Origin of the sequence: Microbacterium capsulatum (assembly GCF_030865425.1) — a bacterium.
Classification (GTDB): domain Bacteria; phylum Actinomycetota; class Actinomycetes; order Actinomycetales; family Microbacteriaceae; genus Microbacterium; species Microbacterium capsulatum.
In genome coordinates, this window is the sequence record NZ_JAVFCB010000002.1 from 1 (window position 1) to 114,137 (window position 114,137).

The following is a 114,137-nucleotide window of genomic DNA, read 5'->3' on the forward strand; positions in this document are numbered from 1 at the left end:
CGCGTAACTTATTACTTGTTCGCCCCAAGCGGTAGAGCGAAGGGCCGGAAGGCCTGACTCCCCAAGTGGCGAACAACCACCCTCCTTCTTCGGTCTGGTTTCCTTGTGTTTCCGGGTTCTGGTTGGTTTCCTTGCTGTCGGTTCTTCCGGTGGTGGGGGTCGGACGCGTGCGTTCGAGTGGGTGGCCGTCCGTCGGGGTCGTTGATTTGACAGTTCGGCTGGGAGGGCTAAGCTAGAGAAGTTGCCTCGGAAACGAGGAAACGGATCTGGTTCCGGTCTTCACGGCGTGTCGATTTGACAGGCCGGGCGGGACGGATAAGATAGAGAAGTTGCCCCAAAGGGCCTCACCGGGTAGGTGGGGGGTTGGGAGCATCCGATCCTTGAGAACTCAACAGCGTGCACTTGTCAAATGCCAATTTATTCCTCGTCCAGTCTTCGGGCTGGTAGAGAAATTCCTTTGGATCAAAGACCAGCCCTTCCGGGGGCTGGCATTGGATGAAGTCAGTTGATTTTGTCTCTTTGGTCAGCATCAAACTCGCTGCGTTCCGGTTTTTCCCCGGTTCGTATGCATTTTTTCTTTACGGAGAGTTTGATCCTGGCTCAGGATGAACGCTGGCGGCGTGCTTAACACATGCAAGTCGAACGATGAAGGGGTGCTTGCACCTTGGATTAGTGGCGAACGGGTGAGTAACACGTGAGCAACCTGCCCCTCACTCTGGGATAAGCGCTGGAAACGGCGTCTAATACTGGATACGAGCAACGGCCGCATGGCCAGTTGCTGGAAAGATTTTTTGGTGGGGGATGGGCTCGCGGCCTATCAGCTTGTTGGTGAGGTAATGGCTCACCAAGGCGTCGACGGGTAGCCGGCCTGAGAGGGTGACCGGCCACACTGGGACTGAGACACGGCCCAGACTCCTACGGGAGGCAGCAGTGGGGAATATTGCACAATGGGCGGAAGCCTGATGCAGCAACGCCGCGTGAGGGATGACGGCCTTCGGGTTGTAAACCTCTTTTAGCAGGGAAGAAGCGAGAGTGACGGTACCTGCAGAAAAAGCGCCGGCTAACTACGTGCCAGCAGCCGCGGTAATACGTAGGGCGCAAGCGTTATCCGGAATTATTGGGCGTAAAGAGCTCGTAGGCGGTCTGTCGCGTCTGCTGTGAAATCCCGAGGCTCAACCTCGGGCCTGCAGTGGGTACGGGCAGACTAGAGTGCGGTAGGGGAGATTGGAATTCCTGGTGTAGCGGTGGAATGCGCAGATATCAGGAGGAACACCGATGGCGAAGGCAGATCTCTGGGCCGTAACTGACGCTGAGGAGCGAAAGGGTGGGGAGCAAACAGGCTTAGATACCCTGGTAGTCCACCCCGTAAACGTTGGGAACTAGTTGTGGGGTCCTTTCCACGGATTCCGTGACGCAGCTAACGCATTAAGTTCCCCGCCTGGGGAGTACGGCCGCAAGGCTAAAACTCAAAGGAATTGACGGGGACCCGCACAAGCGGCGGAGCATGCGGATTAATTCGATGCAACGCGAAGAACCTTACCAAGGCTTGACATACACGAGAACGGGCCAGAAATGGTCAACTCTTTGGACACTCGTGAACAGGTGGTGCATGGTTGTCGTCAGCTCGTGTCGTGAGATGTTGGGTTAAGTCCCGCAACGAGCGCAACCCTCGTTCTATGTTGCCAGCACGTAATGGTGGGAACTCATGGGATACTGCCGGGGTCAACTCGGAGGAAGGTGGGGATGACGTCAAATCATCATGCCCCTTATGTCTTGGGCTTCACGCATGCTACAATGGCCGGTACAAAGGGCTGCAATACCGTGAGGTGGAGCGAATCCCAAAAAGCCGGTCCCAGTTCGGATTGTAGTCTGCAACTCGACTACATGAAGTCGGAGTCGCTAGTAATCGCAGATCAGCAACGCTGCGGTGAATACGTTCCCGGGTCTTGTACACACCGCCCGTCAAGTCATGAAAGTCGGTAACACCTGAAGCCGGTGGCCTAACCCTTGTGGAGGGAGCCGTCGAAGGTGGGATCGGTAATTAGGACTAAGTCGTAACAAGGTAGCCGTACCGGAAGGTGCGGCTGGATCACCTCCTTTCTAAGGAGCATCTGACACCTCCGGGTGTCCAGAACCCAGATCGAAGACGAATGTTCTTCGCTGGGAGCTCATGGGTGGAACATTTGACATGGCATCAGAGCCAATGGTTTCTGCTAGTACGCACTTCGGTGTGGGAACGCGGGGGCCGGCGGGGCTGGTGCCTGCACGCTGTTGGGTCCTGAGGGACCGGATGTGGGAACACATGCGGTGCTTCTGGCCTTGTCGCTGCCAACGGGTGTTGGTGGGGATCGAGGACCGCCCGTACTTTGAGAACTACACAGTGGACGCGAGCATCTTCGAGACGATTTCGGTCGTCTCGGTTAGATGATCTTAAAGATCATTAGTCAATTTCGAGTCGGACTTCGGTCCGGCTTTCGATTCTTGATGAACTCATGTGATTTCAAGTCTTTAAGAGCAAACGGTGGATGCCTTGGCATCTGGAGCCGAAGAAGGACGTAGCAATCTGCGATAAGCCTCGGGGAACTGATAAGCGAGTTTTGATCCGAGGGTGTCCGAATGGGGAAACCCCGCTGGGCGGCGTGCCGACCCAGTGACTCCCGCCTGAATATATAGGGCGGGTAGAGGGAACGTGGGGAAGTGAAACATCTCAGTACCCACAGGAAGAGAAAACAACATGTGATTCCGTGAGTAGTGGCGAGCGAAAGCGGATGAGGCTAAACCGGGTGTGTGTGATAGCCGGCAGGCGTTGCATGCCCGGGGTTGTGGGACTTTTCTGATCATTCTGCCGAGTGGTCGACGTGACAAGGTGGTATAGGCGAACCGCATTGAAAGGCGGGTCATAGAGGGTGCCAACCCCGTAGCCGAAATGCCATGTCTTGGCGTGAAGAGTATCCCAAGTAGCACGGGGCCCGAGAAATCCCGTGTGAATCTGTCAGGACCACCTGATAAGCCTAAATACTCCCAGATGACCGATAGCGGACAAGTACCGTGAGGGAAAGGTGAAAAGTACCCCGGGAGGGGAGTGAAATAGTACCTGAAACCGTTTGCTTACAAACCGTTGGAGCCTCCCTAGCAGGGGTGACAGCGTGCCTTTTGAAGAATGAGCCTGCGAGTTAGCGATACGTGGCGAGGTTAACCCGTGTGGGGTAGCCGTAGCGAAAGCGAGTCTGAATAGGGCGATTCAGTCGCGTGTCCTAGACCCGAAGCGAAGTGATCTATCCATGGCCAGGCTGAAGCGACGGTAAGACGTCGTGGAGGGCCGAACCCACTTAGGTTGAAAACTGAGGGGATGAGCTGTGGATAGGGGTGAAAGGCCAATCAAACTTCGTGATAGCTGGTTCTCTCCGAAATGCATTTAGGTGCAGCGTTGCGTGTTTCTTGCCGGAGGTAGAGCTACTGGATGGCCGATGGGCCCTACAAGGTTACTGACGTCAGCCAAACTCCGAATGCCGGTAAGTGAGAGCGCAGCAGTGAGACTGTGGGGGATAAGCTTCATAGTCGAGAGGGAAACAACCCAGACCACCAACTAAGGTCCCTAAGCGCGTGCTAAGTGGGAAAGGATGTGGAGTTGCTGTGACAACCAGGAGGTTGGCTTAGAAGCAGCCACCCTTGAAAGAGTGCGTAATAGCTCACTGGTCAAGTGATTCCGCGCCGACAATGTAACGGGGCTCAAGCACGCCACCGAAGTTGTGGCATTGACATTTATGGTAGGCCTTCGTGGTCCAGCCGTGTTGATGGGTAGGAGAGCGTCGTGTGGCGAGTGAAGCGGCGGAGTGATCCAGCCGTGGACGCTACACGAGTGAGAATGCAGGCATGAGTAGCGAAAGACGTGTGAGAAACACGTCCTCCGGAAGACCAAGGGTTCCAGGGTCAAGCTAATCTTCCCTGGGTAAGTCGGGACCTAAGGCGAGGCCGACAGGCGTAGTCGATGGACAACGGGTTGATATTCCCGTACCGGCGAAGAACCGCCCCAGTCAATCCAGTGATGCTAAACGTCCGAACCAGTCCATCGGACCCTTCGGGGTTCACCGGGCTGGGGAGCACGTGACCCTATGCTGGTGCGGCTAGCGTATTAACAGGTGTGACGCAGGAAGGTAGCCCAAGCCAGGCGATGGTTGTCCTGGTGCAAGTGCGTAGGCCGAACCGTAGGCAAATCCGCGGTTCACACAGGCTGAGACACGATGCGGATAAAAAGTGGGTGATCCTATGCTGCCGAGAAAAGCATCGACGCGAGGTTCAAGCCGCCCGTACCCCAAACCGACTCAGGTGGTCAGGTAGAGAATACCAAGGAGATCGAGAGAATCGTGGTTAAGGAACTCGGCAAAATGCCCCCGTAACTTCGGGAGAAGGGGGGCCACCCGCTTATACGGACTTGCTCCGAAAAGGGCGTGGTGGCCGCAGAGACTAGTGGGTAGCGACTGTTTACTAAAAACACAGGTCCGTGCCAAGTCGCAAGACGATGTATACGGACTGACGCCTGCCCGGTGCTGGAAGGTTAAGAGGACCGGTTAGCCGCAAGGCGAAGCTGAGAATTTAAGCCCCAGTAAACGGCGGTGGTAACTATAACCATCCTAAGGTAGCGAAATTCCTTGTCGGGTAAGTTCCGACCTGCACGAATGGCGTAACGACTTCCCAACTGTCTCAACCGCGAACTCGGCGAAATTGCATTACGAGTAAAGATGCTCGTTACGCGCAGCAGGACGGAAAGACCCCGTGACCTTTACTACAGCTTGGTATTGGTGTTCGGTGTGGCTTGTGTAGGATAGGTGGGAGACTGTGAAGCGGTGACGCCAGTTACCGTGGAGTCATTGTTGAAATACCACTCTGGTCACTCTGGATATCTAACTTCGAACCGTGATCCGGTTCAGGGACAGTGCCTGGTGGGTAGTTTAACTGGGGCGGTTGCCTCCCAAAATGTAACGGAGGCGCCCAAAGGTTCCCTCAACCTGGTTGGCAATCAGGTGTCGAGTGTAAGTGCACAAGGGAGCTTGACTGTGAGACTGACAGGTCGAGCAGGGACGAAAGTCGGGACTAGTGATCCGGCAGTGGCTTGTGGAAGCGCTGTCGCTCAACGGATAAAAGGTACCTCGGGGATAACAGGCTGATCTTGCCCAAGAGTCCATATCGACGGCATGGTTTGGCACCTCGATGTCGGCTCGTCGCATCCTGGGGCTGGAGTAGGTCCCAAGGGTTGGGCTGTTCGCCCATTAAAGCGGTACGCGAGCTGGGTTTAGAACGTCGTGAGACAGTTCGGTCCCTATCCGCTGCGCGCGTAGGAAGTTTGAGAGGATCTGACCCTAGTACGAGAGGACCGGGTTGGACGAACCTCTGGTGTGCCAGTTGTCCTGCCAAGGGCACCGCTGGTTAGCTACGTTCGGGATGGATAACCGCTGAAAGCATCTAAGCGGGAAGCCGGCCTCAAGATGAGACTTCCATACCTTCGGGTGAGAGGCTCCCAGCCAGACTACTGGGTTGATAGGCCAGATGTGGAAGCACGGCAACGTGTGCAGCTGACTGGTACTAATAAGCCGATGACTTGATAACACACCATTCCTGGTGCTTGCGTCCACTTTGTGGTTCTCGACGTACGGTCGACAACCACGACAACACAATCGTTTTGTCTTGTCGTTACACGTCAATAGTGTTTCGGCGGCCATAGCGTGAGGGAAACGCCCGGTCACATTCCGAACCCGGAAGCTAAGCCTCACAGCGCCGATGGTACTGCAGGGGGGACCCTGTGGGAGAGTAGGACACCGCCGGACTTCTTTTACCAGAAAGGCCACCCATTGTCGGGTGGCCTTTCTGCGTTAACATGCTTTTGCGGAAGGAGTCATGTCATGGCTGAGGAAGAGGGGCGCCCGAGGGCGCCCAGGAACAACGGCTCTCAGGGCCCGCGTCGCTACGTCGACGGCGACCGCTCCTCGCGATCCTTCCGCGGTAATGACCGATCCGACCGGCCTCGTCGGGACGGAGACCGCCCGTTCCGCGGGAACGACGATCGTCCGCGCCGCGATGGCGACCGTCCCTGCCGGAGCAACGACGAGCGTCCCCGTCGTGACGGCGACCGTCCGTTCCGCAAGGAGGGGGATCGTCCGTACCGGAGCAACGACGAGCGTCCCCGTCGTGACGGCGACCGTCCGTTCCGCAAGGAGGGGGACCGACCCTACCGCAGCAACGACGAGCGTCCCCGTCGTGACGGCGACCGTCTCTACCGCAGCAACGACGACCGTCCGCGTCGTGACGGCGATCGTCCGTTCCGCAAGGACGGCGACCGTCCCTACCGGAGTAATGACGACCGTCCCCGTCGTGACGGAGATCGTCCGTTCCGCAAGGACGGCGACCGTCCCTACCGCAGCAACGACGACCGTCCCCGCCGGGACGGCGACCGTCCGTACCGCAGCAACGACGACCGCCCTCGCCGTGATGCTGACCGCCCGTTCCGTAAGGACGGCGACCGCCCCTACCGCAGCAATGACGACCGTCCCCATCGTGACGGGGACCGTCCGTTCCGCAAGGACGGCGACCGCTCGTACCGCAGCGATGATGACCATCCCCGCCGTGACGGCGACCGTCCGTTCCGTAAGGACGGCGACCGCCCGTACCGGAGCAGCGACGACCGTCCCCGCCGTGACGGCGACCGTCCCTTCCGTACCGACTCGCGTCCGCGCCGGGAGATGCGCGCGGGCGATCGGCCCCGCGATCCGGAGCTCCCCGACGACGTCACCGCTCGCGACCTGCATCCGTCCGCGCGTAATGAGCTGAAGACGCTGAGCAAGGAGAACGCCGAGTACGTCGCGCGTCACCTTGCCATGGCCGCCCAGCTCATCGACACGGATCCGGCCCTGGCGCACGAGCACGCGCTCGCGGCCTCGCGCCGTGCTGGCCGTGTCGCGGTCGTGCGCGAGTCCGTCGCCATCACCGCCTATGCGATGGGCGACTTCGCCCTCGCCCTGCGCGAGCTGCGCACCTACCGGCGCATCTCCGGCCGCGACGACCAGATCGCCCTCATCGTCGACAGCGAGCGCGGCATGGGGCGACCGGACCGCGCCCTCGAGGAGGCCCGCGCCGTCGACCGCGCGGCCCTGCCCACCGCGACCCGGGTCGCGCTTGCGATCGCGATGTCCGGCGCGCGCCTGGACCGCGGTGAGACCGAACTCGCCCTCGGCGAGCTGGAGATCCCCGAGCTGAACCCCGACGTCGCGTTCGAGTGGAGCCCTGCGCTCTTCTCGGCCCGTGCGGCTGTGCTCGAAGACCTCGGTCGCACCGAGGAGGCCGCCTACTGGCAGGAGCGCGCCGATGTCGCATCCGCCGCGCTCGGCCACGGCGAGGACGACGAGGTGATCATCGAGGACGTCTACGAGGATCTCCCCGCCGACGAGCCGGAAGACCGTCCCGAGGAGCCGGAAGACCTCGCGGATGCCGAGGAGCCCACCGAGTGAGTCTGTTCTCCCGTGAGCGGGCCATACCGCTCACCGACGTGGATGTGGTGCTCGCGGATCTCGACGGCGTGGTCTACGCCGGCCCCGGGGCGATCCCGTACGCGATCGAGAGCCTGCAGCAGGTCGAACGGACCCGCCGCCTCGGGTACATCACGAACAACGCCGCGCGCACCGACGCGTCCGTCGCGGCGCACCTGACCGATCTCGGACTGCGGGTGGCGCCCGACGAGGTCATCACCAGTCCGCAGGCAGCGATGCGCCTGCTCGGCGGACTCGTCCCCGCGGGTTCGACGATCCTCGTCGTCGGGGGAGAAGGACTCGTGGACGAGGCGCAGAAGGCCGGGTTCCGGGTCACGCGCAGCGCCGACGACGCCCCCGCCGCGGTCGTCCAGGGCTTCGCGCCCGAGGTCGCCTGGACCGACCTCGCCGAAGCGGCCTACGCTCTGCAGATTCCGGAGGACGAGGGCGGGATCCCCTGGATCGCGACGAACAACGACTGGACGATCCCGCAGGCCCGCGGGATCGCGCCGGGCAACGGCACGCTCGTGTCCGCCGTGCACACTGCGGTCGGACGTCTCGCGACGGTCGCAGGCAAGCCCGAGACGCCGATCTTCGAGGAGGCGGTCGCCCGGTTCGGCGCGCGCAAGCCGCTGTTCATCGGCGACCGGCTCGACACCGACATCGCCGGCGCCCACCGGGCCGGCATCGACTCGGTGCTCGTGCTCACCGGCATCGACCGCCCCAAGCACGTGCTCGCGGCGCCCGACGGCTCACGTCCGACCTACATCCTCGGCGACCTGCGCGAGCTGCACGAGCCCTACCCGCAGACGCGGGTCAAGGGCGACACGGTCACGGTCCGCGGCGCCTCGGTGCGCATCGACGGGCCGGACGTGATCATCCTCAGCGAAGGCGACCGGCCGATCGACCTGGTCCGCGCCGGCGCCGAGGCGATCTGGCGCACCGGACGGCAGATCTTCGGGTTCCGCGTGCCGGAGCGGCTGTACGCGGATCCGTTCCACCGCCCGTAGCGCGCCCGAGCCGGTCCACCGGAACGTCATCCGCCCGCCGTAGGGTGGAGTGGTGAGCGACAACAGCGAGAGCACGGTGCCCGCCGGCAGCGCGACGGAGCCCGCCGACGGACTGTGGAGCCGGCTGCGCCTGATCGAGGGCCAGCCCCTGGACTCCCGCGCCGGTGCGTACTCCGCGCTGCACGACGACCTCGCGCGGCGGCTGGAGAGCGCGCCGCGCGATCCGGCCGCGCCCCGTCCGGGTTCCGACCGCGGATGACGGCCCGTCTCGACGCGGCCCTCGCCGAACGCGGCCTCGCCCGGTCGCGCACGCACGCGGCTTCGCTCATCGACGCCGGCCTCGTCACCGTGAACGGGGCCGGGGTGATCAAGGCCTCGACCAAGGTCTCCGCCGACGACCTGCTCGAGGTCGCCGGGGCCGACCACTACGTGAGCCGCGGCGCGCACAAGCTCATCGCCGCGCTGGACGGATTCGGGATCGATCCGGCGGGCCGGCTCGCGCTCGACATGGGCGCCTCCACCGGCGGCTTCACCCAGGTGCTCCGCGAGCGCGGTGCACGCCGGGTGCTCGCGGTGGACGTCGGGCACGACCAGCTCGCGGCCGTCGTGCGCGAGGATCCGGGTGTCGTCGCGGTCGAGGGCTTCAACGTGCGGCACATGGACGCCGCCTCGCTCGCCGCGGCGACGGGGGAGGCGGACCGCCCCGGCCTCGTCGTCGGTGACCTCTCCTTCATCTCGCTCGCGCTCGTCGTCCCCGCGATCGCCGCGACCGCCGCGGACGACGCCGATGTCGTGCTGCTCATCAAGCCGCAGTTCGAGGTCGGCCGCACCGCCGTGCGCGGCGGACTGGTGACGAACCCGACCGTCCGCGCCGACGCCGTCGCCCGCACCCTGTGGAGCGCGTGGGACGCCGGATTCGGCGTGCTCGGGCTGCTTCCGTCGCCGATTCTCGGCACGCACGGCAACGCCGAATACCTTGTGCACATCGCCCGCGGGCGGGGGAGCAATCCGACAGAATGGTTGAGCACGATCGACCGGATGGCAGGAGGCCGATGAACGAGCGCAGCATCCTCGTCGTGGCGCACGCGCACCGCGGCGACACCGTGCGGGCCGCGTACCGGGTCGTCACCGCCCTGCGCGCCGCAGGCGCGACGCCCGTGCTCGCCACGGAGGACCGGCACGAGCTCACCTCGGCGGATCCGTTCTTCGAGGACGTCGCCGTGCTCGGCGCGGACGTCCCGGTCGATGCCATCGAGCTCGCCATCGTCCTCGGCGGCGACGGCACGATCCTGCGCGCGGCCGAGCTCGTCCGCGACGGGACCGCCCCGATCCTCGGGATCAACATGGGCCACGTCGGCTTCCTCGCCGAGATCGAACGCGACGACATGGACGCCGCCGTCGCACGCGTCATCGACCGCGACTACTCTGTCGAGGAGCGCATGGCGCTCGCGGTACGGGTGAAGGACACCGACGGCCGCGTCGTCTACAGCACCTGGGCACTCAACGAGGCGACCGTGGAGAAGGCCAGCAGAGAGCGCATGATCGAGGTCGTCGTCGAGATCGACGGGCGCCCGCTCACGAGCTTCGGCTGCGACGGCATGGTGGTCTCCACGCCCACCGGCGCCACCGCCTACAACTTCTCCGCCGGCGGTCCGGTCATCTGGCCCGGCGTCGAGGCGATCGCCGTCGTGCCGCTCTCCGCGCACGCGCTGTTCGCCCGCCCGCTCGTCGTGGCTCCCGGCGCCCCCGTCGCGATCGAGCTGCTCGACCGCACCGACGGCAATGCGATGCTCTGGTGCGACGGACGCCGCTCGCACGACCTGCCGCGCGGAGCCCGGGTCGTGGTGCGCCGCTCCTCGCGCCCCGTGCGCCTCGCGCGACTGCACCCCAGCGTGTTCACCGACCGGCTGGTGCGCAAGTTCCATCTGCCGGTCTCGGGCTGGCGGGGGGCGGACTCGTGATCGAGGAGATGCGGCTGCGCGACCTCGGCGTGATCGCCGAGGCGGTGCTCCCGATCGGCCCCGGCTTCACCGCCATCACGGGTGAGACCGGTGCGGGCAAGACCATGGTCGTGACCGGGCTCGGGCTGCTCCTCGGCGCCCGGGCCGACTCCGGCGCCGTGCGGGCGGGGGCGGCACAGGCCTCGGTCGCGGGCGTCTGGATCGTGCCGAGCTCGGGATCCGTGGCCGAGACCGTCGCGGACGCCGGTGGCGAGCTCGAACCCTACGACGACGAGCGCGGCGAGCTGTACGTCTCGCGCACGCTGACCGCGGAGGGCCGCAGCCGGGCGAGCGTCGGCGGCCGTGCGGCCCCGGCCGGCGTGCTTGCGGACCTCGCCGACGAACTCGTGGTCGTGCACGGCCAGTCCGAGCAGCTGCGCCTGCGCTCGGCCGCCGCGCAGCGTCACGCCCTGGACCGCTTCGGCGGGGCACGGATCCTGGACGCCCGCACCGCCTATGAGACGGCGTGGGAGCGCTGGCGCGCCCTGTCCGCCGAGGTCGAGGACATCACCGGGAACCAGGATCGGCGCCGCGCCGAGGCCGACGACCTGCGTGCGGCGCTCGCGCTCATCGAGGCGACGGATCCGCAGCCGGGGGAGGACGAGGCGCTGACCGAGCGCGCCGAGCGCCTCGCGAACGCCGAGGAGCTGCGTCAGGCCGCCGCGGTCGCGCATGCGGCGTTCTCGGACGAGGACGGCGGGGACGACATCTCGGCCCTCTTGGCCACCGCGCGCCGCGCGCTCGAGCGCGTGCACGACTCGGAGCTGACCGCGATCGCGGAGAGCATCGCCGAGCTCGGCTATCGCGCCACCGACATCGCGGGGCAGCTGTCCGGCTATCTCGCCGACCTCGACGACACCGGGCCGCACGAGCTCGCCGCGGTCGAGGAGCGCCGCTCGGCCCTGGCCGCCCTGGTGCGCGCGCACGGCTCTCTCGACGCGGCACTGGAGCTCTGGAACACGGGTTCGGCGCGGCTCGCCGAGCTCGACGACGACACCGACCGGATCGAGCGGCTGACGGCCGAGCGCGACGCCGCCCGGGCCGTGCTGGACGACGCGGCGGCGACCCTGACCGCCGCCCGCACCGAGGCCGCCGTCCGCCTCGGCGCCGCGGTCACCGAGGAGCTGCACGCCCTCGCGATGCCCGACGCGCGCCTGGAAGTGGCGGTGACAGCCGGGTCCGAGAGCGCACACGGCCGCGACGACGTCGCGATCCTGCTCGCGCCGCACCCCGGGGCCGAGCCGCGCTCGGTCGCCAAGAGTGCCTCCGGGGGAGAGCTGTCGCGGGTCATGCTCGCGATCGAGGTCGTCATCGCCGGCACCGATCCGGTCCCGACGTTCGTGTTCGACGAGGTGGACGCCGGCATCGGCGGTGCCGCCGCGATCGAGGTCGGCCGGCGCCTCGCCCGGCTCGCCCGTTCCTCGCAGGTGATCGCCGTGACGCACCTCGCGCAGGTCGCGGCGTTCGCGAACAACCACCTCAGCGTCGTGAAGGCGAACGACGGCCAGGTCACCGCCTCGAGCGTGCGGCGTCTGGACGGCGAGGACCGCGAGGCCGAGATGGCCCGGCTGCTGTCCGGGCTCACCGACTCCGGCGCTGCCCTGGAGCACGCCCGCGAGCTGCTGGCACTGCGAGAGGGCTGAGGCCCCGTGCTGCGCGGGACCGCGGTCGTCGGCGAGGCGCTCGTCGACCTCGTCGACGGCGGAGACGCTCATCCGGGCGGCTCGCCGCTCAACGTCGCCGTCGGGCTCGCCCGCCTCGGCGAGCCCGCGATCCTGCACACCCGGATCGGACGGGATCCGCACGGCGACCTGATCCGCACCCACCTCGCCGCCTCGGGGGTGGAGCTCGGCGACGCCTCCCTCGCGGAAGGGGAGACCTGGACCGCCACGGCCACGGTCGACGACGACGGCAGGGCGAGCTACACGTTCGACCTCGGCGGGACCATCGCGGTCCCGCCCCTGCAGGGGCTGCAGCTCGTGCACACCGGGTCGATCGGCGCCCTGCGCGCCGAGGAGGCGGAGGCCGTCCGGGCGGCGTTCCATGACACGGATCCGGGCACTCTGCGCAGTTTCGACCCGAACATCCGCGCGGACGTCATGGGCGAGGGCGCGCGCGAGCGCACCGGCGCGCTCGCCCGCGAATGCCACGTCGTCAAGCTGAGCGACGAGGACGCGCTCTGGCTGCACCCGGGCGAGGAGCTTCGCGAGATCCTGCCGCAGCTCGCCGCGCGCGGCGTGCGGTTCGCGGTCGTGACCCGCGGCGGCGACGGCTGCCTCGCCCTCGTCGACGGCGCCTGGTACGAGCGCCCGGCGCGCGCCGTCCTCGTCGCCGACACGATCGGCGCCGGCGACGCGTTCATGTCGGGCCTGCTGTTCGCCCTGCTCCGCGACGGCACGGACCGCCTGCTCGTCGCGGGAGAGCCCGTTCCGCCCGCCCTCGTCGAGGCCGCTCTCGACACCGCGCTGGCCTCGGCCTCGATCACCGTGTCGCGATCCGGGGCCAACCCGCCGCGCTCCTCCGAGCTCTCCGCCGTTCTCGACTGATAGGATAAAAGCCCGTGATGCAGACTTCAGCCGCGCGGACAGACAACGACACCACCAAGCACATCTTCGTGACGGGCGGTGTCGTTTCCTCGTTGGGCAAGGGCCTGACCGCGGCCAGCCTCGGCAACCTGCTGACCGCCCGCGGACTGCGCGTCGTGATGCAGAAGCTCGACCCGTATCTGAACGTCGACCCGGGCACGATGAACCCGTTCCAGCACGGCGAGGTGTTCGTCACCGATGACGGCGCGGAGACCGATCTCGACATCGGCCACTACGAGCGCTTCCTCGACATCGAGCTGAGCCAGGCCGCCAACGTCACCACCGGCCAGATCTACTCGCAGGTCATCGCCAAGGAGCGCCGCGGCGAGTACCTCGGCGACACCGTGCAGGTCATCCCGCACATCACCGACGAGATCAAGCGCCGCATGCGCCTGCAGGCCGACGAGACGCCCAAGCCCGACGTGATCATCACCGAGATCGGCGGCACGGTCGGCGACATCGAGTCGCAGCCGTTCATCGAGTCGGCGCGGCAGATCCGCCACGAGCTCGGCCGCAAGAACGTGTTCTTCGTGCACGTCTCCCTCGTGCCGTTCATGGGGGCGTCCGGCGAGCAGAAGACCAAGCCGACTCAGCACTCCGTCGCGGCGCTGCGCTCGATCGGCATCCAGCCGGACGCGCTCGTGCTGCGCAGCGACCGGCCCGTCACCGACTCGAACAAGCGCAAGATCGCGCTCATGTGCGACGTCGACGAGGACGCCGTCGTCAACGCCGTCGACGTGCCGAGCATCTACGACATCCCGACCATGCTGCACGACCAGGGCCTGGACGACTACATCGTCGAGGCGCTCGGCCTCGGCAAGGCCACGGACGTGGACTGGTCGCGCTGGCAGAAGGTTCTGCAGGCCGTGCACAACCCGCGTCACGAGGTCGTGATCGGCCTCGTCGGCAAGTACATCGACCTGCCCGACGCCTACCTCTCCGTGACGGAGGCCCTCAAGGCCGGCGGCTTCGCCCACGAGGCCGCCGTGAAGATCCGCTGGATCCCGTCCGACTCCTGCGAGACGCCGGAGGGCGCCGCCAAGGCCCTCGCCGACGTCGACGGCATCTGCGTGCCCGGCGGCTTCGGCATCCGCGGCATCGAGGGCAAGCTCGGCGCGCTCCGCTTCGCGCGCGAGCAGGGGATCCCCGCGCTCGGCCTCTGCCTCGGCCTGCAGTGCATGGTCATCGAGTACGCCCGCCATGTCGCCGGCATCGACGGCGCCTCGTCCAGCGAGTTCGACCCCGACACCGCCGAGCCGGTCATCGCGACCATGGCGGAACAGGTCGAGATCCTCGACGGTGGCGACCTCGGCGGCACCATGCGGCTCGGCCTGTACAAGGCGGCGCTCGGCGCGGACTCGCTCGCGGCCGAGCTGTACGGCGCGAACGAGGCGTCCGAACGGCACCGCCACCGCTACGAGGTGAACAACGCGTACCGCGGCCGTCTCGCCGACGCCGGTCTGGTGTTCTCCGGACTGAACCCCGAGCTCGACCTCGTCGAGTACGTGGAGCTGCCGCGCGACGTGCACCCGTTCTACATCGCGACCCAGGCCCACCCCGAGCTGCGCTCGCGCCCGACCGATCCGCACCCGCTGTTCCGGGGGCTCGTCGGCGCCTCGATCGAGCGGCACCGCTCGAGCGAGCTGTTCGACGACGAGGACTGAGATGGCGCAACTCCGCGACGAGCCGTTCGCGCCCGAGGTGCTCTCGAGCGCCGAGGTGTACCGCGGTTCGGTGTGGGGCGTCCTCGAGGACCGGGTGCGCTACGGCGACGGCGAGATCGTGCGCCAGTACATCGCGCACCCCGGCGCGGTGGCCGTGGTCGCGATGGACGAGGACGGGCGTGTGCTGCTGATCCAGCAGTACCGGCACCCGATCCGCGTCCGCGACTGGGAGCTGCCCGCAGGGCTGCTCGACGTGGAGGGGGAGGACCCCCGGGACGCGGGGCGCCGCGAGCTCGCCGAGGAGGCGGATCTCGTCGCGGCGGACTGGGAGCCGCTGGGCGCGATCTACTCGACCCCGGGCAGCAACTCCGAGCTCATCCACGTGTACCTGGCGACCGGGCTGAGTGCGGCGGACGAGACCTTCGCCCGCGAGGACGAGGAGGCCGACATCCGGCTCGCCTGGGTGCCGCTCTCGGAGGCTGCGGACGCGGTCGCCGAGGGGCGCATGCGCAACGGCATCCTCGCGTTCGCCATTCTTGCGGCTGAGAGAAGTTGCCTGGCGGCCGAACGGCGCCGGCGCGGGGCGTAGCGTGCAGCTCGACCGCGCTCTCGACGCGTACCTCCGGCATGTGACGATCGAGCGCGGTCTCGCCGAGCACACCCTCGCCGCGTACCGGCGCGACCTCGACGGCTACCTGCACTGGCTCGGCGAGCGGGGGATCGCCGCGACCGAGGAGATCACGCCCGAGATCGTCGCCGACTTCGCGGCCGAGCGCGCCTCGGCCGACCCGCCGCCGGCGGCGTCGAGCCTCGCCCGGCTGCAGTCCTCGGTGCGCGGCTGGCATCGCTTCCTCGCCCGCGAGGGCATCGCGGAGGCGGATCCGAGCTCCCGGCTGCGCCCGCCCAAGCAGGCCCGGCGACTGCCCAAGGCGCTGACCATCGACCAGGTCGAGCGGCTGCTCGCCGCACCGTCCGCGGACGAGCCGCTCGGCATCAGGGATCGCGCGCTGCTCGAACTGCTCTACGCGACCGGTGCGCGCGTCTCCGAGGCGATCTCGCTCGACGTCGACGACCTCGCGCACGGCGACGTGCTGCGGCTGCGCGGCAAGGGATCCAAGGAGCGTATCGTGCCGGTCGGATCCTTCGCCCGCGCCGCGGTGGACGCCTACCTCACGCGCGTGCGCCCCGCGCTCGCCGCGAAGGGGAGGGCCTCGGCCAGGCTGTTCCTCGGCGCTCGCGGTGCGCCGCTCAGCCGGCAGAGCGCCTGGCTCGTCATCCGCGCCGCCGCCGAGCGGGCCGACATCACGGCGGAGATCTCCCCGCACACCCTGCGGCACTCCTTCGCGACGCATCTGCTGCAGGGCGGCGCCGACGTGCGGGTGGTGCAGGAGCTCCTCGGCCATGCCTCGGTCGCCACGACGCAGATCTACACGCACGTCTCGGTCGACACCCTCCGCGACGTGTACGTCACCGCGCACCCGCGCGCCCGCTGAGTCGGCCGCTCCGGCGCGATCAGGTCTTGACGCTCGCTGAGGTGTGTTCTAACCTTAATTCACGACTTAACAAAGGAGTGAAGTGGCGAACGCATCCCGGCCCTCGGCCGACGTCAACCGCACGGCGATCCTCGCCCACCTCGGCGTGCACGGTCCGGCGTCCCGTGCCGACCTCGCCCGCAGCCTCCAGGTGTCCCCGCCGCTCATCACCCAGCTCACCCGCGACCTTCTCGCGGACGGCCTTCTCGAGGAGCTGTCCGAGTCCACGAGCCGCGGGGGCCGCCCCGCGAGAATGCTCGGCCTCGTGTCCACCGGGCTGTCGGCCGTGGGTGTGAAGATCGCACCCGATCATGTCGCCCTGGTCGAGGCTCGGATCGACGGATCCGTGCGCCGTTCCAGCTCCGTGCCCTTCGACGCGCGCACGCCTATCGCCATGGCGGTGCTCGGCGACCTGATCGCAGGGTTCATCCGCGACGGCGCTCCCGACGCCCTCGTCCTCGGAGTGGGCGTCGGGCTCCCCGGATCCATCGCCCACCAGGACGAGGGCGTGGTCGATTCCACGCAGCTCGGCTGGAATCAGGTCGCTCTCGGAGGCCTGCTGCGCCGTGCGCTCGGCCTGCCCGTCGTTCTGGAGAACAACGTCAACGCCCTCGCGATCGCGGACAAGCTGTTCGGCGAAGCGCAGGGCGTACGCGACGCCCTGATCGTCACGATCGGCGACGGCGTCGGGGCGGGGATCATCGCCGAGGGGGCGCTTGTCCGCGGGCGTGCAGGCGGTGCGGGCGACTTCGGCCACGTGCCGGTGCGCGAGGGAGGTCCGCTGTGCCAGTGCGGCAATCGGGGCTGTCTCGAAGCCGTGATCGGCCAGAACGCGCTCGTCAACGACGCCCGGTCGATCCGGCTCATCAGCGACGAGGAGGCGATCGACGAGGTGCGGGCTCTCGCCGATGCCGGCGACGCGGACGCCAAGGAGATCTTCGCCAACGCCGGGCGCGAACTCGGCCGGGCGCTCGCGGGCGTGATGAACGTGCTCGACCCGGAGCTCGTCGTCGTCCACGGCGAGGGCGTTCGGGCCTGGGCGCATTGGGCGCCCTCGTTCGAGCTCGCCGTCCGTGGCGCACTCGTGCCCGGCAAGCGGGGGATTCCGATCCATGTCGAGGACTGGGCGGACGAGCGCTGGGCCCTCGGAGCGGCGGCGCTCGTGCTGGCGACGCCGTTCGACGCCGACGGCGTCGCCGGCGAGCAGGGGCGCCTGGTCAGGGAGCGTCTCGTCGAGTCAACCGGGACCCACGCGTGACCAGTGCGGCCGCCACCCGCCGTCGCACGCGGCGCGGGCTCAGGTACTACGGTGTGATCGCCCTGTTCCTGCTGCCCAGCCTGGTGCCGCTGGTGGCCTTCTCGATCGCCCCCATGCTGTCCGCACTGTGGGCGAGTTTTCACCGATGGAATCTGATCGGCCCGATGACCTGGGTCGGGCTGGACAACTACGCGCACCTCTTCACCGACCCGAAGACCGGGGCCGTATTCCTGCACACGCTGCTCTACATCCTCGGTGTACTGCCGCTGACCTATGTCGGCGGTCTCGCGATCGCGCTCGCCCTGAACTCGAGGATGAAGGGGCGCGCGCTGCTGCGCGGTCTCTACTTCCTCCCTGTCATCACGAGCTGGGTGGTGGTCGCACTCGTCTGGCGCTGGCTGCTGAGCCCGGGCAACGGCGCCGTCAACGCGGCGCTCGCCTTCTTCGGGATCCACGGGCCGGGGTGGTGGGCGGATCCGGCCTGGTCGATTCCGTCAGTCATCCTCGCCTCGGCGTGGAAGGACGTCGGGTTCACCATGGTGATCCTGCTCGCGGGGCTCCAGGCAGTGAACCCGGATCTGTACGAAGCCGCAGCCCTGGACGGCGCGGGATGGTGGCGGCGCCTGTTCAGCGTGACTCTTCCGATGCTCTCCCCCTCCACGTTCTTCGTGGTGATCCTCGGTCTGATCAACGGATTCCAGGTCTTCGACCAGGTGTACGTGCTCACGGCCGGCGGCCCCAACGATTCCAGCCGGGTGGTGGTCCAGCAGGTCTACGACCTCACCTTTCGATACGGGCAGGCCGGAATGGCATCCGCGCTCAGCTGGATCCTTTTCGCCGTGATCCTGCTCGTCACCCTCGTCCAGTTCCTCGGCCAGAAACGCTGGGTGCACTATGCGTGAGTCCTCCGCAGCGCGCGTCAGGATGGCGATCCTGTGGGCCGTCATGGTGCTCGGCGCGTTGACGATGCTGTTCCCGTTCGTGTGGACGCTGGTCACCTCGATCTCGCCCGGCGCAAGCCTGACATCGACGCCGACGCTCGTCCCGGAGCATCCCTCGCTGTCGCCGTACGTCACGCTCTTCACCGGCGCGAACTTCACTATGGCGATCGGCAATTCGGTGCTGATCGCGGTCATCAGCACCGCGCTGCAGGTGATCACGAGCGCGATGGCGGCCTACGTGTTCTCCCGGATGCCGTTCCGCGGCCGCGGGGCCGTCTTCCTGCTGTATCTCGCGACGATGATGATCCCGTTCCAGGTGCTCATCGCCCCGCTGTTCGCGGAGATGAAGAGCCTCGGCCTGATCAATTCGTACCCGGGCGTGATCCTGCCCACGATCGCCAGTGCTTTCGGAGTGTTCCTGCTCCGCCAGTCGATGGCGTCGGTGCCGACGGATCTGGACCAGGCCGCGACGCTGGACGGCGCCGGTCACCTGCGGATCTTCGTCCAGATCGTGCTGCCTCTCGTGCGCCCGGCCCTCGCGACTGTCGCCGTGTTCGGGTTCCTGAACACGTGGAACAGCTTCCTCTGGCCGCTGATCATCCTGCGCGATCCGACCATGCAGACCCTCCCCGTGGCGCTCACCAGCCTGCAGGGGCAGCACTCGACGCAGTGGGACGTGCTGATGGCGGGATCCGTCGTCAGCATCCTCCCCATGCTCGCCCTCTACGTCTTCGCGCAGAAGTACATCGTGCAGGGCGTGGCCGGCGCGGGACTGAAATAGCCCGCCCGGATCGATCTCCTCCCGAATCCCGAACACCCCGATCCATCACAAGGAGCGAAACATGAAGAAGTCCCTGCTCGCGGCCGGAGCGGCGCTCGCCGTCGGCGCCCTCGTGCTCTCCGGCTGCTCGTCGTCCGGCAGCGCAGCCGCCGACAGCGGAAAGGTCACCATCACCTACTCGAACTTCATCGCCAACGGAGGCAACGAGAAGAACCTGCAGGCGATCGTCGACGCGTTCCACAAGGCGAACCCCGACATCACGGTCAAGATCACCACCACCGACTACGCGAACTACTTCACCAAGCTGCAGACCGACCTCTCGGCCGGCACCCAGGCCGACGTGTTCGACGTGGACGCCGGCTCGTTCCACACCTACGCCGATCAGGGCGTGCTCGCCCAGCTGAAGGACGTCAAGAGCGCCGCCTACCGCAAGAGCGTGCTCGACACCTATGCCGTCGACGGGAAGCAGTACGGTCTGCCCACCTCGTTCTCCGACGTCGTGCTGTTCTACAACAAGGACCTGTTCGACAAGGCCGGCGTCGCCGTGCCGACCGCGAACTGGACGTGGAAGGACGAGCAGGCCGCCGCGCAGAAGCTGACCGCGGCCGGCGTCTGGGGCGACTACCAGCCGGTGAGCTACTTCGAGTACTACAAGGCGGTCGCGCAGGCCGGCGGCAGCTTCCTGTCGAAGGACGGCAAGAAGAGCGCGTTCAACTCGCCGCAGGGCATCGCCGCGGCCGAGTGGCTGGCGGGCAAGTCCGGAAAGACCATGCCGACCGCGGCGGACGGCGCCGGCACCGCGGACTTCGACACGAACTTGTTCAAGAGCGGCAAGCTCGCGATGTGGCACAGCGGGATCTGGATGTTCAGCACGCTCGGCAAGCTCCCCTTCAACTGGGACGTCGCGGTCGAGCCGGGGGACACCAGCCATGCCAGCGCGATGTTCTCCAACGCCGCGGTCGTCTCCGCGAGCTCGAAGCACGCCGCGGCGGCGCAGAAGTTCGCCGAGTTCCTGACCACGTCCAAGGAGATGGTGCAGACCCGCCTCGACGCCGGTTGGGAGCTGCCCGCGGTGTCGGATGAGGCCGCGCTGAAGCCGTACCTCAGTCAGACTCCGCCGGCGAATCGCCCGGCCGTGTTCGACTCGCTCGAGAAGGTTGCGCTGAACCCGATCCTCGGCCCGAACGCGCAGCAGATCCAGGACGCGGTCTCGAACGCTCTCGGCGAGATCGCTGCCGGCCGACAGAAGGCTGCCGACGCGATCCCCGCCCTCGCGAAGACCGTCGACGGACTCCTCGCCCGGTAAGACCATCGGAGCGGAGCGGCCGCTCGTCACGGCCGCTCCGCTCCCGACACACGAAAGCATCCCGTGATCGCGAATCCTGTCATCGTCTCCGAAGAGCGCCTGCGCGCGCTCGCCGTGGAGAGCGTCCGGCTCATCAACGACCTGCAGACCGAGGAAGGGGCGTATCCCGCCAGCCCCCGCTTCTCCGCCTACGTGGGCTACTCCTGGCTCCGCGATGGGGCCTTCATCGCCGACGGCATGTCGGCGGTCGGCGAGGCCGCCTCGGCGGAGCGCTTCTTCGACTGGTGCGCCCGGGTGATCACCGCACGTCGCGCGCAGATCGAAGAGGTCGTCGCGCGCGCGCATGCGGGCACTCCGACCCCCGACGGCGAGATGCTCCCGACCCGCTTCACGTTCGCCGGCGGCGAGGGGGGCGACGACTGGTGGGACTTCCAGCTCGACGGCTACGGCACATGGATCTGGGCTCTCGGCGCGCATCTGGAGCGCGCTCCGCAGGACTCCGCCCGATGGCGCGAGGCCGTCGAGCTGACCGTCGATTACCTCACCTCTTCCTGGCAGCGGCCCTGTTACGACTGGTGGGAGGAGCATTCGCAGCACGTGCACGGGTCGACCCTCGCCGCCATCTCGGCCGGACTCCGCGCGGCTCTCGGAATGGCGGCGATCGACGGCGTCCGGGCGCGCGAGGCCCGGACGGCGATCGACGCGATCGCGGAGCGGATCCGTGTCGAGGGCGTCCACGAAGGGCATCTCGCGAAGTGGCTCGGCAGCACGGCGGTCGATGCATCGCTGGCATCCGCGCTCGCGCCGTTCGGGCTGGTCGACCCCGCGTCGGACATCGGGGCACGCACCCTGGACGTGCTCGACCGGCACCTCACCGTCGACGGCGGCACCCACCGCTACCTCGGCGACACCTTCTTCGGCGGCGGCCGGTGGCCGCTGCTGAGCTGCTTCCTCGGGCTTGCTCATCACCGAGCCGGGAACGCCGCGCGGGCGAGAGAGCTGTGGCTGTGGGCGGCCTCGACCGCGACCGATGCCCTCGAACTGCCCGAGCAGGTCGACGGGCACCTGCTGGCCCCCGGCATGCGGCAGGAGTGGATCGACCGCTGGGGGAGCGTGGCGACCCCGCTGCTGTGGAGCCACGCGATGTTCCTCCGTCTCGGCGCCGAGCTGGAAGGAGACGCGCGATGATCCGTCACAGGCCTCACGGTTCCGGCCACCCCTACTCGGTCGACACGGAACAACGATCGCCGGTCGTTCCCGAGGTCGGTCAACACGTCGTGCTCGGTGTGCGGGCCGACGCGCGAGCGATCGCGGTGCGCTGCGACCTCGAATTCCGCCCCGACGGCGGGGAAACGGACGTACAGGAGATCCCGCTGGCGAGGGTCGCGCAGACCTCGCGCGGTCGCACGGTCGACGGCGGGCACTTGGCCTCGGCGGCAGGCAGGCTCGCACGCAGCCAGGGCGGCTGGAGCGTCCGCATCGACGATCTGCGCGACGGCGGCGCGTACAGATACCGTTTCGTCGCGTCCCGGGAGGACGGATCCGAGGAGCGTACGGCCTGGCACGAGTTCTGTGCGGCCCGGTGGATCGCGGCGCCGGATGCGCTCGTCGTGCACGGCGCGTCCCGGCTCACCGCGGACGTCGCCGAGGTGCTTCACGACGGGGAGCGCGCATGGCGGGTGCGGTTCGGGCTGCGTCTGGAGGAAGGGGAGCGCGTCGCCGGGTTCGGCGAACGCTATGACCGGATCGATCAGCGCGGCACGGAACTGGACGCCGTCGTGTTCGAGCAGTACAAGAGCCAGGGCGCGGAGCGCAAGACCTACCTGCCCATGCCGTTCGCGCACGTGGTGGGCGGATCGGGGTGGGGCTTCCACGTCGACACCACCCGGCGCACCTGGTACGACGTCGGCGCGACCCCCGAGGGCGTGCTCGCGGTCGAGGCCGAGATCGGCCCGGACGGCCGGATCGTCGTCCGCTTCTTCGACGGCGACCCGACCGCCGTGCTGGGTGCCTTCCTCGACGGCGTCGGCCGGGCGACCGAGTTGCCGGACTGGGTCTTCCGGCTCTGGGCCAGCGGCAACGAGTGGAACACTCAGGCCGAGGTCATGCGGCAGATGAACCTGCACCGGGAGTACGGCATCCCGGTGGGATCCGTCGTCATCGAGGCCTGGAGCGACGAGCGCACCTTCACCGCGTTCCGCGACGCCCGGTACGAGATCACGGAGGACGGCGCGCCGCACCGTCTCGCCGACTTCACCTTCCCGGCCGACGGCGCCTGGCCGGACCCCAAGGGCATGGCGGACGAGCTGCACGCGCGCGACATCCGGCTGCACCTCTGGCAGATCCCGCTCATCAAGATGCGCCCGCACCCTCAGGGGCAGCTGGCCGCCGATGCACGGGGTGCGATCGAGGCGGATGTGCTGATCCGGGAGCCCGATCCGCGTGGGCGCCTGAGGCCGTATCGCAACCGCGGCTGGTGGTTCCCGCTGTCGCTCATGCCGGATCTCACCGACCCCCGCGCCGCGGCATGGTGGACCGAGAAGCGCCGCTACCTCGTCGAGGAGGTCGGCGTGGACGGATTCAAGACCGACGGCGGCGAGCATGCCTGGGGTCGTGAGCTGGTGTATCTGGACGGTCGGCGTGGCGATGAGAAGAACAACACGTTCCCGGTCGCGTACGCGAAGGCGTACGGTGATCTGCTCGAGTCCGCGGGGCGCGCCCCGGTGACGTTCAGCCGTGCCGGATTCACCGGATCCCAGGCGCACGGCGCGTTCTGGGCGGGGGACGAGAACTCGACGTGGGAGGCGTTCCGATGGTCGATGATCGCCGGTCTGAACGCCGCAGCGTCGGGCATCGTGTACTGGGGGTGGGACATCGCCGGCTTCTCGGGCGAGATCCCGGACGCTGAGTTGTACATCCGGGCGATGCAGGCGTCGGTGTTCGTGCCGATCATGCAGTATCACTCGGAGTTCAACCATCACAGGTCGCCGTCGCGCGACCGCACCCCGTGGAACATCGCCGAGCGGACCGGAGACGACCGGGTCCTGCCCCTGGTGCGCGCCGCCGTGGAGCTTCGCGAGAAGCTCGTGCCGTATCTGTCCGTCGCGGCGCGCGAGGCGGTGAGGACGGACCGGCCCCTCATGCGGCCGCTCTTCTTCGATGCGCCGCAGAATGCCGAGGTGTGGGACGCTCCGCTCTCCTGGCTGCTCGGCGACGACATCCTCGTCGTGCCGGTGCTCGAGCCGGGGGTCGAGAAGATCGACCTGCTGCTGCCCGTCGGGTCGTGGCTCGAGGTGCGCACCGGGACGGTGCACACCGGGGGAGGGCGGGTCTCCGTCGAGACCCCGATCGAGTCGATCCCCGTGTTCGTCCGCGAGGGCGCGACGGTGAGCGAGGCGCTGCGCTGACGCCGCGACGGTCCGCTCGGCCAGGAGCGCCCCGATCCTGCGACGCGGGGGAACACGGCGTCGGAGACCCGGCACGATGGGATCCCTAAATGGTTTGAAGTCAGACCATTGACATCTGATCTTCCGCATTGCGAGAATCGCTGCACACGCTCCCTCCACTGAAAGCAGGCAGCATTCCATGAGCGAAACGACAAAGGCGCCGGCATCGCACCCGATCGACGACGACGCCGCAGCCCTGGCCGCGCTGGGCTACAAGCAGGAACTGCACCGGGGGATGTCGGGGTTCAGCAACTTCGCCGTCTCCTTCTCGATCATCTCCATCCTCGCGGGGTGCATCACCTCGTACTCCATCGCGCTGAACTCCGGCGGCCCGTCCGCGATCACGATCGGCTGGCCGCTCGTCGGCGTGTTCGTGCTCATGGTCGCCCTGGCCATGGCCGAGGTGTGCTCGAAGTACCCGACGGCGGGCGGCCTGTACTTCTGGGCCGGCCGTCTGGCGAAGCGGAACAAGCGCCAGTGGGCCTGGACGGTCGGCTGGTTCAACTTCCTCGGCGAGGTCGCCGTGACCGCGGCGATCGACTTCGGGGCTGCGACGACCATGATGGCGTTCGCGAACCTGGTCTGGGGCGTCGAGCCCTCGGCGGCCAGCACGTTCGGACTCTTCGTCGTCCTGATCGTCGTCCACGGGCTGCTGAACACCTTCGGCGTCAGCATCGTCAGCCTGCTCTCCAACGTCTCGGCGTGGTGGCACATCATCGGCGTGCTGGTCATCGTCGGCGCGTTGTGGATCATGCCGACCCACCACCAGGAGGTCGGCTGGACCTTCACGCACTGGTACAACGGCACCGGCTGGTCGTTCGGCCCCTACGTCTTCCTCATGGGCCTGCTGATGGCCCAGTACACGTACACCGGCTACGACGCGTCCGCGCACGTCGCCGAGGAGACGAAGAACGCCTCGATCGCCGCCCCGAAGGGCATCGTGATGAGCGTCGTGATCTCGATCATCGGCGGATGGATCCTGCTGTTCTCGATCACCGCGGCCATCCAGGACGGCAGCGACAAGGGCATCGCGGGGCTCCTGACCTCGGCGACCGGCCTGCCGCCCGCGCAGATCTTCCTGGACGCGCTGAACAACCCCGTGATGGCGAAGTTCCTGCTGTTCATCGTGTGCGGCGCGCAGTTCTTCTGCGGCATGGCGTCGGTGACCGCGAACTCCCGGATGAGCTACGCGTTCTCCCGCGACAACGCGATCCCCGGATCCCGTCTCTGGGCCAAGGTGAACAAGCGCACCGGCACGCCGACGAACTCGATCTGGCTCTGCGTGGTGCTCTCGATCGTCCTGACCACGCCGGCGCTGTTCAACACGACCGCCTACCTCGCCGTCACCTCGGTCGCGGTGATCGGCCTGTACATCGCCTACGTGACCCCGGTGTTCCTGCGCCGGCTGGACAAGAGCTTCGTCCCCGGCCCGTGGAACCTCGGCCGGTGGAGCACGGTGGTCGGCTGGATCGCGGTGGCCTGGGTGATCCTGATCATCATCCTGTTCGTGCTGCCGCCGGTGACCCCGATCACGATCGACACGTTCAACTACGCGCCGATCGCCGTCGCCGTGGTCGCGGTCCTGTCGATCGTGCTGTGGTACGCCTATGGCAAGCGGGATTTCATGGCCTCGAGCGCGGAAGCCGAGCACCTCACCATGGCGCCCGAGAAGCTCCTGGAGGAATGACCACCGCATGACCGACACGATGGATTCCCCTCTGGTGGACGCGGCGCTGCACCCGGTCCGCGGGCACATGGCCTTCGAGAGCTGCGTGGAGCAGCTGGGATCGGCCATCCGGCTCGGGATCTTCCGGGTGGGGACGAAGCTCCCCGGCGAGCGTGAACTCGCCGAGAAGCTCACCGTCTCCCGCGCCACCCTCCGGGAAGCCATCAGCGCCCTCCGCGCCGCCGGGCTCGTCGCCACGACCCGGGGGCGCGGAGGGGGCACGGTCGTCCTCCCCGCGGCGGACCACTGGCCGGCCGCACCGGGCGGGGACCAGCCGCCGCGGCGGGCCGAGATCGACGACGTGATCGTGTTCCGCTCCGTCATCGAGCCGGGGGCCGCCTACCGGGCGGCGCTCACCCCGCTGGACGAGGCGCAGCGCAGGCTCCTCACCGACAGTCTCGCCGATCTCGCCGCCGCAGAGACCCCGGCCGACTACCGCCAGGCGGACGCCCGCCTGCACCTCGCCATCGCCACCGTCTGCGGATCGGACGAGCTCGCCCGGTCCTGCAGCGCGGTGCAGGTGCGGATCCATCAGCTCCTCGCCGAGATCCCGTTCCTGAAGACCAACATCGAACACTCCGAGACCGAGCACCGCGAGATCGTCGCGGCGATCCTGGAAGGCTCCGCCGACCGGGCCCGCGACATCATGACCGTGCACTGCGACGCCACCGCCGCACTCCTCAAGGGACTCCTGAAATGACAGACACCGTTGAAATGAGCGTTTCCCGCATGACCGCATCGACCTTCGACGTCCCCGTCCGCAACGACCGCATGCTCAGCGTCGAGCAGCTGCGCGGACGGATCCTGGACGGCTCCATCGACACCGTGATCCTCGCGTTCACCGACATGCAGGGGCGCCTGCAGGGCAAGCTCCTGCACGCGCGGTTCTTCCTCGACTCGGTGCTCGGGCACGGCACCGAGGGGTGCAACTACCTGCTCGCCGTCGACGTCGAGATGAACACCGTCGACGGCTACGCGCACGCCAGCTGGGCGGACGGATACGGCGACATGGAGTTCGTGCTCGACCTCGCCACGATCCGGCTCCTCCCGCACCGGCCCGGCAGCGCCATGATCCAGTGCGACCTCGCCGGGACGAACGGGCAGCCGGTGCGCGTCTCGCCGCGCGGGATGCTGCGCGCGCAGACCGAGCGCGCCGCGCTGCAGGGCTGGAAGGCCGTCGCCGGCACCGAGCTCGAATTCGTGATCTTCAACACGCCGTACGACAAGGCCTGGGACTCCGGCTACCGCGATCTCGAGCCGGCGAACCGGTACAACATCGACTACTCGATCCTCGGATCCACGCTCGTCGAGCCGCTGCTGCGCGACATCCGCAACACGATGTACGGCTCGGGGCTCACGGTCGAGTCGGCCAAGGGCGAGTGCAACTTCGGCCAGCACGAGATCGCGTTCCTCTACGACGACGTCATCGCCACGGCCGACAACCACGCGTACTACAAGACGGCGGCGAAGGACATCGCCCGCCAGCACGGTCAGTCGATCACGTTCATGGCGAAGCCGAACCAGCGCGAGGGCAACTCCTGCCACGTGCACATGTCGCTGCGCGGGCTGGATGACTCGCTGGTCTTCTGGGATGCCGAGCGCGGCACGCGTTCCGCCCTCTACGACCATTTCATCGCCGGCGTGCTCGCGACCATGCGCGACTTCACGCTGTTCTACGCGCCGAACATCAACTCGTACAAGCGGTTCGTGAAGGGATCCTTCGCACCCACCTCGGTCGCGTGGGGCGCGGACAACCGCACCACCGCGGTGCGCCTGGTCGGCCGGCGGGCGGGCGCCCGCATGGAGAACCGCCTGCCCGGGGGCGACATGAACCCGTACCTCGGGCTCGCCGCGATGCTCGCCGGCGGCCTGTACGGCATCGAGCACGAACTGCCGCTCGAACCGGAGACGAAGGGCAACGCCTACGAGTCGGGAGCGCCGGTCGTGCCGACGACCATGCACGAGGCACGGGAGGCGCTCGCGCAGTCCGCGATCGCGCACGAGGTGTTCGGCGAGGACGTTGTGCGCCACTACGTCAACTACGCCGACGTCGAGATCCAGGCGTTCGACGCCGCGGTCACCGACTGGGAGCTGCGTCGCGGATTCGAGAGGCTGTGAGTATGAGGATCCCTTCTTCCCGCTACGGCGCGGCCGGCGCCTTCACCGTCCTCAACCCCGCGACCGGGCGGCCCGTCGCCGACGTCGGCCTCGCGGACCTCGCCGAGACCGACGTCGCGATCGAGCGGGCGCACCGCGCCTACCCGTCCTGGCGGGCGATCGCGCCGGGGGAGCGCGCCCGGCTGCTGCGCTCCTTCGCGAGCGTCGTCGAGGCGCACATCGACGAGCTCGCCGCCCTCGAGGTCGCCAACGCAGGGCACACGATCGGCAACGCCCGCTGGGAGGCCGGCAACGTCCGCGACGTGCTGAACTACTACAGCGCGAGCCCCGAGCGGCACTTCGGCAGGCAGATCCCGGTGCCCGGCGGCATCGACGTCACCTTCCACGAGCCGCTGGGCGTGGTCGGGATCATCGTGCCGTGGAACTTCCCGATGCCGATCGCGGGCTGGGGCTTCGCGCCCGCGCTCGCCGCGGGCAACACGGTCGTCCTGAAACCGGCCGAGCTGACCCCGCTCACGGCGATGCGCCTGGGGGAGCTCGCCCTCGAGGCCGGCCTGCCGGAGGGCGTGTTCACGGTCATCACGGGCAAGGGTGGCGTGGTCGGCGACCGCTTCGTGACGAACCCGCTGGTGCGCAAGGTGTGCTTCACGGGATCCACCGAGGTGGGCAAGGGGATCATGCGCGGCTGTGCCGACCAGGTCAAGCGGGTCACGCTCGAGCTCGGCGGCAAGAACGCGAACATCGTCTTCGACGACGCCGACCTCGAGGCGGCGGCCGCGGCGGCGCCCGGCGGCGGCCTCGACAACGCCGGCCAGGACTGCTGCGCACGCTCGCGGATCCTGGTGCAGGACAGCGTGTACGAGCGGTTCCTGGAGCTGCTGCAGCCGGCGGTCGAGGCGTTCCGGGTGAAGGATCCGATGGCCTCGGACGCGGAGATGGGCCCGATGGTCTCGGCGAAGCAGCGCGATGCGGTCGCGGCGCACCTGGACGGCGCGGACATCGCCTTCCGCGGGCGGAGCGAGACGGGCGCCGAGCACGACGGCGGGTACTGGCTCGCCCCGGCGGTCGTCCTGCCGCGCAGTGCCGCCGATCCGGTGTGGTCGCAGGAGCTGTTCGGCCCGGTGCTCGCGGTCATGCCGTTCCGCGACGAGGCCGACGCGATCGCGAAGGCCAACGACACCGAGTACGGGCTGTCGGGTTCGATCTTCAGCCGTGACGTCGGCCGCGCCCTGCGCGTCGCCCGCGGCGTGGAGAGCGGCAACCTGTCGATCAACTCGCACTCCTCGGTGCGCTACTGGACCCCGTTCGGCGGGTTCAAGCAGTCCGGGCTCGGTCGCGAGCTCGGACCGGACGCGCCGGACTCCTTCTCCGAGGTGAAGAACGTCTTCATCTCGACCACCTACTGACTCTCTGAACCTCCAGCGAAAGGCGACACAGGAATGGGAAAGCTCGAAGGCAAGGTCGGTGTCATCACCGGCGGCTGCAGCGGCATCGGACTGGCGACGGCGAAGAAGTTCGTCGCCGAGGGGGCGAGGGTCGTCATCGGCGACCTCGACGAGGCCAACGGCCCGCGGATCGCCGAGGAGCTCGGCGGCGTGTTCGTGAAGGTGAACGTCACCGATCGGACCGAGGTGGAGAACCTCTTCGCGGTCGCCAAGGACGCGTACGGCCGGATCGACATCGCCTTCAACAACGCCGGCATCTCGCCCGCCTCGGACGACTCGATCCTGAAGACCGGGATCGACGCGTGGAACCTCGTGCAGGACGTCAACCTCACCAGCGTCTACCACTGCTGCAAGGCCGTGCTGCCGTACATGCTCGAGCAGGGCAGCGGATCCATCATCAACACGGCCTCGTTCGTCGCGATCATGGGCGCCGCGACCTCGCAGATCTCCTACACGGCGTCGAAGGGCGGCGTGCTCGCGATGACCCGCGAGCTCGGCGTGCAGTTCGCGCGCAAGGGGATCCGCGTCAACGCGCTCTGCCCGGGACCGGTGAACACCCCGCTGCTGCAGGAGCTGTTCGCGAAGGACCCGGAGCGCGCCGCCCGCCGTCTCGTGCACGTGCCGATGGGCCGCTTCGCCGAGCCCGAGGAGATCGCGAACGCGGTCGCCTTCCTCGGCAGCGACGAGTCCAGCTTCATCACCGCGATGGACTTCCTCGTCGACGGCGGCCTGTCGAACGCGTACGTGACGCCGCTGGAGAGCGACTTTGACTGACGCTCCCGTCATCGGGATCACGACCTACCGCCAGGCCGCCGACTGGGGCACCTGGCGGCAGGTCGAGGCCGACCTGCTGCCGAGCGACTACGCGCGCTCGATCGAGCGGGCCGGCGGCGTCCCGGTGCTGCTGCCGCCGATCGCGTCGGCCGGGGCGGCGGCGGCCGTGCTCGCCCGGCTGGACGGGATCCTCATCGCGGGCGGGGCCGACGTGAACCCCGCCCGCTACGGGCAGGATCCGGACCCGAGCGTGGTGCGCTGGTACGACGACCGCGACGCGTGGGAGCTCGCCCTCCTGGCCGAGGCGGAACGGATCCGGCTGCCGCTGCTCGGCGTCTGCCGGGGCATGCAGCTCATGGCGGTGGCTGCCGGCGGATCCCTCGTGCAGCACCTCCCCGACGTGGTCGGCCACGACCGGCACGGCGGCGGGCCGACCTCGTACGGCTCCGTCGAGGTGCGGGTGGACGCCGGCGGCCGGGTCGCCGGACTCGTCGCGCCCGCGCTCGCGGTTCCGGTGCACCACCATCAGGCGGTGGCGGAGCACCCCGGCTACCGTGCGGTCGCGCACGACGGGGACGGCGTGCTGCAGGCGATGGAGCAGGACGGCGAGCGCTTCGCGGTGGGCGTGCAGTGGCACCCCGAGACGGACGACGACCCGGCGCTCTTCGACGGGCTGGTCGCGGCGGCGAGGGAGCGGATGCGGGCCCGCTGAACGATCGCTCCCGAACGATCCCTCCGATCCGGCTCCCGCGGCGTGGGGGCCCGGTCCGGCCGCGCCCCGGCGGCTATGATCGAGCGAGCACGACGAAGCAGGAGAACTGGTGGCGAAGAAGACGAAGGACGACACACCGATCGGACCGACCGGGCGTCCCTATCAGGGCTTCGCCATCCCCGCACCGCTGAAGGCGCACGGCCCCGCGCGCATCATCGCGCTGTGCAACCAGAAGGGCGGCGTCGGCAAGACGACCACCTCGATCAACCTGGCCGCCGCCTTCGCGGAGTACGGGCGCAAGGTCCTCGCCGTCGACTTCGACCCGCAGGGCGCGCTGTCGGCGGGCCTCGGGATCCCGACCCACGACATCCCCACGGTCTACGACCTGCTCCTGGACACCAGGCGCGACGCGCATGACGCGATCGTGCACACGCACGTCGACGGCCTGGACCTCATCCCCGCGAACATCGACCTGTCCGCGGCCGAGGTCCACCTCGTCAACGAGGTCGCCCGCGAGACGATCCTCTCCCGCGTGCTGCGCCAGGTGGCGGGGGAGTACGACGTCATCCTCATCGACTGCCAGCCGTCCCTGGGGCTGCTCACGGTGAACGCCCTCACCGCCGCGCACGGCGTGCTGATCCCGCTCGAGTGCGAGTTCTTCGCGCTGCGCGGCGTCGCGCTGCTCATCGAGACCATCGACAAGGTGCGTGATCGCCTGAACCCGTCGATCACCCTCGACGGCCTGCTCGCCACGATGTACGACGCCCGCACCCTGCACTCCCGCGAGGTGCTCGAGCGTGTGGTCGAGGCGTTCGGCGACGACGTCCTGGAGACTGTGATCGGCCGCACCGTGAAGTTCCCCGACGCCTCCGTGTCGGGCGTGCCGATCACCGAGTTCGCGCCGGAGCACCCCGCCGCACAGGCGTATCTGCGACTGGCGCGGGAGCTGGTCGCCCGTGGCGCCGTCGCCTGAGGACCTCACCGAGCCGGTCGAGGGGCCCGAATCCGGGTTCCGGGTCTCCCTGTCGAACTTCGACGGACCGTTCGACCTCCTTCTGAACCTCATCTCGAAGCACGAGATGGACATCACCGAGGTGTCGCTGAGCAAGGTCACCGACGAGTTCATCACGTACCTCCGCGAGCTCGGCCCGGACGAGGACCTCGACGAGACGAGCGAGTTCCTCGTCGTCGCGGCGACGCTGCTCGACATGAAGGTCGCGGGGCTGCTGCCGCAGGGCGAGCTCGTCGACGCCGAGTCCGTGGCGCTGCTGGAGGCACGGGATCTGCTGTTCGCGCGGCTGCTGCAGTACCGCGCGTTCAAGGAGGTCTCCGCCTGGTTCGCGCGCTCTCTGCAGTACGAGGACCGGCGCCACGCGCGCGCCGCCCGCCTCGACGAGAAGCACCGCAGCCGCACGCCCGAGCTGGTCTGGACGCTCAGCGCAGGCGACTTCGCCACCCTCGCGCTCATGGCCTTCGCGCCGAAGGAGATCCCGACCGTCGGGCTCGACCACCTGCACGCGCCGCTCGTCAGCATCCGCGAGCAGGCCGCGATCGTGGTGTCGCTGCTGCGCAGCGCGGAATCCGTGACGTTCCGTGAGATCGTGGCGGGGGCTGTCGAGCCCGGGATCGTGGTGGCGCGCTTCCTCTCCGTGCTCGAGCTGTACCGGCATGCCGCGCTGTCCTTCGAGCAGCTCGAGCCGCTCGGGGAGCTCACCCTGCGCTGGTCCGCCGAGCACTGGTCCGACGAGATGCTGGCGACGTTGGGAGCCGACTATGACCGATGACACCACGACCACGGAACAGCCGCTCACCGAGCAGCTCGAGGCGATCCTGCTCATCATCGACGAGCCGCACAGTCTGGTCTCCCTCGCGGCAGCGGTCGGCGCCCCCGTGCCCGCCGTGCGCCAGGCGATCGAGTCGCTCGTCGAGGAGTACGACGGACGGGGCCGCGGGCCGCGGCGGGGCTTCGAGCTGCGCGAGGTCGGCGGCGGCTGGCGGCTGTACGTCCGCGACGAGTACGACGACCTCGTCGCCGAGTTCGTCGGCGGCCAGGCCCCGGCCCGGCTGTCGCAGGCCGCGCTCGAGACGCTCGCCGTGATCGCCTACAAGCAACCGGTCACCCGCAGCCAGGTCGCCTCGATCCGCGCCGTGAACGTCGACTCCGTCGTGCGGACGCTTCTCGGCCGCGGGCTCATCACCGAGCTCTTCCAGGACTCCGAGACCGGCGCGATCAACTACGGCACGACCGACGCGCTGCTGCAGAACCTCGGCATCAACTCGCTCGACGAGCTGCCGCCGATCTCCCCGCTGCTCGATGACGGCGCCGACGGCTTCGACGAGAGGACCGCCCGATGACACCCGCCCCTTCGACAGGCTCAGGGACCGAGCCCGCATCCGAGCCCGAGGGCGTGCGCCTGCAGAAGGTGCTCGCGAACGCGGGCGTCGCCTCCCGGCGCGTGATCGAGCAGTACATCGTGGAGGGACGGATCCGCGTGAACGGATCCGTCGTCACCGAGCTCGGCACCCGGATCGACCCCGAGACCGACCTCGTCGACGTCGACGGCACCGCGGTGCAGCTCGACACCGGCAAGCGCTACGTCATGCTGAACAAGCCCACCGGGGTCGTCAGTTCGATGAAGGACGAGAAGGGCCGGCCCGACCTGCGCCGGTTCACGAAGGACTACGAGGAGCGGCTCTACAACGTCGGGCGCCTGGACGCGGAGACGAGCGGGCTGCTCATCCTCACCAACGACGGCGACCTCGCGCACGTGCTCGCGCACCCGTCGTTCGGCGTGACCAAGGTGTACATCGCCAAGGTCGAGGGCACGGTCACGGCGCAGACGATCGCGAAGCTCACCAAGGGCGTCGAGCTCGAGGACGGGCCGATCGCCGCCGACAAGGCGCGGCTGCTGGACTCGTCCCGCGGGTCCAGCCTCGTCGAGCTCACCCTGCACTCCGGACGCAACCGGATCGTGCGCCGGATGCTGGCCGCGGTCGGGCACCCGGTCACCGAGCTCGTACGCCGGCAGTTCGGCCCGCTGCACCTGGGAACCCTCCCGGCGGGGAAGAGCCGCGAACTGACTAAAATCGAACTCGGCGCGCTTCTGACCCTGTCGCGCCAGGATTCGGCTGCTGACGGCGCGACCGATCGAGCCGGCCATCCAGACGCGCAGGAGAACGAGTGAGTGACACGAGCAGGACGCCGATCGAGCGTGCCGCGCGGCTGTCCGGGACGATCCGGATCGTCGGCGCGGGGCTTCTCGGCGCCAGTATCGGCCACGCGCTGACCGCGAAGGGCGTCGACGTCGCCCTCGCCGACACGTCCCCGGCGCAGCTGCGCCTGGCGGTCGACTACGGCGCCGGCCGGGCCGCACGCGACGACGACGCGCCCGCGCTCGTCGTGGTAGCGGTGCCACCGGACGTCACCGCCGCCGTCATCGAGGCCGAGCTCGACCGCTTCCCGGGCGCTGTCGTGACCGACGTCGCGAGCGTCAAGCTCGAGCCGCTGCGCGCCCTGCGCGAGCGCGGCGTCGACCTCACCCGCTACATCGGATCCCACCCCCTCGCCGGACGCGAGCGGGGCGGCGCGATCTCCGCCCGGGCGGACATCTTCATCGGCCGCCCCTGGGTGGTCTGCCGCGACGAGGAGACCCGCCCCGCGGACCTCGCCCTCGTCGAGGACCTCGCCCTGGACCTCGAGGCGATGCCGCTCGAGATGACCCCGGAGGAGCACGACCGCGCGGTCGCCCTCACCTCGCACGTGCCGCAGGTGGTCGCGAGCCTGCTCGCCGCCCGGCTCGCCGATGCGGACGACGGATCCCTGCGCCTCGCCGGCCAGGGCGTGCGCGACACCACCCGGATCGCGGCCTCCGCGCCCGAGCTGTGGGTGCAGATCCTCGGCGCCAACTCGGCGCCCGTCGTCTCCGTGCTCGACGCGCTCGCCGCGGACCTCGCCGAGGTCGCCGACGCGCTCCGCGAGCCCGACCGCGCCGGCTCCCGCCGCACGGTCGCCGAGGCGATCCGGCATGGCAACGAGGGCGTCGAGCGCCTCCCCGGCAAGCACGGGCAGAATCGCCGCTTCGACCAGTTCGTGGTCATGGTCGACGACACATCGGGCCAGCTCGGGCGACTGTTCGGCGACCTCGGCGAGCTCGACGTCAACGTCGAGGACCTGCGCCTGGAGCACTCGCCCGGGGCGCAGTTCGGCCTCGCCGAGATCAGCGTCGTCCCGGCCGCCGTGCGCGGCGCCGTCGAGGGCCTCGAGGCCAGAGGTTGGCGGATTGCGAGCATGCCCGATGACTGACCCTTCGACCGACGCCGCGCCCTTCATCGTCGCGATCGACGGCCCCGCCGGATCCGGCAAGTCCAGCGTCTCCAAGGCCGTCGCGCGCCGGCTCGGCTACGGCTACCTCGACACCGGCGCCGCCTACCGCGCCCTCGCCTGGCACGTGCTCGAGCGCGGCGCCGACACCGCCGACGAGGACGCCGTGCTCGCGGCCGCCGCCGACTTCCCGTTCGGCCAGGGGCTCGACCCGGACGACCGGCTCGTGCTCGTCGGCGACGTCGACGTGACCGCCGCGATCCGCGAACCCCGCGTCTCCGGCGCGGTCAGCGGCGTGGCCCGCGTGCCCGCGGTGCGGGTGCAGGTGAACGACGCGTTCCGGCGGATCGTGGCCGAGTCGGCCTATCCCGCCGTCGTCGTGGAGGGCCGCGACATCACGACCGTCGTCGCGCCCGACGCACCGGTGCGGATCCTGCTCACGGCGGCGCCCGAGGTGCGCGCGGCCCGCAGGGCGGGCGAGCTCGCCGGGCACGATGCCTCCGCCGTGGCGGCCGCGCTGCACAGGCGCGACGCGACGGACAGTGCGGTGGTGGACTTCCTCACCGCGGCCCCGGGTGTGGAGGTCGTCGACTCCTCCGACCTGGACTTCGACCAGACCATCGATGCCGTGCTCGCCGTGATCCGGCGCCTGGCATCGCCCCAGCAGCAAGGAACCCACAATGGCTGACGACGAATACGAGGGCGGCGAAGACCGCCTCGCCGAGAAGCTGGACGCGATGGACGAGGAGCTCGTCGAATCGCGCGCCGCGACCCTGCGTGCGGGCCTCGAGGACTACGACCTCGACGAGGACGACGCCGAGCTCCTCGCCGGCCTCGTCTCCGGCGAGGACGGCATCGAGTTCCTGCCGGCGCTGCCGGTGGTGGCGATCGTGGGCCGGCCGAACGTCGGCAAGTCCGCGCTCGTGAACCGGATCCTGGGCCGCCGCGAGGCGGTCGTCGAGGACACCCCCGGCGTCACCCGCGACCGGGTGACCTACAAGGCCGAGTGGCTGGACCGGAAGTTCACGCTCGTCGACACCGGCGGCTGGGAGCCCGACGCCAAGGGCATCGACCGCTCGGTCGCGGCGCAGGCCGAGGTCGCGATCGACCTGTCCGACGTCGTGCTGTTCGTCGTCGACGCGATGGTCGGCGCCACCTCGACCGACGAGTACGTCGTCAAGCTGCTGCGCAAGAGCGGCAAGCCCGTCTTCCTCGTCGCGAACAAGATCGACGACGCCCGGCAGGAGCCGGAGGCCGCAGCGCTCTGGAACCTCGGCCTCGGCGAGCCCTACCCGGTGTCGGCGATCCACGGCCGCGGCGTGGCCGACCTGCTCGACGCGATCATGGAGAAGCTGCCCGACGTGTCGGCGGTCGCGAAGGCCGAGATCGGCGGGCCGCGCCGCGTCGCGATCCTGGGCCGGCCGAACGTCGGCAAGTCGTCGCTGCTGAACAAGGCCGCGGGGGAGGAGCGGGTCGTCGTCAACGACCTCGCCGGCACCACCCGCGACCCGGTGGACGAGATCGTGGAGCTCGGCGGCAAGATGTGGCGCCTCGTCGACACCGCCGGCATCCGCCGCCGCGTGCACCTGCAGCAGGGCGCGGACTTCTACGCCTCGCTGCGCACCTCGGCCGCGCTGGAGAAGGCCGAGGTCGCGGTCGTCGTGCTCGACGTGAGCCAGTCGATCAGCGTGCAGGACCTGAACATCATCGACATGGTGCTCGAGTCCGGCCGCGCGCTCGTGCTCGCGTTCAACAAGTGGGACCGCCTGTTCGACGACGACATGGAGAACCAGGACCGTCGCCGCTACCTCGAGCGCGAGATCGAGCAGGACCTGGCGCACGTCGCCTGGGCGCCGCGCGTGAACATCTCCGCGAAGACCGGCCGCCACCTGGACAAGCTCGTCCCGGCGCTCGAGACCGCGCTGGCCAACTGGGACCGCCGCATCCCGACCGGCAAGTTCAACGCGTTCCTCACCGAGCTCGTCGCGGCACACCCGCACCCGCTGCGCGGAGGCAAGCAGCCGCGCATCCTGTTCGGCACCCAGGCGGCGACCCGTCCGCCGACATTCGTGCTGTTCACGACCGGTTTCCTGGACCCGGGCTACCGCCGGTTCATCCAGCGGCGCCTCCGCGAGCTGTACGAGTTCGAGGGCACGCCGATCGTGATCAACATGCGCGTCAGGGAGCGCCGCCAGCGCTGATCCGGTCTTCGCCTGGATCCGCGCTCTTCCGGGCCGGCCGGGGCAGAATGGAGGCGGATGCCGCAACGCCGTGGCATCCGCCGATTCCGCCCACAAGGCCTTCCGGAAGAGACTGCGATGACGCACACCCTGCCCCTGCCCGATTTCACGCACGAACGCGTGGAGGTGATCACCGGCCGGCGCAGCGGGCTCTTCATCGCCGTCGCGCTGCACTCCTCGGTGCTCGGATCCGCGCTCGGCGGCGCCCGGCTGTGGACGTATCCGCACTGGAGCGACGCGCTCGGCGACGCGCTGCGGCTGTCGGCCGCGATGACGCTGAAGAACGCGGCCGCGGGCCTGGATGCCGGTGGCGGCAAGTCGGTGATCCGGCTCGCGCCGGGCGAGACGCTCGACGCGGATCGCCGCCGCGCCGCGTTCCTCGACCTCGGCGACGCGGTCGAGCTGCTCGGCGGCGCCTACCGCACGGCGGAGGACGTGGGCTCGACGACCGACGACATGCTCACCGTGAGCGAGCGCACCGCGCACGTCGTCGGCCTGCCGTCGGCGGTGGGCGGCTCGGGCGAACCCGCAGGCCCGACCAGCCTGGGCGTGTACGAGTCGCTCAAGGCCGTCCTGGAGCGCACGACCGGATCCGCCGACACCGCAGGGCGCCGCGTGACGATCTCGGGTCTCGGCCAGGTCGGCGGTCGTCTCGCGCAGCGCCTCGCCGACGACGGCGCGGTGCTCACGGTCACCGACATCAACCCGGCGCGGCAGGCGTTCGCCGCCGGGCTCGGCGCGACCTGGGCCGAGCCGGGGGCGGAGCACCTCGTTCCCGCGGACGTGTTCGTTCCGGCCGGGATCGGCGGCCTGCTCACCGACGAGGTCATCGACGCGCTCGACGTGAAGGCCGTGTGCGGCCCGGCGAACAACCCTCTGGCGGATCACTCCGGCGCCGAGCGGCTCGCCGGCCGCGGGATCCTGTACGCGCCGGACTTCGTGGTGAACGCCGGCGGCGTCATCTACCTCGACCTGGAGGCCAAGCGGATCGGCACGACCGAGGAGATCATGGCCCGGGTGGCCGGGATCGGCGACACGGTCCGCCGGATCCTGCACGACGCCGAGGAGCGCGGGATCACCCCGCTCGCCGCCGCAGAGGAGCTCGCCGCGGCGCGGCTCCGCGCCGGGGCTGCCGCGGGCGTGCGCTGAGTCCGGGTCGGCCGGTGCGTGCGCGCGTCGCGTTCGCGCGCGACGGATCGCGACGTCGTGCGCGCCCGGCCGGGTGGGCTGTGGAAAGGTGGAGGGGTGACGATCGTTCCCCCTCCGTCCGGCGAGCCGCCGCCCCTCACCGGCCCGCGCAACAGTGGCGACGTCTGGGTGGTCGCGGGGACGGGTGAGCGCTACTGGGGCCGTTACGGCGCTGCGGGGCTGCTCGTGCACGATGCGGACCGGGGTGTGCTGCTGCAGCATCGCGTGGGATGGAGCCACTTCGGCGGCACCTGGGCGCTGCCGGGCGGTGCGCTGCACGACGGCGAGTCCCCGCGGGATGGCGCGATCCGGGAGGCGCAGGAGGAGGCGGGGGTTCCGCACGGATCCGTGCGCGCCCGGTTCGAGAGCGTGCTGGACCTGGAGATCTGGAGTTACACGACCGTCGTCGCGGACGTCGTCGTTCCGTTCGAGCCGGTGATCAGCGACCCGGAGAGCCTGGCCCTGGAGTGGGTCCCGGCGGACGAGGTGGCGTCGCGGCCTCTGCACCCGGGCTTCGCGGAGGCGTGGCCGATGCTGCACGCGCTGCTCGGCGTGCGACCCGTGGTCGTCGTGGATGCGGCGAACGTGGTGGGATCGGTCCCCGACGGCTGGTGGAAAGATCGCGCAGGAGCCGCGGCGAGACTGCGCGACCGCCTGGAGGCCTGGGCGCACGCCGGCACACCGGCGTCGAAGCTGGGTCTGGGCGCGACCCGTTGGCACCCGTGTGTGGTGCTGGTCGTGGAGGGCGAGGCCCGGGGCATCGATGACGTGCCGGAGACGGCCGTGGGGATCCGCCGGGCGCCGGGTGCCGGAGACGACGAGATCGTGCGCGTGGCCGAGGAGCGCGCGGCCGCGGGGGATCGGGTTCTCGTCGTGACGAGCGACCGCGGTCTGAGCGCCCGGATCGCGGCTCTTTCGCCGACCGGCGAGGTCGAGACGCGGCCGGTGCACTGGATGCTGGACCAGCTCGGCCAGGGGTGAGGGCGACGCCGTCGGCACGTGCGGTGCGTCGCGTGCGCTCTCGCCGGGCCGCGCTATGCCTGCGCCCCGTCAGACGAACATGACCCGGCGCGGAGCGCGGTCGAGGTGACTCCGCCCGAGTGGGCTGATCCAGTCCACGATCCCGCCTGGTCTGGTGAGAGCGGTCCAACGGTAGGCGTCATCGATGTCCGGGTGCTTCAGTGCGTGGTGGGCTCGGCAGAAGTGACTGAGATTGCCGATGTCCGTCGGCCCGCCGCGGGAGTGCTCGAGGTTGTGGTCGACGTCGCAGCGGGACGGCGGGACACCGCATCCGGGGAACCGGCATCGCTGATCCCGTGCGCGGAGGTACCGGCGCATCGACGCGGTCGGGGTGTAGCCGTCGGTCTCGGTGACCATCCCGGTCGGATCGAGGAAGAGCCGGCTCCATCCGCTGGCGCGCCCCGCGAGTTCGCGAGCGAGGTCGGGGTGCAGCGGACCGTGTCCGTCGAGCTCGGCCAGGCGATCGTCCGCACCGAGCAGCGTCGTCGCGGCGACCGTGACCTGCACGTGAGCGGTGATCCGGTCGAGACCCTCGCCGAGGCAGCTGCTGGGTGCCGCGGCGAGGAGCAGGTCGGCGAGGACGTCGGCGCGGACCTGATCCATCGTCCGCGGATCGGCTTCGGCAGGGGATCCGCTCGCCCCGCGGGCGAGATCGGGATCCGCAGGATCCGTCATGAACGCGCTCGCATCGTCGGGAATGCGGATGCCGAGCAGGGAGAGATCGTCCTTGGCGAACCAGCCGAGTTCATCGTCGACCGGGCCGAGAGGCTCAGGCACGAAATCGGGGCCCTCGAGCTGGGGGTGGTCGAGGTCAGCGGTCGCCTCACCATGGGCCGGAGCGGCCATCACGCTGCGCGCGAGCCGCGTGAGCCGGTCGTGGATCGCGACGGCGTAGACCTCCGGCAGCACCGCGGTGAGCAGGGCCAGCCCGTCTTCGAGCGGACGGATCGTGACGCAGCGTTCCTCCGCCGCACGCTCATGGCGTTCGCGAAGGGACTCCTGGGCCAGCGCCGCGGCGACCTGCCGTGCGTGCACGCGGGTGCGCGAGGGCGAGTCCTGCTCCGCGACGGTGAGCACCGCGGCCTCGTACAGGGCGAATGCCTCCTCGCCGAGCCGTCGGTTGACGACGGCATGCCGGACCGGCGCGGACGCGTTCACGACCTCACGGACATGCGCCGAGGAGACCCGGCCCTCGCGCAGCGCCGCGTGGAGTTCGGGGAAGCGCTCGGCCATCGCCTCGGCATCGGCGAAGGCCAGCTCCACGGTGCCCTTCGCGAGGTGCCCGGCCGCCGCGTATTCGGCGATCATCGACCGGCGGACCACGTCGCGATGATGGGGGTGCTCGCGCACGTCGTCATCGAACAGCGCCGACCGACGCCCGAGCAGATCCGCCGCGCGCCCCTCCAGTCGGGCGATCTCCGCCCTGGTCTGCACCCACTCGTCCAGCAGCGCATCGCGGTTCGCGAGCGGAGGAGGAGTGAGGTTCGACATGACTCCAGTTTAGAACATAAATACGAATCTGGGAAGGGGTGTGGACGACTCCCCAACCGAATTCCGTTCAGTCCCGCTCCCGACCCCTCAGTCGGTCGATGTCCCGGCGTTCGCGTTTCGTCGGCCGTCCCGCGCCCCGGTCGCGGAGACCCGCGGCGGCCATCGGATCCCTCGCCGGAGTGCGGTCCTCCGCGGCGACCGCCGCGAGCGGTGCGCCGACCCGCTTCACGAGCGTCTGGCGGACGATCAGGATCCGGTCGAAACCACTGATCCGGATCCGCAGCTCGTCGCCGATCTTCACGGTCTGCGCGGCCTTCACCCGCTCGCCGTTCAGGCGCACGTGCCCGGCGCGGCAGGCGGTCGTCGCCGCGGAGCGCGTCTTGAACACCCGGACCGCCCAGAGCCAGCTGTCGATGCGGACGGGGCCGCTCGCCCACGGGTCGGCGTTCATCGGCGGAAGATCCTCGGTCGGCGCAGCGCGATCAGGGCGCCGGCGACGATGAGCCCCTGCCCGATCGTGTATGTGACCATGACCATCGGGCTTGTCCAGTCGGGCATCGCGGCGGGTTCGAAGAGCCGGAACGCGAGGATCGAGTCGCTGGCGAGGAAGAACGCCCCGCCCCACGCGATCATCGGACGGCACCGGGCCGATGTGGCGGCGGTGCCGGCGAGGACGATCCCGTATGCCCCCACGGCGATCAGCAGCGATCCGGTGTGCGGTCCGAGGATGACCATCATCAGGATCCACCAGGCCGCGTACCCGAGCGTCCACAGCGGGTATCGCTGGACACGCAGATGCCGCAGGAACAGCACGATGTACGCGACGTGCGCGACGCCGAAGAAGCCGAGCATGAGCGGCAGCTCGGGCGCCGCCGGGAAGAACAGGCCGGCCTCGTCGCCCAGCCAGGAGAAGAACAGTGCGGCGAGCAGCAGGATCACCGCACGGCGCGGCCCGAGGCGCTTCCACGCCAGCAGCACCGGCAGGGCCAGCAGGGGCATGAGCAGCGCCTTCGTGGGCGTCGTGAGCGGCCCGTGCGTCGCGTTCGAGATCACGTGGATCACCGACACGACGATGTACGGGATGAACGGCCACAGGGCGCGAAGTCGGGTGCGGCTCTGCATCACCCCATCGTAGGATCCGGGCGGGCCGGCACCCGCGAAGGCTGTCGCGGCGCGGCTATCCATCGAGGGACAGGCTCACCAGGGGGCGCCCGGACTTCAGATGTCCGACGACCGAGAACCCGGCCGAGACGAATGTCGAGAGCGCTCCGTGGAACAGATCGTTCGTCGACACCTGCACCTCGGCCGTGTCGATCGGATAGCCCTCGATGCTCCGCGCCCCGGATTCCCTCGCGTACTCCACCGCGGTCTTCAGGAGCGCCGCATTCAGGCCCTTGCCCCGATGCTCGCGCCGCACGGAGAAGCAGCTCACCGCCCAGACGCGGTCGTCATCGAGCGGCTCCGGCGTCGCCGCGGCGATCGCGCGCGTGTAGACGAGACGTGCCTGCGCGGGCCGTGGCCCGATCCGGATCCAGCCCGCCGGATCGCCGTCGACGTAGGCGACGATGCCCGGCGGTGGACCCGCAGTGATCTCGTCACGGAGCATCTCGACGCGCTGATCCTTCGTCGTCGCGTTCCAGTCCTTGCTGCGCAGCATCGGCCAGACGCACTGGCAGGAGGCACCGTCGCCGCCCCCGGTGAGCGCGCGCTGGACGTCGTCCCACTCGGCGGGCGTCGCGGCCCTCGTCGTGATCGTGGTCATGCCGGCACCCTACGCCCCGGGTCCGACATCGCCTCGAGCGCGCGACGGAACCCGCGCCGCGCCCGGCCGTGTCGTGCGTTCGCGGACGCCCTGTGAGTCGGCTACGATGGGGGAGTTGCCCGCGCTCCGGCGCGGTCGTCCACGGGCTGTGGCGCAGCTTGGTAGCGCACTTGACTGGGGGTCAAGGGGTCGCAGGTTCAAATCCTGTCAGCCCGACAGAAAGCCTCGGTGAGAACCCAAATCTCACCGGGGCTTCGTCGTATTCGCAGTGAGTTCGGCGTGGTCCTCCTCAACGCACCATCGCTTGCACTGAATGGTCATCGCGCCTTGAGGCAGAACACGGCACCGTTTTCACGGCGCTGATCGGCGAAGGAACGTGCTCCAGATCTCCTCCCCGGTTCGGATTCTGCCGGAGCCGTCGAGTGCTGCTGCGGCAGTCCCGGGTTTGCGAGCGGCATCTCGGTGGATGGCATGCGTGAACTGCTCCGTGAAGTCTGTGCGTGGGAGTTGTTCGACGACCTCTCTCAGGAGCCGCGCGTCCCATTGGTCCAGGTCGCGCCCGCAGACATCGAGCGCGGTGGCGGCTTCGAGGAGATAGCCCTCGGGAGTCCTGACGGGATCGATCTCGTCCCGCATGTGGGCTTCGATCGCGACTGCGATGGCGCGAGCTCGGGGTGGATGCATTCCCGCGCCCGCGGCGAAGATCGTCGCGACCGCGCCGCTCGCCTGCTCGAACGGCGCACGGTGCGCGTCGAACGGCTCTGCGAGCCCGAGGTCGTGGAGCATGCTCGACAGACAGAGGATCTCAGGGTCGAAGTCGAGTCCCTCTTGTTCGCCGAGCGCGGCGGCGAACACCCATGAGCGTTCGCTGTGCGCGAGGATACGGGGATCGAGCCACGTCCGAGCCGTCTCGATCGCACGATGCGCGAGGTCCGACGGCGCCTCCAGGTAGTCAGCCGGTGTCTTCACCGTGGCAATCTATCGCCGCCGCCGGGCGGGGACACACGGTCAGCGAATCGTGTCGTGATCGGCCGATCCGTCCGGCAGCGCCGTCTAGGAGGCGCCGCCCGTGCCCGGCACGATCACGGTGGGCACCGGCGCGTTGCGCAGGATCCTGGCGGCGCTCGATCCCAGGAACACGCGGGCCACCGGGTGCGTCGAGGACGATCCGACGACCAGCACGTCGCCGTCCGTCCAGTCGAGGGCACCGATCGCGCGTTCCCAGTCGCCGCCTTCGACCAGACGCTGTTCGATCCGGTCCTCGGCGAAGCCCCTCCGGCGGAGATGATCCTGCGCCAGGTCCAGCGCCGTGCCGGCTCGTCCCTTCCAGAGCTCGATCACCTGCGTCTCCACGTGACTGACGGGCGTCGTCACGGGGCGCCGTGCGGGAGCCACCACGAACGTCACCAGGCGCACGCGCGCGTCGATCCGCCGGCAGAGCTCTGCCACGCGGTCGAGCAGCGACCAGCCGGCGTCGTCGTCCCGGAACCCGACGGTCACCCGCGTCACGGCGGCAGAGCTCCGGTAGCCGCGCGGTGCCACGGCCACGGGGATCGACGCCGAATGCACCAGACGGTCCGTCTTCGAGCTCAGCCGGATGCGGCCGGCCGCCGCCTCCTCGCTGGAACCGACCACCAGCATCCAGGCGTCCTGTCGGGCGGCCTCGTCCATCAGCACCTGCGGCACGGAACGTCCGCTCGCCCAGGAGGCGGAGCCGTCGACGGAGGAGTGCCGCGCGAGCTCTTCGCGGGCCTGGGCCGCCGCCGTCTCGCCTTCGTGCGCCGCCCACGATTCGTACTCGCGGTCGGTGCCGCTCGCGGCGGGCGTGGACCAGCCCTGCGGCACGACCGACACGACCTGGACGGGGCGGGGCTCGGAACGCGCGAGCTGGCAGGCGAGTTCGACGGCACTGCGGTCGTCGTTGCGGGGCCCGTACCCGACGAGGTAGGTCATCGCTCGACCAGTTCGTGGATGGGCTCGGCGATCTCCTCCTCCGAGATGAAGCTGTTGAGCGTGGCGTGCTTGCGGCCGTAGACCAGGTACCCGATGAAGACGAGGGCCAGCCACGCACCGCAGATGATCCAGGTCACCGGCTTCAGGCTGAAGAGCACGTAGACGCACGCGACGATGGTGAGGATCGGCACGACCGGATAGAACGGCACCTTGAACGGGCGCTCCAGATCGGGACGGCGGCGTCGAAGGACGATCACCGACAGCGCGACCATGGCGAAGGCGACCAGGGTGCCGAACGAGACGCTGTCCCACAGATAGTCCGACGGCACGAAACCCGCGACGGCGGCGACGATCACCGACACGACGACCGTGTTGAACACCGGCGTCATCGTCCGCTGGTTGACGTGCAGGAATCGGTGCGGGATGAGGCCGTCGCGGGCGACCGAGAAGAGGATGCGGGTCTGGCCGTACAGGATGACGAGTGTCACGGAGAACACCGAGATGACCGCGCCGGCGGCGAGGATCGTTCCCCAGACCGGGGTCCCGGTGACGTCCTCGAGGATCTTCGCGAGGCCCGCCTCGCCGGCTCCCGGAGTGGAGAACCACGCGACGGGCTTCGCGGCGAGGCCGGCGAGCGCGACCAGGATGTACACGGTGGTGACGATGACGAGCGCGCCGATGATCGCGCGCGGGATCGACTTCTGCGGGTTCTTGGCCTCTTCGCTCGCCGTCGAGACGGCGTCGAGGCCGATGAACGAGAAGAAGATCGTGCCGGCCGCCGTGCTCACGCCGGCGGCCCCCAGCGTGAAGAAGTTCGAGAAGTGGTCGGCGTTGAACGCCGTGAACCCGATGACCACGAACAGCAGCAGCACGCCGAGCTTGATGCACACCATGATCGCGTTGACCGTCGCGGACTCGGATGCCCCGCGGATCAGCAGCAGCATGCACAGCAGGACGAGGATCACGGCGGGCAGGTTGATGAAGCCTCCCGTGGCCGCACCGTCCGATCCGGGGATGAGTGAGATCGACAGGGCCGTCGGAAGCTCGAAGCCGAAGATGTTGTGCAGCAGCTCGTTGAAGTAGCCGCTCCAACCCACCGCGACCGCGGAGGTGGCGATGCCGTACTCGAGGATGACGCAGCCGCCGACGATCACCGCGAGACCTTCGCCGAGCGCGTGATACGTGTAGGAGTAGCTCGATCCGCTCACGGGGATGGCCGCGGCCAGCTCCGAATAGCACAGTGCGGAGAGGCCGGCGGTGACGGCCGCGAGGATGAACGAGATGATCACGGCAGGACCCGCCATCGGGATCGCCTCGTTCAGCACGAAGAAGATGCCCGTCCCCACCGTCGCGCCGACACCGAACATCATGAGCTGGAATGTGCCCAGCCGGCGGGGGAGCTCTTCCCCCTCATGATGCCTGCGCTGCAGGATGATGGGCTTTCGTCTCAGCAGCTGCTGTCCTAGGGCGACCATGTCGTCTCCTTCGCATAGAACCGATCGACGGCGACCGGGGTCATTCCAGGTTCTCCTGAGCCGCGGCGTCGAAAGACCCAGGACGAGCGCTGTGCATCTCGGATTCCAGACACTGTCGCGCGGGCGGACCATCCTTTCCGCGGTATCCCCCGGGCAGGGTAGGGTGTCGCGGTGACGAACGCTCAGGACCCCGTCGGCGCGGCCGCGGCAGCGCGCCCGGTGCGCGGTGTTCCGCCGCTGCGCGAGCACGGCATGCCTCCGCTGGTGCTCATGACGACGTTCGCGTTCGCCGGGTTCGCGGTGATGCTGCCGGTCGCTCCGATGCACATGGTGGCGGTGGGCGGTGGGACGTTCCTGTCCGGGCTGGTCAACGCCGCGCTCATGGGTGCCACGATCCTGACCCAGGTGGGCGTCGAGCGGGCCCGCGCCGTGCTCGGATGGCGGGTCAGCCTGATGCTCGCGTGCCTGCTGCTGGGGGCACCGGCCCTGCTCGAGATCGTCGCGAACGCGCCGTGGCAGATCATCGCGCTCGCCGCGGTGCGCGGCATCGGGTTCGGGATCATCACGGTGAGCGGCTCTTCGGCGCTCGCCGCGCTCTTCCCGCCCGAACGCCGCGGACGGGCGATCGGCGAGTACGGGCTCGCCGTCGCCGGTGCACAGCTCGTGCTCACCCCCGCCGCCCCGTGGATCGCGGACACCGCCGGATTCCCGATCGCGCTCGCCGTCGCCGGTCTGCCGCTCGTGGGGATCCCGTTCGCGCTGTCGGCGGGCGGGGCGATCGAGCAGCACACGCGCGGCGCGGTCCCGGCGCCCGCTCCCGCTGCCGGCTCGAACGGCGAGGCGGAGACGAACCGGCACGCGCTGATGCGACTCTGGGCGCCGATCCTCGCGCTCGTTGTGGTCACCTGCGCGGGAGGCGCGATCACGACGTTCGCTCCGCAGTTCGTGCCGGGCACCACACTGACCGTCGTGTCGCTGCTCGTCTACACCGCCGCGGCGATGCTCGCCCGCTGGCTGTCCGGTGGCCTCGCCGACCGGTACGGCGCTCGGCGGTTCGTCCTGCCCGGTCTCGGCCTCGCCGTGCTCGGCCTGGCCGCCATCGCCGCGAGCATCGCGGGCGTGACCGGCCCCGTCGCGCCTGTCGTGCTCGTCGCGGGCGCGATCCTCGTCGGCTCCTCCTTCGGCACGATGCAGAACGTGACCCTCGTGCGATCCTTCGAGCTCGCAGGGGAGCACGCGAAAGGCGTCGCGAGCACGGCATGGAATGTCGCCTTCGACGCCGGCACCGGGGTAGGAGCACTCGCCATCGGGGCGCTCGCCTCCCGCACGTCGTTCTCCTTCTCCTTCCTGATGCTCATGGTGCTCAGCCTCGCCGCCGCAGCGGTGCTTCTCGCGAACGGCCGCCGCGCGAAAAGGCCGCCGGCTCTCGCGGAGACGGCGGCCTGAGCCGCGGGAGCGAGCTCCCGCCGAGGACTACATCCCCGGAACGGCCTGCGCCTCGTGGACCTCGATGCTGCAGCCCCCCGGCATGTTCAGGTGGGGGTGCACTTTGGCGAGCTCGAGCGCGGCGTCGGCGCTCTCGGCCTCGATGATCGTGTAGCCGGCGACCTCCTTGGTGCTGGGCGCGACGCCCTCGCTGGTGACGCGGACGCCGCCCGCGAGCGGGGTGCCGAAGTCGACCATGCCGGGGCCGACCTTCTCGGCCCACTGCATCCAGGCGCCCATCATCTCCTGGACGCCCTCGGGGGTCGGGGGAGCGGCCTCGGCGGGAGTCTGCGGAGCGTGGTAGATGAGAACGAACTTGGCCATGATGGTTTCCTTTCGGGTGAGGTGATTCAGTACAGGACGGCGATCGACTGCAGGCAGCCGATCCAGCCCTCGGCGTGGAGGTCGGCATCGGCCTGGTCCACGAGCTTGGTGTGCACGATCGATACGGCGGTGCCGTCGTCCACCGCGGTGAACGACACCTCGACGAGCGATTCGTTGTCGGATCCGTCCCACTGCCAGGTGAAGAGGAGTCGGTTCGGACGATCGACCTCGACGTAGATGCCGCCGACGGCATGCACCTCGCCCGCCGGGTCGAGCATCTCGAGGCGGTAGCGGCCGCCGACGCGTGCATCGACGGTCGCGAGCGTGGGGCCGAACTCGAGGGACGGCCGGTGCCAGGCGCTGAGGTGCTCGGCGCTGGTCCAGAGCTCCCACATGGTCTCGATGTCGAGGGCGAAGGTGCGGTCGACGTTGGCGGTGAACACGGATCAGTTCCTGTCTTCGGTGGGCTTGCGGAGCGAGTCGATGTAGAGCTGCAGCGAGTCGAGCTGCGCGTTCCAGTAGTCGGTCATGGTGACGATCCAGTCCTTCGCCGAATCGAGCACTTCGGGGTTGGCCTGCGCGCTCGTGGCCCGGCCGTGCTTCACACGCGTGATGAGGTGCGCGCGCTCGAGCGTCGACAGATGCTTGTTCAGCGCCTGCGGGGACAAGTCGAGCCGTTCGGCCAGGTCGGTCATCGCCTCGGGGCGGTCCGGGCTCGCGACCTCGTGCAGCACGGCGCGCCGCACGGGATGGGCGAGGGCGCCGAAGACGGCGTCCAGCTCGTCCTCGGTGAGCGGGGCGCGCCCCGCCGTCAAACCATAAACCATGTGGTTTAGCGTAGGTGAAGACGGATCCCTTGTCCACCCGGATCCGTTCACCCTGCAGGATCCGGTGGATCGATCCGGATCGCCGGGGTCAGCCGATCGTCAGGCCGGGTGGCGGACGTCCCAGACCCGGCCGTTGTCGTCGCCGGCGAGGTGGCTCACGAGCGATCGGGCGGAGTCCATCGGCGCGATGAGGTCGCCGTCGTCGTGCAGGGCGGTGAACCGCTCGTGCAGCGACCGCCCGACGCGGGCCGGATCCTGCGAGCGGATCCACAACTGCGTCTCGGTGTCGACCGTGCCGGGGCGGTAGGCGTTGAAGGTGACCCCGGTATTGGCGTACTCCGCCGCCATCGAGAGGGTTTGGGCCTCGAGTGCACCCTTGGTCGCGGCGTACGTGCTCGCGCCGATCATCGCCTCGGGGCGGGCGGCCACGCCACTGGAGACGTTCACGACGCGACCCCAGCCGCCCTGCGCCATGCCGGGCAGCAGAGCGCCGGCGAGCGCGACGGGCGCGACCACGTTGAGTCGGAGCGCGTCGAGCATCGCGGACGGGTCGAGCGAGCCGCTCGCACCCATCGGCTCGACCGTGCCGGCGTTGTTCACCAGGATGTCCACGCGGCCGACCGCGGCCGCGATCCGGGTGCCTAGCGTGCGCAGCGCGTCCAGATCCCCGAGGTCGGCCGGCAGCGGTTTCGCCGTCGCGCCGGCCTCTTCGACGAGACGCGCCGTCTCGGCGAGCTGGTCGGCGGAGCGGGCGATCAGCACGACGGTCTCCGCGCCCGCCTCGGCGAGCGCGACGGCGATCGCCCTCCCGATGCCGCGGCCCGCCCCGGTGACGACGGCGGTGCGCTCGGACAGTGTCTTCCCGGTCATCCTGCCATCGTAGGCGGGGCCGCCGTCGGGGGCGGGCGCAGCATGACCGCGCGGAAAACCGAGTGCGCCGCCCCGCGCGCGTGCCACGACGATGCCGCGCTGCGACGTCGGGAAGCGGTCGAGCATCGCGCGCAGCTCGGCCGCGTCGACGTCGGCCCCGAACGCCTCGGCGCCGGGCTCGAGCATGATGCCGGCGGCGAGCGGGCCGGCGACGACCGGGTCGAAGCCGAGGTCGTCGACGAGCCGCGCCACGACGGCGAGGTCGGCGGGGCCGTCTCCGGCGATCGCGATCGCCTTGCGGTCGGGGGCACCGGCCGGGCGCGCGTCGTCGCGCAGATCCTGATAGCCCATGTGGCCGAGCGCCTTCACCACGCGGGCGCCGACGAGGTGCCGCTGCACGATCTCGCTCGTCGAGGTGCGCGGATCCTCGAAGTCGGGCCGCAGACCGTCCGCATCCCACCAGTAGTTCACCGCGTCGATCACGAACTTCCCGCGCAGCGCATCGACGGGCAGCGTCGAGAACCGGCCGAGCGGGATCGCCAGCACGATCGCGTCGGATGCCTCGATGACCTCGGCGGTGCGTGTCGCCCTCGCGCCGATCGCGGCCATCGGCCGGGCGATGCGGGCCGGATCCCCCGATCCCGCGATCAGGACGTCGTAGCCCGCGGACACGGCGAGGTCCGCGAGGACCGTGCCGAGGCGCCCGGCGCCGAGGACGCCGAGGACGCGGAGGGAGTCGCGGGAACGATCGGGTCCGTCGGTGCCCATGGAAACGCGCGCTCAGCGCTGCTGGTCGCGGATGGCTTCCAGGTGGATGCGCTGCGGCTGCACGACGTGCTCCGCGTACTCCGGGTGCTTGGGCAGCCAGGCCGCGACGTACGGGCACACCGGCACGATCGCGGTGCCCGAGGCGATGAGGCCCTCGACGATGGTGCGCACGAACATCGACGCCAGCCCCTGGCCGGCGTACTCGTCGGAGACGAGCGTGTGGAACAGCACCCTCTGCGCGCCGTCGTCGGCCGCGACGTCGACGTAGGACTCCTCGCCGATCTCCTTCTCCTGCGTGCCGTCCTCGCCGCGGTCGAGGAGGACGTACCGGAACTGCTCGGGACGGTCCTGCACCGTGAAGCGCTCCTGCGTCATCGTCTTCGTCTCGTCTCTCTGCGTCTGATCCACAGGATCCGTCCTTCTATCTGCGTGGCCGGAGCCGGATGGTCGGGAGCACCGGGGCGGGCAGCGGGTCGCGCTGCCCGGGCGGGAAGGATCCGAACAGCGCGGGCTTGCCGGCGTCCTGCGGGTCGGGCTGCTCGAAGCCGAGCTCGGCCTGATAGCGGCGGCGGAACTCGACGATCTCCTCATGGCTGCGGCCGATGAAGTTCCACCACATCACGATCTGCTCGCCCAACGGGATTCCGCCGAGCAGGATCACCCGCGCGCCCGTCGGTCCGGCGGTGAGGTGGATCGTGTCGGATCCGGTCGGCACGTACACCAGGGAGCGGTGCTCCGCGCCGGTGCCGTTCACCTCGATCCCGCCGGTCTCGGCCAGCAGCGCGTGCTCGAAGTCGGCGCGCACGGTCAGCGTCGTGTTCGCGCCGGGCTCGAGGATCAGCTCCGCGCCGAGCAGATCCGGGGTGCGTGTGTCGACGGGGGAGACCGAGCCGAGCAGCCGTCCGATGAAGACCCGGGCGGTCAGGCCCGGTGCGGTGACGGGCTCGGGGGCGTAGTGCGCGAAGTGGTCGTCGGTGAACCGGGTGCTCTCGGGCAGGGCGTACCACAGCTGCACGCCGTGCAGGGTGGTGGTCTCGGGAGTGCTGATCTCGGAGTGCGTGATGCCGCTTCCGGCGATCATCAGGTTCAGCTCGCCCGGCCGCACAGCGGCCGCGTTGCCGCCCGAGTCGAGGTGATCGATCTCGCCGGTGAACAGCCAGCTGACGGTGGCGAGGCCCGTGTGCGGGTGCCGCGGCACTTCCATGCCGCCGGACGTCGCGACGTCGTCGGGGCCGTAGTGGTCGAGGAAGCACCAGGCGCCGACGAGGGAGCGCTGCTTCTGCGGCAGCGTGCGGTAGACAGTCATGGCGCGCGGTCCGCCGAGCGGCACCTCGCGGGGGAGCAGCACCTCGACGCCGATGCACGGCTGTCCCGGTTCGAGGACGACGAGGTGCGGGTTGCGCTCGAGATCGCTCATCGCCTCAGCATACGGCCCGCACCGGCGGGGTCGGGCGGGGTCGGAGCGCACCCGGTGCCGGGCGCGTCACGGCAGGGCGGCAGGGCACGGTCTACCGTCCGGCCGCCCGGGACCCGCGTCGTTCCTGCGCGTCCGTCAGCTGGTGCTGCCAGTCCGCGGGCACGCGGTCCGAGGGTCCGGGAGCGCCCTGATCGAGCGGGTGCTGCTGCGGATCCGGCAGCTCGCCACCGCGGAGCGGCGCGTCCGCCGCGTAGTCCCAGAACCAGGCCTCGCCGGGTTCGAAGCTGCGCAGGTAGCGGTGCCCTGTCGCCTCGTAGTGCCGGGTCGCGTGCTGGGCGAGCGAGTCGTCGCAGCAGCCGATGTGGCCGCACTCGACGCAGCGGCGCAGATGGAACCACCAGCCGCCGGTCTGCTCGCAGTCGAGGCAGCCCGTTCCGGACGGGGCGGGGGAGCGCTCCAGAACGTCCGCGGGGACGCGCGCATCGTCGCTCATGGCCCGAGTCTAGGCACCCGGGCATCAGGCGACCAGAGTCAGTGGTGCAGGGCTCCGCGGGTGAGCACGACGGCGGCGATGATGATCGCGACCGCGAGCGCCGTGATCAGCCAGCCCTGCCACGTGTTCGGGCTCCAGCCCCAGCCGGTCCGCTTCGGGCGGAACCACGGGTTCTTCCTGCTCATCGGCGTGCTTCGGGCGTCGGATCAGCGGACCAGCGTGCCGTCCGCGTTGCGCGGGCGGACCGGGTGCTGGCTGAGGATCGAGATCCGGTTGAACGTGTTGATCGTCAGCGCCACCCACTCGGCGGCGGCGAACGCGTCGTCGCCGAGCTCTCCCCGCGCCCCCGCCAGGTCCCCCTCGGACTCCTCGGTCAGCGGCAGCCGGGTGGTGGCCTCGGCGATCGCGAGGACCGCCCGCTCCCGCTCCGAGAACAGCGACGATTCCCGCCAGGCCGGCAGCAGATCCAGCTTCTGCTGCGGGATCCCCGCATCGCGCGCCTCCCGCGAGTGCAGGTCGAGGCAGAACGCGCAGCCGTTGATCTGCGAGGCGCGGACCTTGATGTACTCGGTCTCGGCGATGCTGAGCCCGTGCAGCGCCGCCGCCTCCTTGACCGCCTCGGAATAGGCGGATGCGGCCTTCCAGGCCTCGGGGACGGCCTTGTCCAGGTACGGGCGCATGCGGATCCTTCCGGTCGATGCTCTCGAGGCTACCGGTCCCCGCGGATCCCTCTCACTCGTAGCGCAGCGACTCGACCGGGTCCTGACGCGCCGCGCGCGCGGCGGGCAGGGTCCCGGCGAGGAACGCGATCACCATCACGAGCAGGATCACGAAGACGATCGAGCGCGCATCGAACGCGACCAGCTGCAGTCCGGACAGGTCCGACAGCAGGCTGCGGCCGAGGATCCGGCTCACCACGCTGCCCACGAGCATCCCGCCGAGCACGCCCAGCGCGCTGCCGAGGAACCCGATGAACGTCGCCTCGAGGCTGAACAGGCCGAACACCTTCCCCGAGCTCATCCCCATCGCCTTCATCAGGCCGATCTCGCGGGTGCGCTCCTGCACGGACATGAAGAGGGTGTTGATGATGCCGAAGCTCGCCGCGAGCAGCGCGATGATCGCGAACGCGTTCAGCACGAGCACGATCCCGTCGATCACGGCCTTGAACGTGCCGAGCTGCTGCTGCAGCGTGGTCGACGTGAAGCCGGCCGTGGTCAGCCGGTCCTGCAGCGCCTTCACCTGCGTGGCGGAGGCGCCGGACGAGAACCAGACGCGCGCCTGCAGATAGCGGTTCTGCTGGTCGGCCTGCACGCCGGTCTGCTGCGCCGTGTAGAGGGCGTTCGTCAGGGCGTCGTTCGGGAGCAGGCTCGAGGCGCCTCCGGTCAGGCTGAACGTCGTCTCGGAGACGCCGCTGACCGTCGCGTCGACGGTGTGCTGCTTGCGCGTCGCATCGGTGACGGCCAGGGTCACGGTCTTGCCGACCGCGTCCTTCGCGCTGGAGAACCCGAGCGGTGTGACGAACGTGCTGGGCAGGGCGAGCTGCAGGTCGCTGCCGGCGTCGTCCGGCTTCGCGCCCGCGTCGAGCTTCACGGTCTGCCCGGAGACGAGGCTGCCGGCCGCGCTGATGACGTACTTCGTGCCTCCGCCGGACTGGATGTAGTCGATCGACACGGAGCGCACCGGCTTGACCGTCGTCACGCCGCTGACCTTGGCGAGCGCGTCCAGATCGGCCGACGTGAGCACGGACACGGTGTTCTCGCCGGTGCGGCCGCCGCCCGTGGTCGCCGTGCTCGGGTCGTACACCCGCGGGGCGGTGCTGCCGGGGGCGGCGCTCGCGTCGGCCTTCTTCGTGACGGTGAGCACGTCGCTCGCGCCGAAGCCGGAGACCGTGTCATCGATGTAGCGGTTGATCCCGGTGCCCAGGCCGTTGGTGATGGTGAGCGTGAAGGCGCCGACGAAGATCGCCAGGATCGTGAGGATCGTGCGCGTCTTGGAGCGGAACGTGCTGCTCACCGCGGCGCCGATCAGGTCGAGCGGCTTCATGCCGCCACCCGCTCGATCAGGCCGTCCTTGATGTGCACGCGGCGGTGGCACTTCGCGGCGAGATCCTCATCGTGCGTCACGACGACGAGCGTGATTCCGTGCTCGCGATTCAGCGCCAGCAGGATGTCCTCGACGACCGCCCCCGTGGCCGAGTCGAGGTTGCCGGTGGGCTCGTCGGCGAAGATGATCCGCGGGTCGTTCACCAGCGCCCGCGCGATCACCGTCCGCTGCTTCTGCCCGCCGGAGAGGTTCACGGCCTTGTTCTTCGCCTTGTCGGCGAGGTCGAGCTGCTCGAGCGCGGCCATCCCGCGGCGACGGCGCTCCGCGGCCCCGACGCCGGCGATCTTCAGCGGCAGCACGACGTTCTCGAGCACCGTCTGGTTCGGGGTGAGGAAGAACTGCTGGAACACGAACCCGAACGTCTTGTTGCGGATCCGGTTCAGCGCGGATCCCTTGAGCGTCGCGGTGTCCTGTCCCTCGAGGGCGATCGTGCCGGCGGACGGCTCGTCCATGAGGGCCATCAGGTGCATCAGGGTGGACTTGCCGGATCCGCTCTTGCCGATCACGGCGACGCTCTCGCCGTCGGCGATGTCCAGGCTCACCCCCTTCAGCGCGTCGAAGCGCCCGCTGCCGCGGCCGTAGGTCTTGTGCACGTCGCGCACGGAAATCACGGGGGTCGTCATTCGGGCTCCAGGCTCAGGGGCGGATCCGCCGGGTTCAGGATCCCCGATCGTGGGGGCGACCCGCATCCTCCCAGAGGAGGAGATGCGATTACTGCGCACGAGGTACGGCGTCGTCGTCCGCGGGCAGCCGCTGCTCGACGAGGCCCACCGTGTTGCCCTCGCTGTCCTCGATGAACGCCTGCCACTCCGCGGTGCCGCGCGGACCGAGGTTGTCGTCGGCGTGCGTGAAGATGATGTGGGGCTCGCCGACGATTCTCACACCGCGGGCGCGCAGTCGATCGACGACCGCCTCGATCGCCTCGACCCGCAGGTATAGCAGGGCGGGGGATGCGCCGCGCTCCAGCAGCAGCCGCGTGCCGCCGAGGTCGAAGAAGACGAGCCCCGGCGGGTCGAACCGGGCGAGGGGCGCGGCGCCCAGCAGGTCGGCGTAGAAGGCGGCGGCGCGTTCGAGGTCGACGGCGCGCTGGGCGACCTGCACGAGGGACATGGCGCGATCGTACCGCCGGATCGCGACCCGTGCGCCGGGGCGGATAGAATGTCAGATCATCCAACGATCTTGACCTGCTAGAGTGCTCAGCACGCGACGCGGGCGGAGAGGGGGTCGGCGATGCCTCGCAAACGGGCGATGCTGAATGTGGAGCGGGTGACCTCGCCGTCCTTGCCTGACCTGATCGCGGACAGGCTTCGACAGGCGATCATCGAGGGCCAGATCCGCGAAGGAGAGCAGCTCGTCGAGCCGGACCTGGTGGAGCGCTTCGGGGCATCCCGTCCGACGGTCCGCGAGGCACTGCAGCGACTGGTGCAGGAGGGGCTGCTGACTGCGATCCCGCATCGGGGCGTCTTTGTGACCACGATCTCTCCCGAGGACATCGTCGACATCTACAACGCGCGCCGCACCGTCGAGTCGTCCGCCGCCGTCTCCTTGGTCAAAGATCCGGCCCCCGAGGTCATGGCGCAGCTCCGCGTGGAGTACGCGGCGATGGTCGAGGCGTTCCGGGTCGGCGCGAAATCCGACATTACAGCGGCGGATCAGCGGTTTCATGAAGCGCTGGTCAGCGGCCTTCGGAACCGTCGGCTGCTGAAGGCCAGTCGAACCTTTCTCGTCGAGACCCGCCTCTGCCTCGCTCGTCTCGAAGGGCGCTATCCGTTCTCGCAGACCGCGGTGGACGAGCACTTGGACATCATCCGCGCGATCGAGCGCCGCGACATCATGGGCGTGATGAAGGCCGTCGATGACCATATGGACAACGCGATCGCCCTTCAGCAGAAGACGTGGGACCCCGCAGAGGACGCCGCTCGCGCGAGCGTCTGATGCGGGCGTGCGGGCGCGGCTCGCTCGGGCCGCCGCGCGCGAGCTCCCCGGCGGTCGCCGGCAATGCGTACGCCCGTCTCGCCAGGTCGAGTGCAGGCGGTATCCGATCGTGCGCCGCCGAACGCTGATTCGCCTCGGGCGCGGGATGCCGTCGGCGTCTTCGGAGTGGTGGTCTTGATCGAAATATCGGTAAAAACATTTACGATCTGACGATCTGCCCCTAGGCTCGGTGCTCGGAACGGCGAGTCATCGCCCGCCTCCGACCACGCCAGTCAAAGGAGACACACGCCATGGTTCAGCAGACAGCACCGGCTCCCGACCGGGCCCGAACGCGAGTGGCCGTCCGCGCCGCGATCGCGGGCGGCATCGGCACGGTCATCGAGTACTACGACTTCACCGTCTATGCGTACCTGTCGATCGTCATCGGGCCGCTGTTCTTCCCCTCGGGCAACCCTGCCGTCTCCACGCTGTCCGCTCTCGGAGTGTTCGCCGGGGCGTACGTCGTGCGTCCCTTCGGCGGCATCTTCTTCGGTCGAGTGGGTGACCGCCGAGGCCGTCGTGCGGCGCTCGTCGCCACCGTGGTGATGACGGGCACCTGCAGCGTCCTCATGGGCCTCCTGCCGACCTACGCGACCATCGGCGTCCTGGCACCGGTCCTCCTGGTGATCGTGCGCGCGCTGCAGGGATTCGCGGCCGGTGGCGAGGTCGGCGGTGCGATGACCTACATCATCGAGTCCGCGCCCGCGCATCGCCGCGCGTTCTTCGGCGCCTTCACCCCGATCGGCACGAACCTCGGCTTCGTGCTGTCTTCCTCGATCGTGGGCGCGATGACGCTGTTCCTCAGCCCTGCCCAGATGTCGGCATGGGGCTGGCGGATCCCGTTCCTGATCTGCCTGCCGCTCACCGTCGTCGTGCTCGTCATCCGGCTCAAGATCCAGGACACCGAGGAATTCCTGAAGATCGCCGACGAGAAGAAGGTGAGCAAGGCGCCGTTCCTCCAGATGCTCCGGACCAGCTGGCGCTCGATCCTCGTCGTGCTCGGCATCGGCATCACGACGAACGGCGTCGCCTATCTCGGATCGACGTACATGAGCATCTACCTGCAGCAGATCGTCGGCCTGCCCGCGAGCATCGTGTACTGGATGACGGCGGGGTCGATCCTCGCGCTCTGCATCGCCATGCCGTTCGTCGGGCTCGCGGCCGACCGGTTCGGCCGGCGCCGCGTCTTCGTGTTCGGCGCCGTGGCGCTGATCATCATCACCTACCCCATGCTCGGCATCATCGGGACGGCGTCCGTCGGCGTGATCATGGCCCTGTTCGTGCTGTACATGCTGCTCAGCGCCACGCTGCAGGTGCCCGTCTTCACCACGATCCCGGAGCTGTTCCCCGGCCCCGTGCGCTACACCGGCGTCTCGTTCGGGTTCAACGTGGCGACCGTCGTCGCCGGCGCCACCTCGCCCCTTGTCGCGACCGCTCTCGTGGCCGGCACGGGCAATCACCAGTCGCCGGCGTTCTGGGTGATCGGCGTCTGCATCATCGGCCTCGTCACCGTCTTCACGATGCGCTGGCCGGACCCGAAGCGGGTGCTGACGACCACGATCCAGGTCCCCTGACGCAGAGCCCGCCCAGAGCCGCACGACTCGGGGCCGCGGCCGGACATGCGGACACTGGGCGGGCGTGAGCGCAGAAGGAGACGACCGGGAACGGCGTCGTCCTGAGAATGCAGTGGGTGCATCGGTAGAATCGCAGCGCATCGTCGCAGGCCGTCAGCGGGCCGGGGTGAGCGACCGTGCGTTACGGAGAGTTCATGACCACTGCGATCGCCGCCGTCCTCAGCCGCGGCCTGGAATCCTTCAACGGATTGCCGGACGACGAGTTCATCGATCTGCTCACCACGTCCTGCCATCTTCCGGTGCGGGCGTGGGCCGTCGCGGTCGATGGGCGGCGCCCCTTCGCGGACGTCGGCAGCCTCCTGGAAACCGCGGGTGCATCCGTGGATCTCCTCACCGACGACGATGTCGATGCTGCCCACCACGGATTGCGCCGTATCGGCTCGAAGCTGGAGGGTGACTCGCTCGAGGATCGCTGGTCCCGTCAGGAATCCGGGCTCGTCAGACGCGACGAGGAGACCTGGCGCCTGCTCGAGCCCGCGCACGAGGGGTACGAGGCGAAGCACGGCCGGACGTTCCTGATCAGCGCGACCGGCCTGTCGACCGAGCAGATCCTCGATGCGCTCCGATCCCGCACGGCGCTGACGCGCGAGGAGGAGAACCGGGCGGCGAAGGACGAACTGCGCAAGCTCGTCGAGGTCCGCCTCCGCAAGCTCCTCACCGCGCTCGGGGAGGCCGTCACGGACGGATCCGCCGCATCCTGATCGGAACGGGGGAGTGTCGCGCCTGCGTCAGCGCGACCCTGTGACGATCGCGCGCGGGACCCGTCCGGTCAGGACATAGGATCCGATCATGCCCGCCTACTTCGAGCGCCTCGACGCGTCCTCCTTCCGTCCGACCTCGGCCGTGGAGGGCGCGTGGAGCGTCGAGGAGCAGCACATCGCCCCTTCTCTCGGGCTGATCGCGCACGTCATCGAGCGGGACCACGACGCGCGCCGCGGCGGCGAGCTGCAGCTCGGACGGATCTCCTACGACATCCTCGGCACGATCCCGATCGAGTGCGTCGACCTGGACGTGCGAGTGCTGCGACCCGGGCGCACGATCGAGCTCGTCGAGGCGGTGCTCAGCCACGACGGCCGGGCGGCCGTGATCGCCCGCGCCTGGCTGATGCAGTCCGCCGACACGGCGGCGCTCGCGGGCAGCGCCCTGCCCGCCATGCCGGACCGGCACGAGCTCGCGCCGTGGTCCGCCGGGGAGATCTGGCAGGGACAGCACGTCCGCACGGTGGACATGCGCCGCCGGCAGACCGAGCCCGGCCGGGCCTGGGCCTGGCTGCGCCCGCAGCTGCCGCTGCTCGAGGGCGAGGACGTCAGCCCGACCGCGCGGCTGCTCGGCCTGGTCGACATCGCCAACGGGATCACGCCGCGCATGGCCCCCGCCGAGGTGGCGTTCCCGAACGTCGACCTCACCTGTCACCTCGTCGCGCAGCCCGAGGGGGAGTGGATCGGCTTCGACACGACGGTCACGGTGGGCCCCGCGGGCCTCGGGCTCACCGACACCGTGCTGCACGACCACCGCGGTCCGATCGGCACGGTGCAGCAGATCCTCACGGTCCGGCCGATGCGCGGCTGAGCGTCCGACGCCGCGGAGTCGCCGATCGGCGGCTGCTCGCCCGCAGCCGGGAGGCGGATGCCGGGTCCGACGTCGTGCGTCGGACCCGGCACCGTATCCGTCACCGGCCTCGTGCCGGCGACGGGGCACAGTCAGCCGAGGTCGCCGTCCCCGCTCGTGGAGCCCGCAGGAACCCCGGGCACGTCGTCCGGGCCGAAGATCTCGGCGTCACCGGGGTACGCCTCGGTCCAGTGGTGCGTCTGGTACCAGGTCCAGCGGTTCATCAGCGCCGGGTTGTCGAAGTCCGGCACCGCGTTCTGGGTGTCGGTCCCCGTGAAGCGCTGCTTCTCCGCCCACTTCTGCCACTGGGCGGCATGCGCCTGCTGGGACGCCGGGACGGCGGCGGCCTTGGCGGCCTCCGCGTTCACCGCCGCGGCCTTGTCGCCCGTCGCCCCGAGCGTGTCATAGCCGCATGCGGGCTCGGTGACGACGCCCTCGGTCAGCGGCACCTGGTTCGCCACGGCCGTGTACGGGGTGAAGTCCGGCTTGTCGGTGAACGCGTCGAACATCGGGGTCGCGGCGGCGACCTTCTGGTTCAGCGGCTGCGCGCCGAGGATCTGCTGGATCGTGCGGACCATGCTGATCTGCGAGTAGAAGGTGCTGACGGTCTTGCCGTGCACCGCGTACGGGCTGATCACCTGGACCGGTGCGCGGTGCCCGTCGACGTGGTCCGCGCCGTCCTGGGTGTCGTCCTCCGCGATGAAGATCGCCGAGTTCTTCCAGTACTGCGAGTGCGAGATCTCGTCGACGATCTTGCCGACGGCGAGGTCGTTGTCGGCGACCTGCGCCTCCGGATCCGCGGTGCCACCGGTGTGGTCGCTGGACAGCCAGATCATGTTGAAGTTGGACGGGCCGCTCTTCTCGAAGCTCTGCTTCCACGTCGCGTACCGGTAGATGTCCGGGACCGCGAGATCGAACGGCGCCGCCGTGCGCTCCGTGATCGCGTCGAGGGACGGGATCGCCGAGCTCGCGTTGAGCTTGATCGACGGATCGAACAGCTGCGAGGGGTCGCCGCCGCCCATGACGTCCTTCGCGGAGCAGTAGTACTTCTGCCAGGTCGCGCCGGCAGGCTTGCCCTCGCCGTACTCGAACTCGCCGAAGTTCTTCGCGGACTGGCCTGCGGTCTGCACCGAGGTCCACAGGAAGCCGGAGCGCTGGTGGCCGAGCACGTCCTCCTCGGTGTCGTAGGAGCGCGCGTACTCGCCCGCGCTGGTCTCGGTGTAGGCGGGGTTGTCTCCCTGCATGAGCCAGTTGTGGCCCTCGGCGGAGTTCGTGCCGATGTCGTACGTGTTGTCGTACAGGCCGAACTGCGTCGCCAGCGCGTGCTGGTTGGGCGAGACCTTCTGGCCGAACTGGGTCAGCGACGGGTCTCCGTTGCCCTGCTTCATGTCGCCGTAGAGCTGGTCGTAGCTGCGGTTCTCCTTGACGATCAGGAACACGTGCGTGATCGCCGAGGGGTCGCCGACCCGCTTCGGGACCGCGACGGCCGGCTGGCCCTGGCCCTGGGCGCCCTCGGCCTGCTTGACGGATCCGCCCGTCCAGCCGTTCTGCGCGAACACCGTGTCGGTGTACTTCTGCAGCTGGTCGTCGGCGGGGAGCGCGAACCGGGTCAGCGAGGCCGTGGTCGAGTGCGTGCCGTGCCCGGTCGCGGGGGTCGTGCCCTGGCCCTTGTTGTAGGTCAGCTCGGGGCCGCGCGCGTCGATGCCGCGGGTGTTCGACACGATGATCGAGCCGTTCACCGCGGCGAGCGTCTCCGGGAAGTAGTCGGTCGGCAGCAGGCCGAGGTAGCTCGCCGGCTCCTGCGGGTTCTTCTGGTCGACCTTGTACACCGCGACCGCGTTGGCCCGGCCGAGGGAGACCAGCAGGTGGTCGCGCTGCATCGTGATCGACGTCGGCTCGTAGCCCACCTGGGACGACGCCCACGGCTGCGTGAGGATCGTCTGCACGACGTTCCCGGAGCGGGTGTCGATGACCGAGACGCTGTCGCTGTTCGTGTTCGCCACGTACAGCGTCGTGCCGTCCAGGTGCATCGCCGTCGGGTGCAGCTGCACGGCGATCGAAGCCGCGGCGGCCGCCGGGTTCGCCGTGTCGATCACACTGACCGTGCCGGTGGTGCTGGTGCCCAGATTGGTGTCGGCGGGGACCTGCGTGCCGTACGAGCCCATGGTCGCCTCGCCGGCCGCGGCCGTGCGGCCGCCCTCGTTCGACACGTACAGCTTGGTGCCGACGAAGGCCAGCTGCCGCGGGGCGATCCCGACGGCGAACGTGTTCGCGACGGTGCCGGCGACGGGGTCGATCGCGGCCACGGCGTTCTGCCCGTTCACAGCGGCGTAGAGGACGGATCCGTCGGGCGAGAACGTCATGCCCGCGGTCAGCGCCTTCTGGCCGTTGACCGTCGGCAGCGCGATCTTCGTCCCCGTACCGAGGGAGCCGTCGGCGTTGAACGGATACCGCACCACGCCGGTGGCGACCGGAGCGAAGAGGAACTTGCCGTCGGGGGAGAAGACGGGGGCCTCCTGGCCGACCGTGCCGTCGGAGATCTTCTGGTACGCCATGCCGGAGAATCCGGCCTTGCTCGCCGCGGTCGCGAACGAGGCGGACGCGAGCGTCCCGGCAGCCGCGACCGGCTTGTAGGTCTGCAGGTCGAACACCTGCAGATCGACCGAGCGGTCGGCGCTCGTCGCGACGAGGAAGCGGCCGTCGGGGCTGACCGTCGAGCCCATGATCTTGCCGAAGGGTGTCATCAGGCGGTCGCCGAGGGGCCGGATCGTCTGGTTGGACGCGATCTGCTCGCCGCTGTCGTAGGTCGCGCCCACCTGCTGCTGGCCGAACGCGATGGTGGAGGCGACCGCCGCGCTGCCGCCGAGCAGCGCGAGGGCGCAGCCGGCCGCGATCACGGTGAGGCCGCGGCGCCCACGGGCGAAGGAGGAGATTCGGCGCAGGCGGTCAGGCCCGCGCCGAGGGGAATTGCCGTGCATAGCACTGCCTTTCGGGGATCGTTCCGTCCGACGGGCACGACGACCCAGACGTCGGAGCACGTCGGGAGCGGAGGTGGGGAGGGTTGCTCCGTGACCGGAGCGTTATCGACACTGCTCCCCGGCGGTGCCCTCAGCGCGAACGGCTCGTGAACATCTCCGGGGCATCCGGTGACGGCTGCCTCTTCGCGCTCCCTCGGCGCCCTTCGGCGTCAGCGCACATCTGCGACGGGCTGGCGCAGGATCGTGCGGCGCCTCTCCGGCGGGACACGGCGGGCGTCGCTCAGATAGATCTCGTGGTGCGTGCCGGCCAGGCGCAGGCCCTGCGCCGGGATGAAGTCGTGATGCATCCGGTCCAGGACCGGTGCCTCGTCGTCGAAGGATCCGACGTGCAGTGTCTGCACGCACCGGCCCTCCCCGAGCGCCAGGATCCGGACGTCGTCGAGACGAGAGGGCGAGTTCTTGGCGCGGACCTGCGCGACGGCGGCGTCGACGAGATCCTCGCCGATCCACTCCGGGATGAGGATCATCATCGTCCAGTCCCAGCGCGACTTGTCGCGCGCCGTCGTGAAGGCGTCCATGTCGTCCGCCCACCACAGCCCCTCGAGCGGTGGGACGACATGGTCGCGCCCGAGTTCGCGCCTGCTGGCGAACTTCAGGGCATAGGCGACGGGGTAGAGGGCGGCGAGGGCGTCGGCGTATTCGGCGGCGGTGTTCGGATCGCCGTGGCCGTCGATCGCGAGGTAGCGCTGATCGGGCAGGTCGACGATCCGGAACCCGCCGCGCCGCGCGCGGTACCCGTCGAGGGACTTCGCGAGGTCGGCCTTCGGGTGGCCGTGCTGCTCCGGGGACGCCATGGGCCCCATTCCAGCACGGAACGGGGCCCAGGCGCGCGGCGGATCAGAGGGCGCGGAGGATGTCCTCCACGCGCTCCTTGGCGTCGCCGAACAGCATCTGCGCGTTCTCCCGGAAGAACAGCGGGTTCTGCACGCCGGCGTAGCCGGCGGCCATCGAGCGCTTGAACACGATGACGTTCTCGGCCTCCCACACCCGCAGCACGGGCATGCCGGCGATCGGGCTGCCCGGATCCTCGGCGGCGGCCGGGTTCACCGTGTCGTTCGCGCCGATCACGAGCACGACGTCGGTCGACGCCAGGTCGTCGTTGATCTCGTCCATCTCCTCGACGATGTCGTAGGGGACCTTCGCCTCGGCCAGCAGCACGTTCATGTGCCCGGGCAGGCGGCCGGCGACCGGGTGGATCCCGAACCGCACCTGCACCCCGCGCTCGCGCAGCTTTGCGCTGAGCTCGGCGACCGGGTACTGCGCCTGCGCGACGGCCATGCCGTAGCCGGGGGTGATGATCACGCTCGAGGCGTTCTGCAGCAGGGTCGCCGCCGCCTCCGCCTCGACCTCGCGGATCTCGCCCTCCTCGGTGTCGCCGCTCGAGGTCGGCGCGGCGATCCCGAACCCGCCGGCGATCACGGAGACGAAGGACCGGTTCATCGCCTTGCACATGATGTACGACAGGTACGCACCGCTCGATCCGACGAGCGCGCCGGTGACGATGAGCAGGTCGTTGTTCAGCAGGAAGCCCGCAGCCGCGGCCGCCCAGCCCGAGTAGCTGTTCAGCATCGAGATCACGACCGGCATGTCGCCGCCGCCGATCGACGCGACCAGGTGCCAGCCGAGCAGCAGCGCGAGCACGGTGACGACGATCAGCAGCCAGAGCACCGGGGTCATCACGTACCAGACCGTGAGCACGACGAACAGGACGAGCGCGCCGAGGTTGAGCACGTTCTTGCCCGGCAGCATCAGCGGCGACGACTTCATCCGCGCGGACAGCTTGAGGAACGCGACGATCGAGCCGGTGAAGGTCACCGCGCCGATGAACACGCCGATGAACACCTCGGCGTGGTGGATGTCGCGCAGCGCGCCCGTGAGGTGGTTCTCCCCGAGAGCGCCGTTCCAGCCGACGAGCACCGCGGCGAGGCCGACGAAGCTGTGCAGCAGCGCGATGAGCTCGGGCATCCCGGTCATCGCGACGACGCGCGCGCGCCACAGCCCGATCGATCCGCCCACGAGGACGGCGACGAGGAGCAGGACCGATCCGATCGCGAGCGATCCGGATCCCCAGGCGTCGACGACGACGGCCCAGACCGTGGCGATGAGCGCGATGACCATGCCCGCGATGCCGTAGCCGACGCCCGCACGGGCGGTCTCGTGCCGGCTGAGGCCGGCCAGGCTCATGATGAACAGCAGTGCCGCGACGAGGTACGCGGCTCCGGCGATGGACGCCGGGGTCAGCAGGGTCTCCACGCGTCAGGCTCCCGTCTTCTCGGACCGGGCGGCCGGGGCGGCACCCTGATCCGTCTTCGGGGCAGCGCCCCGTGCGAACATGGCGAGCATGCGGCGGGTCACCGCGAAGCCGCCGAAGATGTTGATGCTGGCCAGCAGCACGGCGACGGCGGCGAGGATCTGCACGACGAGCGTCTCGCCGGTCAGCTGCAGCATGGCGCCGACGACGATGATGCCGGAGATCGCGTTGGTCACGCTCATCAGCGGGGTGTGCAGGGCGTGCGCGACCTTGCCGATGACGTAGAAGCCGACGACGATCGCGAGCACGAGCACGGTGAAGTGCTGCGGCAGCGGGGCCGGGGCGAACGCGTTCACCAGGAACAGCGCCGCGATGCCGATCGCGACGAGGCCGGCCCGCTTCGCGGCGGACATCGGCTGCTTCACAGGAACGTCGGCCGCCGGTGCGGCGGCGGGCGCCGCCGGCGGCGCCACGGACACCTGCACCGGGGGCGGCGGCCAGGTGATCTCGCCGTCCCTGACGACGGTGAACGAGCGCTGCACGACGTCGTCGAAGTCGAGCACGACGGCGCCGTCCTTACCGGGCGTGATGAGCTTGATCAGGCTCGCCACGTTCGTGCTGTACAGCTGGGAGGCCTGCGCGGGCAGGCGCGAGGCGAGGTCGGTGTAGCCCAGGATCACGACGCCGTTCGGCGTCACGATGCGCTCGCCGGCGACGGAACCCTCGACGTTGCCGCCCTGGCCCGCGGCCATGTCCACGATGACGCTGCCGGAGCGCATGCTCGCGACGTCGGCCGCAGTGATCAGGCGCGGCGCGGCGCGGCCCGGGATGAGCGCGGTGGTGATGATGATGTCGACCTCGGCGGCCTGCTCGGAGTAGATCTCCGCGGCGCGGCGGTCGTAGGCCTCGCTCGTGGCCTTGGCGTAGCCGTCGGTGGACTGCTCGACCTCGACCTCGACCTTCAGGTACTCGCCGCCGACGGACTTGACCTGGTCGGCGACCTCGGGACGCGGATCCGTCGCTCGTACGATCGCGCCGAGGCTGGAGGCCGCGCCGATCGCGGCGAGCCCGGCGACGCCGGCACCGGCGATGAGGACCTTGGCCGGCGGGACCTTGCCCGCCGCGGTCACCTGGCCGGTGAAGAAGCGGCCGAACTCGTGCGCCGCCTCGACGATCGCGCGGTAGCCGGCGATGTTCGCCATCGAGGTCAGCACGTCCATGGACTGGGCGCGCGAGATGCGCGGCACGGCATCCATCGCGAGAGCCGTCACGCCGCGTGCGGAGAGGGCGGCGAGCAGGTCGGGCTGGAACGCGGGAGCCATCAGACCGACCACGATCGCGCCGGGGCGCAGGGCCTGCACCTCGGCGTCGACCGGAACGTTGACCTTGAGCAGGATGTCGCTCTGCAGCGCCTCGGCGGCGTCGACGATCGCGGCGCCCGCCTCGGCGTACGCGTCGTCCGGGAACGCCGAGAGCGCGCCGGCGCCGGCCTGCACGGCCACGTCGTAGCCCAGCGCGATGAGCTGCTTGACCGTCACCGGGGTCGCCGCGACCCTCGTCTCGGGCGGTTGCTCGGTCACGATTCCGATGCGCGTCATCGTGTCTCCTGTTCGTGTCTTCGGGGGATGCTGACGGGGATGCTGCCGCGACACCGCGGTGCGCCGCTCCCGGGATTATCGGACTCGGGAGCGGTTCGTGCGAGCGTATCGGAGCGGATCGGCAGGATCAGGCATCCTGCCGGCTCTGTGTCGGCGAAAGTTCCGTGGAGTTTACGGATCGGGTAAATCGGAGGGTCCGGCGGGCGTAGAGTGCCGATCATGACCTCGGTCCCCGTCTTCGCCGGGCAGGGCTGGGTGCAGATCGGGGAGCTGCTCCTGGCCTTCGTGCTGAGCGCCCTCGTCGGGCTGGAGCGTCAGCTGCGCGGGCGCAGCGCAGGCATGCGCACCCAGGCGATCGTCGGCACCTCCTCGGCGCTGTTCCTGCTCGTGTCGAAGTACGGCTTCTCGGACATGATCGGCGAGCACGTCGGCCTGGATCCGTCCCGGGTCGCCTCGCAGATCGTGACGGGCATCGGGTTCCTCGGCGCCGGCCTGATCCTGACCCGGCGCGGTGCCGTCCGCGGGCTGACCACGGCCGCGTCGGTATGGGAGACCGCGGCGATCGGCATGGCCGCGGGCGCCGGCCTGTGGGTGCTCGCGCTCGCGGTGACGGCGCTGCACTTCGTGATCGCCTACGGGCTGAGGGCCATCGCCCGTCTGCTGCCGGGCGCCCGGGACAACGAGTTCCAGATCGAGGTCGTCTACCAGGACGGCCGAGGGCTGCTGCGGAACATCCTCACGGCCATCACCGGGAGCGGCTGGGCGGTGCGGCGTGCGGAGCCGCAGGACGACGCCGCCGCCGGGACGACGTCGCTCATCCTCGACCTGACAGGAAGCACGAGCCCGGATGCCCTGCTCGCCGCGGTCGCCGAGATCGACGGGGTCCGCAGCGTGCAGATCCTCGGGGAGGACGAGCGCGAGTAGCGCGCGAATCCCGCACCCCCGGAACGGGCATACCTTTGAGGGGGATCGTCGGCGTGCCACGATCCGACGACGACAGAGGAGCATCATGACCGCACCGGGTCCGGGGGACGACACCGCCGTGGACGTCACCGAGAAGTTCAAGGGGGCTTTCCGCCACCACCCCGCGGGGGTGGCCCTCGTGTCGGCCATGACCGCGGAGGGGCCGGTCGGCCTCACGCTCTCCAGCGTCGCCTCGGTGAGCGCGGACCCGGCCGTGCTCGTCTTCTCCGTCACCCGTGCGACGGGCAGCGCCGGAGGGATCCTCTCCGCTCCCAGCATGCTGGTGCACTTCCTCGTCGCCGGCCAGCAGCCGATCGCCGACGCGTTCGCGCGCTCCGGGGAGCCGCGGTTCACCCCCGAGCAGGGCTGGCAGACCCTCCCCACCGGGGAGCCGTTCCTGCCCTCGTCCCGGGTGGCGGTCCGCGGCACGATCCGGGAGACGCACCGGGTCGGCCCGTCGGCGCTCATCCTGCTCGACGTCCTGGACGTGATCGACGGCACGCCGGGGGCGCCGCTGCTCTACCACGACAGGCGCTACGACAGCCTGGTGTCGTCGGCCGTGGCCGGATCGGCCCAGGGCTGAGGGTTCGGCCCGGGAGCTGGGTTCGGCCCTGAGCGGAGCGGGCTTGCCAAGGCGCGGGAACGGGAAGAAGGTGGAGCCATGTCGGTGACCCTGATCCTTCCGCTGTCCGCGCCGCTCGGCGTCGGGCGCATCGTCGCCGTGGACGAGGAGCCCCGAGCGGTGCGGGTCCGCGACCTGACCACCGGCGTCGTCTACCGCGTGCCGGGATCCGTCCTGCCGGAGCTCGGCGCGCTGCCGTGGCGCGGCAGGGTGGAGGCGTGCACGGTCATGGTGACGGAGGAGGGCGTGGTCACCGAGCTCGTGCTCGACGCGGTTCCGGGAGGTGCGGTCGATCTGCGCGGCTCGGCGATCGCGCTCGAGGGCGCCGAGGAGGCGGCGGCCGCGGCCAAGGCGCAGGCGGCGATCTGGGGCGGCACCGACCGTCCGCCGCAGCAGGAGCCCGAGCGCTTCTGGTGAGGGCCACGGTGCCGCCCGGCGAGCCGGCCGGCGCCGTCATTGGAAGTCCCGGGAGTGGTGCGCCACGCCCACCCGCAGCGGTTCGAACGCGTCGGCGAGCAGGTTGACGACGCCCTCGGGGGAGCGTTCCAGGATCCCGCGGACGATCAGCGCGGGCGACTCCCGGGCGATCCGGCGGTAGCGCGTCCACACCCCCTGCGTGCAGATCACGTTGACGAGGCCGTGCTCGTCCTCGAGGTTGAGGAAGGTCACGCCACCCGCGGTCGACGGCCGCTGCCGGTGCGTCACGAGCCCCGCCGCCTCGACCCGCCGGCCGTTCTCGTGCGTGCGCAGCGCGGTGGAGACGAGCACCCCGCGCTCGTCCAGCGCCGGACGGAAGTGCGCGAGGGGATGGTCGTCCGTGGACACCCCGGTCGCCCAGAGATCGGCGGTGAGGATCTCGTAGCTGGTCTGGTCGCCGAACAGCGGCGGCTGCACGGCGACGACCGTGTCGGGCAGGTAGCGGGCGCGGTCCTCGGCGGCGGATCCGGCGAGCCAGATCGCCTCCCGCCGGTGCAGGCCGAGGCTGTCGAAGGCGCCCGCGGTGGCGAGGGCCTCGACCTGGGCCGCGGTGAGGTCCGTGCGGCGCACGAGGTCGTTCAGGTCGCGGTACGGGCCGCGGGCGTCGCGCTCGGCGACGATCCGCTCGGCCGTCTTCACGCCGATCCCCGTGACCCCGGCGAGCCCGAGCCGCACGGCGAAACGGCCGTCGCGCCGGTGCGCGGCGATCTCGTCGGGGGCGCTGCGGTCGAACTCCTTCGGCTTCGTGCCCGTAGGGCGCTTCGGGAGCTGGTGTGCGCACGACTCCCGGCCGGTGATCACGGACGCGCCGGCTGCGGCATCCGGATCCAGAGGCTCCAGGGTCTCGGTCGCCCCGGACAGCGCGATGTCGGGCCGTCGCACCTCGACGCCGTGCCGGCGGGCGTCGCCGGTGAGCGTCGCGGCGGAGTAGAACCCCATCGGCTGGGAGCGCAGGAGACCTGCGAGGAACGCGGCCGGGTAGTGCAGCTTGAGCCAGGAGCTGGCGTAGACGAGCAGCGCGAAGGAGAGCGAGTGCGACTCGGCGAAGCCGAAGTCGGAGAACGCCTGGATCTGGGCGTAGATGCGATCGGCGGTCTCGTCGTCCAGCCCGTGCTCGCGCATGCCGTCGTACAGGCTCTTCCTGATGCTGTCGATCTTCTCCAGCCCCCGCTTGGAGCCCATTGCGCGGCGCAGGGTGTCCGCCTCGTCGGCCGTGCAGTTGCCCAGAGCGGTGGCCATCTGGATGAGCTGCTCCTGGAAGACGGGGATCCCCAAGGTCCGCTTCAGGATCGGTTCCAGCTTCGGGTGGGCGTAGACCACGTCCTCCTGCCCGAGCTTGCGGCGGACGAACGGGTGCACCGCGCCGCCCTGGATGGGGCCGGGGCGGATCAGCGCGATCTGGATCGCGAGCTCGTAGAACTCCCGCGGCTGCAGGCGGGGGAGCAGCCCCATCTGCGCCCGGGACTCGACCTGGAACACCCCGATCGTGTCGGCCCGGCAGAGCATGTCGTAGACCGCGGGCTCCTCCTTCGGCAGCGAGTCCAGTGTCCAGTCCTCGCCCGTGGCGTCGCGGACGAGGTCGAAGCAGTGCCGGAGGGCGGAGAGCAACCCGAGCCCGAGCAGGTCGAACTTCACCAGCCCCATCCAGGCCGAGGAGTCCTTGTCCCACTGGATGACGGTGCGCTTCTCCATGCGGGCGTGCTCGACCGGGACGACCTCGCCGACCGGACGCTGGGTGAGCACCATGCCGCCGGAGTGGATGCCCAGATGCCGGGGCGCCCGGAGCAGGGCGTCGGCGTAGGCGACGACGGCGGCGGGGATGTCGTGATCGGAGGTGGCGAGCTCCCCGCGCTCCACCTGGCGCGACCAGGCGTCCTGCTGCCCGGGGGAGAAGCCGAGCGCGCGGGCCATGTCGCGCACCGCGTTCTTCGGGCGGTACTGGATCACGTTCGCGACCTGTGCGGCGTTCTCCCTCCCGTAGGTCTCGTAGACCCACTGGATGATCTCCTCCCGGCGCCCGGAGTCGAAGTCCACGTCGATGTCGGGCTCCTCGGTGCGGGTCGTGGCGAGGAAGCGCTCGAACGGAAGGTTGAAGAAGATCGGATCCACCGCGGTGATGCCGAGCAGATAGCAGACCGCGCTCGCCGCGGCGGATCCACGGCCCTGGCAGAGGATCCCGAGCTCCCTCGCCTTGTCCACGATGCCGTGCACGATGAGGAAGTAGCCGGGGAAGTCCTTCTCCTCGATCACGTCCAGCTCCCGCTCGATGCGGGCGCGCCCCGCGTCGGTGAGATCCGGGTAGACCGAGGGCACGGCGGCCCAGACCAGGGCGCGCAGGTGGCTCATCGGCGTCTCGCCTTCGGGCACCGCCATCGTCGGCAGCGCCGGCTTGGCGCGGCGCAGTGGGAAGGCGCAGGCCTCGGCGATCTCCAGCCCGTGCGCGATCGCCCCGGGGTACCGGGCGAAGCGGGCGGTCATCTCCGCCCCCGAGCGCAGGTGCGCGGATCCGTGCGCGGGCAGCCACCCCTCCAGCTCCCGCATGCTCCGCGTGGCGCGCACGGCGGCGACGGCCTCGGCGAGGGCGGCATCCCCCGGCGCCGCGTAGTGCACGTTGTTCGTCGCCACCACGGGCAGCCCGTGCGTGACGGCGAGGGCGGCGAGGGCGTCGTTGCGGCGGGTGTCGAGCGGATCGGAGTGGTCGATCAGCTCGACCGCCACCCGGTCCGCGCCGAACAGCTCGACGAGCAGGCGCAGCGCCCGCTCGGCGCCCTCCGGCCCCTCCTGTTCGTAGGCTGTGCGGACGGAGCCCTTGCGGCAGCCGGTGAGGATCGTCCAGTGCCCCTCCGCGCGGTTCGCCAGGGACTCGATCCCGTAGAGCGGACGGCCCTTCTCGCCGCCGCGCAGCTGCGCCTCGGTGATCGCCGCGGACAGGCGGTGATACCCCTCCTCGCCCCGGGCGAGCACGAGCAGGTGCTCGCCGAGCGGATCCGCTGCGCCGCCCCGCGCCGGAGTCGGGGAGCGGTCGCCGCCGCCGAGCGACAGCTCCGCGCCGAACACCGTCTGCAGCTCCGGGGCGAGCTCGGCGGCCTCGCCGAAGCGCGCCGCGCCGTAGAAGCCGTCGTGGTCCGTGATCGCCAGCGCGGTGAGGCCGAGCCGCTGGGCCTCGGTGATGAGGTCCTCGGGCGAGGAGGCGCCGTCGAGGAAGGAGTAGGAGGAGTGCGCGTGCAGCTCGGCGTAGGGGGTCGCGTCCGTCGGGCGCTCGATGTCGCCCAGCCGGATCGGGGGCCGCTTGCTCATCCGGGACGGCGCGTCCACCGGCGCCTCCTGATGCAGGGGCGTGCGGCCGCTGAGCGTGCGCTCCAGCTCGGCCCACGACATGTCCGGGTTGTGCCAGCCCATCAGTGATACCTCCCTTCGGCCCACCAGCGTCCGCCACCGGCTCCGCCGGCACCGGCTTCGGCGACGTACATCACCAGCCAGGCGCGCTCCTGCACGTCGACGATCTGCAGGCGCTCGCCGCGCCGGATCCCCGCCGGATCGCCGCGCCGGTCCCGCACCGACCACGGACCCGCCCAGGACAGCACGGGGCAGGAGTCCACGGCCGCCGGCGCCGCGGTGAGCAGCCCTCGCTCGTCGACGCCGACGTCGGCGCCGTCCGCCGCGGTCACCGCGATCGGCCGGAGCGGCACGAACACCTCGGCGGGCAGCGGATCCGGCAGCTGCCCCGGCCAGGGCTGATCCGCCGGCCGGGCCGGGACCACCCGCTCGCCCCACGGCGTGAGCTGCTGCCGGTCGGCGAGCAGGCGCCCGCCCGCGACGACGCCGGTGACCACGCCCTCGTGCCCGAGCAGCGTCTGCACCCGGGAGACGGCGTGGTGCAGCCGCTCGTCGGGGCCCGATCCGAACAGACCGGGCTGATGGTGCGCGGCGTCGTCGACGGCGACCGGGGCGATCCGCACCCGGGCGATGCCGCGGAACCGGTGCGCCTCGTCGTCGTCGCCGCGGGCCTCGTCCGCGAGCGACTCCAGCTGCCAGCGCACCCGGTCGACGAGATCGGAGGCCTCGAAGCATGTCGGGTGCAGCCAGGTGCGCGAGGTCACCCGCTCGTCGTCGTCGGTGAGGTCGATCCGCACCTCGGTGCACACCAGCGACGCCTCGGCGAGGGCCAGGATCACGGCGTCGGCGCTCTGCCGGACCGCGAACGCGATCTGATCCGACTGGCCGAGGGGGGACTCGAACTCGACCTCGGCGGCGAGCTCCGGATCCGCCGGCCGCGGCACCACCGGTCGGGAGTCCGCGCCCGCGGCCAGGGCGTGCAGGCGCGCACCGCGCTCGCCGAAGCGATCCCTGAGGCGTGCGGCGCCGAGGGCGGCGAGATCGCCGAGCGTGCGCACGCCCAGGCGGAGCAGCAGCGCGGTGATCTCCTCGTCACCCCGCTCCCGCTGCGCCAGGGCCTGCACGGGCAGCGGGGCGAGGAACGCGGCGGCCTCGCCCGGGGCTACCACGAGCGCCGGATCCGCCCCGCGCGCGGCGAGCTCCGCCGTGAACGGCCCGTCGGCGATCCCGATCCGCACCTCGGGATGCCCCGCCGCGGCGAGGAGCGCGTGCAGCGTGCGGGCCGCCTCCTGCTCCCCGCCGTGATAGCGGGCGACGCCGCGGGCGCGGAGCAGGGCGAGGCCGGGGCGGAGCAGCTGCGCGCCGGGCGCGTGCGCCTCGATGTGGCGCAGCACGGGCAGGAAGGCGCGCTCGTCCCGCGCCGGATCGGCGGGGAGGATGCGCAGAGCGGGCAGCAGTCCCTGCGCCTCGCGGCGACGCTGCCCGATCCGCACGCCCTGGGCGCGGGCCGCCGCGCTGCAGGCGACCACCCGGTTCGCGTGCAGGATCGCCGCCGGCTCCGCGGCCTCGTCGCCGAGCGCCGCCCGCAGCGGCCAGTCCGGGAACCACAGCACGATCACGCGGACCGGGACGCGGGCTGCGGCGTTCATCCCGCCACCGGCAGGAGGGATGCGGTGCGGAGCGGGGCGGGCGTCTCGCGGACGGCGGCCGGACGGGGGAGCGGGACCAGCCGGGGCGTCTCCACGGCCTCGATCGTGCCGTGGCTGCCGGGCAGGCGCACGCGCACGCTCTGCGGCTGCGGCGACCGCCGGGTGCGCGCGGTGACCGTCACCTCGCACTGCTCGAGCGCTCCCCAGCCGGATCCGAGGCCCTGCCAGTGCGGATCGTGCACGCGGATCGACCCCTCGCTCTGCGGCCACTCCGTGGCGGCTCCGGCCCCCGAGACTCCGGCCCCCGAGGCACCGGCCCCCGAGACGACGAGCAGGGTGCAGCCGCGGTCGCGCAGCCGCGCGCCCAGCCGGGATGCCTCGGCGTCGCGGATCGGCGTGCAGGGGCGGATCGCGATGAGCGGGACCACCTCGGAGAGCGTGGAGACGACCGAGAGCCAGCGCGGCCCCGGTTCGGGGACGAGCAGCAGCCGGCTCAGTTCCACGCCGTGCCCCGCGAGCGCCTCCACGCCCAGGGTGGGTATGCCGACGGCCGCGCACCACGCGCCTGCGGCGGAGACGGGGGCGAGCAGCGCCGCGATGAGCCCCGGGGAGGCGGAGACGGAGTACGTCGTGCCGACCTGCAGGCCGCCCTCGGGGAGGATCGACTCCAGGGCGGGGGAGACGGGGATCAGCGGCAGATCGCTGCGGCGGCGCTGCATGCGGGTGATCTCCCGGCGGAGGCGCAGCACCTCCCCGGCCCGCGTGTCGGCGGCGGGGGCCATCATGGAACCGAGAGCCATCCCCATGGAAACCATCCTCGAATATCTCTTCGAATAATGCAACTGATGTGATGAAGATAGCTCGTACATCCGACATTCCCGGATGGGTGTGGGGGCGGTCCGCTCGAGGAGGGGAGCTGGTCGAGGACGGACGTGTGCTCGTCCGATCCGCCGGAGAGTTCTCCACAGCCCCGCACACGGCGCACGGGGATCTGACAGCCTTCCTGCATGGACCTCCACGTCGCGATCCTCGTGCTCGCGCATCTCGCGGTGCTCGGGGTCGGGGTCCGGCTCATCGCGATCGACATCGCCACGCACCGGCTCCCGGACCGGATCGTGCTGCCGACCCTGGCCGGCGCGATCGCACTGCTCGTCGTCGAGGCGCTGCTCACGGGCGAGCCCCGGCCCCTCACCGGCGCCCTGTGGGGGATGCTGCTGCTCGGCGGGTTCTACGCGGCCCTCCGCCTCCTCAGCCGCGGCGGCATGGGCGGCGGGGACGTCAAGCTCGCGGCGCTCGTCGGACTGGTCCTGGGCCGCGACGGCGGGCAGGCGCTGCTCGTCGGCGCGGCGGCCGCGTTCGTGCTGGGCGCCGTGCACGCCCTCGGGCTCATCGTGCTGCGCCGCGCCGACCGCGGCACGCACATCGCCTTCGGGCCGTGGATGATCGTCGGCGGCGTCCTCGGCGTCGCCGCGGCGTGAACACACGGAGACCACCCGAGGAACCGCTGCGCGGAGCGGCGCCATCGGGGCGCTCCGGGGCTAGGGTGAGGGCATGGCACTCGCACGCCTCCACGGCGGCCCGCTGGACGGGCAGATCATCCCCCTCGGTGCGGCGGACGACAAGCTGATCGTCCCCTACAGCGAGACCCAGGTGGTGTACAGCCGCCGGGTCGAGCCGAAGGGCACCGGTGCGCACGACGGTCCGACCACGGTCGACTACTGGTACGACGAGTCCCTCGAGGACATCGACCCGTCCGATGTCTGAACCCTCGCGCACCTTCGAGATCGAGGTCAAGTACGACGTCGACGCCGCGACGCCGCTGCCGGACTGGAGCGTGATCCCCGGGGTCGACGCGGTGACGGAGGGCGAGGCCCGCGCGCTCGACGCGCAGTACTTCGACACCGCGGGCACGGTGCTCGGCCGCGCCGGGGTGGCCCTGCGGCGCCGTACCGGCGGCCCTGACGCGGGGTGGCATGTGAAGGGACCGCGCGACGGCGACGGCCGGCTCGAGCTCGGCTGGCCGCTCGGCGAGGGCGATGGTCCTCCCGAGCCCGTGGTCGCGGTGATCTCCGAGTGGACGACGGATCCGCTCACCCCGCTCGCCCGCATCGAGAACGCCCGCACCGCCTATCTGCTGACCGGCCCCGCCGGCGTCGTCGCCGAGTTCGTCGACGACCACGTCCGTGCGACGGACCTCCGCGGCGGGGTGCGGCGCGAGTGGCGCGAGTGGGAGATGGAGCTGGGCCCCGCCGCCCCCGCCGACAGCGCAGGCCGGGCGGCCTTCTTCGCCGCGGTGGAGCAGGCGGTCCGTGCGGTCGGCGGTCGCGAGTCCGCCTCGGGATCCAAGCTCGCGCGGGCCCTCGGCTTCTGATCCGCGCCCGCTGAGCGCGTCGTGCCGTGGACGCAAGCCCCTTCCGGGCGGGCAGGCCTCGTGCTTGAGTGGGACCATGAGCAGCCCGGCCATCCTGAGATCCCTGCGGACGGTCGTGCCCGACACGGTCCTGCACCAGAACGAGGTGCGCGACGTCTTCGCCGCTCAGCCGGGGCTCGGCCGCCTCGCCCGGCGGATCGTCACGGCCTCGTTCGACGGTTCGGGGATCGACACCCGACGGACGGTGATCGATGAGCTGTCGCTGACCGCCGAGCCGGAGTCGCCCCGGTTCTTCGACCGCGCCTCGGGGCTGCTGCTCTCTCCGGGGACCGCGGACCGCAACGACCTCTACGTGCGTGAGGCCGGCCGGCTGTTCGTCGCCGCCGCGCGCGCCGCCCTGGACGCCGACCCCGGCATCGTCGCCGCAGACATCACGCACGTCATCACCGTGTCCTGCACGGGCTTCCACGCCCCGGGGCCGGAGTACGGGATCGTCCGCGCCCTCGGGCTCGCGGACTCGGTGCAGCGCTACCACCTCGGGTTCATGGGCTGCTACGCGTCGCTGCCGGCGCTGCGCGCGGCGAACCAGTTCTGCGCCGCGGATCCGGACGCCGTGGTGCTCGTCGTCAGCGTCGAGCTGTGCACGCTGCATCTGCGCTCCTCCGAGGACCCGGACGTGATCGTCGCATCCTCGCTGTTCGCGGACGGCGCGGCCGCGGGGATCGTCACCGCGCGCCCGCCCGGATCCGCGGCTCCCGGGCTCCTCCTGGACCGGTTCCACACCGCGATCGCCCCGCAGGGCGAGAAGGACATGGCATGGACGATCGGTGATCGCGGATTCGAGATGATCCTGTCGACCGCCGTACCGCAGATCATCGGCGAGACCATCGTCGACGCGCTGCGCCCGCTGTACGCGGACGGGCGGGATCCGGGCGATCCCGGCGCCGGGTCGCTGGGCGCGGCCTTCGATGACGGCAGGATCGGCGAGGAGGTCCGGCACTGGGCGATCCACCCGGGCGGGCGCAGCATCCTCGACCGGGTGCAGGACCGGCTGCATCTCAGCGACGCGCAGCTGCGCCCGGCCAGGGAGACCCTGCGCACGCTCGGCAACATGTCCAGCGCGACCGTGCTGTTCGTGCTGCAGCGGATCCTCGAGGAGGAGGAGGGCGTGCGGGACGGCGAGAGGGTGGCGGCGATGGCGTTCGGCCCCGGGCTGACCGCGGAGAGCGCGCTGATGACGGTGGTCGCCCCCGGCGGCGATGGGCGCTGACCTCTCCGCGCGCGCCGTCGACGCGCCTGAACTCATGGACGATCCGGACGCGGATCAGCGGACGCTCGATCGCACCTACGAGCTGTTCCGGCTCGTGAACACGGTGGTCTCCCGGCCGGGAGCGCTGTACCGGAGGGACGTCCGTCCCCGCGCGCGGGCTGGCCGGGTGCGGATCCTGGACGTCGGCGCGGGTGGCGGCGACCTCTGCCGCGCCCTCGCCCGGCGGCTCGCGCGGGACGGGCTGGACGCGGAGATCACCGCGCTCGACGCGGACGAGCGGGCGACCCGCTGGGCCGCGGCCCACGACGGCGGTGCCGGCGTCGTCTACCGCTGCGCGCGGTCCGCGGAGCTGGTCCGTGCCGGCGAGCGCTACGACGTCGTGCTGTCCAACCATGTGCTGCACCACCTCGCCGCGGACGAGCTGCAGGGGCTGCTGGAGGACAGCCGCCGCCTCGTCGGACCGGACGGGCTGGTCGCGCATCACGACATCGCCCGCGGCCGGATCGCCTACGCGCTGTTCGCCGCGGGAAGCCTGCCGTTCGCCCGGAACGTCCTGTCCGGATCCTTCATCCGCGCGGACGGGCTGACCAGCATCCGCCGCTCGTACACCGCGGCGGAGCTCGCGGACCTCGCGCCGGACGGATGGCGCGTGCTGCGGGAGGCGCCCGCGCGCCTGCAGCTGCGGTGGGAGCCGCGCGATGCCCGACCATGAGGTGATCGTCGTCGGCGCGGGCCCGGTGGGCCTGCTGCTGACGTGCCTGCTCGCGCAGGAGGGTGTCGACGTCCTGCTCTGCGAACGGCACGAGGGGGCCGACACGCGCAGCAGGGCGATCGGGATCCACCCGCCCGGGCTGGACGCGCTCGACCGGGTCGGAGTCGGCGCCGCCGTGCGCGCCGAGGCGCTGTCGCTCGAGGGCGGCGACGTGCTGTGCCGGGGCAGGATCCTCGCCTCGCTCGCCTTCTCGCCGGACCGGCCCGTGCTGGTGCTCCCGCAGCAGCGCACGGACGCGCTGCTGCGCGCCCGGCTGACGGAGCTGTCCGCCGCCGCGATCCGCCTCGGCGGCGCGGCCCGGGCGATCCGGGACGAGGGCGACTTCGTCCGGCTGAGCGTCGACGCGCTGCACAGGCGGCACGAGCTCACCGCGTCGTTCGTCGTGGTCGCCGACGGCGTGCGCAGCGGCCTCCGGCAGGATCTCGGGATCCGCTGGCGGCGGCGTCCCGGCCGCGGCTCGTATGCGATGCTCGACGTGCCCGATCCCGCCGCCGGCGTTCGGGCGCAGCTGCACCTCGAACCGGGTGGGGTCGTCGAGTCCTTCCCGCTGCCTCGCGGCGGCCGGCGATGGGTGGTGCGGGAGAGCGGCCACGCGTCCCCGGAGCTGCGCACGGCGGACGGGTTCCGGCGGGCGATCGAGGAGCGGATCGGGGCGCGCGTCGCGATCGACGACGAGGCGCGGCCGGTGCGCTTCCTCGCCGCGCAGCACCTCGCCCGCATGTCCGCCCGCGGCCGGGTCGCGCTCGTGGGGGACGCGGCGCACGAGGTCAGCCCGATCGGCGGGCAGGGGATGAACCTGGGCTGGATCGACGCGGAACGGCTCGCGCCCGCGATCCTGCACGCCCTCGCCGGGCGCCCCGACCTCCGGGAGTACGCCCGACGGACGTCCCGCTCCGCGCGGTCCGCGCAGGGGCGATCCGCGTTCTACATGTGGATGGGCGCCCCCGTGAGCGGCCTGCCCCTGGTCGCACGCGATGTGCTCATCCGCACCCTCGGTGCGGCCCCGCTGCGCACCTGGGCGACCGGCCTGATCACCATGCGCGGGCTCTGACCCTTCGGCATGCTCAGGGGCCGCCCCTCAGCAACGCACGAAGGCAGCGACGCACGAGGGCCCGGCCACGCGTGCAGCGTGACCGGGCCCTCGTGAGGCGACCGGATCCGATCAGAGGTTGATCATGTGCCCGGCGAGGCCGTGGAAGCCCTCCTGCAGCGCCTCCGACAGCGTCGGGTGCGTGTGCACGTTGCGGGCGGCCTCGAGCGCGGTGAGGTCCCACTTCTGCGCGAGGGTCAGCTCGGGCAGGAGCTCCGAGACGTCCGGGCCGATCAGGTGGCCGCCGATGAGCTCGAGGTGCTCGGCGTCGGCGATGAGCTTGACGAAGCCGACGGGCTCGCCGAGGCCGTTCGCCTTGCCGTTCGCGCTGAACGGGAACTTCGCGACCTTGATCTCGCGGCCCTCGGCGCGGGCCTGCTCCTCGGTGAGGCCGAAGCTGGCGACCTGCGGCTGGCAGAACGTCGCGCGCGGCATCATCCGGTAGTCGCCCAGGGTCTGGGTCTCGGCCTTGCCGATGGTCTCGGCGGCGACGACGGCCTGGGCCTCCGCCACGTGCGCGAGCTGCAGCTTGGCGGTCACGTCGCCGATGGCGTAGATGCCCTCGACGTTCGTGCGCATGTGGTCGTCGATGTCGATCGCACCGCGGTCGGTGAGCTTGACACCGGTGTTCTCCAGGCCGAAGCCCTCGACGTTCGGCGCGAAGCCGACCGACATGAGGACCTTGCCGGCGGTGATCTCGCCGGGCTGGCCGTCGCGGGTCTCGTACGTGACGTGCACGGACGAGCCGTTGTCGGTGACCGTCTTCACGGCGGTCGAGGTGAGGATGTCGATGCCGAGCTTCTTGTACTGCTTCTGGATCTCCTTGGAGACCTCGACGTCCTCGTTCGGCAGCGCGCGGTCGAGGAACTCGATGATCGTGACCTGCACGCCGTAGTTCGACAGCACGTAGCCGAACTCCATGCCGATCGCGCCGGCGCCCACGATGACGATCGACTCGGGCAGGTCGCGGGTGAGGATCTGCTCCTCGAAGGTCACGACGTTGTCGCTGAGCTGGACGCCCGGCAGCAGGCGGACCGTGGATCCGGTCGCGATGATGGCGTTGTCGAACGTGAGCTGTTCGGTGGTGCCGTCGGACTTGGCGACGGAGATGGTCTTCGGGCCCGTGAAGGTGCCGCGGCCGTCGTACTCGACGACCTTGTTCTTCTTCATCAGGAAGTGGATGCCCTTGACGTGGGTGTCCGCGACCTTGCGGCTGCGGTCGAACGCCGCGCCGAAGTCGAAGTGCACGTCACCGGAGATGCCGAAGAACTCGGCCTTGTGGTTGAACGTGTGCGCGATCTCGGCGTTCTTGAGAAGCGACTTCGAGGGGATGCACCCCACGTTGAGGCAGATACCGCCCCAGTACTTCTCCTCGATGATCGCGGTGGACAGTCCGAGCTGGGCGCTGCGGACGGCGGCCACATAGCCGCCGGGACCCGCGCCGAGGATGACGACGTCGTAGTGAGGCATGGCCCCATGGTAGCGTCCGCCGGACCGTGCCCCGAGCCGAGCCGTCACCGGGAGGAATGCGGCTGTTTCGAGCGGGCCGGCATCCGATAGTCTGGAACGCCAGAGGAGGGGTGCACACTGTGACTGAGAACGACGTTCCCGAAGGCGCCGTCCGTCGCCGTGGTGGCGGTGAGACCGCGCACGACACCACGCAGACGTTCGGGCACGACTCCGACCTGTCCTTCGTCCCGTTCGGTGCCGACCTCACCGAGGTGGAGCAGTCGGCGATCGCCGCGCTGCCGTCCGGATCCGCCCTGCTGCTGGTGCGCTCCGGCGCGCTCGCCGGCGCCCGGTACCTGCTGGACACCGGCGTCACCACCGTCGGCCGCCACCCCGAGGCGGACATCTTCTTCGACGACGTGACCGTTTCGCGCCGGCACGCCGAGGTGATCCGCACCGGCACCGTGTTCGAAGTCGTCGACCAGCGCTCGCTGAACGGCACCTACGTGAACGGCGAGCGGGTCGACCGCAGCGAGCTGCGCAACGGGTACGAGATCCGGGTGGGCAAGTTCCGGCTGAACTTCTTCGCCTCGCCCGCCGATCTCGCCGCAGCAGGCGCCTGATGGCGGCCTCGGCCGCGGAGCGTTCCGCCCCGTCGGGGCTTTTGAGCATCGGGCAGGTTCTCGCCCGGCTCACCCCGGAGTTCCCGGACGTGCGTGCCTCGAAGCTCCGCTTCCTGGAGGAGAAGGGCATCGTCACACCGGTGCGCACCGCCTCCGGGTACCGCAAGTTCTCCGGATCCGATCTCGAGCGGATCCGCGTCGCCCTCACCCTGCAGCGGGACCAGTACCTGCCGCTGAAGGTCATCCGCGAGCACCTCGACGCGGTCGACGCGTCCGGCGCCGCCCCCGAGCTGCCCGCCTCGATCGTCGCGGGCCCGCGCCGGTACCGCCGGGACGAGCTCATCGCCGCAGCGGGTGCGTCGTCCGCGCTGCTCGGCGACGCGGTGACCAGCGGCATGCTGCCGGCCGTGGAGGCGTATCCCGAGTCCGCCGTCTCCCTGCTGCGCGCGCTCGTGGCCCTGGACGGGCACGGGATCGGCCCGCGGCACCTGCGTCCGCTGCGGCAGAGCGCCGAGCGGGACATCGCCCTCGTGCAGTCCGCGCTGTCCGCGCTGCTGCGCCGCACCGACACTCCGTCGCGTGCGCGGGCGAGCGAGATGGCGCCGGAACTGGCGTCCCGCCTCGACGAGGTGCGCTCGCTCCTGGTCAAGGACGGCATCGGCCGGCTGCTGTCGTAACGAACTGATTGCGACACACCCCCGGGCCGGAGCGGATGTCATTGTCGCGGGTCCCGCGCCGGTCTACCGTTGAGCTATCGACCTTCACGCAGTGCTTGAAGGAACGCCGTACCGGGAAGACCAGAAGGAGAAGGCATGAGCGCCGAGGAACGGGGCGACGCACCGTCGTCGTTCGGGGACGATCTCCTCTTCACGGACGGGCTTCCCGCGATGGACGACGAGGTCGGCTACCGCGGTGCGGTGGCCGCCCGGGCGGCGGGCATCACCTACCGCCAGCTGGACTACTGGGCGCGTACCGAGCTGGTCGTCCCGACCGTCCGCGGCGCCAGCGGATCCGGCTCGCAGCGCCTCTACGGCTTCCGCGACATCCTCGTGCTCAAGCTCGTCAAGGAGCTGCTGAACACCGGCATCTCGCTGCAGCAGATCCGCACCGCCGTCGACCAGCTCCGTGCGGCCGGCATCCGCGACCTCGCGGGCACGACGCTCATGAGCGACGGCGCGTCCGTCTACCTGTGCACCTCGAACGACGAGGTGATCGACCTGCTCAGCCGCGGCCAGGGCGTCTTCGGGATCGCGGTCGGCAAGGTCTTCCACGAGGTCGAGGCGACGCTGGTGGAGTTCGACGCGCTCGTCCCGGAGGCCGAGGACGACCTCGCCGCGCGCCGCGCGCGCCGCTCCGCCTGAGCGCACCGGACCCTACGAGAAGAGCCGGTCCCCCGAGGGGACCGGCTCTTCTCGTTCGTGGGGGTCGCGGCTCAGACGCGGGTGTCCTCCGGCAGCGCGATCCGGCCGGTGCGGATCACCCGGTCCAGCAGCGTGTCGAAGTCGGCGGCGAGCTCCTGCGCGGAGTCGCCCGGCCAGATGTGCAGCGGCTTCGCAGCGCCCTGGGCCTGCTGCAGCGAGGTGCGCTCGGGCAGCTGGGGGCTCAGCACGAGCGGGCCGAACATGTCGCGCAGCTCCTTGATCCGGAACTGGTGCTCGATCGACTGCGGGCGGACCCGGTTCACGACGATGCCGAGCGGCTGCAGGCGGGGGGAGAGGCCGCGGCGGATCTCCTCGATCGCGCGCAGGGCGCGGTCCGCGGCGGCGACCGAGAACAGGCCGGGCTCGGTGACGACCATGACACGGTCGCTCGCGGCCCACGCGGTGCGGGTGAGCGCGTTCAGCGAGGGGGCGCAGTCGATCAGCACGAGGTCGTAGTCGGCCTCGACGGCGGCGAGCGCCTCCTCGAGCTTCCAGACGTCGCGGACGCTCGGGTGCGGGCCGTCGAAGTTGATCGCGGACGGGCTGCCGATGAGGACGTCGATCGTGCCGGGGTGCACCTTCGCCCAGCCCGAGGACGTGATCGCCTGACGGACCACCTTCTCCTTCGGGTTGGCGAGGACGTCGGCCACGTTGAGCCGGCCGGCGACCTGGATGTCCATGCCGGTGGAGACGTCCGACTGCGGGTCGAGGTCGACCACGAGCGTGCGGACGCCACGGGCGAACGCCGCCGAGGCGAGACCGAGGGTCACGGTCGTCTTGCCGACACCGCCCTTGAGGGAACTGACGCTGAGTACGTGCACGAAGACCACGTTACCTTCCCCTAGGCTGAGGAAACACTCAGCCCCCCGATGCGCGATTTGCGCAACCAGTGTTCGAGGTGCCCATGTTCCAGAAGATCCTTGTGGCCAACCGCGGCGAGATCGCGATCCGCGCGTTCAGAGCGGCGTTCGAAGTGGGGGCGCGCACGGTCGCGGTGTTCCCCTGGGAGGACCGCGGATCCATCCACCGTCAGAAGGCGGACGAGTCGTATCAGATCGGCGAGGTCGGCCATCCGGTGCGCGCCTACCTCGACGTGGACGAGATCATCCGCGTGGCGCGGGAGAGCGGCGCGGACGCCATCTACCCGGGCTACGGCTTCCTCTCGGAGAACCCGCAGCTGGCCGCGCGCGCCGCGGAGCACGGGATCGCCTTCATCGGGCCGCCCGCGCACGTGCTGGAGATGGCCGGCAACAAGGTCACCGCGAAGCACCACGCGATCGCCGCCGGCGTGCCGGTGCTCCGCTCGACCGAGGCCTCGGACGACGTCGACGAGCTCGTCGCCCAGGCGGAGGGGATCGGCTTCCCGATCTTCGTCAAGGCCGTCGCGGGCGGCGGTGGGCGCGGCATGCGCCGGGTGGAGTCGATCGGCGAGTTGGCCCCGGCGCTGGCCGAGGCCATGCGCGAGGCGGACAGCGCGTTCGGCGATGCCCGGGTGTTCCTCGAGCAGGCGGTGCGGCGCCCCCGGCACATCGAGGTGCAGGTGCTCGCGGACGCCACAGGGCACACCGTGCATCTGTTCGAGCGGGACTGCTCGGTGCAGCGCCGCCATCAGAAGGTGGTCGAGATCGCCCCGGCGCCGAATCTCGACGACGCGATCCGGAAGTCCCTGCACGGCCACGCCGTCGCCTTCGCCCGCTCCATCGGGTACGTGAACGCGGGCACGGTCGAGTTCCTCCTGGAGACCGAGGGGGAGCGGGCCGGCGAGGTCGTCTTCATCGAGATGAACCCGCGGATCCAGGTCGAGCACACGGTGACCGAGGAGGTCACCGACGTCGATCTGGTGCAGTCGCAGATGCGGATCGCGGCCGGCGAGACGCTGTCCGACCTGGGGCTGGACCAGGACAGCATCCAGCTCCGCGGCGCCGCGCTGCAGTGCCGGATCACCACGGAGGACCCGGCGCAGGGCTTCCGGCCCGACACCGGGCGCATCACGACCTATCGCTCACCCGGCGGCGCCGGCATCCGCCTCGACGGAGGCACCACCGCGGCCGGCTCGCATATCAGCCCGCACTTCGACTCGATGCTCGCGAAGCTCACCTGCCGCGGCCGGGACTTCCCGGCGGCGGTCGCGCGCGCCAAACGCGCTCTCGCCGAGTACCGCATCCGCGGCGTCGCCACCAACATCCCGTTCCTGCGTGCCGTGCTCGACGACCCGGCGTTCGTCGCCGGCGACGTGTCCACGCTGTTCATCGAGGAGCGGCCGGAACTGCTGACCAGCAACCCGTCCAGGGACCGGGCGACCCGGCTGCTGAACTGGCTCGGCGACGTCACGGTGAACAAGCCGTACGGGGAGAAGCCGCTGTCGCCCTCGCCGGGCAGCAAACTCCCGAAGATCGACTTGAGCGGCGAGCCGCCGGCGGGCTCCCGCGAGCGGCTGCTGCGGCTGGGCCCCGAGGGCTTCGCGCGGGCCCTGCGCGAGCAGACCGCGCTCGCGGTGACCGAGACGACCTTCCGCGACGCCCATCAGTCCCTCCTCGCGACGCGCGTGCGCACCCGCGACCTGGTGCGCGTCGGCCCGCACGTGGCCCGGATGACGCCGCAGCTGCTGTCCGTCGAGGCGTGGGGCGGTGCGACCTACGACGTCGCGCTGCGCTTCCTCGCCGAGGATCCGTGGGAGCGCCTCGAGGCGGTGCGCACGGCGATGCCGAACATCCCGATCCAGATGCTGCTGCGCGGACGCAACACCGTCGGGTACACGCCGCGGCCCGTCGAGGTCACGAATGCCTTCGTGCGCGAGGCGGCGTCGACCGGGGTGGACATCTTCCGCATCTTCGACGCGCTCAACGACGTCTCCCAGATGCGCCCCGCGATCGACGCCGTGCGGGAGACCGGCACCGCGGTCGCCGAGGTCGCACTCTGCTACACCGGCGACCTGCTGGATCCGGCGGAGAGCCTCTACACCCTCGACTACTACTTGCGTCTCGCGGAGCAGATCGTCGACTCCGGTGCGCACATCCTGGCGATCAAGGACATGGCGGGGCTGCTCCGGCCCGCGGCCGCCGCGCGACTCGTCACCGCGCTGCGCGAGCGGTTCGACCTGCCCGTCCACCTGCACACGCACGACACCGCGGGCGGGCAGCTGGCGACGCTGCTGGCCGCCAGCGCGGCCGGCGTCGACGCCGTCGACGCCGCCGCCGCGCCGATGTCCGGCACGACGAGCCAGCCGTCGCTGTCGGCGCTCGTCGCGGCCCTCGCGCACACCGAGCGCGACACCGGACTCGATCTGCAGGCGGTCGGCGACCTGGAGCCGTACTGGGAGGGCGTGCGCCACCTCTATCGCCCCTTCGAGTCGGGGCTGCCCGCGCCGACGGGACGCGTGTACCACCACGAGATCCCGGGAGGGCAGCTGTCGAACCTGCGGCAGCAGGCCATCGCGCTGGGCCTGGCGGACAGCTTCGAACGCATCGAGGACATGTACGCCGCCGCGGATCGGATCCTCGGCCGGATCCCCAAGGTCACTCCGTCCTCGAAGGTCGTCGGCGACCTCGCCCTGGCGCTCGTGGCCGCCGGAGCCGACCCTCGGGACTTCGAGCAGAACCCACAGAACTACGACATCCCCGATTCGGTGATCGGATTCATGGCCGGCGAGCTGGGAGACCTGCCCGGCGGATGGCCGGAGCCGTTCCGCACGAAGGTGCTGGCGGGACGCCGGGTGTCGATCGACGTCGTCCCGATCACCGCGGAGGAGCGGCGTGCGCTCGAAGGCGAGAGCCTCGAACGGCGGCAGGCGCTGAACCGCCTGCTCTTCCCGGGACCGGCGGCGGAGTTCGAGCGCAACCGCGCCGCCTACGGCGATCTGTCCGCACTCGGCACCCCGGACTACCTCTACGGTCTGGTTCCGGGCGAGGAGCATGTCGCGGAGATCGATCCCGGCGTGCAGCTCTTCGTGGGTCTCGAGGCCATCGGCGAAGCGGACGAGAAGGGCATCCGCACCGTGATGACCACCCTCAACGGCCAGCTGCGGCCGGTGTTCGTGCGGGACCGCTCCCTCAAGGTCGTCGTGCACGAGGCGGAGAAGGCCGACGCGTCCCAGCCGGGCCAGGTCTCCGCGCCGTTCTCCGGCGTGGTCACGCTGAAGGCCGCACTCGGCGCATCCGTGCAGGCGGGGGAGCCGGTCGCGTCGATCGAGGCGATGAAGATGGAGGCGGCGATCACCGCCCCTGTCGACGGCGTCGTGGAGAGGCTCGTGATCGCGGCCACGCAGCAGGTCGACGCGGGTGACCTTTTGGTCGTCATCCGCCCGGCCCGTTAGCCTGGTCCGGGCGACGCGCTCGTGAACGAGGCGTTCCCGGGGAGAACATCACCATGAGCACAGAACGCAGGAATCCGCATCCCGAGGACGCCGAGGACACTCTCGGCGTCCTCGACAGCGCGGGTGCCATCGACACGGCCGGCATCGGCCTGCTCGGCGACGCGACCGCGCAGGTCGCGGTCGAGCTGCCGACCCCGGACGAGGACGACCTCGTCGACGACGACGACGTGATCGGCGGCGAGTCGTACACGGATCTCGTGCTCGACGCGGACGCGCTCGTGCTCGAGGCGGACGGCATCGGCCGGATCCACGACGGCGCCGACATCGTGATCGAGATCCCTGCGGTGCCCGTCGAGGTCGTCGTCGCCGAGATCGTGGACGACGAGGACGCCTCGGAGGAGGATTCCGCGGACGACGAGGCGCAGGACGCCCTCGCGACCGCAGTCGCCGATGCGTCGGCGTTCGAGGACGCCTCCGCGTTCGCCGAGGCCGAGCCCGCGTCCGCTGAGCCGGAGGACGTCGCGCCGGTGGACGCCGTCGAGGACCTCGACGCCGCCGACGACGCGCCGGAGGACGGTGCGGGCGAGGCCGAGCCCGACGGCGAGGACGCGATCGACGAGCACGAGCCGGACGAGTCGGTGCTCGCGCCGTTCGAGCCCGCCGCGGCCGTCGCGCCCTCATGGCATCCGTGGCTCGTCGAGGCCGAGGCCGAGGCCGAGGCCGCTGCTGCTGCCGCCGAGCCCGCGGCACCGGTCTTCGCGCCGATGCCGGTCCGGCCGGCGCCGCCCGTGCCGATGCCCGTCGTCGCCGAGCCCGTGACCGAGGAGGAGATCGTGACCCCCGAACCCGCGCACGTCCCCGAGTCCGAGCTGGCTCCGCGGCGCCTCGATCAGTTCGGCGACCGCGAGCGCGAGAGCGCCGACCTGCTGACCGCGGACCGCCTGCTCGACCCGCACCAGCTCGCCAAGCCCGAACCCGAGGGACTGTGGAGCCACCTGCTCTACACGGTCTCCGGACGCCGGATCAACATCGGCGACGGCAAGCGCGCCAAGGAGCGCAAGGCTCTGAACGCCCGCATCGCGGCCCCGCTGACCGGCTCGGCCCGGTTCGTGCCGGTGCTGTCCCGCAAGGGCGGGGTGGGCAAGACCACCGTCACCGCCCTGCTCGGGATGGCGCTCGCCGACGCGCGCGAGGACCGCGTGATCGCGGTCGACGCGAACCCGGACCGCGGCACGCTCGCCGACCGGATCTCCCGCACGACCGGCAAGACCGTGCGCGACCTCGTCCGGATCCACGACCAGGTCAGCGGGTACCACGACATCTCGGCCGTGGTCTCCCGCGACGGCACGCGCCTGGACGTGCTCGCGTCCGACGCCGATCCGCACATCTCCGAGGCGTTCAACGACGTCGACTACGAGCAGGTCGCCTCGGTCGCCGCGCACTACTACTCGCTCGTGCTCACCGACACCGGCACCGGCATCGTGCACTCCGTGATGGGGGCCACGCTCGACCGGGCCGACACGATCGTGATCGTCGCCGGCCTCAGCGTGGACGAGGCCCGGCTGGCCTCCGAGACGCTCACCTGGCTCGAGGCGAACGGCCACGCCGACAAGGTGCGCCGGGCGGTCGTGGTGCTCAACCAGTCCACCCCCGGCAGCCCCCTGGTGCGCCTGGACGAGTTGGAGGCGCACTTCCGCACCCGTGTCGCGCACGTCCTGCGGATCCCGTACGACCCGCAGATCGCGGCCGGCAGCGCGATCGCCTTCCCGGCGCTGCAGCCGGAGACGCGCCGGGCCGCGCGCGAGCTCGCCGCGATCGTCGTCGAGGGCCTCCGGGCGCAGGCCGCCTGATGACGGTCCGCGAGATCCGCCTGTTCGGCGACCCGGTGCTGCGCACGGTCTGCGCGCCGATCGAGACCATCGACGACGGCGTGCGCGCCCTCGTCGCCGACCTCGTCGACAGCGTCGAGCTGCCGGGCCGGGCGGGCGTCGCCGCTCCGCAGATCGGAGTCTCGCTGCGCGCGTTCAGCTACAACATCGACGGCGACATCGGCTATGTGCTGAACCCGGTCCTCGTCGAGGTGCGCGGCGAGCCCGTGCCCACGGGCGAGGGCTGCCTGTCGGTTCCCGGTCTCTGGCACGAGGCGCTGCGTTATCCGTGGGCGCGCGTCGAGGGGATCGACCTGGACGGCGAACCGGTCGAGCTGGAGGGCGAAGGACTGCTCGCGCAGGCGCTGCAGCACGAGACCGATCACCTCGACGGCAAGGTCTATCTCTCCCGTCTGGATCCGGCGACCCGCAAGGTCGCGATGCGCGAGGTCCGCGAGAGCTCCTGGTTCTGACACCCTTCCGCCGGGGTCGTGAGCGAGGACGCCGGAGGCGACCGAGACGAACTTCCGCCGGGGTCGTTCAGCGAGGACGCCGGAGGCGACCGAGACGAAATTCCGCCGGGGTCGTTGAGCGAGGACGCCGGACGCGGCCGAGACGAACTTCCGCCGGGGTCGTTGAGCGAGGACGCCGGAGGCGACCGAGACGAAACGCGGGTTCCCGCAGGACACCGCGTTTCGTCTCGCGCCTCGCTGCGCTCGGGGCTCGCTCGACGACACCGGGCGAACGCTCAGCCCAGTGGGACCGTCGTCGTCGCGGTGGTCTCGTTGTAGATCTCGGCGATCTGCGGGGCGAAGTCCTTCAGGATCACGTTGCGCTTGATCGACATCTTCGGGGTCAGGTGCCCGCTCGCCTCGGTCCACTCGCTCGGCAGGATCGCGAACTTGCGGATCGACTCGGCGCGGGAGACCCGGTCGTTCGCGGTGTCGATCGCGCGCTGCACCTCGGCGCGCACGGCGTCGTTCGTCGCCGCGGCGGCCAGCGACATGTCGGCGGGCAGGCCGTTGTTCGCGAGCCAGCTCGGCAGCATCTCCGGGTCGAGGGTGACCAGCGCCGAGATGAACGGCTTCGCATCGCCCACCACGACCACCTGACCCACGATCGGGTTGGCGCGGATCGGATCCTCGAGGGCGGCGGGGGAGACGTTCTTGCCGCCGGCGGTGACGATGATCTCCTTCTTCCGGCCCGTGATCGTGAGGAAGCCCTCGTCGTCGAACGAGCCGAGGTCGCCGGTGCGGAACCAGCCGTCATGGAACGCGTCCGCGGTCGCCTCGGGGTTGTTCCAGTACTCCGCGAAGACGTTGACGCCGCGGACCTCGATCTCGCCGTCGTCGGCAAGGCGGATGCCGACGCCGGGCAGGGCGGGGCCGACCGTGCCGATCTTGGACTTGTGCGCGACGTTCACGGTCGCCGGGGCCGTGGTCTCGGTCAGGCCGTAGCCCTCCAGGATCACCACGCCGAGGCTGTGGAAGAAGTGCCCCAGGCGTGCGCCGAGCGGCGCGGATCCCGAGATCGCGTACGTCACATTGCCGCCCATCGCCTCGCGCAGCTTGGAGTACACGAGCCGGTCGAACAGGGCGAACCTGATCTTCATCCCGAACGGGATCTTCGCACCCTCCTCGAGCAGGCGGGAGTGCTCGATCGCGGTGGCCGCGGCCGCGCGGAAGATCTTGCCCTTGCCACCGGACTCGGCCTTCTGCTCCGCCGAGTTGTAGACCTTCTCGAACACGCGCGGCACCGCGAGCAGGAAGGTCGGCTTGAAGGATCCGAGCGCCGGCAGCAGCTGCTTGGTGTCGGGCTGGTGACCGGTGCGGACGCCAGCGTGGATGTCCAGGATCGAGATGAACCGGGCGAACACGTGCGCGGTCGTGATGAACAGGACGGTCGAGGCGCCCGGGGTCGACACGACGTCGTCGAGAGACTTCGCGGCGTTGCGCGACAGCTCGACGAAGTTGCTGTGCGTGAGCACGCAGCCCTTGGGGCGGCCGGTCGAGCCGGACGTGTAGATGAGCGTGGCGATGTCGGCGCCGTTCGCGATGCTGCGGCGACGCTCGATCTCCTCGTCCGCGACGTCGGCGCCCTGTGCGGTGAGGTGCTCGATCGCACCGAGGTGCATCTGCCACACCTCGCGGACGAGGGGGAGGTCGCCGCGCACCTCGTCGAAGCGCGCGAAATGCTCGGGCGACTCGACCATCAGCGCGGTCGCGCCGGAGTCCTCCAGGATCCACTGGATCTGCGAGGGCGAGCTGGTCTCGTAGATCGGCACCATCACCGCGCCGGCGTAGAACAGTGCGAAGTCGACGAGTGTCCACTCGTAGGTGGTGCGGGCGAGGAAGCCGACCTTCTCGCCGGGCTGTACGCCGGCGGCGGCGAAGCCCTTCGCGAGCGCAACCACGGCGGCACGGAAGTCGCTCGCGGCGATGTCGCGCCAGCCCGCGCTGTCCGGCACGGAGAACAGGGCGAGGTTGGGGGTCTTCGCGACCCGCTGTTCGAGGAGGTCGGTGATGTTGTCCTCGGGCGCGGCGGGGACGATCGCGGGGACTTCGAACTGGATCACGGCATCTCCTTCGGTACCGGACGGGTACGGGCTTGTCAGGAGTCTATGCCACGCGGCGCCTGGGGAGACGGCCTCTACGGTGAGATCCAGTCGCAGAAAGTGTGAAACTGCGTCGCATGTCGCGGAAGTCGGCTCTCGTGCCGCGGAACGCCGGGGGATAGACTGCGGGCGATGATCTACTGGTTCATGAAGTACATCGCCATCGGCCCTCTGGTGAAGGCGATCTTCCGGCCGTGGATCGTGGGGCGCTCGAACGTCCCGACCTCGGGTGCGGCGATCATGGCGAGCAATCACCTGTCCTTCTCCGACTCGATCTTCCTGCCGCTCATGCTGGACCGGAAGATGTCGTTCCTCGCGAAGAGCGACTACTTCACCGGCCGGGGGATCAAGGGCTGGGCGACCCGGATGTTCATGAAAGGGACCGGCCAGCTGCCGATCGACCGCTCGGGCGGCAAGGCCTCGGAGGCATCCCTGAACACCGGGCTCACCGTGCTCGGACGCGGCGACCTGCTCGGCATCTACCCCGAGGGCACACGCAGCCCCGACGGCAAGCTGTACCGCGGCCGCACCGGCATCGCGCGGATGGCGCTCGAGGCGAAGGTCCCGGTCGTGCCGGTCGTGATGGTGGACACGGACGTCGCGATGCCGACGGGGCAGCGGATCCCGAAGATCATGCGCGTGGGGATGGTCGTCGGCGAGCCCCTGGACTTCTCCCGCTACGCCGGGATGGAGAACGACCGCTACATCCTCCGCTCCGTCACGGACGAGATCATGGTGGCCCTGCAGCGCCTCGGCGAGCAGACCTACGAGGACGTCTACGCCTCCACGGTGAAGGAGCGGCTGACCACCGCGGGCGGCAAGGCCGTCACACACCGCGGTTGAGGACTCGGCGGGGCGGAGCCCCGGGCGCCAGAGCACCGGTGAGCGCGGAGGCGTTGGGGAACAGAGCGGGAGGATCCGTGCAGGAGAGCGAATCGGGCAGGCGGGTGACGCTCGCCGATGTCGCCGAATTGTCCGGAGTGCACACAGCGACCGTCTCTCGAGCGTTGAATCCGGCCGCGCGCCTGAAGGTCGCAGCGGAGACTGTGCGCCGGGTGGAAGCGGCGGCGCATGCGCTGGGTTACGTCCCTAACGTCGTTGCGCGAGGGCTGCGCAAGCGCGCATCGATGACGGTCGGAGTCGTCATCCCCGATCTCACCAATCCGTTCTTCCCTCCCGTCGTCCGCGGCATCGAGGACTATCTCCAGGTACATGGCTACACGGCCCTGCTCGCCAACACCGACGAGGACGACGATGCTGAGGAAGCCCTGGTCACTTCCTTGCTGGAGAGGCGTGTCGACGGACTGATCATGGCGACCGGACGGCACGGCGACCGACCGGTGCTGCGGAGACTGCAGGCCTCGGGAGTGCGGACGGTCATGGTCAACCGCGACGCGAGTCCTCTGCCGTTCCCCCTGGTCACGGGCGATGACGCCCTCGGGATCGCGGCTGCAGTGGCGCATCTGCACGATCTTGGACATCGCGACATCGTTCACATCGCGGGCCCCCTGGACCTGTCGACGAGTCTCGTGCGTGCGGACGCGTTCACGGCCGCGGTGCGGGCTCGCCGTGGAATCCGCGGACGGGTGATCGAGGCCTCCGCTCTGAGCGTGATGGCGGGATCGGAGATCGCGCCGTTCCTGCTCGCGGATTCACCGCCGACCGCGGTCGTCGCGAGCAACGACCTCCTCGCCATCGGCGTGCTACGAGCGCTGAAGGCGCAGGGGCGCTCCTGTCCCGAGGACCTCGCGATCGTGGGGTTCAACGACATGCCTTTCGCGGAGGATCTCCAGCCGCCCCTGACGACCGTGCATGTCCCGGGGCAGGCGATGGGAACAGCGGCCGCACGATTGCTCCTCGACGCCCTTGCCGGGGATGCCCCGGGTGCGGGGGCTGTGGTTCTGCCGACCTCGCTGATCGTGCGGGGATCCACGGGGCCCGTCCGACGCTGATCCCTTGACACCGCGGCGCGCTCGGGTCTTATATGGGTGCAATCGATTGTATTGCAATCGATTGCACCCAGTTCCCTGATCTCAGCGAGGAGACCATCCGATGGATTCGCCTTCCCCCGCGGTGTCCGTCCCCGGTGCGCGCCGGGGCACTGTCGCGTGGGCGAGATACCGGACCGAGATCCGGCTCCTCATCGCCGTCGTCCTTCTCGTGGCACTCTTCATCGTCCTGTTCCCGCAGCAGTTCGGGACCATGAGCAACGCGGGCAACGTTCTCCGTTATGCGTCCGTGCTGCTGGTAGTCGCGATCGGCCAGATGTTCGCGATCCTCGTGGGCGGATTCGACATCTCTGTCGGAGCCACGATGGGCCTCGCTTCGACAATCGGCGCGATGGCGATGCTCCAATACGGCACGGTCGCCGGGATCGCCGCGGGAATCGGCGTGGCAGCCGTGGTCGGGGTCGCCAACGGGATCCTCATCTCGCGGTACCGCGTCAGTCCCTTCATCGCGACCCTCGGCATGATGACATTCGTCGGCGGCCTGGCCAACTCCGTCAGCGGAGGGCGATCGGTGTTCGGACTGCCCGACTCGTTCGGATGGTTCGGGCGGTTCGACTGGGGTCCTCTGCCCTCCACTACCGGGCTCGCGATCTTCTGCGGCGCGGCCGCCTGGTTGCTGCTGAGCCGCACGAGGGCGGGCCTGAACATGTACGCGATCGGGGGCGGGCGCCCCACGGCCGTGCTCGCAGGCATACCGGTGATGCGCACCGAGGTCCTCGCGTACACCACGTGCAGCCTGTTCGCGGGGATCGCCGGCCTCATGCTCGCCTCTCGGGTGGTGATCGGCCAGGCGAGCCTCGGGTCGGGCTACGAGCTCGAATCCATCGCGACCGCCGTGATCGGCGGCGTGGCGATCGGCGGCGGTGTGGGCCGCATCCTCGGCGTGGTGCTCGGTGTCGGGCTGCTCAGCCTGATCACAACCGGGATGAACATCGCCGGTCTCTCCGAATTCGTGCAGCAGATGCTCACCGGCGTGGTGCTCATCGTCGCGGTTCTCATCGACCGATTCCGCGGCCGCAGCATGCGAGGGCGTGAGCACCCGCAACCTCGCGCCGCCACGACGCCCACGGGCGGCCAGGACCCCGCAGTACCCGAACCGATTGAAGTGAGGAAGCCATGAACAAGTCCCGGATCGTGCTTGCCGTCGCGGTCGTCGCGACCGCCGTGTTCGTGCTCGACGGCTGCACGTCCGCGATCCCGGGTGGCGGGCCGACGTCGGCCGACAGCGCACTCGGCACATCGCTGAAGTGCGATGCTTCTCCCACTCAGCAGGAGTTGCTCGACTACAAGATCCCGCGCGCGAAGAAGAACTTCGACGTCACCTTGATGCAGGTCAGTTCTGCCGGGTACTACTACCAGGCGATCCAGCAAGGGGCGGAGGAGGCCGCGGCCAAAGCCGGCGTGCATCTGCAGTCGTACTCGGCCGACGGCTATGCATCGCCTGACCTGCAGCTGAAGCAGATCGGCGATGCGATTGCGCGCGGGACGAACGCGGTCGTCATGGCGCCATCCGACATCCAGGGGTCCGTGCCGGTGGTCACACGGGCCAGGGACGCAGGCCTACCGGTGGTGAACATCTCGTCCGAGGTCGCGAGCAAGGACGTCACCATGGTCATGCAGGACGACTACGCCTTCGGGCAGCTCGCCGCCGACCGCGTCGCGAAGGTCGTCGGAGCCAAGGGCGGCAAGGGGATCCTCATCGCCGGCCCCGCGAATGCGACCTGGTCGCAACGTCGTACGAAGGGCTTCGAGGACCGGGTGGCGAAGATGTATCCGAACCTGAAGATCGTCGCCGCCCCGACGCAGAACGTGGATCCCGCCGCGGGTCTGAAGTCGTTCGACGACGCGGTCCAAGCAAATCCTGATATCTCGTGGATCTTCGCGGTCCACTACTACATCCTGCAGCCGGCATCGCTGCCGACCCAGTACAAAGGGAAGGTTTCTTACATTGCGGGCGGATACGAGCCCGACTCGATCACCGGTCTGAAGAACGGGACGATGGACTCCGTCTTCGGCCTCGCTCCACGCTGGATGGGGATCCTCGGCGTCTCTTATGCGGTGGCGCAGCTGAACGGCGAAAAGCTGCCGCGCGTCACGTGCGTTCCGATCCCGCTGTTCACCGCGAAGGACATCGGCACGCCGTTCGCTGATGCCGAGATCATCCCGTGACGGTCCCCGCCGAACTTCAGGCGGTCGAGATCGGCGTCGTCGGCGTCAGCAAGGCCTATCCCGGGGTCCGCGCGCTCGACAACGTGGACCTCCAGTTCAGGCCTGGCGAGATCCATTCGATCGTCGGCGAGAACGGGGCGGGTAAGTCGACCCTGGTGCGCATCCTCAGCGGCGTCGAGCACCCGACCAGCGGTTCGGTGATCGTGGACGGCACCGTCCGGCGTCTGCGCACACCCGCCGCCGCCCGCCGGGCTGGGATCAGTCTTGTCCCGCAGGAGGCGCAGCTGATCCGGACGTTCAGCGTCGGCAGGAACATCCTCCTCGGCCGGCAGCACGCGTGGGTGCGCCGAGCGACCCTCACCGGGAGAGAGCGTGCGGTGGTGGCCGAAGCGCTCGTGCGGGTGGGAGCGTCCGGGATCAAGCCAGAGGACCCGGCGTCCGCGCTCAGTGCGGCGGGTAACCGGCTCTGTCAGATCGCCGCGACGCTGATCGATCCGGGGCGACTGCTCATCCTCGACGAGCCGACGGCAGTGCTCGCCGACGCCGACGCCGAAATCCTCCTGGAGCGGCTGGAGAGTCTTCGTGAGGCGGGCATCAGCATCTTGTACGTCAGCCATCGCCTCAGCGAAGTGATCCGCCTTTCGGATCGCATCACTGTCCTCCGCGACGGGCGCATCGTCGGCTCCTTCGCTCGGGGCGAGGCGGATCGCGCACGCATCCTGCAGCTCATGGCCAGACGGCAGGGCACCAGCGCCCCCGCTCGGGTCGAGGCGCCGGTCGATCTTGCTGCGGCAGTGCAGGTGCTGTCGGTGTCCGGACTCTCCTGCGCCGGCGCGTTCGAGGGAGTGGACTTCGTCGCCCGGGAGGGTGAGGTCGTCGGGATCGCTGGCATCCAGGGATCAGGGCACGGGAGGCTCCTCGACACGATCGCGGGCGCATGGAGCGCCGACCGAGGAACGGTGTCGGTCGACGGACGGGCGACGTCCGGCTCATTGTGGTCGGCTCTGCGCGCCGGGATCCGTCTCGTGCCGGAAGACCGTCGCGAGCGGGGCATCGTCGGCGCACAGTCGATCAGCGAGAACCTCTCGATCGGCTACGGCTCGCCGGGGCAGCGGCAGTGGTTCCGGTCGCGTGCAGCGGAGACGGCCAGGGCCCGGCACGCGATTTCCGAGTTCGGCGTCCGTGCCGCGTCGGCCGAGGTACCGCTGGAGACGCTGAGCGGAGGCAATCAGCAGAAGGTGGTCATCGCCCGTGTGCTCGCCAGCGGGCCGCGGGTCATGCTCCTGAGCGAACCCACGCAGGGCATCGACGTCCACGCGAAGGCCGAGATCCTCCGGACCTTGCGATCCATCGCGCGAGAGCGGCGGATCGCCGTCGTGCTCGCCTCCAGCGAGTTCGAGGAGCTCATCGAGTACGCGGACACCATCCATGTGATGCGCCGGGGACGGCTGCGAGTGAGCATGCCAGCGACCGACGCGACCTACGTCGACGTCCTGGAGGCCGCCGTCCCATGAACCACGGTCAGACGACATGAAGGGAATCACGATGAACGCGGAACAGGAAGTGGACGAGCGCCAGAAGGCGGCGCTCGTCGCGGCCGGTCGGGCGCCAGCCGACCGGGTGCTGACCGGGGCGCGGGTCGTCAACGTGTACACAGGAAGGATCTCCCGCGGCGACGTCGCGATCGCCGGCCCTCGTATCGCTGCGGTGGGGCATGTCGAGCACACCGTGGACAGCCGCACGGAGATCGTCGACTGCTCCGGGCTCTTCCTCGTCCCCGGCTTCATCGACAGCCATATCCATCTCGGCGGATCCCAGCTCACGATCCAGCGGCTCGCGGAGGTGCTCGTGCCGCACGGCACGGCGGCACTGTGCACCGACTTCTACGAGCTCGGCACGATCGGCGGCCTTGATGCGGTGCTCCACGAACTGGAATCGTCCCGGGGGACAGGTGTCGACATCCTCCTCTCGCCTTTCGTCGCCGCGGTCCTCGGCATCGGGGACTTCGGCAACCTGGGTCGGTTCGGCGTCGACGACATGATCGCGCTCCTCGAGCACGATGACTGCGTGGAGCTACGCGAGTGGAACTGCTGGTCGGCGTGGCTGCCGATCGAGGATCAGCGTCGGGTCTATGAGACGGCGCTGCGCCGGCGCCGTACGATCGGCGGCCACCTCGAGGGGCTCGCCGGTCCCACTCTGCAGGCGTCCATCGCACTCGGGATCCGCTCCGAGCACGAGGCGGTGACCGCGCACGAGGCACTGGAACGAGTGGAACTCGGCGCGACGGTGCAGATCCGCGGCGGGTCCGCAGCGCGGGACTTCGCGGATCTCGTCCCCGCGATCACCGAACACGGTGCCGACCCGGGGTTGTTCAGCTTCTGCACCGACGAGCAGGAGCTCGCGTCCATGGCCGAGTCCGGGCACATCGACCGGCTGGTGCGTCGTGCGATCCGGGAAGGTGTGCCCCCGATCGACGCCGTGCGGATGGCGACACTGAACGCGGCACGCGGCATCGGCGTCGACAACGACTACGGATCGATCACACCCGGTCGGGTCGCTTCGATCGTGGCCGTCGAGGAGCTCGCTTCGCTGCCGATCGCTAAGGTGTTCAGCCGTGGCGCGCTCGCCGCCGAGGACGGGGCTTACCGGCTCGCGCCGCCACCAGCGCAGTACGGACCCGAAGCCCGGGAGTCGATCGTGATCCGCCGTCCGCTCACGCGCGACGACTTCCTGTTCGAGCTGCCCGACGGCGACATCGAGGTGCGCGTCATCGGCATCACACCCGGCCGGCTGGCCACCGAGGAACGCATCGAGACCGTTGCATTCCTCGACGGGCGGCCCCAGGGTGCGGACGGCGTCGCGCGGATCGCCGTCATCGATCGGCATCTGGGCGGCCAGGAGCGCGCCCTCGGGCTCATTCGCGGGCTGGACGTCGCAGACGGCGCTGTCGCGATGACGGCCAACCCGGGGATGATGAACCTGGTCGTCGTCGGGGTGGACGAGGACGACATGTGCCTGGCCGCTTCGCGCGTTGCCGAGTTGGGCGGCGGGTTCGCCGTGGCTGCGCACGGACGTATCCATGCCGAGGTGGCGCTGCCTATCCGTGGGATCGTCAGCGACGCTCCCTCGGGCGAAGTGGTCGAGCGCTGCATCGCCGTGGAGCATGCGATCCGCGACGCGATGGGCAGCCCGTTCGACGGTTTCATCAGCGCGGCGGGATTCGCCTGCCTCGCGGTGAGCATCCCCAGTCTGAAGATCACCTCCCGCGGTCTCGCCCGGGTGTCGCGCAGCGAACCCACCGAGGCCGTGCCCTTCCGCATTCGTTGATCACCCGTCGCCGCACAGAACAGAGGAGTACACCATGCCCGCCATCCCTGCACCGCATCGAGTCGGAAGCGCCGATGTCATCCACCACGACGGGTACGACGAGACGATCGTTAGTCCGTTCGTCCCCGCCATCCGTACGGTGTCCGGGGCAAGGCTCGTCTTCGTGAGCGGTGTGACCGGTGCGCCCGTCTACCACGATCATCCTCACCGTCGGGAGGTGTTCGACACGATCCCCGCCGACATCGCGGGCCAGGTGGCGAACGCGTTCGCGCACCTGGATCTTGCGCTCGCCGCCGCGGGCGCACGAAGGACGGACGTCGTCAACCTCGTCCGCTTCTTCACGGACGTGGATGCGGATCAGGACACCGTGAACCGTGTGCAATCGGAGTGGTTCGGTGGCCACATCCCGACGAGCACGTCGGTCGAGGTCACACGGCTGGCCACCGATCCGCGGCTGCGGCTGGAGATCCAAGCCATCGCGGCGGTGGGTGCAGGGGAGTGAGGCCAGGTGGGTGTGACTCCGCCGTCACACACCGGCGCTGAGCGTCGGGGCCCTCCCGGCGCGCCCTAGGATGGGGGAATGCCTCACCCCCTCGACCTCGACTCGTGGCGCGCCCTTCCGATCAAGCAGCAGCCGCAGTGGCCCGACGCCGAGCGCGTCTCCGAGGTCTCCGCGCAGATCTCCGCGCTGCCCCCGCTGGTGTTCGCCGGCGAGGTCGACAACCTGCGCGAGCGGCTCGCCCGCGCCGCGTCCGGGAAGGCGTTCCTGCTGCAGGGCGGCGACTGCGCCGAGACGTTCGCCGGCGCCACCGCGGACCAGATCCGCAACCGCATCAAGACCGTGCTGCAGATGGCCGTCGTCCTCACGTACGGCGCGTCGATGCCGGTGGTCAAGATGGGGCGCATGGCCGGGCAGTTCGCCAAGCCGCGCTCGAGCGACACCGAGACCCGCGGTGACGTCACGCTGCCGGCCTACCGCGGCGACATCGTCAACGGCTACGACTTCACCGAGGGCTCCCGCGAGGCCAACCCGGGCCGCCTGCTGCAGGGCTACCACACGGCCGCCTCGACCCTGAACCTCATCCGGGCGTTCACCCAGGGCGGTTTCGCGGACCTGCGTGAGGTGCACTCCTGGAACAAGGGCTTCGCGCAGAACCCCGCCAACCAGCGTTACGAGCGGATGGCCGCCGAGATCGACCGCGCCATCAAGTTCATGGAGGCCGCGGGCGCCGACTTCGACGAGCTCAAGCGCGTCGAGTTCTTCACCGGCCACGAGGGCCTGCTGATGGACTACGAGCGGCCGATGACCCGCATCGACTCGCGGACCCTCACGCCCTACAACACCTCGGCGCACTTCCTCTGGATCGGCGAGCGCACGCGCGAGCTCGACGGCGCGCACGTCGACTACTTCTCCAAGATTCGCAACCCGATCGGCGTTAAGCTCGGCCCGACCACGACGACCGACACCGCGCTCGCGCTCATCGACAAGCTCGACCCGAACCGCGAGCCCGGACGCCTCACCTTCATCACGCGCATGGGGGCCGGGAAGATCCGTGAAGCGCTCCCGCCGCTGCTGCAGGCCGTCAAGGACTCCGGCGCGCAGCCGCTGTGGGTCACCGACCCCATGCACGGCAACGGCATCACCACGCCGACCGGCTACAAGACCCGCCGCTTCGACGACGTGGTCGACGAGGTCCGCGGCTTCTTCGAGGCGCACCGCGCGGTCGGCACGTTCCCCGGCGGCATCCACGTGGAGCTCACCGGCGACGACGTCACCGAATGCCTGGGCGGATCCGAGCAGATCGACGAGGCCGCTCTCGCGACCCGCTACGAGTCTCTGTGCGACCCGCGCCTGAACCACATGCAGTCGCTCGAGCTCGCGTTCCTCGTCGCCGAGGAGCTCGAGAAGCGCTGACACGCGATGGCTCAATGCCGCGGAGCGGCGTTGAGCCACCGTCGTGTCGAGGTTGAGCGAGCGCAGCGAGTCGGAACCCCACCATGCGGGGGAGAGCCGTGATCAGGGGGCGGCCAGCAGCTTCAGGCCGGTCTCCTCGTCGTGGACGCGGGTGAGGCGGTCCCGCCGCGTGGTCAGCAGGACCTCGCCGGTCAGGCCGATCAGGCACTCCTTGACGTGCCCGCCGAGCACGGAGTAGTCGGCGCGGGAGAACGTGCCGTGCACGTGCCAGAGCGGACGGCCGTCGGCGTAGGACAGGTTGCCGTGCAGGCCGGTGATCTCGAGCGGCTCCTCGAAGCGCTGCCACCGGTACTGCTTCGCCGCGGGGTCGTAGTACCCGAGTGTCGCGTTCGCCGCACCGCCGACGATGTCGACCCAGCCCCCGGCCAGGCTCTGCGTCACGGCGAACTCGTCGAGCGTGCGCATCAGCTCCTCGCCCTTGCGGAGCACGAGCAGGTGGGTGTCGCTCGACGCGTCGAAGAAGTGCTTCATCTCTGGAGTCTAGCCAGCGCCCCGCGGCGCTCCGGGGAGGACGTCAGCCGGAGACGCGGACCCGGACGTCGGACCCCTTGTCGACCGTCTGGCCTGCGGCCGGATCCGTCCCGGTCGCCGTGAACAGGCTCCACAGCCCCTGCGGCACGCTCGTCGTCGGGTTCAAGCCCGCGTCGGAGAGCTGCTTCATCGCGTCAGCGAGGTTTTTTTTAGAGACGTCCGGGATCGTCACCGGCTGCGGTCCCTTGGACACGATGAGCGTGATCGTGTCCCCTGGACGCCAGTTGCCGCCGCCGTTCCGATCGGCGATCCCGATGACCCGGTTCTTCGCGACGGTGTCGCTGTACTGGGTGTTCGTGTCGGAGTTGACCTTCAGCCTGACCGAGGTGAGCTTGTTCGTGGCGTCCCCGACGGTGAGCCCCGACACGTCCGGCACGGGGCCGAGCGAAACGAGCAGCTGGATCGCGTCGCCCTCGAAGATCGCGCAGCCCTCTCCGCACTCGTAGGCGGCGCCCCCGGAGCGCGGGGTGACCTCCGCGTTGATCACGAGGCCGTTGTCGGCGCGGGAGAACATCGGGAAGGAGTCCTGGAGTTTCAGATGGAACGGTGCCAGCGCCTGCTTGGCCTGGTCCTCGGTCATCGTGTCGAGCTTCGGCAGGTCGTGCTTGGCGGGCCCCGCCGAGATCACCACTGTGACCTTGGCGTTCTTGTCCACGCGCGTGCCCGCGCCGGGATCGGTGCGGATCGCGAGGCCCGCCTTGACGTCGAGTGAGTTCGCCGTCGTCTGGATCGGGCGCATCCCGTCCTTCGTGATCCGCGCCGCGGCGACGTCCCAGGTCTTGCCGACGACGTCGGGCACCGCGAGCTGCGAACCCGGGCCGGACCCGAACCACCAGCCCGCCCCGCCGGCGACGACCGCGAGCAGCAGCACGAGCACGAGGAGGAACGCGCCGCGGGAGCGTCGCTGCGCGGTCCGGCGGCGCAGCAGCGTCGCGTTGTCCGGGGGAGCGGCGGCCTCCACGGCGGCGGTCGGCGCCGTGGGGACCATCGCGCCGGGGAGGACCATCGTCTGGTCCCCGGTGTCGCGCAGCGGCACGGCGACGGTCTTCGGCGCGGTCCGGGTGGGGGTGACGCCGAGCTCGTGCTCGATCGCGCGCAGCCGGTCGAGCATCTCCTGCGCGTCGTTCGGGCGCTCGTCCGGGGTCTTCTCGGTCGCCCACAGCACGAGCTCGTCCAGTTGCTCGGGCACACCGGGATTGCGCACGCTCGGGCGCGGCACGGACTCGGTCGCGTGCTGGAACGCGATCTGCATCGGCTGCTCGCCCTTGTACGGCTGCTCGCCGACGAGCATCTCGTAGAGCATGATCCCGAGCGCGTAGATGTCGCTGCGGGCGTCCGCGGTGCCGCGGGTCACCAGTTCGGGGGCGAGGTAGGCGATCGTGCCCATGAGCTGGGCGCCGGAGGCGGTGTTCGCGGTCGTCGCACGGGCGAGCCCGAAGTCGCCGATCTTGATCCGTCCGTCCTCGGCCAGCAGGACGTTCTCGGGCTTGACGTCGCGGTGCACGATGCCGGCCCGGTGCGCGGCGGCGAGGCCGGACAGCACGGCGTCCATGATCGTGATGGTCTGCGGCACGGTGAGCCGGCGCTGCTCGCGCATGAGTTCGCGCAGCGTGATCCCCGGAAGGTACTCCATCACGAGGTAGGCGAGCTCGCCGTCCTGGCCCTGGTCGAAGACGTTGACGACGTGCGGATCCGCGAGGCGTGCGGCGGCCCGCGCCTCCTGGATGAACCGGCTCTGGAAGACGGAGTCGTCGCTGAGGTGGCCGTGCATCACCTTGAGCGCGATGCGCCGCTCGAGGCGGAGATCCGTGGCGACGTAGACCGTGGCCATGCCGCCGCGCGCGATGCGGGCGCGCACCCGGTATCGACCGTCGACGAGCCGCCCGATGAGGGGGTCGGCTTGTTGGCTGGTCGTCACGGCAAGATTCTAGGGAGAACTGCCTGTGAGGCCGGGGAGCGGCTCGCATGACGGTGCCGATCCATCGGATCACGATGCGGTCTCGACCCGCGTCGCGGAGGGGCCTCCGGTGCGGCGCGGAACACGGCTGCGCGTGCGGCGCCGACCGGGCCCTGAGGTGCGGCCCGGATCAGCCGAGCGAGGCCAGCCAGGCGGTCGCCTGCGGCTCCCACAGCACGTACCGGCCGGGGTAGGCCGAGACCTGCACCGCCTGGGCGACCTCGCCGAAGCCGCGGTTCTGCCAGTTCGGGATGTCGAGCAGGCCGTTCGTCGTCCTGGTTCCGCGGTAGAACGCCGTGATCGCGTAGTCGCGGTCGGAGATCTGCTCCTTCGTGCCCCATCCGGTGCTGGGGCGCTGCTGGAACAGCCCGACCGAGTCGCGATCGCCGCCGGGGTGGTTGGTCAGGCCCGACTCGACCATCGCCGTGGCCAGCGCGATCACGATGCCGCGTGCCGGCACGCCGAGCGCCCGGCCGATCTGGATGATGCGCTGCGCGTTCGATGCCTGGTCGGCGTTCAGGGTGACCTGCGGAGCCGTGTACGTGTCCGGCTGCGCGGCCGGGGCCGGGGCGGGCGGAGGCGGGGGCACGGCGAGTCGCAGCGTCTGCCCGGGATAGATGATCGCGCCCGGACCGAGGCCGTTGGCGGTGTACAGCACGGCGACCGTCGTGCCGTGGGCGCTCGCGATGGACCACAGCGTGTCGCCGGCGGTCACCGTGCAGGTCGGGACCGTCGGCGCGACGCTCGGGGTCGGCGCCGCGGCGGGCGCGGGGGCGGGGGCGGGCGCGGCGGATCCGCCGAGCTGGATGCTCTGGCCCGGGTAGATGATCGCGCCGGGGCCGAGGCCGTTCGCGGCGTAGAGGGCGGCGACCGTGGTGCCGTGCGCGTGCGCGATCGACCAGAGCGTGTCGCCCGCGACCACGGTGTATCCCGCGGCGGCGGCCGGTGCCGGAGCGGCGGCGGGCGCGGCCGTCGCGGCGAGCTGCAGCACCTGGCCGGGATGGATGACCGTCCCGCCGGTGAGACCGTTCACCGCGATCAGCGTGCTCACGGTGGTGCCGAAGTGGCGCGCGATGTCCCAGAGGGTGTCGCCGTCCTGCACCGTGTAGCTGCCGACGGCGGCCGCGGCGCCCGTGCCGCTCGCCGCGGACGCGTGCGGCACGGGCGCGAGTGCGGTCCGGAGCAGCTGCGGCAGCGGACGCGGCGCGGGAATCGTCTCCGCGTGCGCGGGGAGGGCTGCGAGAGCGGTGGCCACGGTCGTCAGCACCGCCGTGGGCACGGCGATGCGGAGAGCGCGGCGGTGGAACGGTGTGGTCGTCATGGATCCCCCGATTCGGACGGCTTATACCGCATGCGCCTCGTTGCACCGCGATAGAACGACCGTGTCACGGATGGTGACCAGAGTCAATTGCAGTGACATAAGTGAATGCAGGGGCGGATGTTACGGGAGGGAACGTCCTGATCGACCGGTCGGGGCCGGGGGATGAGATCATGTCAGGGTGTCTGCAATTGAAACGGCCCCTCTTCCGACCGACTGGCTGACCCTTCCCGATCTCGTCGAGATCCTCGGCGAGTCGCTCGGGCGGGTGCACCGGCTGTTCGACGAGCAGTATCTCGTCGGCTCCCGGCGCAACGGCCCGCTCGCGGTCCCCGCGCTGTTCCTTCAGGACGACCAGCCGCTGCCGTCCCTGCGCGGCACGATCATCGTGCTGAAGGACGCCGGCTTCTCCGACGACGAGGTGATCGACTGGCTGCTCGCGGAGGAGGAGTCGATCGGCCGCTCGCCGATCGCCGCGCTCCGCGACGGGCACAAGAGCGAAGTCCGCCGGATCGCGCGCACGCTGGCCTGATCCGCCGATCCGGCTCGTCGGATCCGCCGAGCCGACTGCTCAGGCGGTGCGCTGGGTCGCGTCCCGCGCCAGGCCGCTCAGGATCTCCAGGGCCGCCGCGTCGAGCGGCGCGTCCTTCAGGGCTTCCTCGCCGTCGGCGGCGTAGTCCGAGATCAGCCGCTCCACGCGGTCGAGCGCGCCGGACTCCACGATCGCGGCCTGCAGGCTCACGATCTGATCCGGCGTGAGCAGCGGATCCCCGAGCAGCTCGTCGACGAGCCGCCGGCCCGGGGCGGCGAGCGACTCCCGCGTCCAGGCGATCAGCAGCGTGCGCTTGCCCTCGCGCAGGTCGTCCCCGGCGGGCTTGCCGGTCACGCGGTGGTCGCCGAAGACGCCGAGCACGTCGTCGCGCAGCTGGAACGCCATGCCGAGCGGGTGCCCGAAGGCGCGCAGGGCGGCACGCTGCGCCTGATCCGCGCCGGCGATCGCGGCGCCGATCAGCAGCGGCTGCTCGACGCTGTACCGGGCGGCTTTCAGCGACACCACCCGCAGGGCGCGCTCGGCGTGCTCGTCGTCGTCGTTCACGCTCCACGCCGACTCCTCGGCGATGTCGAGGAACTGGCCGATCGTCACGTCCCGCCGCATCCGCGCGTACTCGGCGCGCACCGCGTCGGCGTGCGGGCTGTGCGCGATGCCCGACTCCAGCAGGTCGTCGCTCCAGGCGACGAGCAGATCCCCCAGCAGCACCGAGGCGGCGCGGCCGAATTCGACGGCGTTCCCGCTCCATCTCTTCTCGACGTGCGCGGACTCGAGCGCGCGGTGCGCCGAGGGGCGGCCCCGTCGGGTGTCCGAATTGTCGATGAGGTCGTCGTGCACGAGAGCGGCGGACTGGAACACCTCGAGCGCCGCGCAGGCGTCCCACAGGCTCTCCGGCTCGGCGGCGATCCCGCGGGTCCCCGCCACCGCGGCCCAGCCCGCATGGCAGAACCGCGCACGCAGCCGCTTGCCGCCGTGCAGGGTGTCCTCGGCAGCCGTGACGAAGGCCGCAGCGTCGGGTCCGTAGTCGGCGGTCTCCTCGCGCATGCGCTCGACGAAGAGGCTCAGACGCGCGGAGACCTGATCGACGACATCGGAACGGGCGGCCACCCGTCCAGCCTACCGAGCGCGCCGTGCGCGACGACCGGGGACGGGCAGGATCCCCATCCACAACTCCAAGCTGATTCCCTAGCCCGGTGCTCCTGGGCGCGCGTAGACTGGGCTGAAGATTACCCGAGGGGGACGAAATGCCACTCTCCGAACAGGAGCAGCGTCTGCTCGACGAGATGGAACGCCATCTCATGCAGAACGACGCCGACGTCGTTTCCGCGCACGCGGGAGACCGCTCGCTCAGCTACCGCAATCTCATCTACGGCGCCCTGCTGCTGCTGGCCGGCATCGGCGGACTGGTCGTCGGCGTCGTGGTCGGCAACGTCGCGGGCATCATCATCGGCGTCATCGCCTTCGCCGCCATGCTCGGCGGTCTCATGCTGGCCGTCACCCCCATCCGCAGAGCGGGGGGACGCGGTCCGGGATCCGGGGCGAAGACGAAGGAGTCATCACCCTCGTTCATGGAGCGCATGAACGACCGCTGGGATCGCCGTCACGAAGGACGCTGACACGGGGGAGTAACCCCGCCACAAGACCTCGGGGGCCCGGATGCGCATGCATCCGGGCCTTCGTCGTCTCCGGGTGCGGAATCGCCCGTCCCCCTTTCCCCTCCATTCGGCCCTCCACTTCGCTCCACCGGCCCCTGATCCGCGGAAACCCGCGGGTCGGGGGCCGTCTTCGTGCGTCGAAGATCCCGATCCGAAGAGCGGAAGGGTATCAAAATGGGGGGAAGTGGAGTAAAGTGGGGGAAACGTCGTGGAGCGGGGCGGAAGGGGGCGAGACGCATGTTGCTCGGCACGCACTCTCCCAAGCTCGACGACAAGGGGCGTGTGATCCTCCCCGCCAAGTTCCGCGAGGACCTGGCGGGCGGCGTCGTGGTGACGCGTGGCCAGGACCGCTGTCTGTACGTGTTCAGCACGGCGGAGTTCGAGGAGGTGCACGAGCGGATCCGCCAGGCCCCGCTGAGCAACAAGGAGGCGCGTGCCTTCCTGCGGATGTTCCTCTCCGGCGCCAGCGCCGAGATGCCGGACAGCCAGAACCGGATCACGCTCCCCGCCCACCTGCGCAACTACGCGGGACTCGAGAAGGAACTGATCGTCACCGGAGTCGGCGCGCACGCCGAGATCTGGGACGCCGCGGCGTGGAACGCGTACGCGGAAGGACACGAAGACGCATTCGCCGAGTTGGAGGAGGAGGTGATCCCGGGCCTGTTCTGACCCTGGCCGTGACTCCCAGCCGCTCCCACCCCGGCGCACCTTCCCCGGTGCCGGGTCGAGCGGATGGGGATCAGGGCCCGGGTCGGGCCGAAGGAAGACATGGACATCCGCAAGATCCACACCCCCGTGATGCTCGACCGCTGCGTCGAGCTCCTCGCCCCCGCGCTCCAGCACGAGGGGGCGATCCTCGTGGACGCCACGCTCGGCATGGGCGGGCACTCCGAGGCCTTCCTCGAGCGGCTTCCGAACATCCGCCTGGTCGGTCTCGACCGGGACACCGACGCGCTGCGGATCGCGGGGGAGCGGCTCGCCCGCTTCCGTGACCGGGTGACGCTCGTGCACACCGTCTACGACGCGATCGGAGAACACGCCCGCGGCGCCTGCGGCATCCTGTTCGACCTCGGGGTCTCCTCGCTGCAGCTGGACGAGGCCGACCGCGGCTTCGCCTACGCCAAGGACGCCCCGCTCGACATGCGCATGGACCAGACCTCGGGCACGACCGCCGCCGAGGTGCTCGCCACGTACAGCGAGGGGCAGCTGCGCCGGATCTTCGAGCGCTACGGCGAGGAGAAGCTCGCCGGCCGCTACGCCAGGGCGATCGTGCAGGCGCGGGTGACGACCCCGCTCGAGCGCTCCGGCCAGCTGGTCGAGCTGCTCCACGACGCCACGCCGGCGGCGGTGCAGCGTGCGGGGCACCCGGCCAAGCGCGTGTTCCAGGCGCTGCGGATCGAGGTGAACCGCGAGCTCAACGTGCTCGCGGACGCGATCCCCGCCGCGATGGACGCGCTGACCGTCGGCGGACGCATCGTCGTGATGTCGTACCAGTCGCTCGAGGACCGGCTGGTGAAGCAGGCGTTCGCCGCGGCCTCCGCCTCGACCGCGCCGGCCGGCCTCCCCGTCGAGCTGCCAGAGCACGCCCCCCGCTTCCGCATCCTCACCAAGGGCGCGGAGCTCGCCGACGACGCGGAGCGCGCCGCCAACCCCCGAGCCATCCCGGTGCGACTGCGTGCCGCAGAACGTGTGAGAGACGACCAGAGGAGCACGGGACGATGAGCCTCGCGGACCCGAACCTGCTGCAACCCGAGTTCGATGAGCAGAGCTCGCGACACCTCCGCGCGGTGGAGCGCCCGTCCCGCCGCCGTCGTCCGAAGCTGCTGTACGCGCTCGTCGCGCTCGCCGGCGCCGCGCTCATCGGCGGCGCCCAGATCGTCCTGACCATCGCCACGACCCAGGACTCGTTCGTGGTCTCCAAGCTGTCCATGCAGAACAAGGAGCTGAACTGGGAGGCGCAGGCCGCCGCGCAGGACCTCGACGGCATCAGCTCGCCGCAGGCCCTCGCCGACGCGGCCTCGGGCATGGGACTCGTGGTCGGCGGCAGCACCAACTACCTGCGCCTGAGCGACGGCCGCGTGATCGGCGCGGCGGGGCCCGCCGCCTGGGCGTCGACCGTCGACCCCCGCGGCAAGAGCGGCGTCGCCAACGCCCTGGTCCACGACACGCCGTCCAACACGGCCGCGCCCGCGGCGCCCGGAGGCGTACAACCGAACCCAGGGGCGGCGCCCGCCCCCGATCCGAACGTTCCGCCCACCGCCGAGGGCCTGCCGACGCCGACGATCCGCTGACCGAGGCGGCCCCCGCACCACCCGAGATGACGAACCGCGAGCTCCGGACGGAGATCCCATGACCACCCGCGCGACCCGCACCCCCCGCCGGAGAACCGTCATCGTCCTCGCGGTGATCCTGGCGGTGATCTGCGGCTTCCTGGTACGGCTCGTCGACATCCAGGTGGTCAGCGCCGCGGCCAACGTGAAGGAGTCCATCGACACCGGGCTCGGCACGACGCGGGAGATCGACGGCGCGCGCGGCCGGATCGTGGACTCGAACGGCACCGTGCTCGCGGAGAGCCAGCTCGTGTACGACATCACGATGGATCCGTACGCGATGAAGGGCCTGGAGGAGGCGAAGACCCCGCCGAAGCTGCCGTGGGCGAAGGCCTCGGACAAGATCGCCGCGATCATCGGTGACACCGGTGACACGGTGCGCAAGGAGGTCGCGGATTCTCTCCAGGCGAACCCCGAATCGCGCTACGTCGAGCTGAAGAAGGGCGTCAGCACGGATCAGTTCCTCAAGCTGCGCGCCCTCGGTCTCGTGTACCTGTGGCCGCAGCCGCGCAGCGTGCGGGTGTACCCGAACGGCGCCGTCGCCGGCAACCTCATCGGCTTCATCGCCGGCAACGGCGACCGGGAGGGCCTCGAGGAGGACCAGAACCAGTGCCTGAGCGCGACGAAGGGCAAGGAGACCTTCCTGCAGGGACGCGACGGGGTGGTCATCCCGGGGAGCCAGAGCAAGAAGCCCGCCGTCGACGGCGGAACGGTCAAGCTCACGATCAACACCGAGCTGCAGTGGTACCTGCAGCAGATGATCTCCGAGGAGGTCGCGACCCAGGCCGCGAAGTCCGGCACCGTGACGGTCGTCGAGGTCGGCACCGGCAAGATCCGCGCCGCGGCCGAGTTCCCGAGCGTCGACCCGAACAATCCCGGCGCCTCGAACCCAGAGGACCGCGGATCGAGGATCTTCAGCACGAGCTTCGAGCCGGGATCGACGTTCAAGGCGATCACCGCCGCGTCGGTCATGCAGTACGCCGGGGCCACGCCGGCGACGTCGGTCACGGGGGTGTCCAGCCACATGGTGTTCCCGAACGGCGCGGTCATCAACGACGCCGAGCCGCACCCGACCTACAACTACACGCTCGCGGGTGCGCTCATCGACTCGTCGAACGTCGCGCTGTCGAAGTTCGGCGACATGGTCACCGACCAGCAGCGCCACGACGAGCTGGTCAAGTTCGGCGTCGGCTCGAAGACCGCGATCGACTTCCCCGGCGAGGCGGCCGGGGAGATCCACCCGGTCAAGGACTGGGACTACCAGTCGCACTACACCACGACGTTCGGGCAGTACTTCACCGTCACCGCCCCGCAGGTGGCCAGCGCGTACCAGGCGATCGCGAACGGCGGGGTGAAGATCCCGCTCTCGCTGGTCGAGTCGTGCACGAGCGGCGACGGGAAGGTCACCGCGCCGCCGGCGGCCAAGCCGCAGCGCGTGCTGGACGCGACCATGGACGCCGAGCTGAGCCGGATGATCGAGAACGTCGCCGTGCAGGGCGGCGTCTCCGACATGATCCAGGTCCCCGGCTACCGGGTCGCGGCCAAGACCGGAACCGCGCAGAAGCCGGACCCGGTCACGGGCGCGTACAAGAACGGGATCTTCTTCACGAGCATGGTCGGCTTCGCCCCGGTCGACAACCCGCAGTACGTGGTCGTGGTCACCCTGGACGAGCCCACTAGGGTAACCTCGTCTGCGGCCACCGCGCCCGCCTTCCAGAAGGCGATGACGCAGGTGATGAAGACTTATCGCGTGCAGCCGTCGACCGTCCCGATGGAGCCGCTGCTGCCCAAGTTCTCGCAATGACCGCCGTCTCCTGATCGGGCGGAAACGCCCCGGAGGATCCTTCACATCATGATCGCGCTGACACTCGGGGAGATCGCCGGACTCGTCTCCGGCACCCTGCACGCCGTCGGGGATCACGATCCCGCATCCGTCGTGGACGGCGTCGTGGACACCGACTCGCGGCAGATGACCGCGGGCGGCATCTTCGTCGCGAAGCCCGGCGAGCACACCGACGGTCACCGCTTCGTGGGCGCCGCGATCGCGAACGGCGCCGTCGTCGCGATCGTCGAGCATCTCGTCGACGAGGAGATCACGCAGATCGTCGTCGGCGACGTGATCGACGCGATCGCCGAGCTCGCCCGCGGGGTCGTCGCGCGCGTCCGGGCCGGAGGCGACCTGCGCATCGTCGGCGTCACCGGATCCAACGGGAAGACGACCACGAAGAACTTCCTCGCCCGGATCCTGTCCGACGAGGGCGAGACCGTCGCCCCGATCGCCTCGTACAACAACGAGGTCGGTGCCCCGCTCACGATGCTGCGGATCACGGACCGGACCCGGTTCCTGGTCTGCGAGTTCGGCGCGAGCGCGCCGGGCGAGATCGCGCGCCTCGCGGGCCTGGTGCACCCAGACGTCGTCATCGAGCTGATGGTGGGCCTCGCGCACGCCGGGGGCTTCGGCGGCATCGAGGAGACCGCGCGGGCCAAGGCCGAGCTCGTGGCGGCCGCCGCGCCCACCGGCACCGCGGTGCTGAACCTGGACGACCCCCGCGTCTCCGCGATGGGCGCGGGCGCCGAGGAGCGCGGCCTGCGCATCATCGGCTTCGGCCAGAGCCCCGCCGCCGACGTCCGCGCCTCGGACATCGAGGTGACCGCTTCCGGCACGTCGTGCGTGGTGCACGTCGACGGACAGGCGATCGCCCTGCGCCTTCAGGTGCTCGGCGCCCACCACGTCAACAACGCCCTCGCCGCGATCGCCGCGACCGGCGCCCTGGGCGTCGCCCCTGCGGACGCCGTGGCGCGCCTGGAGACCGTGGAGATCGCCGAGCGCTGGCGGATGCAGCCGATGGGCGGCGACGACGTGCGCATCATCAACGACGCGTACAACGCGAGTCCCGATTCGATGGCGGCGGCCCTGCGCACGCTCGCGCAGATCACCGGACCGGGCGAGCGCACCGTCGCCGTGCTCGGCGCGATGAGCGAGCTGGGCGAGTCGGCCGGCGACGAGCACGACCGGATCGGCCTGCTCGCGGTGCGCCTGAACATCCAGCGCATCGTGGTCGTCGGCGCCGACGCCCGGCGCCTGTTCCTGGCCGCGGTGGGGGAGGGATCCTGGGACGGCGAGGCCGTGCACCTGCCCGACGCCGACGCCGCGTTCGACTACCTGAAGGACGAGCTCCGTCCCGGCGACCGGGTGCTGGTGAAGTCCTCGAACTCCGCCGGACTCAGGTTCCTCGGCGATCGTCTGGGAGAATCGTTCTCGTGAGGTCCCTGCTTACGTCCGCCGCGATCTCCCTCGCCTTCACGCTCCTGCTGACGCCGGTCTTCCTCCGGCTGTTCCGGAAGTGGGGCTGGGGACAGGTCATCCGCACCCCCGAGGCGATCGAGAACCCGAGCCACCACGCCAAGCGGGGAACCCCGACCATGGGCGGCGTGATCTTCATCGTAGGAACGATGGTCGGCTACGGCATCGGCACGTTCACCGGCGGCAGCTACCCGACGATCTCCGGCCTGCTGGTGATCTGGCTGATGGTCGGCTTCGGCGCCGTCGGCTTCATCGACGACTACATGAAGCTCCGCCAGCAGCGCAGCCTCGGCCTCTCGGGTTGGCGCAAGATCATCGGCCAGGTGCTCGTCATGGTGCCGTTCGGGATCGTCGCGCTGACCGTGCGCAGCGCCTCCGGCAACACCCCGGCGAGCGGCTTCGTGTCGCTGTTCCGCGACATCCCCGTGCTGTCCCTGTTCGCGCTCGGCCCGATCGTCGGCTGGCTGCTGTACCTCGCCTGGCTCTCGGTCATCGGGATCGCCACCTCGAACAGCGTGAACCTCACGGACGGCCTGGACGGTCTCGCCGCCGGCTCCGGCGTGTTCGTGATCGGCTCCTACAGTCTGGTCTCGTTCTGGCAGTTCAAGCAGTCCTGCGCGGGGGAGAACCTGTCCCCGTCGTCGCTGGCCGGCTGCTACGACGTCGCGCACCCGTTCGACCTCGCCGTGATCTCCGCGTCCTTCGTCGGGGCGCTGATCGGCTTCCTGTGGTGGAACGCGCCCAAGGCGAAGGTCTTCATGGGCGACGTCGGCTCGATGGCGATCGGCGGAGTGATCGCGGCCCTCGCGATCCTCACCCGCACCGAGCTGCTGCTCGTGCTGCTCGCGGGCGTCTTCATCATCGCGCCCGGATCGGTCATCGTGCAGCTGACGTACTTCAAGCTCACCCGCGGCAAGCGGCTGTTCCTGCAGAGCCCGTTCCACCATCACCTCGAGATGCGCGGCTGGCCCGAGGCGACGATCGTCGTGCGGATGTGGATCATCGCAGGCCTGCTCTCGGTGTCGGCGTTCGGCCTCTTCTACGTCGAGTGGCTGAGGCTCACCAGCTCATGACCGCCGTTCATCGCGACGGACGCAGCCTGGATGCGCTGGTCAGCTGGAACGCGGACTGGCGGGGCCTGAAGGTCGCCGTGCTCGGGCTCTCCGTGACCGGGTTCTCCGTCGCCGACACGCTCGCCGAGCTCGGCGCCGACGTGCTCGTGCTGTCCGAGAGCGCGAGCGAGGACCACGCGCGTCTCATCCCGGTCATCGGCGCGCGGCTGCAGCTCGGCGACCTCGGATCCGTCCCCGCGGAGCTCGTGGACTTCGCGCCGGACGTCGTCGTCGCATCGCCCGGCTTCCCGCCCTCGCACCCGGTGATCGAGTGGACCAGGGCGCAGGGCATCGCCCTGTGGGGCGACATCGAGCTCGCCTGGCGTGTGCGGGACAAGGTGCTCCGCGCCGACGGCACCCCCGCCGAGTGGCTGTTCATCACCGGCACCAACGGCAAGACCACGACCA

General features: G+C 70.1%; 103 protein-coding genes, 1 tRNA gene and 3 rRNA genes (1 of these 107 running past the window's edge). 72 read left to right on the forward strand and 35 right to left on the reverse strand.

From position 1 onward, the window contains the following. The first annotated feature begins 577 nt into the window (after window positions 1-577). From RBR11_RS02900 to rrf, 3 genes are all read left to right on the forward strand, one after another. Window positions 578-2,100: ribosomal RNA gene (locus RBR11_RS02900) — 16S ribosomal RNA — on the forward strand. 398 nt (window positions 2,101-2,498) lie between these two features. Further along, window positions 2,499-5,604 (forward strand): 23S ribosomal RNA (locus RBR11_RS02905). Between the two features lie 101 nt (window positions 5,605-5,705). Continuing rightward, window positions 5,706-5,822 (forward strand): 5S ribosomal RNA (gene rrf, locus RBR11_RS02910). Together the 16S, 23S and 5S rRNA genes form the textbook arrangement of a ribosomal RNA operon. A 45-nt stretch (window positions 5,823-5,867) precedes the next feature. Here rrf and RBR11_RS02915 read toward each other — a convergent pair. Next, window positions 5,868-6,800, reverse strand: coding sequence for a hypothetical protein (locus RBR11_RS02915; RefSeq protein WP_308487806.1), 933 nt, complete (start codon window positions 6,798-6,800; stop codon window positions 5,868-5,870). 69 nt (window positions 6,801-6,869) lie between these two features. Here RBR11_RS02915 and RBR11_RS02920 point away from each other — a divergent pair, with 69 nt between their 5' ends. The 31 genes from RBR11_RS02920 (at window position 6,870) to RBR11_RS03070 (ending at window position 39,545) form a co-directional block, all read left to right on the forward strand. After that, entirely contained in the window at window positions 6,870-7,499 is a 630-nt protein-coding gene (locus RBR11_RS02920; protein ID WP_308487807.1) for a hypothetical protein, read from the forward strand. Next, a complete protein-coding gene (locus tag RBR11_RS02925) occupies window positions 7,496-8,527 on the forward strand; it encodes an HAD-IIA family hydrolase (RefSeq protein ID WP_308487808.1) in 1,032 nt (343 codons plus the stop codon). Before RBR11_RS02920 ends, RBR11_RS02925 begins: the two co-directional genes overlap by 4 nt. A 52-nt stretch (window positions 8,528-8,579) precedes the next feature. Beyond that, the gene (locus tag RBR11_RS02930; protein ID WP_308487809.1) at window positions 8,580-8,786 is read left to right on the forward strand and encodes a hypothetical protein; all 207 of its coding nucleotides are present in this window, start codon (window positions 8,580-8,582) and stop codon (window positions 8,784-8,786) included. Next, window positions 8,783-9,583: a TlyA family RNA methyltransferase gene (locus RBR11_RS02935; protein WP_308487810.1), complete on the forward strand. Its 801-nt coding sequence runs from the start codon at window positions 8,783-8,785 to the stop codon at window positions 9,581-9,583. Before RBR11_RS02930 ends, RBR11_RS02935 begins: the two co-directional genes overlap by 4 nt. Beyond that, the gene (locus RBR11_RS02940; protein ID WP_308487811.1) at window positions 9,580-10,488 is read left to right on the forward strand and encodes an NAD kinase; all 909 of its coding nucleotides are present in this window, start codon (window positions 9,580-9,582) and stop codon (window positions 10,486-10,488) included. Before RBR11_RS02935 ends, RBR11_RS02940 begins: the two co-directional genes overlap by 4 nt. Next, complete coding sequence (gene recN / locus RBR11_RS02945; RefSeq protein WP_308487812.1) at window positions 10,485-12,170, forward strand: DNA repair protein RecN; 1,686 nt, start codon at window positions 10,485-10,487, stop codon at window positions 12,168-12,170. Before RBR11_RS02940 ends, recN begins: the two co-directional genes overlap by 4 nt. A 6-nt stretch (window positions 12,171-12,176) precedes the next feature. Further along, window positions 12,177-13,073: a PfkB family carbohydrate kinase gene (locus RBR11_RS02950; RefSeq protein WP_308487813.1), complete on the forward strand. Its 897-nt coding sequence runs from the start codon at window positions 12,177-12,179 to the stop codon at window positions 13,071-13,073. Window positions 13,074-13,090: 17 nt separating this feature from the next. Continuing rightward, window positions 13,091-14,776, forward strand: a complete 1,686-nt coding sequence (locus RBR11_RS02955) for a CTP synthase (RefSeq protein WP_308488288.1) — start codon at window positions 13,091-13,093, stop codon at window positions 14,774-14,776. Window position 14,777: 1 nt separating this feature from the next. Then, window positions 14,778-15,365 carry an NUDIX hydrolase gene (locus tag RBR11_RS02960; RefSeq protein WP_308487814.1) on the forward strand — a complete coding sequence of 196 codons (588 nt, stop codon included), beginning with the start codon at window positions 14,778-14,780 and terminating at the stop codon, window positions 15,363-15,365. 1 nt (window position 15,366) lies between these two features. Then, window positions 15,367-16,269, forward strand: a complete 903-nt coding sequence (gene xerD / locus RBR11_RS02965) for a site-specific tyrosine recombinase XerD (RefSeq protein WP_308487815.1) — start codon at window positions 15,367-15,369, stop codon at window positions 16,267-16,269. Window positions 16,270-16,351: 82 nt separating this feature from the next. Further along, a complete protein-coding gene (locus RBR11_RS02970) occupies window positions 16,352-17,566 on the forward strand; it encodes an ROK family protein (protein WP_308487816.1) in 1,215 nt (404 codons plus the stop codon). Continuing rightward, window positions 17,563-18,468 (forward strand): carbohydrate ABC transporter permease, encoded by a 906-nt coding sequence (locus tag RBR11_RS02975; protein ID WP_308487817.1) that lies wholly within the window; start codon window positions 17,563-17,565, stop codon window positions 18,466-18,468. Before RBR11_RS02970 ends, RBR11_RS02975 begins: the two co-directional genes overlap by 4 nt. After that, entirely contained in the window at window positions 18,461-19,288 is an 828-nt protein-coding gene (locus RBR11_RS02980; protein ID WP_308487818.1) for a carbohydrate ABC transporter permease, read from the forward strand. The genes RBR11_RS02975 and RBR11_RS02980 overlap by 8 nt, the downstream gene beginning before the upstream one ends. 61 nt (window positions 19,289-19,349) lie before the next feature. Continuing rightward, window positions 19,350-20,594 (forward strand): ABC transporter substrate-binding protein, encoded by a 1,245-nt coding sequence (locus RBR11_RS02985; RefSeq protein ID WP_308487819.1) that lies wholly within the window; start codon window positions 19,350-19,352, stop codon window positions 20,592-20,594. Window positions 20,595-20,657: 63 nt separating this feature from the next. Further along, complete coding sequence (locus RBR11_RS02990) at window positions 20,658-21,782, forward strand: glycoside hydrolase family 15 protein (protein ID WP_308487820.1); 1,125 nt, start codon at window positions 20,658-20,660, stop codon at window positions 21,780-21,782. Next, the gene (locus RBR11_RS02995) at window positions 21,779-24,001 is read left to right on the forward strand and encodes a glycoside hydrolase family 31 protein (protein WP_308487821.1); all 2,223 of its coding nucleotides are present in this window, start codon (window positions 21,779-21,781) and stop codon (window positions 23,999-24,001) included. The genes RBR11_RS02990 and RBR11_RS02995 overlap by 4 nt, the downstream gene beginning before the upstream one ends. Window positions 24,002-24,179: 178 nt before the next feature. Then, window positions 24,180-25,727: an amino acid permease gene (locus RBR11_RS03000; protein ID WP_308487822.1), complete on the forward strand. Its 1,548-nt coding sequence runs from the start codon at window positions 24,180-24,182 to the stop codon at window positions 25,725-25,727. Between the two features lie 7 nt (window positions 25,728-25,734). Continuing rightward, complete coding sequence (locus tag RBR11_RS03005; protein ID WP_308487823.1) at window positions 25,735-26,466, forward strand: FadR/GntR family transcriptional regulator; 732 nt, start codon at window positions 25,735-25,737, stop codon at window positions 26,464-26,466. 29 nt (window positions 26,467-26,495) lie between these two features. Further along, the gene (locus RBR11_RS03010) at window positions 26,496-27,884 is read left to right on the forward strand and encodes a glutamine synthetase family protein (RefSeq protein WP_308487824.1); all 1,389 of its coding nucleotides are present in this window, start codon (window positions 26,496-26,498) and stop codon (window positions 27,882-27,884) included. A gap of 2 nt (window positions 27,885-27,886) precedes the next feature. Then, a complete protein-coding gene (locus RBR11_RS03015; protein WP_308487825.1) occupies window positions 27,887-29,290 on the forward strand; it encodes an aldehyde dehydrogenase family protein in 1,404 nt (467 codons plus the stop codon). A 33-nt stretch (window positions 29,291-29,323) separates the two neighbouring features. Beyond that, window positions 29,324-30,103, forward strand: coding sequence for a 3-oxoacyl-ACP reductase (locus RBR11_RS03020; protein WP_308487826.1), 780 nt, complete (start codon window positions 29,324-29,326; stop codon window positions 30,101-30,103). Then, the gene (locus RBR11_RS03025) at window positions 30,096-30,815 is read left to right on the forward strand and encodes a gamma-glutamyl-gamma-aminobutyrate hydrolase family protein (RefSeq protein WP_308487827.1); all 720 of its coding nucleotides are present in this window, start codon (window positions 30,096-30,098) and stop codon (window positions 30,813-30,815) included. Before RBR11_RS03020 ends, RBR11_RS03025 begins: the two co-directional genes overlap by 8 nt. Window positions 30,816-30,921: 106 nt before the next feature. Beyond that, window positions 30,922-31,788 (forward strand): ParA family protein, encoded by an 867-nt coding sequence (locus tag RBR11_RS03030; protein ID WP_373889767.1) that lies wholly within the window; start codon window positions 30,922-30,924, stop codon window positions 31,786-31,788. Next, on the forward strand, window positions 31,772-32,599 hold the full coding sequence (locus RBR11_RS03035) for a segregation and condensation protein A (protein WP_308487829.1): 828 nt from the start codon (window positions 31,772-31,774) through the stop codon (window positions 32,597-32,599). Before RBR11_RS03030 ends, RBR11_RS03035 begins: the two co-directional genes overlap by 17 nt. Beyond that, window positions 32,589-33,170, forward strand: a complete 582-nt coding sequence (scpB, locus tag RBR11_RS03040; RefSeq protein WP_308487830.1) for an SMC-Scp complex subunit ScpB — start codon at window positions 32,589-32,591, stop codon at window positions 33,168-33,170. The genes RBR11_RS03035 and scpB overlap by 11 nt, the downstream gene beginning before the upstream one ends. Next, window positions 33,167-34,000, forward strand: a complete 834-nt coding sequence (locus tag RBR11_RS03045; protein WP_308487831.1) for a pseudouridine synthase — start codon at window positions 33,167-33,169, stop codon at window positions 33,998-34,000. The genes scpB and RBR11_RS03045 overlap by 4 nt, the downstream gene beginning before the upstream one ends. Beyond that, window positions 33,997-35,118 (forward strand): prephenate dehydrogenase, encoded by a 1,122-nt coding sequence (locus RBR11_RS03050; protein ID WP_308487832.1) that lies wholly within the window; start codon window positions 33,997-33,999, stop codon window positions 35,116-35,118. Before RBR11_RS03045 ends, RBR11_RS03050 begins: the two co-directional genes overlap by 4 nt. After that, a complete protein-coding gene (gene cmk / locus RBR11_RS03055) occupies window positions 35,111-35,824 on the forward strand; it encodes a (d)CMP kinase (RefSeq protein ID WP_308487833.1) in 714 nt (237 codons plus the stop codon). The genes RBR11_RS03050 and cmk overlap by 8 nt, the downstream gene beginning before the upstream one ends. Beyond that, a complete protein-coding gene (gene der / locus RBR11_RS03060; RefSeq protein ID WP_308487834.1) occupies window positions 35,817-37,337 on the forward strand; it encodes a ribosome biogenesis GTPase Der in 1,521 nt (506 codons plus the stop codon). Before cmk ends, der begins: the two co-directional genes overlap by 8 nt. Before the next feature lie 117 nt (window positions 37,338-37,454). Further along, window positions 37,455-38,525 carry a Glu/Leu/Phe/Val dehydrogenase family protein gene (locus tag RBR11_RS03065; RefSeq protein WP_308487835.1) on the forward strand — a complete coding sequence of 357 codons (1,071 nt, stop codon included), beginning with the start codon at window positions 37,455-37,457 and terminating at the stop codon, window positions 38,523-38,525. Window positions 38,526-38,621: 96 nt separating this feature from the next. Further along, window positions 38,622-39,545, forward strand: a complete 924-nt coding sequence (locus RBR11_RS03070; protein WP_308487836.1) for an NUDIX domain-containing protein — start codon at window positions 38,622-38,624, stop codon at window positions 39,543-39,545. A 69-nt stretch (window positions 39,546-39,614) separates the two neighbouring features. Here the strand turns inward: RBR11_RS03070 and RBR11_RS03075 are convergent, their stop codons facing one another. The 4 genes from RBR11_RS03075 to RBR11_RS03090 all read right to left on the reverse strand — a co-directional run bounded on the left by RBR11_RS03075 (window position 39,615) and on the right by RBR11_RS03090 (window position 42,837). Further along, window positions 39,615-41,075 (reverse strand): HNH endonuclease signature motif containing protein, encoded by a 1,461-nt coding sequence (locus RBR11_RS03075; RefSeq protein ID WP_308487837.1) that lies wholly within the window; start codon window positions 41,073-41,075, stop codon window positions 39,615-39,617. 67 nt (window positions 41,076-41,142) lie between these two features. Continuing rightward, a complete protein-coding gene (locus RBR11_RS03080) occupies window positions 41,143-41,526 on the reverse strand; it encodes an RNA-binding S4 domain-containing protein (protein ID WP_308487838.1) in 384 nt (127 codons plus the stop codon). Beyond that, window positions 41,523-42,197 (reverse strand): lysoplasmalogenase, encoded by a 675-nt coding sequence (locus RBR11_RS03085; protein WP_308487839.1) that lies wholly within the window; start codon window positions 42,195-42,197, stop codon window positions 41,523-41,525. Before RBR11_RS03085 ends, RBR11_RS03080 begins: the two co-directional genes overlap by 4 nt. Window positions 42,198-42,252: 55 nt before the next feature. Beyond that, entirely contained in the window at window positions 42,253-42,837 is a 585-nt protein-coding gene (locus RBR11_RS03090) for a GNAT family N-acetyltransferase (protein WP_308487840.1), read from the reverse strand. 142 nt (window positions 42,838-42,979) lie between these two features. Here RBR11_RS03090 and RBR11_RS03095 point away from each other — a divergent pair. Further along, window positions 42,980-43,053, forward strand: a tRNA-Pro gene (locus RBR11_RS03095). Window positions 43,054-43,188: 135 nt separating this feature from the next. On the opposite strand, the gene RBR11_RS03100 is transcribed toward RBR11_RS03095, so the two are convergent. From RBR11_RS03100 to RBR11_RS03110, 3 genes are all read right to left on the reverse strand, one after another. Continuing rightward, window positions 43,189-43,806, reverse strand: coding sequence for an HD domain-containing protein (locus RBR11_RS03100; RefSeq protein ID WP_308487841.1), 618 nt, complete (start codon window positions 43,804-43,806; stop codon window positions 43,189-43,191). Between the two features lie 84 nt (window positions 43,807-43,890). Continuing rightward, entirely contained in the window at window positions 43,891-44,790 is a 900-nt protein-coding gene (locus RBR11_RS03105; RefSeq protein WP_308487842.1) for a universal stress protein, read from the reverse strand. Then, the gene (locus RBR11_RS03110; RefSeq protein ID WP_308487843.1) at window positions 44,787-46,265 is read right to left on the reverse strand and encodes an APC family permease; all 1,479 of its coding nucleotides are present in this window, start codon (window positions 46,263-46,265) and stop codon (window positions 44,787-44,789) included. The genes RBR11_RS03105 and RBR11_RS03110 overlap by 4 nt, the downstream gene beginning before the upstream one ends. A gap of 171 nt (window positions 46,266-46,436) precedes the next feature. On the opposite strand from RBR11_RS03110, the gene RBR11_RS03115 reads away from it, so the two are divergent. Next, complete coding sequence (locus tag RBR11_RS03115; RefSeq protein WP_308487844.1) at window positions 46,437-47,711, forward strand: MFS transporter; 1,275 nt, start codon at window positions 46,437-46,439, stop codon at window positions 47,709-47,711. A gap of 27 nt (window positions 47,712-47,738) precedes the next feature. Here RBR11_RS03115 and RBR11_RS03120 read toward each other — a convergent pair whose 3' ends face one another. The 12 genes from RBR11_RS03120 to RBR11_RS03175 all read right to left on the reverse strand — a co-directional run bounded on the left by RBR11_RS03120 (window position 47,739) and on the right by RBR11_RS03175 (window position 55,662). Further along, entirely contained in the window at window positions 47,739-48,074 is a 336-nt protein-coding gene (locus RBR11_RS03120; RefSeq protein WP_308487845.1) for a YciI family protein, read from the reverse strand. Window positions 48,075-48,100: 26 nt separating this feature from the next. Next, window positions 48,101-48,517: an SRPBCC family protein gene (locus RBR11_RS03125; protein ID WP_308487846.1), complete on the reverse strand. Its 417-nt coding sequence runs from the start codon at window positions 48,515-48,517 to the stop codon at window positions 48,101-48,103. Window positions 48,518-48,520: 3 nt separating this feature from the next. Further along, complete coding sequence (locus tag RBR11_RS03130; protein ID WP_308487847.1) at window positions 48,521-48,901, reverse strand: ArsR/SmtB family transcription factor; 381 nt, start codon at window positions 48,899-48,901, stop codon at window positions 48,521-48,523. A 99-nt stretch (window positions 48,902-49,000) separates the two neighbouring features. Then, window positions 49,001-50,539 carry an SDR family NAD(P)-dependent oxidoreductase gene (locus RBR11_RS03135; protein WP_308487848.1) on the reverse strand — a complete coding sequence of 513 codons (1,539 nt, stop codon included), beginning with the start codon at window positions 50,537-50,539 and terminating at the stop codon, window positions 49,001-49,003. A 12-nt stretch (window positions 50,540-50,551) separates the two neighbouring features. Beyond that, a complete protein-coding gene (locus RBR11_RS03140; protein WP_308487849.1) occupies window positions 50,552-50,947 on the reverse strand; it encodes a GNAT family N-acetyltransferase in 396 nt (131 codons plus the stop codon). 13 nt (window positions 50,948-50,960) lie between these two features. Further along, the gene (locus tag RBR11_RS03145) at window positions 50,961-51,956 is read right to left on the reverse strand and encodes a pirin family protein (protein WP_308487850.1); all 996 of its coding nucleotides are present in this window, start codon (window positions 51,954-51,956) and stop codon (window positions 50,961-50,963) included. A 91-nt stretch (window positions 51,957-52,047) separates the two neighbouring features. Then, complete coding sequence (locus tag RBR11_RS03150; protein WP_308487851.1) at window positions 52,048-52,449, reverse strand: UBP-type zinc finger domain-containing protein; 402 nt, start codon at window positions 52,447-52,449, stop codon at window positions 52,048-52,050. Window positions 52,450-52,487: 38 nt separating this feature from the next. Continuing rightward, the gene (locus tag RBR11_RS03155) at window positions 52,488-52,634 is read right to left on the reverse strand and encodes a hypothetical protein (RefSeq protein WP_308487852.1); all 147 of its coding nucleotides are present in this window, start codon (window positions 52,632-52,634) and stop codon (window positions 52,488-52,490) included. A gap of 21 nt (window positions 52,635-52,655) precedes the next feature. Further along, window positions 52,656-53,129, reverse strand: coding sequence for a carboxymuconolactone decarboxylase family protein (locus RBR11_RS03160; RefSeq protein ID WP_308487853.1), 474 nt, complete (start codon window positions 53,127-53,129; stop codon window positions 52,656-52,658). 52 nt (window positions 53,130-53,181) lie between these two features. Continuing rightward, the gene (locus tag RBR11_RS03165) at window positions 53,182-54,492 is read right to left on the reverse strand and encodes an ABC transporter permease (RefSeq protein WP_308487854.1); all 1,311 of its coding nucleotides are present in this window, start codon (window positions 54,490-54,492) and stop codon (window positions 53,182-53,184) included. After that, on the reverse strand, window positions 54,489-55,175 hold the full coding sequence (locus tag RBR11_RS03170; RefSeq protein ID WP_308487855.1) for an ABC transporter ATP-binding protein: 687 nt from the start codon (window positions 55,173-55,175) through the stop codon (window positions 54,489-54,491). The genes RBR11_RS03165 and RBR11_RS03170 overlap by 4 nt, the downstream gene beginning before the upstream one ends. Window positions 55,176-55,263: 88 nt before the next feature. Next, entirely contained in the window at window positions 55,264-55,662 is a 399-nt protein-coding gene (locus RBR11_RS03175) for a VOC family protein (RefSeq protein ID WP_308487856.1), read from the reverse strand. 120 nt (window positions 55,663-55,782) lie between these two features. Here RBR11_RS03175 and RBR11_RS03180 point away from each other — a divergent pair, with 120 nt between their 5' ends. The 4 genes from RBR11_RS03180 (at window position 55,783) to RBR11_RS03195 (ending at window position 59,729) form a co-directional block, all read left to right on the forward strand. Beyond that, window positions 55,783-56,487 (forward strand): GntR family transcriptional regulator, encoded by a 705-nt coding sequence (locus RBR11_RS03180; RefSeq protein WP_308487857.1) that lies wholly within the window; start codon window positions 55,783-55,785, stop codon window positions 56,485-56,487. Window positions 56,488-56,777: 290 nt separating this feature from the next. Next, complete coding sequence (locus RBR11_RS03185; protein WP_308487858.1) at window positions 56,778-58,100, forward strand: MFS transporter; 1,323 nt, start codon at window positions 56,778-56,780, stop codon at window positions 58,098-58,100. A gap of 194 nt (window positions 58,101-58,294) precedes the next feature. Next, entirely contained in the window at window positions 58,295-58,861 is a 567-nt protein-coding gene (locus tag RBR11_RS03190) for a 2-oxo-4-hydroxy-4-carboxy-5-ureidoimidazoline decarboxylase (protein ID WP_308487859.1), read from the forward strand. Between the two features lie 88 nt (window positions 58,862-58,949). Then, on the forward strand, window positions 58,950-59,729 hold the full coding sequence (locus tag RBR11_RS03195) for a thioesterase family protein (protein WP_308487860.1): 780 nt from the start codon (window positions 58,950-58,952) through the stop codon (window positions 59,727-59,729). 131 nt (window positions 59,730-59,860) lie between these two features. On the opposite strand, the gene RBR11_RS03200 is transcribed toward RBR11_RS03195, so the two are convergent. The 4 genes from RBR11_RS03200 to RBR11_RS03215 form a co-directional block, all read right to left on the reverse strand. Next, window positions 59,861-62,746, reverse strand: a complete 2,886-nt coding sequence (locus RBR11_RS03200; protein WP_308487861.1) for a phosphoesterase — start codon at window positions 62,744-62,746, stop codon at window positions 59,861-59,863. A gap of 209 nt (window positions 62,747-62,955) precedes the next feature. Beyond that, complete coding sequence (locus RBR11_RS03205) at window positions 62,956-63,600, reverse strand: GyrI-like domain-containing protein (protein WP_308487862.1); 645 nt, start codon at window positions 63,598-63,600, stop codon at window positions 62,956-62,958. A gap of 43 nt (window positions 63,601-63,643) precedes the next feature. Next, window positions 63,644-65,050 (reverse strand): Re/Si-specific NAD(P)(+) transhydrogenase subunit beta, encoded by a 1,407-nt coding sequence (pntB, locus tag RBR11_RS03210; protein ID WP_373889768.1) that lies wholly within the window; start codon window positions 65,048-65,050, stop codon window positions 63,644-63,646. Window positions 65,051-65,062: 12 nt separating this feature from the next. Next, on the reverse strand, window positions 65,063-66,655 hold the full coding sequence (locus tag RBR11_RS03215) for a Re/Si-specific NAD(P)(+) transhydrogenase subunit alpha (RefSeq protein ID WP_308487863.1): 1,593 nt from the start codon (window positions 66,653-66,655) through the stop codon (window positions 65,063-65,065). A gap of 219 nt (window positions 66,656-66,874) precedes the next feature. On the opposite strand from RBR11_RS03215, the gene RBR11_RS03220 reads away from it, so the two are divergent. The 3 genes from RBR11_RS03220 to RBR11_RS03230 all read left to right on the forward strand — a co-directional run bounded on the left by RBR11_RS03220 (window position 66,875) and on the right by RBR11_RS03230 (window position 68,657). Continuing rightward, window positions 66,875-67,579 (forward strand): MgtC/SapB family protein, encoded by a 705-nt coding sequence (locus RBR11_RS03220; RefSeq protein WP_308487864.1) that lies wholly within the window; start codon window positions 66,875-66,877, stop codon window positions 67,577-67,579. 85 nt (window positions 67,580-67,664) lie between these two features. Then, window positions 67,665-68,201: a flavin reductase family protein gene (locus tag RBR11_RS03225; RefSeq protein WP_308487865.1), complete on the forward strand. Its 537-nt coding sequence runs from the start codon at window positions 67,665-67,667 to the stop codon at window positions 68,199-68,201. A gap of 78 nt (window positions 68,202-68,279) precedes the next feature. Next, window positions 68,280-68,657: a hypothetical protein gene (locus tag RBR11_RS03230; RefSeq protein WP_308487866.1), complete on the forward strand. Its 378-nt coding sequence runs from the start codon at window positions 68,280-68,282 to the stop codon at window positions 68,655-68,657. Between the two features lie 36 nt (window positions 68,658-68,693). On the opposite strand, the gene RBR11_RS03235 is transcribed toward RBR11_RS03230, so the two are convergent. The 3 genes from RBR11_RS03235 to RBR11_RS03245 are packed head-to-tail and all read right to left on the reverse strand — an operon-like array spanning window position 68,694 to window position 74,502. Continuing rightward, window positions 68,694-72,116: an error-prone DNA polymerase gene (locus tag RBR11_RS03235; protein WP_308487867.1), complete on the reverse strand. Its 3,423-nt coding sequence runs from the start codon at window positions 72,114-72,116 to the stop codon at window positions 68,694-68,696. Next, window positions 72,116-73,702 carry a DNA polymerase Y family protein gene (locus tag RBR11_RS03240; RefSeq protein ID WP_308487868.1) on the reverse strand — a complete coding sequence of 529 codons (1,587 nt, stop codon included), beginning with the start codon at window positions 73,700-73,702 and terminating at the stop codon, window positions 72,116-72,118. Before RBR11_RS03240 ends, RBR11_RS03235 begins: the two co-directional genes overlap by 1 nt. After that, on the reverse strand, window positions 73,699-74,502 hold the full coding sequence (locus tag RBR11_RS03245) for a hypothetical protein (protein ID WP_308487869.1): 804 nt from the start codon (window positions 74,500-74,502) through the stop codon (window positions 73,699-73,701). Before RBR11_RS03245 ends, RBR11_RS03240 begins: the two co-directional genes overlap by 4 nt. A gap of 207 nt (window positions 74,503-74,709) precedes the next feature. On the opposite strand from RBR11_RS03245, the gene RBR11_RS03250 reads away from it, so the two are divergent. The 6 genes from RBR11_RS03250 to RBR11_RS03275 all read left to right on the forward strand — a co-directional run bounded on the left by RBR11_RS03250 (window position 74,710) and on the right by RBR11_RS03275 (window position 79,166). After that, window positions 74,710-75,180 carry a prepilin peptidase gene (locus tag RBR11_RS03250; RefSeq protein ID WP_308487870.1) on the forward strand — a complete coding sequence of 157 codons (471 nt, stop codon included), beginning with the start codon at window positions 74,710-74,712 and terminating at the stop codon, window positions 75,178-75,180. A gap of 73 nt (window positions 75,181-75,253) precedes the next feature. Beyond that, window positions 75,254-75,466, forward strand: coding sequence for a response regulator (locus RBR11_RS03255; RefSeq protein WP_308487871.1), 213 nt, complete (start codon window positions 75,254-75,256; stop codon window positions 75,464-75,466). Then, window positions 75,459-76,073, forward strand: a complete 615-nt coding sequence (locus tag RBR11_RS03260; protein ID WP_308487872.1) for a CYTH domain-containing protein — start codon at window positions 75,459-75,461, stop codon at window positions 76,071-76,073. The genes RBR11_RS03255 and RBR11_RS03260 overlap by 8 nt, the downstream gene beginning before the upstream one ends. 76 nt (window positions 76,074-76,149) lie before the next feature. After that, window positions 76,150-77,343: a type III polyketide synthase gene (locus RBR11_RS03265; protein WP_308487873.1), complete on the forward strand. Its 1,194-nt coding sequence runs from the start codon at window positions 76,150-76,152 to the stop codon at window positions 77,341-77,343. A gap of 34 nt (window positions 77,344-77,377) precedes the next feature. Beyond that, entirely contained in the window at window positions 77,378-78,055 is a 678-nt protein-coding gene (locus RBR11_RS03270; protein WP_308487874.1) for a methyltransferase domain-containing protein, read from the forward strand. Further along, window positions 78,042-79,166: an FAD-dependent oxidoreductase gene (locus RBR11_RS03275; RefSeq protein ID WP_308487875.1), complete on the forward strand. Its 1,125-nt coding sequence runs from the start codon at window positions 78,042-78,044 to the stop codon at window positions 79,164-79,166. Before RBR11_RS03270 ends, RBR11_RS03275 begins: the two co-directional genes overlap by 14 nt. Window positions 79,167-79,277: 111 nt before the next feature. Here RBR11_RS03275 and lpdA read toward each other — a convergent pair whose 3' ends face one another. Beyond that, window positions 79,278-80,675 (reverse strand): dihydrolipoyl dehydrogenase, encoded by a 1,398-nt coding sequence (gene lpdA / locus RBR11_RS03280; RefSeq protein WP_308487876.1) that lies wholly within the window; start codon window positions 80,673-80,675, stop codon window positions 79,278-79,280. A gap of 119 nt (window positions 80,676-80,794) precedes the next feature. Here lpdA and RBR11_RS03285 point away from each other — a divergent pair, with 119 nt between their 5' ends. From RBR11_RS03285 to RBR11_RS03295, 3 genes are all read left to right on the forward strand, one after another. After that, on the forward strand, window positions 80,795-81,277 hold the full coding sequence (locus RBR11_RS03285; RefSeq protein WP_308487877.1) for an FHA domain-containing protein: 483 nt from the start codon (window positions 80,795-80,797) through the stop codon (window positions 81,275-81,277). Then, window positions 81,277-81,954 carry a transcriptional regulator FtsR gene (ftsR, locus tag RBR11_RS03290; protein ID WP_308487878.1) on the forward strand — a complete coding sequence of 226 codons (678 nt, stop codon included), beginning with the start codon at window positions 81,277-81,279 and terminating at the stop codon, window positions 81,952-81,954. The genes RBR11_RS03285 and ftsR overlap by 1 nt, the downstream gene beginning before the upstream one ends. A 135-nt stretch (window positions 81,955-82,089) precedes the next feature. Next, window positions 82,090-82,638, forward strand: coding sequence for a MerR family transcriptional regulator (locus tag RBR11_RS03295; protein ID WP_308487879.1), 549 nt, complete (start codon window positions 82,090-82,092; stop codon window positions 82,636-82,638). Between the two features lie 71 nt (window positions 82,639-82,709). On the opposite strand, the gene RBR11_RS03300 is transcribed toward RBR11_RS03295, so the two are convergent. Next, complete coding sequence (locus RBR11_RS03300; protein ID WP_308488290.1) at window positions 82,710-83,519, reverse strand: ParA family protein; 810 nt, start codon at window positions 83,517-83,519, stop codon at window positions 82,710-82,712. 83 nt (window positions 83,520-83,602) lie between these two features. On the opposite strand from RBR11_RS03300, the gene RBR11_RS03305 reads away from it, so the two are divergent. The 3 genes from RBR11_RS03305 to RBR11_RS03315 are packed head-to-tail and all read left to right on the forward strand — an operon-like array spanning window position 83,603 to window position 89,351. Next, window positions 83,603-87,010: a pyruvate carboxylase gene (locus RBR11_RS03305; protein ID WP_308487880.1), complete on the forward strand. Its 3,408-nt coding sequence runs from the start codon at window positions 83,603-83,605 to the stop codon at window positions 87,008-87,010. Between the two features lie 53 nt (window positions 87,011-87,063). After that, complete coding sequence (locus tag RBR11_RS03310) at window positions 87,064-88,860, forward strand: nucleotide-binding protein (RefSeq protein ID WP_308487881.1); 1,797 nt, start codon at window positions 87,064-87,066, stop codon at window positions 88,858-88,860. Then, window positions 88,860-89,351, forward strand: coding sequence for a peptide deformylase (locus RBR11_RS03315; RefSeq protein ID WP_308487882.1), 492 nt, complete (start codon window positions 88,860-88,862; stop codon window positions 89,349-89,351). The genes RBR11_RS03310 and RBR11_RS03315 overlap by 1 nt, the downstream gene beginning before the upstream one ends. A gap of 275 nt (window positions 89,352-89,626) precedes the next feature. Here RBR11_RS03315 and RBR11_RS03320 read toward each other — a convergent pair whose 3' ends face one another. Next, a complete protein-coding gene (locus tag RBR11_RS03320) occupies window positions 89,627-91,453 on the reverse strand; it encodes an AMP-dependent synthetase/ligase (RefSeq protein ID WP_308487883.1) in 1,827 nt (608 codons plus the stop codon). Between the two features lie 171 nt (window positions 91,454-91,624). On the opposite strand from RBR11_RS03320, the gene RBR11_RS03325 reads away from it, so the two are divergent. From RBR11_RS03325 to RBR11_RS03345, 5 genes are all read left to right on the forward strand, one after another. Next, window positions 91,625-92,335: a lysophospholipid acyltransferase family protein gene (locus RBR11_RS03325; protein WP_308487884.1), complete on the forward strand. Its 711-nt coding sequence runs from the start codon at window positions 91,625-91,627 to the stop codon at window positions 92,333-92,335. 77 nt (window positions 92,336-92,412) lie between these two features. After that, window positions 92,413-93,444 carry a LacI family DNA-binding transcriptional regulator gene (locus RBR11_RS03330; RefSeq protein ID WP_308487885.1) on the forward strand — a complete coding sequence of 344 codons (1,032 nt, stop codon included), beginning with the start codon at window positions 92,413-92,415 and terminating at the stop codon, window positions 93,442-93,444. 100 nt (window positions 93,445-93,544) lie between these two features. Further along, window positions 93,545-94,621 carry an ABC transporter permease gene (locus RBR11_RS03335; RefSeq protein ID WP_308487886.1) on the forward strand — a complete coding sequence of 359 codons (1,077 nt, stop codon included), beginning with the start codon at window positions 93,545-93,547 and terminating at the stop codon, window positions 94,619-94,621. Further along, window positions 94,618-95,670, forward strand: coding sequence for a sugar ABC transporter substrate-binding protein (locus RBR11_RS03340; protein ID WP_308487887.1), 1,053 nt, complete (start codon window positions 94,618-94,620; stop codon window positions 95,668-95,670). Before RBR11_RS03335 ends, RBR11_RS03340 begins: the two co-directional genes overlap by 4 nt. Further along, a complete protein-coding gene (locus RBR11_RS03345) occupies window positions 95,667-97,184 on the forward strand; it encodes a sugar ABC transporter ATP-binding protein (protein ID WP_308487888.1) in 1,518 nt (505 codons plus the stop codon). The genes RBR11_RS03340 and RBR11_RS03345 overlap by 4 nt, the downstream gene beginning before the upstream one ends. Window positions 97,185-97,191: 7 nt before the next feature. Here the strand turns inward: RBR11_RS03345 and RBR11_RS03350 are convergent, their stop codons facing one another. After that, window positions 97,192-97,473, reverse strand: coding sequence for a hypothetical protein (locus RBR11_RS03350; protein WP_308487889.1), 282 nt, complete (start codon window positions 97,471-97,473; stop codon window positions 97,192-97,194). A gap of 45 nt (window positions 97,474-97,518) precedes the next feature. On the opposite strand from RBR11_RS03350, the gene RBR11_RS03355 reads away from it, so the two are divergent. From RBR11_RS03355 to RBR11_RS03365, 3 genes are all read left to right on the forward strand, one after another. Beyond that, the gene (locus RBR11_RS03355; RefSeq protein WP_308487890.1) at window positions 97,519-98,997 is read left to right on the forward strand and encodes an adenine deaminase C-terminal domain-containing protein; all 1,479 of its coding nucleotides are present in this window, start codon (window positions 97,519-97,521) and stop codon (window positions 98,995-98,997) included. 34 nt (window positions 98,998-99,031) lie between these two features. Continuing rightward, a complete protein-coding gene (locus tag RBR11_RS03360) occupies window positions 99,032-99,499 on the forward strand; it encodes a RidA family protein (RefSeq protein WP_308487891.1) in 468 nt (155 codons plus the stop codon). A 78-nt stretch (window positions 99,500-99,577) separates the two neighbouring features. Beyond that, entirely contained in the window at window positions 99,578-100,912 is a 1,335-nt protein-coding gene (locus tag RBR11_RS03365; protein ID WP_308487892.1) for a class II 3-deoxy-7-phosphoheptulonate synthase, read from the forward strand. A gap of 102 nt (window positions 100,913-101,014) precedes the next feature. Here RBR11_RS03365 and RBR11_RS03370 read toward each other — a convergent pair whose 3' ends face one another. The 3 genes from RBR11_RS03370 to RBR11_RS03380 form a co-directional block, all read right to left on the reverse strand. After that, the gene (locus tag RBR11_RS03370; RefSeq protein ID WP_308487893.1) at window positions 101,015-101,443 is read right to left on the reverse strand and encodes a PPC domain-containing DNA-binding protein; all 429 of its coding nucleotides are present in this window, start codon (window positions 101,441-101,443) and stop codon (window positions 101,015-101,017) included. 43 nt (window positions 101,444-101,486) lie between these two features. Next, window positions 101,487-103,421 carry a Stk1 family PASTA domain-containing Ser/Thr kinase gene (gene pknB, locus RBR11_RS03375; RefSeq protein WP_308487894.1) on the reverse strand — a complete coding sequence of 645 codons (1,935 nt, stop codon included), beginning with the start codon at window positions 103,419-103,421 and terminating at the stop codon, window positions 101,487-101,489. A gap of 169 nt (window positions 103,422-103,590) precedes the next feature. Next, complete coding sequence (locus RBR11_RS03380) at window positions 103,591-104,781, reverse strand: LysM peptidoglycan-binding domain-containing protein (RefSeq protein WP_308487895.1); 1,191 nt, start codon at window positions 104,779-104,781, stop codon at window positions 103,591-103,593. A 178-nt stretch (window positions 104,782-104,959) separates the two neighbouring features. Between RBR11_RS03380 and RBR11_RS03385 the strand changes: the two genes are divergently transcribed. After that, window positions 104,960-105,310, forward strand: coding sequence for an Rv2175c family DNA-binding protein (locus RBR11_RS03385; protein WP_308487896.1), 351 nt, complete (start codon window positions 104,960-104,962; stop codon window positions 105,308-105,310). A 39-nt stretch (window positions 105,311-105,349) separates the two neighbouring features. Here the strand turns inward: RBR11_RS03385 and RBR11_RS03390 are convergent, their stop codons facing one another. Beyond that, window positions 105,350-106,435, reverse strand: coding sequence for a polyprenyl synthetase family protein (locus tag RBR11_RS03390; protein WP_308487897.1), 1,086 nt, complete (start codon window positions 106,433-106,435; stop codon window positions 105,350-105,352). A 137-nt stretch (window positions 106,436-106,572) separates the two neighbouring features. Between RBR11_RS03390 and RBR11_RS03395 the strand changes: the two genes are divergently transcribed. The 8 genes from RBR11_RS03395 to murD all read left to right on the forward strand — a co-directional run. Further along, window positions 106,573-106,944 (forward strand): DUF3040 domain-containing protein, encoded by a 372-nt coding sequence (locus tag RBR11_RS03395; protein ID WP_308487898.1) that lies wholly within the window; start codon window positions 106,573-106,575, stop codon window positions 106,942-106,944. A gap of 276 nt (window positions 106,945-107,220) precedes the next feature. Continuing rightward, complete coding sequence (gene mraZ / locus RBR11_RS03400) at window positions 107,221-107,652, forward strand: division/cell wall cluster transcriptional repressor MraZ (protein WP_308487899.1); 432 nt, start codon at window positions 107,221-107,223, stop codon at window positions 107,650-107,652. Between the two features lie 99 nt (window positions 107,653-107,751). Beyond that, the gene (gene rsmH / locus RBR11_RS03405) at window positions 107,752-108,705 is read left to right on the forward strand and encodes a 16S rRNA (cytosine(1402)-N(4))-methyltransferase RsmH (protein ID WP_308487900.1); all 954 of its coding nucleotides are present in this window, start codon (window positions 107,752-107,754) and stop codon (window positions 108,703-108,705) included. Further along, window positions 108,702-109,274 (forward strand): cell division protein FtsL, encoded by a 573-nt coding sequence (ftsL, locus tag RBR11_RS03410; protein WP_308487901.1) that lies wholly within the window; start codon window positions 108,702-108,704, stop codon window positions 109,272-109,274. The genes rsmH and ftsL overlap by 4 nt, the downstream gene beginning before the upstream one ends. A gap of 58 nt (window positions 109,275-109,332) precedes the next feature. Further along, window positions 109,333-111,117 (forward strand): peptidoglycan D,D-transpeptidase FtsI family protein, encoded by a 1,785-nt coding sequence (locus RBR11_RS03415; protein WP_308487902.1) that lies wholly within the window; start codon window positions 109,333-109,335, stop codon window positions 111,115-111,117. Between the two features lie 48 nt (window positions 111,118-111,165). Then, a complete protein-coding gene (locus tag RBR11_RS03420; RefSeq protein ID WP_308487903.1) occupies window positions 111,166-112,578 on the forward strand; it encodes a UDP-N-acetylmuramoyl-tripeptide--D-alanyl-D-alanine ligase in 1,413 nt (470 codons plus the stop codon). Then, window positions 112,575-113,690: a phospho-N-acetylmuramoyl-pentapeptide-transferase gene (gene mraY, locus RBR11_RS03425; protein WP_308487904.1), complete on the forward strand. Its 1,116-nt coding sequence runs from the start codon at window positions 112,575-112,577 to the stop codon at window positions 113,688-113,690. Before RBR11_RS03420 ends, mraY begins: the two co-directional genes overlap by 4 nt. After that, window positions 113,687-114,137, forward strand: the start of a protein-coding gene (gene murD / locus RBR11_RS03430) for a UDP-N-acetylmuramoyl-L-alanine--D-glutamate ligase (protein ID WP_308487905.1). The gene runs 1,112 nt beyond the window's last position; 451 of the gene's 1,563 nt are visible here — the first part of the coding sequence; its start codon is at window positions 113,687-113,689; its stop codon lies off the right edge, out of view. The genes mraY and murD overlap by 4 nt, the downstream gene beginning before the upstream one ends.

What these genes read in the sequence shown, in the direction of transcription:
- RBR11_RS02915 (WP_308487806.1), bottom strand. Translation starts at nt 6,800, where the DNA reads ATGCAGGTCGCGAGCGGTGACGTCGTCGGGGAGCTCCGGATCGCGGGG.
- RBR11_RS02920 (WP_308487807.1), top strand. Translation starts at nt 6,870, where the DNA reads ATGGCCGCCCAGCTCATCGACACGGATCCGGCCCTGGCGCACGAGCAC.
- RBR11_RS02935 (WP_308487810.1), top strand. Translation starts at nt 8,783, where the DNA reads ATGACGGCCCGTCTCGACGCGGCCCTCGCCGAACGCGGCCTCGCCCGG.
- RBR11_RS02940 (WP_308487811.1), top strand. Translation starts at nt 9,580, where the DNA reads ATGAACGAGCGCAGCATCCTCGTCGTGGCGCACGCGCACCGCGGCGAC.
- RBR11_RS02955 (WP_308488288.1), top strand. Translation starts at nt 13,091, where the DNA reads ATGCAGACTTCAGCCGCGCGGACAGACAACGACACCACCAAGCACATC.
- RBR11_RS02960 (WP_308487814.1), top strand. Translation starts at nt 14,778, where the DNA reads ATGGCGCAACTCCGCGACGAGCCGTTCGCGCCCGAGGTGCTCTCGAGC.
- RBR11_RS02980 (WP_308487818.1), top strand. Translation starts at nt 18,461, where the DNA reads ATGCGTGAGTCCTCCGCAGCGCGCGTCAGGATGGCGATCCTGTGGGCC.
- RBR11_RS02985 (WP_308487819.1), top strand. Translation starts at nt 19,350, where the DNA reads ATGAAGAAGTCCCTGCTCGCGGCCGGAGCGGCGCTCGCCGTCGGCGCC.
- RBR11_RS02995 (WP_308487821.1), top strand. Translation starts at nt 21,779, where the DNA reads ATGATCCGTCACAGGCCTCACGGTTCCGGCCACCCCTACTCGGTCGAC.
- RBR11_RS03000 (WP_308487822.1), top strand. Translation starts at nt 24,180, where the DNA reads ATGAGCGAAACGACAAAGGCGCCGGCATCGCACCCGATCGACGACGAC.
- RBR11_RS03005 (WP_308487823.1), top strand. Translation starts at nt 25,735, where the DNA reads ATGACCGACACGATGGATTCCCCTCTGGTGGACGCGGCGCTGCACCCG.
- RBR11_RS03010 (WP_308487824.1), top strand. Translation starts at nt 26,496, where the DNA reads ATGACCGCATCGACCTTCGACGTCCCCGTCCGCAACGACCGCATGCTC.
- RBR11_RS03015 (WP_308487825.1), top strand. Translation starts at nt 27,887, where the DNA reads ATGAGGATCCCTTCTTCCCGCTACGGCGCGGCCGGCGCCTTCACCGTC.
- RBR11_RS03020 (WP_308487826.1), top strand. Translation starts at nt 29,324, where the DNA reads ATGGGAAAGCTCGAAGGCAAGGTCGGTGTCATCACCGGCGGCTGCAGC.
- scpB (WP_308487830.1), top strand. Translation starts at nt 32,589, where the DNA reads ATGACCGATGACACCACGACCACGGAACAGCCGCTCACCGAGCAGCTC.
- RBR11_RS03045 (WP_308487831.1), top strand. Translation starts at nt 33,167, where the DNA reads ATGACACCCGCCCCTTCGACAGGCTCAGGGACCGAGCCCGCATCCGAG.
- cmk (WP_308487833.1), top strand. Translation starts at nt 35,111, where the DNA reads ATGACTGACCCTTCGACCGACGCCGCGCCCTTCATCGTCGCGATCGAC.
- der (WP_308487834.1), top strand. Translation starts at nt 35,817, where the DNA reads ATGGCTGACGACGAATACGAGGGCGGCGAAGACCGCCTCGCCGAGAAG.
- RBR11_RS03065 (WP_308487835.1), top strand. Translation starts at nt 37,455, where the DNA reads ATGACGCACACCCTGCCCCTGCCCGATTTCACGCACGAACGCGTGGAG.
- RBR11_RS03075 (WP_308487837.1), bottom strand. Translation starts at nt 41,075, where the DNA reads ATGTCGAACCTCACTCCTCCTCCGCTCGCGAACCGCGATGCGCTGCTG.
- RBR11_RS03080 (WP_308487838.1), bottom strand. Translation starts at nt 41,526, where the DNA reads ATGAACGCCGACCCGTGGGCGAGCGGCCCCGTCCGCATCGACAGCTGG.
- RBR11_RS03085 (WP_308487839.1), bottom strand. Translation starts at nt 42,197, where the DNA reads ATGCAGAGCCGCACCCGACTTCGCGCCCTGTGGCCGTTCATCCCGTAC.
- RBR11_RS03090 (WP_308487840.1), bottom strand. Translation starts at nt 42,837, where the DNA reads ATGACCACGATCACGACGAGGGCCGCGACGCCCGCCGAGTGGGACGAC.
- RBR11_RS03105 (WP_308487842.1), bottom strand. Translation starts at nt 44,790, where the DNA reads ATGACCTACCTCGTCGGGTACGGGCCCCGCAACGACGACCGCAGTGCC.
- RBR11_RS03110 (WP_308487843.1), bottom strand. Translation starts at nt 46,265, where the DNA reads ATGGTCGCCCTAGGACAGCAGCTGCTGAGACGAAAGCCCATCATCCTG.
- RBR11_RS03120 (WP_308487845.1), bottom strand. Translation starts at nt 48,074, where the DNA reads ATGGCCAAGTTCGTTCTCATCTACCACGCTCCGCAGACTCCCGCCGAG.
- RBR11_RS03130 (WP_308487847.1), bottom strand. Translation starts at nt 48,901, where the DNA reads ATGGTTTATGGTTTGACGGCGGGGCGCGCCCCGCTCACCGAGGACGAG.
- RBR11_RS03135 (WP_308487848.1), bottom strand. Translation starts at nt 50,539, where the DNA reads ATGGGCACCGACGGACCCGATCGTTCCCGCGACTCCCTCCGCGTCCTC.
- RBR11_RS03145 (WP_308487850.1), bottom strand. Translation starts at nt 51,956, where the DNA reads ATGAGCGATCTCGAGCGCAACCCGCACCTCGTCGTCCTCGAACCGGGA.
- RBR11_RS03150 (WP_308487851.1), bottom strand. Translation starts at nt 52,449, where the DNA reads ATGAGCGACGATGCGCGCGTCCCCGCGGACGTTCTGGAGCGCTCCCCC.
- RBR11_RS03155 (WP_308487852.1), bottom strand. Translation starts at nt 52,634, where the DNA reads ATGAGCAGGAAGAACCCGTGGTTCCGCCCGAAGCGGACCGGCTGGGGC.
- RBR11_RS03160 (WP_308487853.1), bottom strand. Translation starts at nt 53,129, where the DNA reads ATGCGCCCGTACCTGGACAAGGCCGTCCCCGAGGCCTGGAAGGCCGCA.
- RBR11_RS03165 (WP_308487854.1), bottom strand. Translation starts at nt 54,492, where the DNA reads ATGAAGCCGCTCGACCTGATCGGCGCCGCGGTGAGCAGCACGTTCCGC.
- RBR11_RS03170 (WP_308487855.1), bottom strand. Translation starts at nt 55,175, where the DNA reads ATGACGACCCCCGTGATTTCCGTGCGCGACGTGCACAAGACCTACGGC.
- RBR11_RS03175 (WP_308487856.1), bottom strand. Translation starts at nt 55,662, where the DNA reads ATGTCCCTCGTGCAGGTCGCCCAGCGCGCCGTCGACCTCGAACGCGCC.
- RBR11_RS03180 (WP_308487857.1), top strand. Translation starts at nt 55,783, where the DNA reads ATGCCTCGCAAACGGGCGATGCTGAATGTGGAGCGGGTGACCTCGCCG.
- RBR11_RS03185 (WP_308487858.1), top strand. Translation starts at nt 56,778, where the DNA reads ATGGTTCAGCAGACAGCACCGGCTCCCGACCGGGCCCGAACGCGAGTG.
- RBR11_RS03190 (WP_308487859.1), top strand. Translation starts at nt 58,295, where the DNA reads ATGACCACTGCGATCGCCGCCGTCCTCAGCCGCGGCCTGGAATCCTTC.
- RBR11_RS03195 (WP_308487860.1), top strand. Translation starts at nt 58,950, where the DNA reads ATGCCCGCCTACTTCGAGCGCCTCGACGCGTCCTCCTTCCGTCCGACC.
- RBR11_RS03200 (WP_308487861.1), bottom strand. Translation starts at nt 62,746, where the DNA reads ATGCACGGCAATTCCCCTCGGCGCGGGCCTGACCGCCTGCGCCGAATC.
- RBR11_RS03205 (WP_308487862.1), bottom strand. Translation starts at nt 63,600, where the DNA reads ATGGCGTCCCCGGAGCAGCACGGCCACCCGAAGGCCGACCTCGCGAAG.
- RBR11_RS03215 (WP_308487863.1), bottom strand. Translation starts at nt 66,655, where the DNA reads ATGACGCGCATCGGAATCGTGACCGAGCAACCGCCCGAGACGAGGGTC.
- RBR11_RS03220 (WP_308487864.1), top strand. Translation starts at nt 66,875, where the DNA reads ATGACCTCGGTCCCCGTCTTCGCCGGGCAGGGCTGGGTGCAGATCGGG.
- RBR11_RS03225 (WP_308487865.1), top strand. Translation starts at nt 67,665, where the DNA reads ATGACCGCACCGGGTCCGGGGGACGACACCGCCGTGGACGTCACCGAG.
- RBR11_RS03230 (WP_308487866.1), top strand. Translation starts at nt 68,280, where the DNA reads ATGTCGGTGACCCTGATCCTTCCGCTGTCCGCGCCGCTCGGCGTCGGG.
- RBR11_RS03235 (WP_308487867.1), bottom strand. Translation starts at nt 72,116, where the DNA reads ATGGGCTGGCACAACCCGGACATGTCGTGGGCCGAGCTGGAGCGCACG.
- RBR11_RS03240 (WP_308487868.1), bottom strand. Translation starts at nt 73,702, where the DNA reads ATGAACGCCGCAGCCCGCGTCCCGGTCCGCGTGATCGTGCTGTGGTTC.
- RBR11_RS03245 (WP_308487869.1), bottom strand. Translation starts at nt 74,502, where the DNA reads ATGGCTCTCGGTTCCATGATGGCCCCCGCCGCCGACACGCGGGCCGGG.
- RBR11_RS03250 (WP_308487870.1), top strand. Translation starts at nt 74,710, where the DNA reads ATGGACCTCCACGTCGCGATCCTCGTGCTCGCGCATCTCGCGGTGCTC.
- RBR11_RS03255 (WP_308487871.1), top strand. Translation starts at nt 75,254, where the DNA reads ATGGCACTCGCACGCCTCCACGGCGGCCCGCTGGACGGGCAGATCATC.
- RBR11_RS03260 (WP_308487872.1), top strand. Translation starts at nt 75,459, where the DNA reads ATGTCTGAACCCTCGCGCACCTTCGAGATCGAGGTCAAGTACGACGTC.
- RBR11_RS03265 (WP_308487873.1), top strand. Translation starts at nt 76,150, where the DNA reads ATGAGCAGCCCGGCCATCCTGAGATCCCTGCGGACGGTCGTGCCCGAC.
- RBR11_RS03270 (WP_308487874.1), top strand. Translation starts at nt 77,378, where the DNA reads ATGGACGATCCGGACGCGGATCAGCGGACGCTCGATCGCACCTACGAG.
- RBR11_RS03275 (WP_308487875.1), top strand. Translation starts at nt 78,042, where the DNA reads ATGCCCGACCATGAGGTGATCGTCGTCGGCGCGGGCCCGGTGGGCCTG.
- lpdA (WP_308487876.1), bottom strand. Translation starts at nt 80,675, where the DNA reads ATGCCTCACTACGACGTCGTCATCCTCGGCGCGGGTCCCGGCGGCTAT.
- ftsR (WP_308487878.1), top strand. Translation starts at nt 81,277, where the DNA reads ATGGCGGCCTCGGCCGCGGAGCGTTCCGCCCCGTCGGGGCTTTTGAGC.
- RBR11_RS03295 (WP_308487879.1), top strand. Translation starts at nt 82,090, where the DNA reads ATGAGCGCCGAGGAACGGGGCGACGCACCGTCGTCGTTCGGGGACGAT.
- RBR11_RS03305 (WP_308487880.1), top strand. Translation starts at nt 83,603, where the DNA reads ATGTTCCAGAAGATCCTTGTGGCCAACCGCGGCGAGATCGCGATCCGC.
- RBR11_RS03310 (WP_308487881.1), top strand. Translation starts at nt 87,064, where the DNA reads ATGAGCACAGAACGCAGGAATCCGCATCCCGAGGACGCCGAGGACACT.
- RBR11_RS03315 (WP_308487882.1), top strand. Translation starts at nt 88,860, where the DNA reads ATGACGGTCCGCGAGATCCGCCTGTTCGGCGACCCGGTGCTGCGCACG.
- RBR11_RS03325 (WP_308487884.1), top strand. Translation starts at nt 91,625, where the DNA reads ATGATCTACTGGTTCATGAAGTACATCGCCATCGGCCCTCTGGTGAAG.
- RBR11_RS03335 (WP_308487886.1), top strand. Translation starts at nt 93,545, where the DNA reads ATGGATTCGCCTTCCCCCGCGGTGTCCGTCCCCGGTGCGCGCCGGGGC.
- RBR11_RS03340 (WP_308487887.1), top strand. Translation starts at nt 94,618, where the DNA reads ATGAACAAGTCCCGGATCGTGCTTGCCGTCGCGGTCGTCGCGACCGCC.
- RBR11_RS03350 (WP_308487889.1), bottom strand. Translation starts at nt 97,473, where the DNA reads ATGGATATGGCTGTCGATGAAGCCGGGGACGAGGAAGAGCCCGGAGCA.
- RBR11_RS03360 (WP_308487891.1), top strand. Translation starts at nt 99,032, where the DNA reads ATGCCCGCCATCCCTGCACCGCATCGAGTCGGAAGCGCCGATGTCATC.
- RBR11_RS03365 (WP_308487892.1), top strand. Translation starts at nt 99,578, where the DNA reads ATGCCTCACCCCCTCGACCTCGACTCGTGGCGCGCCCTTCCGATCAAG.
- RBR11_RS03370 (WP_308487893.1), bottom strand. Translation starts at nt 101,443, where the DNA reads ATGAAGCACTTCTTCGACGCGTCGAGCGACACCCACCTGCTCGTGCTC.
- RBR11_RS03380 (WP_308487895.1), bottom strand. Translation starts at nt 104,781, where the DNA reads ATGACGACCACACCGTTCCACCGCCGCGCTCTCCGCATCGCCGTGCCC.
- RBR11_RS03395 (WP_308487898.1), top strand. Translation starts at nt 106,573, where the DNA reads ATGCCACTCTCCGAACAGGAGCAGCGTCTGCTCGACGAGATGGAACGC.
- mraZ (WP_308487899.1), top strand. Translation starts at nt 107,221, where the DNA reads ATGTTGCTCGGCACGCACTCTCCCAAGCTCGACGACAAGGGGCGTGTG.
- rsmH (WP_308487900.1), top strand. Translation starts at nt 107,752, where the DNA reads ATGGACATCCGCAAGATCCACACCCCCGTGATGCTCGACCGCTGCGTC.
- ftsL (WP_308487901.1), top strand. Translation starts at nt 108,702, where the DNA reads ATGAGCCTCGCGGACCCGAACCTGCTGCAACCCGAGTTCGATGAGCAG.
- RBR11_RS03415 (WP_308487902.1), top strand. Translation starts at nt 109,333, where the DNA reads ATGACCACCCGCGCGACCCGCACCCCCCGCCGGAGAACCGTCATCGTC.
- RBR11_RS03420 (WP_308487903.1), top strand. Translation starts at nt 111,166, where the DNA reads ATGATCGCGCTGACACTCGGGGAGATCGCCGGACTCGTCTCCGGCACC.